149 protein-coding genes, 1 rRNA gene, 2 pseudogenes and 1 riboswitch (1 of these 153 only partly in view) are annotated in these 104082 nt (G+C 69.6%); of the genes and pseudogenes, 125 read left to right on the forward strand and 27 right to left on the reverse strand.

Features of this window, described 5'->3' with window-relative positions:
• Positions 1 to 138 precede the first annotated feature (138 nt).
• From rrf to ACZ51S_RS00055, 11 genes are all read left to right on the forward strand, one after another.
• A 5S ribosomal RNA gene (gene rrf / locus ACZ51S_RS00005) occupies positions 139 to 255 on the forward strand.
• 150 nt (positions 256 to 405) lie between these two features.
• Entirely contained in the window at positions 406 to 993 is a 588-nt protein-coding gene (locus ACZ51S_RS00010) for a CDP-alcohol phosphatidyltransferase family protein (RefSeq protein ID WP_468165397.1), read from the forward strand.
• Between the two features lie 101 nt (positions 994 to 1094).
• Positions 1095 to 3593 (forward strand): sugar phosphate nucleotidyltransferase, encoded by a 2499-nt coding sequence (locus ACZ51S_RS00015; RefSeq protein ID WP_388945719.1) that lies wholly within the window; start codon positions 1095 to 1097, stop codon positions 3591 to 3593.
• Positions 3594 to 3681: 88 nt separating this feature from the next.
• Positions 3682 to 4587 carry a DUF881 domain-containing protein gene (locus tag ACZ51S_RS00020; protein WP_468958910.1) on the forward strand — a complete coding sequence of 302 codons (906 nt, stop codon included), beginning with the start codon at positions 3682 to 3684 and terminating at the stop codon, positions 4585 to 4587.
• Positions 4584 to 4916 (forward strand): small basic family protein, encoded by a 333-nt coding sequence (locus ACZ51S_RS00025; RefSeq protein WP_007262894.1) that lies wholly within the window; start codon positions 4584 to 4586, stop codon positions 4914 to 4916. The genes ACZ51S_RS00020 and ACZ51S_RS00025 overlap by 4 nt, the downstream gene beginning before the upstream one ends.
• 5 nt (positions 4917 to 4921) lie before the next feature.
• Positions 4922 to 5806: a DUF881 domain-containing protein gene (locus ACZ51S_RS00030; RefSeq protein WP_468958913.1), complete on the forward strand. Its 885-nt coding sequence runs from the start codon at positions 4922 to 4924 to the stop codon at positions 5804 to 5806.
• A gap of 130 nt (positions 5807 to 5936) precedes the next feature.
• On the forward strand, positions 5937 to 6827 hold the full coding sequence (locus ACZ51S_RS00035; protein WP_388945727.1) for an FHA domain-containing protein: 891 nt from the start codon (positions 5937 to 5939) through the stop codon (positions 6825 to 6827).
• Between the two features lie 69 nt (positions 6828 to 6896).
• The gene (gene ftsR / locus ACZ51S_RS00040; protein ID WP_468479880.1) at positions 6897 to 7661 is read left to right on the forward strand and encodes a transcriptional regulator FtsR; all 765 of its coding nucleotides are present in this window, start codon (positions 6897 to 6899) and stop codon (positions 7659 to 7661) included.
• Positions 7662 to 7724: 63 nt separating this feature from the next.
• Positions 7725 to 8198 (forward strand): bifunctional nuclease family protein, encoded by a 474-nt coding sequence (locus ACZ51S_RS00045; RefSeq protein ID WP_388945733.1) that lies wholly within the window; start codon positions 7725 to 7727, stop codon positions 8196 to 8198.
• A 184-nt stretch (positions 8199 to 8382) separates the two neighbouring features.
• Positions 8383 to 9021 carry a MerR family transcriptional regulator gene (locus ACZ51S_RS00050; RefSeq protein ID WP_388945736.1) on the forward strand — a complete coding sequence of 213 codons (639 nt, stop codon included), beginning with the start codon at positions 8383 to 8385 and terminating at the stop codon, positions 9019 to 9021.
• A 96-nt stretch (positions 9022 to 9117) separates the two neighbouring features.
• Entirely contained in the window at positions 9118 to 10530 is a 1413-nt protein-coding gene (locus ACZ51S_RS00055) for a DNA polymerase IV (protein ID WP_468958916.1), read from the forward strand.
• On the opposite strand, the gene ACZ51S_RS00060 is transcribed toward ACZ51S_RS00055, so the two are convergent.
• Positions 10527 to 10883: a PRC-barrel domain-containing protein gene (locus tag ACZ51S_RS00060; protein WP_468479878.1), complete on the reverse strand. Its 357-nt coding sequence runs from the start codon at positions 10881 to 10883 to the stop codon at positions 10527 to 10529. The two genes, ACZ51S_RS00055 and ACZ51S_RS00060, sit on opposite strands and share 4 nt — an antisense overlap.
• Before the next feature lie 123 nt (positions 10884 to 11006).
• Positions 11007 to 11105: riboswitch (glycine riboswitch) on the forward strand.
• 196 nt (positions 11106 to 11301) lie between these two features.
• Between ACZ51S_RS00060 and gcvP the strand changes: the two genes are divergently transcribed.
• On the forward strand, positions 11302 to 14187 hold the full coding sequence (gene gcvP, locus ACZ51S_RS00065; protein ID WP_468958918.1) for an aminomethyl-transferring glycine dehydrogenase: 2886 nt from the start codon (positions 11302 to 11304) through the stop codon (positions 14185 to 14187).
• Between the two features lie 116 nt (positions 14188 to 14303).
• On the opposite strand, the gene ACZ51S_RS00070 is transcribed toward gcvP, so the two are convergent.
• Together ACZ51S_RS00070 and ACZ51S_RS00075 are read right to left on the reverse strand one after the other, a co-directional pair.
• Positions 14304 to 14492, reverse strand: a complete 189-nt coding sequence (locus tag ACZ51S_RS00070; RefSeq protein ID WP_030236602.1) for a DUF5999 family protein — start codon at positions 14490 to 14492, stop codon at positions 14304 to 14306.
• Between the two features lie 260 nt (positions 14493 to 14752).
• A complete protein-coding gene (locus ACZ51S_RS00075; protein ID WP_388945749.1) occupies positions 14753 to 15373 on the reverse strand; it encodes a hypothetical protein in 621 nt (206 codons plus the stop codon).
• A 493-nt stretch (positions 15374 to 15866) separates the two neighbouring features.
• On the opposite strand from ACZ51S_RS00075, the gene ACZ51S_RS00080 reads away from it, so the two are divergent.
• Together ACZ51S_RS00080 and ACZ51S_RS00085 are read left to right on the forward strand one after the other, a co-directional pair.
• Positions 15867 to 17402 carry a glutamate-cysteine ligase family protein gene (locus ACZ51S_RS00080; protein WP_468479876.1) on the forward strand — a complete coding sequence of 512 codons (1536 nt, stop codon included), beginning with the start codon at positions 15867 to 15869 and terminating at the stop codon, positions 17400 to 17402.
• Between the two features lie 116 nt (positions 17403 to 17518).
• Positions 17519 to 18316 carry a CPBP family intramembrane glutamic endopeptidase gene (locus ACZ51S_RS00085; protein ID WP_468479875.1) on the forward strand — a complete coding sequence of 266 codons (798 nt, stop codon included), beginning with the start codon at positions 17519 to 17521 and terminating at the stop codon, positions 18314 to 18316.
• A gap of 160 nt (positions 18317 to 18476) precedes the next feature.
• Here the strand turns inward: ACZ51S_RS00085 and ACZ51S_RS00090 are convergent, their stop codons facing one another.
• Positions 18477 to 19304, reverse strand: coding sequence for a PhzF family phenazine biosynthesis protein (locus tag ACZ51S_RS00090; protein WP_468478782.1), 828 nt, complete (start codon positions 19302 to 19304; stop codon positions 18477 to 18479).
• Positions 19305 to 19470: 166 nt separating this feature from the next.
• On the opposite strand from ACZ51S_RS00090, the gene ACZ51S_RS00095 reads away from it, so the two are divergent.
• A complete protein-coding gene (locus ACZ51S_RS00095; RefSeq protein ID WP_468478781.1) occupies positions 19471 to 19887 on the forward strand; it encodes a HEAT repeat domain-containing protein in 417 nt (138 codons plus the stop codon).
• A 190-nt stretch (positions 19888 to 20077) separates the two neighbouring features.
• On the opposite strand, the gene ACZ51S_RS00100 is transcribed toward ACZ51S_RS00095, so the two are convergent.
• Together ACZ51S_RS00100 and ACZ51S_RS00105 are read right to left on the reverse strand one after the other, a co-directional pair.
• Positions 20078 to 20590 carry an immunity 21 family protein gene (locus ACZ51S_RS00100; RefSeq protein ID WP_468801674.1) on the reverse strand — a complete coding sequence of 171 codons (513 nt, stop codon included), beginning with the start codon at positions 20588 to 20590 and terminating at the stop codon, positions 20078 to 20080.
• 277 nt (positions 20591 to 20867) lie between these two features.
• Positions 20868 to 20996, reverse strand: coding sequence for a hypothetical protein (locus ACZ51S_RS00105; protein WP_468959689.1), 129 nt, complete (start codon positions 20994 to 20996; stop codon positions 20868 to 20870).
• 49 nt (positions 20997 to 21045) lie between these two features.
• On the opposite strand from ACZ51S_RS00105, the pseudogene ACZ51S_RS00110 reads away from it, so the two are divergent.
• Positions 21046 to 21511: pseudogene (locus ACZ51S_RS00110) on the forward strand (PadR family transcriptional regulator); the annotation flags it as partial.
• An 81-nt stretch (positions 21512 to 21592) separates the two neighbouring features.
• Here ACZ51S_RS00110 and ACZ51S_RS00115 read toward each other — a convergent pair.
• Positions 21593 to 22021 carry a type II toxin-antitoxin system Rv0910 family toxin gene (locus tag ACZ51S_RS00115; protein WP_468478778.1) on the reverse strand — a complete coding sequence of 143 codons (429 nt, stop codon included), beginning with the start codon at positions 22019 to 22021 and terminating at the stop codon, positions 21593 to 21595.
• 171 nt (positions 22022 to 22192) lie between these two features.
• On the opposite strand from ACZ51S_RS00115, the gene ACZ51S_RS00120 reads away from it, so the two are divergent.
• Positions 22193 to 23155: an EamA family transporter gene (locus ACZ51S_RS00120; protein WP_468478777.1), complete on the forward strand. Its 963-nt coding sequence runs from the start codon at positions 22193 to 22195 to the stop codon at positions 23153 to 23155.
• 272 nt (positions 23156 to 23427) lie between these two features.
• Positions 23428 to 24414, forward strand: a complete 987-nt coding sequence (locus ACZ51S_RS00125) for a DMT family transporter (protein ID WP_468958921.1) — start codon at positions 23428 to 23430, stop codon at positions 24412 to 24414.
• On the opposite strand, the gene ACZ51S_RS00130 is transcribed toward ACZ51S_RS00125, so the two are convergent.
• Positions 24396 to 25061, reverse strand: a complete 666-nt coding sequence (locus tag ACZ51S_RS00130) for a pyridoxamine 5'-phosphate oxidase family protein (RefSeq protein ID WP_468478775.1) — start codon at positions 25059 to 25061, stop codon at positions 24396 to 24398. The two genes, ACZ51S_RS00125 and ACZ51S_RS00130, sit on opposite strands and share 19 nt — an antisense overlap.
• A gap of 37 nt (positions 25062 to 25098) precedes the next feature.
• Between ACZ51S_RS00130 and ACZ51S_RS00135 the strand changes: the two genes are divergently transcribed.
• Positions 25099 to 26430, forward strand: a complete 1332-nt coding sequence (locus ACZ51S_RS00135; RefSeq protein WP_468478774.1) for an aminotransferase class I/II-fold pyridoxal phosphate-dependent enzyme — start codon at positions 25099 to 25101, stop codon at positions 26428 to 26430.
• Between the two features lie 98 nt (positions 26431 to 26528).
• Positions 26529 to 27161 carry a GNAT family N-acetyltransferase gene (locus tag ACZ51S_RS00140; RefSeq protein ID WP_468958924.1) on the forward strand — a complete coding sequence of 211 codons (633 nt, stop codon included), beginning with the start codon at positions 26529 to 26531 and terminating at the stop codon, positions 27159 to 27161.
• Positions 27162 to 27192: 31 nt separating this feature from the next.
• Here ACZ51S_RS00140 and ACZ51S_RS00145 read toward each other — a convergent pair whose 3' ends face one another.
• A complete protein-coding gene (locus ACZ51S_RS00145; RefSeq protein WP_468958926.1) occupies positions 27193 to 28179 on the reverse strand; it encodes a DMT family transporter in 987 nt (328 codons plus the stop codon).
• A gap of 74 nt (positions 28180 to 28253) precedes the next feature.
• On the opposite strand from ACZ51S_RS00145, the gene ACZ51S_RS00150 reads away from it, so the two are divergent.
• Complete coding sequence (locus tag ACZ51S_RS00150) at positions 28254 to 29153, forward strand: LysR substrate-binding domain-containing protein (protein WP_468478771.1); 900 nt, start codon at positions 28254 to 28256, stop codon at positions 29151 to 29153.
• A 7-nt stretch (positions 29154 to 29160) separates the two neighbouring features.
• On the opposite strand, the gene ACZ51S_RS00155 is transcribed toward ACZ51S_RS00150, so the two are convergent.
• Entirely contained in the window at positions 29161 to 29652 is a 492-nt protein-coding gene (locus ACZ51S_RS00155) for a pyridoxamine 5'-phosphate oxidase family protein (RefSeq protein WP_468958929.1), read from the reverse strand.
• 75 nt (positions 29653 to 29727) lie between these two features.
• Here ACZ51S_RS00155 and ACZ51S_RS00160 point away from each other — a divergent pair, with 75 nt between their 5' ends.
• Positions 29728 to 30372 carry a cysteine hydrolase family protein gene (locus ACZ51S_RS00160; protein WP_468478769.1) on the forward strand — a complete coding sequence of 215 codons (645 nt, stop codon included), beginning with the start codon at positions 29728 to 29730 and terminating at the stop codon, positions 30370 to 30372.
• A gap of 228 nt (positions 30373 to 30600) precedes the next feature.
• A complete protein-coding gene (locus ACZ51S_RS00165; protein ID WP_468958931.1) occupies positions 30601 to 31011 on the forward strand; it encodes a J domain-containing protein in 411 nt (136 codons plus the stop codon).
• Positions 31012 to 31123: 112 nt separating this feature from the next.
• Here the strand turns inward: ACZ51S_RS00165 and ACZ51S_RS00170 are convergent, their stop codons facing one another.
• Positions 31124 to 31324, reverse strand: a complete 201-nt coding sequence (locus ACZ51S_RS00170; RefSeq protein WP_468958933.1) for a hypothetical protein — start codon at positions 31322 to 31324, stop codon at positions 31124 to 31126.
• A 253-nt stretch (positions 31325 to 31577) separates the two neighbouring features.
• Here ACZ51S_RS00170 and ACZ51S_RS00175 point away from each other — a divergent pair, with 253 nt between their 5' ends.
• Together ACZ51S_RS00175 and ACZ51S_RS00180 are read left to right on the forward strand one after the other, a co-directional pair.
• Positions 31578 to 31823 (forward strand): hypothetical protein, encoded by a 246-nt coding sequence (locus tag ACZ51S_RS00175; protein WP_468478767.1) that lies wholly within the window; start codon positions 31578 to 31580, stop codon positions 31821 to 31823.
• Between the two features lie 141 nt (positions 31824 to 31964).
• On the forward strand, positions 31965 to 32207 hold the full coding sequence (locus ACZ51S_RS00180) for an Hsp20 family protein (RefSeq protein ID WP_468958935.1): 243 nt from the start codon (positions 31965 to 31967) through the stop codon (positions 32205 to 32207).
• 59 nt (positions 32208 to 32266) lie between these two features.
• Here ACZ51S_RS00180 and ACZ51S_RS00185 read toward each other — a convergent pair whose 3' ends face one another.
• Together ACZ51S_RS00185 and ACZ51S_RS00190 are read right to left on the reverse strand one after the other, a co-directional pair.
• A complete protein-coding gene (locus tag ACZ51S_RS00185; RefSeq protein ID WP_468478765.1) occupies positions 32267 to 32605 on the reverse strand; it encodes an STAS domain-containing protein in 339 nt (112 codons plus the stop codon).
• A gap of 61 nt (positions 32606 to 32666) precedes the next feature.
• Positions 32667 to 32879, reverse strand: a complete 213-nt coding sequence (locus ACZ51S_RS00190; protein WP_468885402.1) for a hypothetical protein — start codon at positions 32877 to 32879, stop codon at positions 32667 to 32669.
• A 233-nt stretch (positions 32880 to 33112) separates the two neighbouring features.
• Here ACZ51S_RS00190 and ACZ51S_RS00195 point away from each other — a divergent pair, with 233 nt between their 5' ends.
• From ACZ51S_RS00195 to ACZ51S_RS00225, 7 genes are all read left to right on the forward strand, one after another.
• The gene (locus tag ACZ51S_RS00195; protein WP_388945800.1) at positions 33113 to 33958 is read left to right on the forward strand and encodes a HipA family kinase; all 846 of its coding nucleotides are present in this window, start codon (positions 33113 to 33115) and stop codon (positions 33956 to 33958) included.
• Positions 33955 to 34338, forward strand: a complete 384-nt coding sequence (locus ACZ51S_RS00200) for a DUF3037 domain-containing protein (RefSeq protein WP_388945803.1) — start codon at positions 33955 to 33957, stop codon at positions 34336 to 34338. Before ACZ51S_RS00195 ends, ACZ51S_RS00200 begins: the two co-directional genes overlap by 4 nt.
• A 137-nt stretch (positions 34339 to 34475) precedes the next feature.
• Positions 34476 to 35237 (forward strand): 3-oxoacyl-ACP reductase FabG, encoded by a 762-nt coding sequence (gene fabG / locus ACZ51S_RS00205; RefSeq protein ID WP_468478763.1) that lies wholly within the window; start codon positions 34476 to 34478, stop codon positions 35235 to 35237.
• A 27-nt stretch (positions 35238 to 35264) separates the two neighbouring features.
• Entirely contained in the window at positions 35265 to 36083 is an 819-nt protein-coding gene (locus ACZ51S_RS00210) for an SDR family oxidoreductase (protein WP_468478762.1), read from the forward strand.
• Positions 36084 to 36235: 152 nt separating this feature from the next.
• Positions 36236 to 37819: an ABC transporter substrate-binding protein gene (locus ACZ51S_RS00215; protein ID WP_388945811.1), complete on the forward strand. Its 1584-nt coding sequence runs from the start codon at positions 36236 to 36238 to the stop codon at positions 37817 to 37819.
• Between the two features lie 97 nt (positions 37820 to 37916).
• Positions 37917 to 38585, forward strand: a complete 669-nt coding sequence (locus tag ACZ51S_RS00220; protein ID WP_468166196.1) for a uracil-DNA glycosylase — start codon at positions 37917 to 37919, stop codon at positions 38583 to 38585.
• 50 nt (positions 38586 to 38635) lie between these two features.
• On the forward strand, positions 38636 to 39205 hold the full coding sequence (locus ACZ51S_RS00225) for a hypothetical protein (RefSeq protein ID WP_468478761.1): 570 nt from the start codon (positions 38636 to 38638) through the stop codon (positions 39203 to 39205).
• Positions 39206 to 39260: 55 nt separating this feature from the next.
• Here the strand turns inward: ACZ51S_RS00225 and ACZ51S_RS00230 are convergent, their stop codons facing one another.
• Together ACZ51S_RS00230 and ACZ51S_RS00235 are read right to left on the reverse strand one after the other, a co-directional pair.
• Positions 39261 to 39797 carry a hypothetical protein gene (locus ACZ51S_RS00230; protein ID WP_468478760.1) on the reverse strand — a complete coding sequence of 179 codons (537 nt, stop codon included), beginning with the start codon at positions 39795 to 39797 and terminating at the stop codon, positions 39261 to 39263.
• A gap of 96 nt (positions 39798 to 39893) precedes the next feature.
• Entirely contained in the window at positions 39894 to 40415 is a 522-nt protein-coding gene (locus ACZ51S_RS00235; protein ID WP_388945817.1) for a DinB family protein, read from the reverse strand.
• Positions 40416 to 40497: 82 nt separating this feature from the next.
• On the opposite strand from ACZ51S_RS00235, the gene ACZ51S_RS00240 reads away from it, so the two are divergent.
• Positions 40498 to 41412: a Gfo/Idh/MocA family protein gene (locus tag ACZ51S_RS00240; RefSeq protein WP_468958937.1), complete on the forward strand. Its 915-nt coding sequence runs from the start codon at positions 40498 to 40500 to the stop codon at positions 41410 to 41412.
• Here the strand turns inward: ACZ51S_RS00240 and lnt are convergent.
• From lnt to ACZ51S_RS00275, 7 genes and pseudogenes are all read right to left on the reverse strand, one after another.
• Positions 41348 to 42895 carry an apolipoprotein N-acyltransferase gene (gene lnt / locus ACZ51S_RS00245; protein ID WP_468885399.1) on the reverse strand — a complete coding sequence of 516 codons (1548 nt, stop codon included), beginning with the start codon at positions 42893 to 42895 and terminating at the stop codon, positions 41348 to 41350. The genes ACZ51S_RS00240 and lnt overlap by 65 nt on opposite strands.
• Positions 42896 to 42943: 48 nt before the next feature.
• Complete coding sequence (locus ACZ51S_RS00250) at positions 42944 to 43405, reverse strand: nuclear transport factor 2 family protein (protein ID WP_468958940.1); 462 nt, start codon at positions 43403 to 43405, stop codon at positions 42944 to 42946.
• A gap of 68 nt (positions 43406 to 43473) precedes the next feature.
• Entirely contained in the window at positions 43474 to 43650 is a 177-nt protein-coding gene (locus ACZ51S_RS00255; RefSeq protein ID WP_362456231.1) for a hypothetical protein, read from the reverse strand.
• 121 nt (positions 43651 to 43771) lie between these two features.
• Positions 43772 to 43903, reverse strand: a pseudogene (locus tag ACZ51S_RS00260) (undecaprenyl-diphosphatase); the annotation flags it as partial.
• Positions 43894 to 45288, reverse strand: a complete 1395-nt coding sequence (locus tag ACZ51S_RS00265) for an integrase (RefSeq protein ID WP_468958943.1) — start codon at positions 45286 to 45288, stop codon at positions 43894 to 43896. The pseudogene ACZ51S_RS00260 and the gene ACZ51S_RS00265, both read right to left, overlap by 10 nt.
• A gap of 78 nt (positions 45289 to 45366) precedes the next feature.
• A complete protein-coding gene (locus ACZ51S_RS00270) occupies positions 45367 to 45564 on the reverse strand; it encodes a hypothetical protein (protein WP_388937471.1) in 198 nt (65 codons plus the stop codon).
• A 149-nt stretch (positions 45565 to 45713) separates the two neighbouring features.
• Positions 45714 to 46163, reverse strand: coding sequence for a helix-turn-helix domain-containing protein (locus ACZ51S_RS00275; protein WP_468958945.1), 450 nt, complete (start codon positions 46161 to 46163; stop codon positions 45714 to 45716).
• A gap of 162 nt (positions 46164 to 46325) precedes the next feature.
• On the opposite strand from ACZ51S_RS00275, the gene ACZ51S_RS00280 reads away from it, so the two are divergent.
• The 33 genes from ACZ51S_RS00280 to ACZ51S_RS00440 all read left to right on the forward strand — a co-directional run bounded on the left by ACZ51S_RS00280 (position 46326) and on the right by ACZ51S_RS00440 (position 61875).
• Entirely contained in the window at positions 46326 to 46568 is a 243-nt protein-coding gene (locus ACZ51S_RS00280; RefSeq protein WP_468958947.1) for a helix-turn-helix domain-containing protein, read from the forward strand.
• A gap of 1 nt (position 46569) precedes the next feature.
• Positions 46570 to 46878: a hypothetical protein gene (locus ACZ51S_RS00285; protein WP_468958948.1), complete on the forward strand. Its 309-nt coding sequence runs from the start codon at positions 46570 to 46572 to the stop codon at positions 46876 to 46878.
• A 96-nt stretch (positions 46879 to 46974) separates the two neighbouring features.
• Entirely contained in the window at positions 46975 to 47196 is a 222-nt protein-coding gene (locus tag ACZ51S_RS00290; RefSeq protein WP_468958950.1) for a hypothetical protein, read from the forward strand.
• Positions 47193 to 47399: a hypothetical protein gene (locus tag ACZ51S_RS00295; protein WP_468958953.1), complete on the forward strand. Its 207-nt coding sequence runs from the start codon at positions 47193 to 47195 to the stop codon at positions 47397 to 47399. The genes ACZ51S_RS00290 and ACZ51S_RS00295 overlap by 4 nt, the downstream gene beginning before the upstream one ends.
• Positions 47396 to 47647 carry a hypothetical protein gene (locus tag ACZ51S_RS00300; protein WP_468958955.1) on the forward strand — a complete coding sequence of 84 codons (252 nt, stop codon included), beginning with the start codon at positions 47396 to 47398 and terminating at the stop codon, positions 47645 to 47647. Before ACZ51S_RS00295 ends, ACZ51S_RS00300 begins: the two co-directional genes overlap by 4 nt.
• Positions 47648 to 47697: 50 nt before the next feature.
• Positions 47698 to 48216 carry a hypothetical protein gene (locus ACZ51S_RS00305; RefSeq protein WP_468958957.1) on the forward strand — a complete coding sequence of 173 codons (519 nt, stop codon included), beginning with the start codon at positions 47698 to 47700 and terminating at the stop codon, positions 48214 to 48216.
• Positions 48213 to 48512 (forward strand): hypothetical protein, encoded by a 300-nt coding sequence (locus tag ACZ51S_RS00310; RefSeq protein WP_468958959.1) that lies wholly within the window; start codon positions 48213 to 48215, stop codon positions 48510 to 48512. Before ACZ51S_RS00305 ends, ACZ51S_RS00310 begins: the two co-directional genes overlap by 4 nt.
• The gene (locus tag ACZ51S_RS00315; protein ID WP_468958961.1) at positions 48509 to 48898 is read left to right on the forward strand and encodes a hypothetical protein; all 390 of its coding nucleotides are present in this window, start codon (positions 48509 to 48511) and stop codon (positions 48896 to 48898) included. The genes ACZ51S_RS00310 and ACZ51S_RS00315 overlap by 4 nt, the downstream gene beginning before the upstream one ends.
• A gap of 117 nt (positions 48899 to 49015) precedes the next feature.
• Positions 49016 to 49252: a hypothetical protein gene (locus tag ACZ51S_RS00320; protein ID WP_468958963.1), complete on the forward strand. Its 237-nt coding sequence runs from the start codon at positions 49016 to 49018 to the stop codon at positions 49250 to 49252.
• Between the two features lie 103 nt (positions 49253 to 49355).
• A complete protein-coding gene (locus tag ACZ51S_RS00325; RefSeq protein ID WP_468958964.1) occupies positions 49356 to 50213 on the forward strand; it encodes a PD-(D/E)XK nuclease-like domain-containing protein in 858 nt (285 codons plus the stop codon).
• Positions 50210 to 51019, forward strand: a complete 810-nt coding sequence (locus ACZ51S_RS00330) for a hypothetical protein (RefSeq protein WP_468958965.1) — start codon at positions 50210 to 50212, stop codon at positions 51017 to 51019. The genes ACZ51S_RS00325 and ACZ51S_RS00330 overlap by 4 nt, the downstream gene beginning before the upstream one ends.
• A 74-nt stretch (positions 51020 to 51093) precedes the next feature.
• Positions 51094 to 51459 carry a hypothetical protein gene (locus ACZ51S_RS00335; RefSeq protein ID WP_468958966.1) on the forward strand — a complete coding sequence of 122 codons (366 nt, stop codon included), beginning with the start codon at positions 51094 to 51096 and terminating at the stop codon, positions 51457 to 51459.
• Complete coding sequence (locus ACZ51S_RS00340) at positions 51456 to 51692, forward strand: hypothetical protein (RefSeq protein ID WP_468958968.1); 237 nt, start codon at positions 51456 to 51458, stop codon at positions 51690 to 51692. The genes ACZ51S_RS00335 and ACZ51S_RS00340 overlap by 4 nt, the downstream gene beginning before the upstream one ends.
• Complete coding sequence (locus tag ACZ51S_RS00345; protein ID WP_468958970.1) at positions 51689 to 52480, forward strand: hypothetical protein; 792 nt, start codon at positions 51689 to 51691, stop codon at positions 52478 to 52480. Before ACZ51S_RS00340 ends, ACZ51S_RS00345 begins: the two co-directional genes overlap by 4 nt.
• A complete protein-coding gene (locus ACZ51S_RS00350; RefSeq protein ID WP_468958972.1) occupies positions 52477 to 52731 on the forward strand; it encodes a WhiB family transcriptional regulator in 255 nt (84 codons plus the stop codon). The genes ACZ51S_RS00345 and ACZ51S_RS00350 overlap by 4 nt, the downstream gene beginning before the upstream one ends.
• A 41-nt stretch (positions 52732 to 52772) precedes the next feature.
• On the forward strand, positions 52773 to 53873 hold the full coding sequence (locus ACZ51S_RS00355; RefSeq protein ID WP_468958973.1) for a hypothetical protein: 1101 nt from the start codon (positions 52773 to 52775) through the stop codon (positions 53871 to 53873).
• Positions 53854 to 54477, forward strand: coding sequence for a DnaA ATPase domain-containing protein (locus ACZ51S_RS00360; RefSeq protein ID WP_468958974.1), 624 nt, complete (start codon positions 53854 to 53856; stop codon positions 54475 to 54477). Before ACZ51S_RS00355 ends, ACZ51S_RS00360 begins: the two co-directional genes overlap by 20 nt.
• Positions 54474 to 55838, forward strand: coding sequence for a replicative DNA helicase (locus tag ACZ51S_RS00365; RefSeq protein ID WP_468958975.1), 1365 nt, complete (start codon positions 54474 to 54476; stop codon positions 55836 to 55838). The genes ACZ51S_RS00360 and ACZ51S_RS00365 overlap by 4 nt, the downstream gene beginning before the upstream one ends.
• Positions 55839 to 55843: 5 nt before the next feature.
• Positions 55844 to 56425, forward strand: a complete 582-nt coding sequence (locus ACZ51S_RS00370) for an HNH endonuclease family protein (protein ID WP_468958978.1) — start codon at positions 55844 to 55846, stop codon at positions 56423 to 56425.
• Positions 56425 to 56742 carry a hypothetical protein gene (locus ACZ51S_RS00375; protein ID WP_468958980.1) on the forward strand — a complete coding sequence of 106 codons (318 nt, stop codon included), beginning with the start codon at positions 56425 to 56427 and terminating at the stop codon, positions 56740 to 56742. The genes ACZ51S_RS00370 and ACZ51S_RS00375 overlap by 1 nt, the downstream gene beginning before the upstream one ends.
• Complete coding sequence (locus tag ACZ51S_RS00380; protein WP_468958981.1) at positions 56739 to 56900, forward strand: hypothetical protein; 162 nt, start codon at positions 56739 to 56741, stop codon at positions 56898 to 56900. The genes ACZ51S_RS00375 and ACZ51S_RS00380 overlap by 4 nt, the downstream gene beginning before the upstream one ends.
• A 52-nt stretch (positions 56901 to 56952) precedes the next feature.
• A complete protein-coding gene (locus ACZ51S_RS00385) occupies positions 56953 to 57363 on the forward strand; it encodes a hypothetical protein (RefSeq protein ID WP_468958982.1) in 411 nt (136 codons plus the stop codon).
• Entirely contained in the window at positions 57360 to 58406 is a 1047-nt protein-coding gene (locus ACZ51S_RS00390) for a DNA-methyltransferase (protein ID WP_468958984.1), read from the forward strand. Before ACZ51S_RS00385 ends, ACZ51S_RS00390 begins: the two co-directional genes overlap by 4 nt.
• Positions 58407 to 58488: 82 nt before the next feature.
• On the forward strand, positions 58489 to 58911 hold the full coding sequence (locus tag ACZ51S_RS00395; RefSeq protein WP_468958986.1) for a DUF4326 domain-containing protein: 423 nt from the start codon (positions 58489 to 58491) through the stop codon (positions 58909 to 58911).
• Entirely contained in the window at positions 58908 to 59291 is a 384-nt protein-coding gene (locus ACZ51S_RS00400) for a response regulator transcription factor (RefSeq protein WP_468958987.1), read from the forward strand. The genes ACZ51S_RS00395 and ACZ51S_RS00400 overlap by 4 nt, the downstream gene beginning before the upstream one ends.
• 95 nt (positions 59292 to 59386) lie before the next feature.
• Positions 59387 to 59665, forward strand: a complete 279-nt coding sequence (locus tag ACZ51S_RS00405) for an FDXHR family putative zinc-binding protein (RefSeq protein ID WP_468958989.1) — start codon at positions 59387 to 59389, stop codon at positions 59663 to 59665.
• Positions 59666 to 59735: 70 nt separating this feature from the next.
• The gene (locus tag ACZ51S_RS00410; protein WP_468958991.1) at positions 59736 to 59963 is read left to right on the forward strand and encodes a hypothetical protein; all 228 of its coding nucleotides are present in this window, start codon (positions 59736 to 59738) and stop codon (positions 59961 to 59963) included.
• 70 nt (positions 59964 to 60033) lie between these two features.
• Entirely contained in the window at positions 60034 to 60246 is a 213-nt protein-coding gene (locus ACZ51S_RS00415; RefSeq protein ID WP_468958994.1) for a hypothetical protein, read from the forward strand.
• A 32-nt stretch (positions 60247 to 60278) separates the two neighbouring features.
• Positions 60279 to 60497, forward strand: a complete 219-nt coding sequence (locus ACZ51S_RS00420) for a hypothetical protein (protein WP_468958996.1) — start codon at positions 60279 to 60281, stop codon at positions 60495 to 60497.
• Positions 60494 to 60715, forward strand: coding sequence for a hypothetical protein (locus ACZ51S_RS00425; protein ID WP_468958998.1), 222 nt, complete (start codon positions 60494 to 60496; stop codon positions 60713 to 60715). Before ACZ51S_RS00420 ends, ACZ51S_RS00425 begins: the two co-directional genes overlap by 4 nt.
• Complete coding sequence (locus ACZ51S_RS00430) at positions 60712 to 60978, forward strand: hypothetical protein (protein ID WP_468958999.1); 267 nt, start codon at positions 60712 to 60714, stop codon at positions 60976 to 60978. Before ACZ51S_RS00425 ends, ACZ51S_RS00430 begins: the two co-directional genes overlap by 4 nt.
• Positions 60975 to 61211, forward strand: a complete 237-nt coding sequence (locus tag ACZ51S_RS00435; RefSeq protein ID WP_468959002.1) for a hypothetical protein — start codon at positions 60975 to 60977, stop codon at positions 61209 to 61211. The genes ACZ51S_RS00430 and ACZ51S_RS00435 overlap by 4 nt, the downstream gene beginning before the upstream one ends.
• Before the next feature lie 31 nt (positions 61212 to 61242).
• Positions 61243 to 61875, forward strand: a complete 633-nt coding sequence (locus ACZ51S_RS00440) for a hypothetical protein (RefSeq protein ID WP_468959003.1) — start codon at positions 61243 to 61245, stop codon at positions 61873 to 61875.
• Between the two features lie 38 nt (positions 61876 to 61913).
• Here the strand turns inward: ACZ51S_RS00440 and ACZ51S_RS00445 are convergent, their stop codons facing one another.
• The gene (locus ACZ51S_RS00445; RefSeq protein WP_468959006.1) at positions 61914 to 62726 is read right to left on the reverse strand and encodes a hypothetical protein; all 813 of its coding nucleotides are present in this window, start codon (positions 62724 to 62726) and stop codon (positions 61914 to 61916) included.
• A gap of 206 nt (positions 62727 to 62932) precedes the next feature.
• Here ACZ51S_RS00445 and ACZ51S_RS00450 point away from each other — a divergent pair, with 206 nt between their 5' ends.
• Complete coding sequence (locus tag ACZ51S_RS00450; protein WP_468959009.1) at positions 62933 to 63331, forward strand: hypothetical protein; 399 nt, start codon at positions 62933 to 62935, stop codon at positions 63329 to 63331.
• Positions 63332 to 64019: 688 nt separating this feature from the next.
• Here ACZ51S_RS00450 and ACZ51S_RS00455 read toward each other — a convergent pair.
• The gene (locus ACZ51S_RS00455; protein WP_468959012.1) at positions 64020 to 64475 is read right to left on the reverse strand and encodes a DUF6907 domain-containing protein; all 456 of its coding nucleotides are present in this window, start codon (positions 64473 to 64475) and stop codon (positions 64020 to 64022) included.
• A gap of 96 nt (positions 64476 to 64571) precedes the next feature.
• A complete protein-coding gene (locus ACZ51S_RS00460) occupies positions 64572 to 65039 on the reverse strand; it encodes a GIY-YIG nuclease family protein (protein ID WP_468959014.1) in 468 nt (155 codons plus the stop codon).
• Positions 65040 to 65199: 160 nt separating this feature from the next.
• Between ACZ51S_RS00460 and ACZ51S_RS00465 the strand changes: the two genes are divergently transcribed.
• From ACZ51S_RS00465 to ACZ51S_RS00570, 22 genes are all read left to right on the forward strand, one after another.
• Positions 65200 to 65952 (forward strand): GntR family transcriptional regulator, encoded by a 753-nt coding sequence (locus ACZ51S_RS00465; RefSeq protein ID WP_468959016.1) that lies wholly within the window; start codon positions 65200 to 65202, stop codon positions 65950 to 65952.
• A gap of 187 nt (positions 65953 to 66139) precedes the next feature.
• Positions 66140 to 66370 carry a helix-turn-helix transcriptional regulator gene (locus ACZ51S_RS00470; RefSeq protein WP_468959018.1) on the forward strand — a complete coding sequence of 77 codons (231 nt, stop codon included), beginning with the start codon at positions 66140 to 66142 and terminating at the stop codon, positions 66368 to 66370.
• Complete coding sequence (locus tag ACZ51S_RS00475) at positions 66370 to 66795, forward strand: hypothetical protein (RefSeq protein ID WP_468959021.1); 426 nt, start codon at positions 66370 to 66372, stop codon at positions 66793 to 66795. Before ACZ51S_RS00470 ends, ACZ51S_RS00475 begins: the two co-directional genes overlap by 1 nt.
• The gene (locus tag ACZ51S_RS00480) at positions 66795 to 67151 is read left to right on the forward strand and encodes a hypothetical protein (protein WP_468959023.1); all 357 of its coding nucleotides are present in this window, start codon (positions 66795 to 66797) and stop codon (positions 67149 to 67151) included. The genes ACZ51S_RS00475 and ACZ51S_RS00480 overlap by 1 nt, the downstream gene beginning before the upstream one ends.
• Positions 67151 to 67312 carry a hypothetical protein gene (locus ACZ51S_RS00485; protein ID WP_468959025.1) on the forward strand — a complete coding sequence of 54 codons (162 nt, stop codon included), beginning with the start codon at positions 67151 to 67153 and terminating at the stop codon, positions 67310 to 67312. The genes ACZ51S_RS00480 and ACZ51S_RS00485 overlap by 1 nt, the downstream gene beginning before the upstream one ends.
• Before the next feature lie 42 nt (positions 67313 to 67354).
• Positions 67355 to 67534, forward strand: a complete 180-nt coding sequence (locus tag ACZ51S_RS00490) for a hypothetical protein (protein WP_468959026.1) — start codon at positions 67355 to 67357, stop codon at positions 67532 to 67534.
• A complete protein-coding gene (locus ACZ51S_RS00495) occupies positions 67525 to 67914 on the forward strand; it encodes a RapZ C-terminal domain-containing protein (protein ID WP_468959029.1) in 390 nt (129 codons plus the stop codon). The genes ACZ51S_RS00490 and ACZ51S_RS00495 overlap by 10 nt, the downstream gene beginning before the upstream one ends.
• A gap of 215 nt (positions 67915 to 68129) precedes the next feature.
• Positions 68130 to 68318, forward strand: a complete 189-nt coding sequence (locus ACZ51S_RS00500) for a hypothetical protein (protein ID WP_468959031.1) — start codon at positions 68130 to 68132, stop codon at positions 68316 to 68318.
• Positions 68319 to 68356: 38 nt separating this feature from the next.
• Positions 68357 to 68542 (forward strand): hypothetical protein, encoded by a 186-nt coding sequence (locus tag ACZ51S_RS00505; RefSeq protein ID WP_468959034.1) that lies wholly within the window; start codon positions 68357 to 68359, stop codon positions 68540 to 68542.
• An 18-nt stretch (positions 68543 to 68560) separates the two neighbouring features.
• On the forward strand, positions 68561 to 68782 hold the full coding sequence (locus tag ACZ51S_RS00510) for a hypothetical protein (protein ID WP_468959036.1): 222 nt from the start codon (positions 68561 to 68563) through the stop codon (positions 68780 to 68782).
• Positions 68782 to 69033, forward strand: coding sequence for a DUF6919 domain-containing protein (locus tag ACZ51S_RS00515; RefSeq protein WP_468959039.1), 252 nt, complete (start codon positions 68782 to 68784; stop codon positions 69031 to 69033). Before ACZ51S_RS00510 ends, ACZ51S_RS00515 begins: the two co-directional genes overlap by 1 nt.
• The gene (locus ACZ51S_RS00520; RefSeq protein WP_468959041.1) at positions 69009 to 69233 is read left to right on the forward strand and encodes a hypothetical protein; all 225 of its coding nucleotides are present in this window, start codon (positions 69009 to 69011) and stop codon (positions 69231 to 69233) included. Before ACZ51S_RS00515 ends, ACZ51S_RS00520 begins: the two co-directional genes overlap by 25 nt.
• Positions 69234 to 69252: 19 nt before the next feature.
• Positions 69253 to 69384 (forward strand): hypothetical protein, encoded by a 132-nt coding sequence (locus ACZ51S_RS00525; RefSeq protein ID WP_468959043.1) that lies wholly within the window; start codon positions 69253 to 69255, stop codon positions 69382 to 69384.
• 112 nt (positions 69385 to 69496) lie between these two features.
• Positions 69497 to 69679 (forward strand): hypothetical protein, encoded by a 183-nt coding sequence (locus tag ACZ51S_RS00530; RefSeq protein WP_468959045.1) that lies wholly within the window; start codon positions 69497 to 69499, stop codon positions 69677 to 69679.
• Position 69680: 1 nt separating this feature from the next.
• Complete coding sequence (locus ACZ51S_RS00535) at positions 69681 to 69998, forward strand: DUF7739 domain-containing protein (protein WP_468959047.1); 318 nt, start codon at positions 69681 to 69683, stop codon at positions 69996 to 69998.
• Positions 69995 to 70180 carry a hypothetical protein gene (locus tag ACZ51S_RS00540; protein ID WP_468959049.1) on the forward strand — a complete coding sequence of 62 codons (186 nt, stop codon included), beginning with the start codon at positions 69995 to 69997 and terminating at the stop codon, positions 70178 to 70180. The genes ACZ51S_RS00535 and ACZ51S_RS00540 overlap by 4 nt, the downstream gene beginning before the upstream one ends.
• Positions 70181 to 70198: 18 nt before the next feature.
• Complete coding sequence (locus tag ACZ51S_RS00545) at positions 70199 to 71479, forward strand: hypothetical protein (protein ID WP_468959051.1); 1281 nt, start codon at positions 70199 to 70201, stop codon at positions 71477 to 71479.
• Positions 71480 to 71511: 32 nt separating this feature from the next.
• The gene (locus ACZ51S_RS00550; RefSeq protein ID WP_468959053.1) at positions 71512 to 73512 is read left to right on the forward strand and encodes an FtsK/SpoIIIE domain-containing protein; all 2001 of its coding nucleotides are present in this window, start codon (positions 71512 to 71514) and stop codon (positions 73510 to 73512) included.
• Positions 73513 to 73723: 211 nt separating this feature from the next.
• Positions 73724 to 74137: a hypothetical protein gene (locus ACZ51S_RS00555; protein ID WP_468959055.1), complete on the forward strand. Its 414-nt coding sequence runs from the start codon at positions 73724 to 73726 to the stop codon at positions 74135 to 74137.
• Positions 74137 to 74325: a hypothetical protein gene (locus tag ACZ51S_RS00560; RefSeq protein ID WP_468959057.1), complete on the forward strand. Its 189-nt coding sequence runs from the start codon at positions 74137 to 74139 to the stop codon at positions 74323 to 74325. The genes ACZ51S_RS00555 and ACZ51S_RS00560 overlap by 1 nt, the downstream gene beginning before the upstream one ends.
• Complete coding sequence (locus ACZ51S_RS00565; protein ID WP_468959059.1) at positions 74322 to 74822, forward strand: DUF6197 family protein; 501 nt, start codon at positions 74322 to 74324, stop codon at positions 74820 to 74822. The genes ACZ51S_RS00560 and ACZ51S_RS00565 overlap by 4 nt, the downstream gene beginning before the upstream one ends.
• A 121-nt stretch (positions 74823 to 74943) precedes the next feature.
• Positions 74944 to 75075, forward strand: coding sequence for a hypothetical protein (locus ACZ51S_RS00570; RefSeq protein WP_468959061.1), 132 nt, complete (start codon positions 74944 to 74946; stop codon positions 75073 to 75075).
• A gap of 1 nt (position 75076) precedes the next feature.
• Here the strand turns inward: ACZ51S_RS00570 and ACZ51S_RS00575 are convergent, their stop codons facing one another.
• Entirely contained in the window at positions 75077 to 75259 is a 183-nt protein-coding gene (locus ACZ51S_RS00575) for a hypothetical protein (protein ID WP_468959062.1), read from the reverse strand.
• A 200-nt stretch (positions 75260 to 75459) separates the two neighbouring features.
• Between ACZ51S_RS00575 and ACZ51S_RS00580 the strand changes: the two genes are divergently transcribed.
• From ACZ51S_RS00580 to ACZ51S_RS00745, 34 genes are all read left to right on the forward strand, one after another.
• Positions 75460 to 75900 carry a hypothetical protein gene (locus ACZ51S_RS00580; protein ID WP_468959064.1) on the forward strand — a complete coding sequence of 147 codons (441 nt, stop codon included), beginning with the start codon at positions 75460 to 75462 and terminating at the stop codon, positions 75898 to 75900.
• 97 nt (positions 75901 to 75997) lie between these two features.
• Positions 75998 to 76240, forward strand: a complete 243-nt coding sequence (locus ACZ51S_RS00585) for a helix-turn-helix domain-containing protein (RefSeq protein ID WP_468959065.1) — start codon at positions 75998 to 76000, stop codon at positions 76238 to 76240.
• Positions 76241 to 76266: 26 nt separating this feature from the next.
• Positions 76267 to 76479 (forward strand): hypothetical protein, encoded by a 213-nt coding sequence (locus ACZ51S_RS00590; RefSeq protein WP_468959068.1) that lies wholly within the window; start codon positions 76267 to 76269, stop codon positions 76477 to 76479.
• 28 nt (positions 76480 to 76507) lie between these two features.
• Positions 76508 to 78373 carry a hypothetical protein gene (locus ACZ51S_RS00595; RefSeq protein ID WP_468959070.1) on the forward strand — a complete coding sequence of 622 codons (1866 nt, stop codon included), beginning with the start codon at positions 76508 to 76510 and terminating at the stop codon, positions 78371 to 78373.
• A 95-nt stretch (positions 78374 to 78468) separates the two neighbouring features.
• A complete protein-coding gene (locus ACZ51S_RS00600; RefSeq protein ID WP_468959072.1) occupies positions 78469 to 79125 on the forward strand; it encodes an SGNH/GDSL hydrolase family protein in 657 nt (218 codons plus the stop codon).
• Positions 79126 to 79351: 226 nt separating this feature from the next.
• Positions 79352 to 79642 carry an HNH endonuclease gene (locus ACZ51S_RS00605; RefSeq protein WP_468959074.1) on the forward strand — a complete coding sequence of 97 codons (291 nt, stop codon included), beginning with the start codon at positions 79352 to 79354 and terminating at the stop codon, positions 79640 to 79642.
• A gap of 327 nt (positions 79643 to 79969) precedes the next feature.
• Complete coding sequence (locus ACZ51S_RS00610) at positions 79970 to 80554, forward strand: DNA primase (RefSeq protein WP_468959076.1); 585 nt, start codon at positions 79970 to 79972, stop codon at positions 80552 to 80554.
• A 49-nt stretch (positions 80555 to 80603) separates the two neighbouring features.
• Complete coding sequence (locus tag ACZ51S_RS00615; RefSeq protein WP_468959079.1) at positions 80604 to 81038, forward strand: hypothetical protein; 435 nt, start codon at positions 80604 to 80606, stop codon at positions 81036 to 81038.
• A complete protein-coding gene (locus tag ACZ51S_RS00620; protein ID WP_468959082.1) occupies positions 81038 to 81526 on the forward strand; it encodes a phage terminase small subunit in 489 nt (162 codons plus the stop codon). Before ACZ51S_RS00615 ends, ACZ51S_RS00620 begins: the two co-directional genes overlap by 1 nt.
• Positions 81519 to 81770, forward strand: a complete 252-nt coding sequence (locus ACZ51S_RS00625) for a hypothetical protein (protein WP_468959085.1) — start codon at positions 81519 to 81521, stop codon at positions 81768 to 81770. Before ACZ51S_RS00620 ends, ACZ51S_RS00625 begins: the two co-directional genes overlap by 8 nt.
• Entirely contained in the window at positions 81751 to 83412 is a 1662-nt protein-coding gene (locus tag ACZ51S_RS00630) for a terminase (protein WP_468959087.1), read from the forward strand. Before ACZ51S_RS00625 ends, ACZ51S_RS00630 begins: the two co-directional genes overlap by 20 nt.
• A gap of 120 nt (positions 83413 to 83532) precedes the next feature.
• A complete protein-coding gene (locus tag ACZ51S_RS00635; RefSeq protein ID WP_468959090.1) occupies positions 83533 to 84810 on the forward strand; it encodes a phage portal protein in 1278 nt (425 codons plus the stop codon).
• Positions 84807 to 85613 (forward strand): hypothetical protein, encoded by an 807-nt coding sequence (locus tag ACZ51S_RS00640; protein ID WP_468959092.1) that lies wholly within the window; start codon positions 84807 to 84809, stop codon positions 85611 to 85613. Before ACZ51S_RS00635 ends, ACZ51S_RS00640 begins: the two co-directional genes overlap by 4 nt.
• A gap of 58 nt (positions 85614 to 85671) precedes the next feature.
• Positions 85672 to 86361, forward strand: coding sequence for a hypothetical protein (locus tag ACZ51S_RS00645; RefSeq protein ID WP_468959095.1), 690 nt, complete (start codon positions 85672 to 85674; stop codon positions 86359 to 86361).
• A 19-nt stretch (positions 86362 to 86380) separates the two neighbouring features.
• Positions 86381 to 86770 carry a head decoration protein gene (locus ACZ51S_RS00650; RefSeq protein ID WP_468959097.1) on the forward strand — a complete coding sequence of 130 codons (390 nt, stop codon included), beginning with the start codon at positions 86381 to 86383 and terminating at the stop codon, positions 86768 to 86770.
• Positions 86771 to 86785: 15 nt separating this feature from the next.
• On the forward strand, positions 86786 to 87832 hold the full coding sequence (locus ACZ51S_RS00655) for a major capsid protein (RefSeq protein WP_468959100.1): 1047 nt from the start codon (positions 86786 to 86788) through the stop codon (positions 87830 to 87832).
• Positions 87829 to 88143, forward strand: a complete 315-nt coding sequence (locus ACZ51S_RS00660; protein WP_468959102.1) for a hypothetical protein — start codon at positions 87829 to 87831, stop codon at positions 88141 to 88143. The genes ACZ51S_RS00655 and ACZ51S_RS00660 overlap by 4 nt, the downstream gene beginning before the upstream one ends.
• Positions 88144 to 88146: 3 nt before the next feature.
• Positions 88147 to 88554 carry a hypothetical protein gene (locus ACZ51S_RS00665; RefSeq protein ID WP_468959105.1) on the forward strand — a complete coding sequence of 136 codons (408 nt, stop codon included), beginning with the start codon at positions 88147 to 88149 and terminating at the stop codon, positions 88552 to 88554.
• Between the two features lie 8 nt (positions 88555 to 88562).
• The gene (locus ACZ51S_RS00670) at positions 88563 to 88910 is read left to right on the forward strand and encodes a hypothetical protein (protein WP_468959107.1); all 348 of its coding nucleotides are present in this window, start codon (positions 88563 to 88565) and stop codon (positions 88908 to 88910) included.
• Positions 88911 to 88919: 9 nt separating this feature from the next.
• Complete coding sequence (locus tag ACZ51S_RS00675; protein WP_468959109.1) at positions 88920 to 89201, forward strand: hypothetical protein; 282 nt, start codon at positions 88920 to 88922, stop codon at positions 89199 to 89201.
• A gap of 662 nt (positions 89202 to 89863) precedes the next feature.
• Positions 89864 to 90634, forward strand: coding sequence for an Ig-like domain-containing protein (locus ACZ51S_RS00680; RefSeq protein ID WP_468959112.1), 771 nt, complete (start codon positions 89864 to 89866; stop codon positions 90632 to 90634).
• A gap of 80 nt (positions 90635 to 90714) precedes the next feature.
• Entirely contained in the window at positions 90715 to 91077 is a 363-nt protein-coding gene (locus tag ACZ51S_RS00685) for a hypothetical protein (protein WP_468959115.1), read from the forward strand.
• A gap of 2 nt (positions 91078 to 91079) precedes the next feature.
• Positions 91080 to 91424, forward strand: a complete 345-nt coding sequence (locus tag ACZ51S_RS00690; RefSeq protein ID WP_468959118.1) for a hypothetical protein — start codon at positions 91080 to 91082, stop codon at positions 91422 to 91424.
• 80 nt (positions 91425 to 91504) lie between these two features.
• Entirely contained in the window at positions 91505 to 91834 is a 330-nt protein-coding gene (locus tag ACZ51S_RS00695; RefSeq protein ID WP_468959121.1) for a hypothetical protein, read from the forward strand.
• A 17-nt stretch (positions 91835 to 91851) separates the two neighbouring features.
• Positions 91852 to 95232 carry a phage tail tape measure protein gene (locus ACZ51S_RS00700; RefSeq protein WP_468959124.1) on the forward strand — a complete coding sequence of 1127 codons (3381 nt, stop codon included), beginning with the start codon at positions 91852 to 91854 and terminating at the stop codon, positions 95230 to 95232.
• Between the two features lie 68 nt (positions 95233 to 95300).
• The gene (locus tag ACZ51S_RS00705; protein WP_468959127.1) at positions 95301 to 97457 is read left to right on the forward strand and encodes a hypothetical protein; all 2157 of its coding nucleotides are present in this window, start codon (positions 95301 to 95303) and stop codon (positions 97455 to 97457) included.
• 9 nt (positions 97458 to 97466) lie between these two features.
• Positions 97467 to 98561 (forward strand): DUF5047 domain-containing protein, encoded by a 1095-nt coding sequence (locus ACZ51S_RS00710; RefSeq protein WP_468959130.1) that lies wholly within the window; start codon positions 97467 to 97469, stop codon positions 98559 to 98561.
• Entirely contained in the window at positions 98558 to 99184 is a 627-nt protein-coding gene (locus ACZ51S_RS00715) for a hypothetical protein (protein WP_468959132.1), read from the forward strand. Before ACZ51S_RS00710 ends, ACZ51S_RS00715 begins: the two co-directional genes overlap by 4 nt.
• A 13-nt stretch (positions 99185 to 99197) precedes the next feature.
• Positions 99198 to 99866 (forward strand): hypothetical protein, encoded by a 669-nt coding sequence (locus ACZ51S_RS00720; RefSeq protein WP_468959134.1) that lies wholly within the window; start codon positions 99198 to 99200, stop codon positions 99864 to 99866.
• 69 nt (positions 99867 to 99935) lie between these two features.
• Positions 99936 to 100853 (forward strand): hypothetical protein, encoded by a 918-nt coding sequence (locus ACZ51S_RS00725; RefSeq protein WP_468959137.1) that lies wholly within the window; start codon positions 99936 to 99938, stop codon positions 100851 to 100853.
• 2 nt (positions 100854 to 100855) lie between these two features.
• Entirely contained in the window at positions 100856 to 101212 is a 357-nt protein-coding gene (locus tag ACZ51S_RS00730) for a hypothetical protein (RefSeq protein WP_388937278.1), read from the forward strand.
• A gap of 99 nt (positions 101213 to 101311) precedes the next feature.
• A complete protein-coding gene (locus tag ACZ51S_RS00735; RefSeq protein WP_468959140.1) occupies positions 101312 to 101653 on the forward strand; it encodes a hypothetical protein in 342 nt (113 codons plus the stop codon).
• Positions 101654 to 101688: 35 nt separating this feature from the next.
• Positions 101689 to 102009, forward strand: a complete 321-nt coding sequence (locus ACZ51S_RS00740) for a hypothetical protein (protein ID WP_468959143.1) — start codon at positions 101689 to 101691, stop codon at positions 102007 to 102009.
• Positions 102010 to 102062: 53 nt separating this feature from the next.
• Positions 102063 to 102320 carry a hypothetical protein gene (locus ACZ51S_RS00745; protein WP_468959146.1) on the forward strand — a complete coding sequence of 86 codons (258 nt, stop codon included), beginning with the start codon at positions 102063 to 102065 and terminating at the stop codon, positions 102318 to 102320.
• A 41-nt stretch (positions 102321 to 102361) separates the two neighbouring features.
• Here the strand turns inward: ACZ51S_RS00745 and ACZ51S_RS00750 are convergent, their stop codons facing one another.
• Positions 102362 to 102754 carry a hypothetical protein gene (locus tag ACZ51S_RS00750; protein WP_388937270.1) on the reverse strand — a complete coding sequence of 131 codons (393 nt, stop codon included), beginning with the start codon at positions 102752 to 102754 and terminating at the stop codon, positions 102362 to 102364.
• 513 nt (positions 102755 to 103267) lie between these two features.
• Here ACZ51S_RS00750 and ACZ51S_RS00755 point away from each other — a divergent pair.
• Both ACZ51S_RS00755 and ACZ51S_RS00760 read left to right on the forward strand, forming a co-directional pair.
• The gene (locus tag ACZ51S_RS00755; protein WP_468959149.1) at positions 103268 to 103942 is read left to right on the forward strand and encodes a recombinase family protein; all 675 of its coding nucleotides are present in this window, start codon (positions 103268 to 103270) and stop codon (positions 103940 to 103942) included.
• Positions 103939 to 104082: the 5' end (the start) of an endonuclease domain-containing protein gene (locus ACZ51S_RS00760; RefSeq protein WP_468959152.1), read on the forward strand. Its footprint extends 336 nt past the window's final position; 144 of the gene's 480 nt are visible here — the first part of the coding sequence; it begins with the start codon at positions 103939 to 103941; its stop codon lies off the right edge, out of view. Before ACZ51S_RS00755 ends, ACZ51S_RS00760 begins: the two co-directional genes overlap by 4 nt.

The following is a 104082-nucleotide window of genomic DNA, read 5'->3' on the forward strand; positions in this document are numbered from 1 at the left end:
CAGATGTGGAAGCCCGGTAACGGGTGGAGCTGACTGGTACTAATAGGCCGAGGGCTTGTCCTCAGTTGCTCGCGTCCACTGTGTTAGTTCTGAAGTAACGAACTCGCCTTGCCGGCTTGAGTTCCAACTTCATAGTGTTTCGGTGGTCATAGCGTTAGGGAAACGCCCGGTTACATTCCGAACCCGGAAGCTAAGCCTTTCAGCGCCGATGGTACTGCAGGGGGGACCCTGTGGGAGAGTAGGACGCCGCCGAACAATCATTGTGGGAAAGCCCCGCACCTTCTGGTGCGGGGCTTTTCTGCGTTCAGGGCCCCAGGTCGGCGGCAGGCCGGCCCGTGCAGGGACTCCTGTAGGGTCAGGGGGCATCGATTCGACCATTTCTAGCGTCACAGTGGAGGCCCCCGGGTGGAGGTCCAGGAGACTCGGGTTCAGACCGACCGAATTTTCACCATTCCGAACATCCTGAGCATGGCTCGTCTCGTCGGCGTACCGCTGTTCCTCTGGCTCATCCTGGAGGGCTACGACGGGTGGGCGCTGGCCGTCCTGATGCTCAGCGGGATCAGTGACTACCTCGACGGAAAACTCGCGCGCCGCTGGAATCAGATCAGCAAACTGGGCCGCCTGCTGGACCCCGCCGCGGACCGCCTCTACGTCCTGACCACCCTCTTCGGTCTGACCTGGCGGGAGATCCTGCCCCTGTGGCTCACCGCGGCGCTTCTCGCCCGTGAGGCGATGCTGCTGGTCATGGTGTGGATCCTGCGCCGGCACGGCTATCCGCCGCCGCAGGTGAACTTCCTCGGCAAGGCCGCGACCTTCAACCTGATGTACGCCTTCCCCCTGCTCCTGCTCAGTGACGGAACCGGCTGGTTGGCCTGGATGGCGTCCGTTTTCGGATGGGCGTTCGCAGGATGGGGTACAACTCTCTATTGGTGGGCAGGAATCCTTTACGTGGTGCAAGTCCGCCGGCTGGTCAGGGCTACCACGGCCGATTGAGCTCACTCGGCACCGGTACTGACGCGGATGAGTTGCGGAGTATCCGCCCCGGATGAGTGAGGTCGGCTGGACCGTCATCTCTCTAGGAGGACTCTTCCGACATGAAGGCCGTCGTGATGGCCGGTGGCGAAGGTACGCGGCTTCGCCCCATGACCTCAAGCATGCCCAAGCCGCTCCTGCCGGTGGCGAACCGGCCGATCATGGAGCACGTGCTGAGGCTGCTCAAGCGGCATGGGCTCAGCGAGACCGTGGTCACGGTGCAGTTCCTGGCGTCCCTCGTCAAGAACTACTTCGGTGACGGCGAGGAGCTCGGCATGGAGCTCACCTACGCCAACGAGGAAAAGCCTCTTGGCACTGCCGGCAGCGTGAAGAACGCCGAGGAAGCCCTGAAGGACGACACCTTCCTCGTCATCTCCGGCGACGCGCTGACCGACTTCGACCTCACCGACCTCATCAATTTCCACAAGGAGAAGGGCGCACTGGTCACGGTGTGCCTGACCCGGGTGCCGAACCCGCTGGAATTCGGCATCACCATCGTGGACGAGGAGGGGAAGGTCGAGCGCTTCCTCGAGAAGCCGACATGGGGGCAGGTGTTCTCGGACACCATCAACACCGGCATCTACGTGATGGAGCCGGAAATCTTCGACTACGTCGACCCGGACGTCTCGGTCGACTGGTCCGGTGACGTCTTCCCCCAGCTGATGAAGGAAGGCCGCCCGATCTACGGCTACGTGGCCGAGGGCTACTGGGAGGACGTGGGCACCCACGAGAGCTACGTCAAGGCGCAGGCCGACGTCCTCGAGGGCAAGGTCCAGGTCGACATGGACGGCTTCGAGATCTCGCCCGGCGTCTGGATCGCCGAAGGGGCCGAGGTCAGCCCCGACGCCGTGCTGCGCGGGCCGCTGTACGTCGGGGACTACGCCAAGGTCGAGGCCGGGGTGGAGCTCCGCGAGCACACCGTCATCGGGTCGAACGTGGTCGTGAAGAGCGGAGCCTTCCTCCACAAGGCCGTCGTCCACGACAACGTCTACATCGGCCCCCACAGCAACCTGCGCGGCTGCGTCATCGGCAAGAACACCGACATCATGCGGGCAGCCCGGATCGAGGACGGCGCCGTCATCGGTGACGAGTGCCTCGTGGGCGAAGAATCCATCGTCCAGGGCAATGTGCGCGTCTACCCGTTCAAGACGGTCGAGGCCGGTGCCTTCGTCAACACCTCGGTCATCTGGGAGTCCCGCGGCCAGGCACACCTGTTCGGCGCCCGGGGAGTCTCCGGGATCCTGAACGTGGAGATCACCCCCGAGCTGGTGGTCAAGCTGGCGGGCGCCTACGCGACGACGCTGAAGAAGGGCGCGATCGTCACCACGGCCCGTGACCACTCCCGAGGCGCCCGTGCGCTCAAGCGCGCGGTGATCTCGGCGCTCCAGGCCAGCGCCATCGACGTCCGCGACCTGGAGAACGTACCGCTGCCGGTGGCGCGCCAGCAGACGGCCCGCGGCGCGGCGGGCGGGATCATGATCAGGACCTCGCCCGGGGTGCCGGACTCCGTGGACATCATGTTCCTCGACGAGCGGGGAGCCGACCTCTCGCAGGCGCAGCAGCGCAAGCTGGACCGAGTGTACGCACGTCAGGAGTACCGGCGTGCCTTCCCCGGGGAAATCGGCGACCTGCAGTTCCCGTCGAGCGTCTTCGACTCGTACACGGGCTCGCTGCTGCGGCGGGTCGACACCACCGGGATCGCCGACGCCGGGCTCAAGGTCGTCGTGGACGCCTCGAACGGCAGCGCGGGGCTCGTGCTGCCCAGCCTGCTCGGCCGGCTCGGCGTCGACGCGCTGACGATCAACCCCGGCCTGGACGAGTCCAGGCCGACCGAGACGCGGGAGTCCCGGCGGGCCGGGCTGGTGCGCCTCGGGGAGATCGTGGCGTCGGCGCGGGCGGCCTTCGGGGTGCGGTTCGACCCGGTGGGCGAGCGGATCTCGCTGGTGGACGAGCGGGGCCGGATCATCGAGGACGACCGGGCGCTGCTCGTGCTCCTCGACCTGGTGGCCGCCGAGAAGCGCAGCGGCAAGGTGGCCCTGCCGGTGACCACGACGCGGGTCGCCGAGCAGGTGGCGGCGTACCACGGCACCCAGGTGGAGTGGACGACGACCTCGCCCGACGACCTGACCCGGGTCGGCCGGGAGGAGACGACGATCTTCGGCGGGGACGGGCGGGGCGGGTTCATCGTTCCCGAGTTCAGCTCCGTATTCGACGGGTCGGCGGCCTTCGTGCAGCTGATCGGACTGGTGGCCCGGACGCAGCTCACCCTGAGCCAGATCGACGCCCGGATTCCGCGTGCGCACGTGCTCAAGCGGGACGTGCCCACGCCGTGGGCGGCGAAGGGCCTCGTCATGCGGCGGGTCGTGGAGGCGGCGGGTGACCGTCAGGTGGACACCACCGACGGGGTGCGCGTGGTGGAGGCCGACGGGCGGTGGGCGCTGGTCCTGCCGGACCCGGCGGAGGCTGTCACCCACCTGTGGGCCGAAGGCCCCGACGACGCCTCCGCCCAGGCGCTCCTCGACGAATGGGGTGCGGTCGTGGACGGAGCCGGGCAGCACTGACGCGCGGTGCCGGCGGGCCGGGTGCGGGGATCTCCGCCCCGGCCCGCCGGACGAGCGCATTGGGTGGGGGCGGCGCCGACATGCGACGATGTGCGGCATGTCGCAGCCGCCCAACAACCGGAGCTCGGCCACACCGCCGGCGCGCCCGGACGCGTCCATGTCGCTGCTGACCCATGTGATGGACCACAGCCTCGACGAGGGCTATGCGGAAGCTTCGGCCCGGCGCGAGGCGGACGGTACGGCGGGGCTGCCCCGCACGCTCAAGGCCAAGCTGGGGCTCGCTGCGGGGCTGGTGCTCGCCGCCATGGTCGTCACGCTCGGTGCCGCGCAGGCGCGTGTCTCGGCGCCGGTGCTGGCCAAGGAGCGTCAGGAACTGATCGACCGGGTGCAGCGGGCCGATGACCACGCGGACGGTCTGGAGCGCGACACGGACCGGCTGCGGACCGAGGTCGCCGACCGGCAGCGCGTGGCGCTGAAGCAGCAGGTCGGCGAGCGGGGCAGGCTGGTGGAACTGCTGGCGGGCGCAACCGATGTGCGTGGTCCCGGCGTCAAACTGATCGTGGACGACGCCAAGGGCGCCTCGTCGGGCGGCGGTGGCGGCCCGCGCGAGAGCGCCGGGTTCTCGAACACCGGCCGGGTGCGCGACCGCGACATGCAGCGGATCGTCAACGGACTGTGGCAGGCGGGCGCCGAGGCCGTGTCGATCAACGGGCAGCGGCTGACGGCGCTGTCGGCGATCAGGGCCGCGGGTGACGCGATACTGGTCGACAACAAACCCCTGGTGCCGCCCTACGAGGTCCTCGCGGTGGGCGACAAGAAGGGGCTCGGGACCACGTTCCAGGACTCCGTGGACGGCCAGTACCTGCACGTCCTGCAGGAGAGCTACGGGATCCGCTACAGCCTGACCCCGGTGGACGAGGTGCGGCTGCCTGCGGCTTCGAGCCTGACCGTCCGCTCAGCCACAGCAGAAGAGCCGAAGAAGGGTGCATCGTGATCGCGGTACTGGGCCTCTTGGCCGGAGTGGTGGTCGGGCTTCTGGTCCGGCCCGAGGTGCCGGCCGTGGTGGAGCCCTATCTGCCGATCGCCGTGGTCGCCGCGCTCGACGCGGTGTTCGGCGGTCTCCGCGCGATGCTGGACGGGATCTTCGTCGACAAGGTCTTCGTGGTGTCGTTCCTGTCGAACGTGGTCGTGGCCGCGCTGATCGTCTTCCTCGGTGACAAGCTGGGCGTCGGCTCGCAGCTGTCGACGGGTGTGGTCGTCGTCCTCGGCATCCGGATCTTCTCCAACGCCGCGGCCATCCGCCGGCACGTCTTCCGGGCGTGAGGCCGATGAGCACGGAGAACACCCCGCCCGGCGAGCCGGAGGTCCCCGGTCGGTCCGGGTCGAAGCCCCAGCAGCCCCAGAAGCCGCCGCAGCCCCAGCAACAACCCGCGTCGGAACAGCCCGGGCCCCAGGAGCCCCCGCGGCAGCCCGGGCCGGCCGTGCCGGAGGAGACCGGGCGCCAGCGCCTGGCCGCCGGGCTGTGGCCGCCCCGGTTCAGCCGGGCCCAACTGATCGTCGCGCTGCTGCTGTTCGTCCTGGGGCTCGGTCTCGCGATCCAGGTCCGCTCCAACAGCGACTCCAGCGCGCCGCTGCGCGGTGCCCGTCAGGAGGACCTGGTACGGATCCTCGACGAGCTGGACGGGCGGACCCAGCGCCTGGAGGACGAGAAGCAGAGGCTGGAGGACCAGCGCAAGGAGCTGCAGAGCAGCTCCAACCAGGCCGAGGAGGCTCGGCGGCAGACGGTTGAGAAGGAGCGCCAACTGGGCATCCTGGCCGGTACGGTGGCCGCACAGGGCCCGGGGATCACGCTGCGGATCACCGACGCCAAGGGGCAGGTGCGGTCCGACCAGCTGCTGGACACCCTCCAGGAGCTGCGGGCGGCCGGGGCGGAGGCGATCCAGATCAACGGGGTGCGCGTCGTGGCGGGCTCGTACTTCTCGGACGAGGCCGGCGGGGTCGGGATCGACGGTAAGAAGATCACACAGCCCTACGAGTTCAAGGTCATCGGCAAACCGCAGGATCTGGAGCCCGCGCTCAACATCCCGGGAGGTGTCGTGCAGACCATGGAGAAGGAACAGGCGACCGTTGCCGTCACACGGTCGGCGAAGATCGTTGTGGATGCCTTGCGGGCTGCGAAGCAGCCTGACTACGCTCGGTCGTCATCGTCGTGACGCGTAGCGGTGTGCGGACGGTCTCACGCGGGCCGGCGCCTGCGGGGGGTCGACGCACGGAAGTCGCCGTGCGTGGTGGAAACTGTCTGGTGGTTACGGACGTTGTCAGAATGTCCGGGTCGGCAGGTGTGTGCATGCAGAGTTCGTCCTGCCCCACGGGCGGGTCTGTTTCGGTCAAGGGGAATCGCCCGTGAAGTTGTTTGAGAAGTTGTTCGGCAAGAAGAAGAACGAGGAAAGCGGTGGCTCGCGGCATCGCGCGGGGCAGCCGGGAGCGGAGGGGCAGGGCGACAGGCCGCTCTTCCGCGACGAGGTGGCCGGCCCGGGTGACCCTGCGGGGGGCGGCGCGTCGTCCGTTGACCCCGCCGGTTCCGGACGCATAGGTTTCGGTGAACCGTCAAGCTCCAGTGCGGGTGGAGGGTTTGCCTCCGACCCCTATGCCACCAGTGCCTCCGCGGGGCAGCCGCGGCGCGAGGAGCCGTCCATGTCGGCCGAGCAGACGTGCGGCAGGTGCGGACACCGCAGCGATGCGGCGAGCCGTTTCTGCTCCAACTGCGGGGCGCCGCTGCGGCCGGGTCTGACGCCGGAGCGTGCCTCGGAGACCACGTCCACCATCTCGATCTCCGGCCTCGAGGCCTACGAGGCCGAGGGGTCGGGCCAGCACCTGTCGTCCTCGCTGTCCCCCGAGGCCCAGGCCGCGGTGGAGGCGCTGCCGCCCGGTTCCGCCCTGCTGATCGTGCGGCGCGGGCCCAACTCGGGCAGCCGGTTCCTCCTGGACGGCGAGCTGACCACTGCGGGCCGGCACCCGCAGAGCGACATCTTCCTGGACGACATCACCGTGTCCCGCCTGCATGTCGAATTCCGCCGGAGCCCGGAGGGCGGCTTCACCGTCGCCGACGTGGGCAGCCTCAACGGCACGTACGTGAACCGCGAGCCGATCGAGTCCGTCGCCCTGCACAACGGTGACGAGGTGCAGATCGGCAAGTACCGGCTGGTCTTCTACGCGAGCCTGCGGGGCGCCTGACCCCCTCGGACACCGTCCGGGGGGAACCCCACCCCCGGACACCCTCCGGGGGGACCCAGGGAAGGTTCCATGCTGCGTACCCCGACGGGCGGTGCCCCGAAGAACGGCACCGCCGGCTCGGCCGGACAGCTGGTCAGCATCGGCACGGTGCTGGCCACGCTGCGGGACGAGTTCCCCGAAGTCACGATTTCGAAGATCCGCTTCCTGGAGGCGGAGGGGCTGGTCGAGCCCCGGCGCACACCTTCCGGATACCGCAAGTTCAGCGCGGCGGACGTCGAGCGGCTCGGGCGCATCCTGCGCCTGCAGCGCGACCACTACCTCCCGCTGAAGGTCATCCGGGAGCAGCTCGACGCGCTCGACCGCGGAGAGCAGATCCGCATCCCCGCGCCCGCCGCGCACGGGGAGTCGGTGGATCCCGCGCAGTCCTCCGCCGGGGGCGGGGAGGCCGGCGGGGAGCGGCCGACGGCGGCCCGGGTGGGCCGGGCCGAGCTGATCGCCGCCGCCGAGGTGGACGAGGCGCAGCTCGAGGAGTGGGAGTCGTACGGGCTCGTCTCCGAGGCACCGGACGGCGGGTTCGACGCCGGGACGGTCACCGTGGCCAGGCTCATCGCGGACCTCGGGCGGTTCGGACTCGAGCCCCGGCACCTGCGGGGCATGAAGGCGGCGGCGGACCGCGAGGCCGGCCTGGTGGAGCAGCTGGTCTCCCCGCTGCGCCGGCACCGCAACCCGCAGACCAGAGCCCATGCCGAGGCCACCATGAGGGAGCTCGCGGGGCTCTCCGTACGGCTTCACGAGGCCCTGGTCCAGACCGCTCTCGGGCTGCGTCCGCACTGACCGGAGGGGTCCCGGGGGAGCCCCGACTACCCAAACCTGCCGAGCAGGTCCTAGGGTTGCTGTGTGAACGAGCTCGACGTTGTGGGTGTCCGGGTGGAAATGCCCTCCAACCAACCGATCGTGCTCCTGCGTGAAGTGGGAGGCGACCGGTACCTCCCCATCTGGATCGGTCCTGGGGAGGCGACCGCCATTGCCTTCGCGCAGCAGGGCATGGCCCCTGCCCGGCCGCTGACGCACGACCTGTTCAAGGACGTGCTGGACGCGGTCGGTGAGGAGCTCACCGAGGTCCGGATCACGGATCTGCGGGAGGGCGTCTTCTACGCGGAGCTGGTCTTCGCCAGCGGAGTCGAGGTGAGCGCGAGGCCGTCGGACGCCATAGCGCTGGCCCTGCGCACGGGAACGCCGATCTACGGCAGTGACGGTGTGCTGGACGACGCCGGAATCGCCATTCCCGACGAGCAGGAGGACGAGGTGGAGAAGTTCCGGGAATTCCTCGACCAGATCTCGCCCGAGGACTTCGAGACGGGCCCCCAGTAGCCGCGCCGACGGACGCGTCATCCACCGTGAACGGTCAGCCCATTCAAGTAGCCTTTCCCCGCAATGGGGTACGGGAAACCACTCTCAGGGTGATTATCACTCGGCGTGCCGAGTGTGGCGATCGTTGACGCACCCCTGGTCACTGCCTACCTTCGAGGTGGCAGGTCAAGGACGGAGGGTCGGCGTGAGGATCACGGGCGACGGTACGACCGGGGGCACCCCCGCGCGGAGCGATGGTGGGCCGTACCCGCTGCACAGTGGTGCGGCGGGGTCCGTGCACCGTCAGCCGGCGCCCGCGCCGGTCGGACCGGTGAGCGACGGCCCGGTGTCCGAACAGGTCGGCTACCGGGGACCGACGGCGTGCGCCGCCGCCGGGATCACGTACCGGCAGCTCGACTACTGGGCGCGGACCGGGCTGGTGGAGCCGAGCGTGCGGCCCGCGTACGGCTCGGGGACCCAGCGGCTGTACAGCTTCCGCGACGTGGTCGTCCTGAAGATCGTCAAGCGCTTCCTGGACACCGGGGTGGCGCTGCAGAACATCCGCACCGCCGTGCAGCACCTGCGCGACCGGGGCTTCTCCGACCTGGAGCGCATGACGCTGATGAGCGACGGTGCGACCGTGTACGAGTGCACCTCGCCGGACCAGGTCGTGAGCCTGCTCCAGGGCGGGCAGGGCGTCTTCGGCATCGCGGTGGGCGTCGTCTGGCGCGACGTCGAGAACGCGCTGTCCCAGCTGCACGGCGAGCGCGTGGACACCGGGGAGACCCTGGTCCGCCACAACCCGGCCGACGAGCTGGCCGCCCGCCGGAACCGGGCCGTCTGAGCCCGCCCGCGCTCGCGCCCCCCGGGGCGGGACGCGGGACGCGGGCCGCGGCCACGGATCACCGCGTTGTCAGTGGCATGGGGCAGCATCGGTACTGTGAGAGCCGCGCCGACCATCCTGCACCTGGACATGGACGCCTTCTACGCCTCCGTCGAGCAGGCGTCGAAGCCCAGCCTGCGCGGGAAGGCCGTGATCGTCGGAGGGCTCGGACCGCGCGGGGTCGTGGCCACCGCCTCGTACGAGGCCAGGCGCTTCGGGGTGCACTCGGCGATGCCGACCGCGCAGGCCCGCCGGCTCTGCCCGAACGGCGCGTACCTGATTCCGCGCTTCACCCTCTACCGCGAGGTCAGCGAGCTGGTCATGGGCCTGCTCCGGGAGCTGTCGCCGCTCGTGGAGCCGCTCAGCCTCGACGAGGCCTTCGTGGACCTGGAGGCGGGCGGAGCCGCCTTCGACTCGGAGAGCGCCCGCGCCACGGGGGAGCGTCTGCGGGCGGAGATCCTGGCGCTCACGGGGCTCAGCGGCTCGGTCGGACTGGCCGGGTCCAAGATGCTGGCCAAGGTGGCCTCGGAGGAGGCCAAGCCGGACGGACTGCTGCTGATCGAGCCCGGTACCGAACGCGAGCTCCTCGCGCCCATGTCGGTGCGCACCCTTCCGGGTGTCGGGCCGGCCACCGGTGAACACCTGCGCCGGGCCGGGATCACCACCGTGGGGGAGCTGGCCGAGGCGGGCGAGGACGAGTTGGTGCGGATGGTGGGCAGGGCGCACGGGGTGGGGCTCTACCGGATGGCGCTGGGTCTGGACGACCGGCCGGTGGTCGCGGAGCGCGACGCGAAGTCCGTGTCGGTCGAGGACACCTTCGACGTGGACCTGCACGACCGGGTACGGATCCGGAACGAGGTGCAGCGGCTCGCGGACCGCTGCGTGGGCCGGCTGCGCGGCTCGGGGCACTCGGGGCGGACCATCGTCCTGAAGGTCCGCCGGTACGACTTCTCGACCCTGACCCGCTCGGAGACGCTGCGGGGGCCCACCGACGACGCGACCGTGGTGCGGGAGGCTGCGGCGCGGCTGCTGGAGGGCGTGGACACCACCGGCGGCGTGCGGCTGCTGGGGGTGGGGGTGACGGGGCTCGCGGACTACACCCAGGAGGACCTGTTCGCCCACGCGCTGGCCGCGGCCGCGGAGGCGGAGGAGGCGGCCGGCGCCGGGGCCACGGGGGCCGGAGGAGCCGGCGAGGACCCTGCGGAGTCCTCCGGGGATGCGGAGCCGCCCGAGGAACCGGCGCAGGCCGTGGAGGGCACGGAGGCCGCTCCCGTACGGCACTGGGCCGCCGGGAGCGACGTACGGCACGCGGTGTACGGGCCGGGGTGGGTGCAGGGCAGCGGGGTCGGCCGGGTGACCGTACGGTTCGAGCAGCCCGGATCACCCCCGGGCCGGGTCCGCACCTTCCGGCTGGACGACCCGGAGCTGGAGGCCTCGGACCCGCTGCCCCTGGTGGGGGAGGGCCCTTAGGGCCTGTCCTGCGGGTGGGGGTGCTGGAAGTCGGAGGGGAGGGCCACGTCGAGGCCGTAGTGGTGGTAGAGCTGGAGCTCCTGTTCGGGGGAGAGGTGGCGGCCGACGCCGAAGTCGGGGGCGTCCTTGATCAGGGAGCGTTCGAAGGGCACGCGCAGGGCGTCGTCCACCACCTCGCTGGGTTCCAGGGGGACGAAGGCGTCGCGGCCGAAGAGGCCCGTCCGGACGGCGGCCCACTCCGGGACGCCCGTGGCGTCGTCGAGGTAGACCTCGTCCACGGTGCCGATCTTGGCGCCGTTGCGGTCGAACGCCTTGCGGCCGATCAGGCTGCGCGGATCGATGTCGGTCTGCACGGTCCCTCCGTACGGTCGCAGTGATGCAGAGCTCATCCGTCATGACTACAAAAGTGCATATTTGAAGAGGGGGCCACTCGAGGGAGGGTCGAGATCCTCGCTGGTAGGCTGGGTGACGGCTGTTGACCCTGTGCGGGAGAGTCCTCCGAGTGAGTACGACGGAGGCGCCGAAGGAGCAAATCCTCCCCGGAATCTCTCAGGCATACGTACCGCACGTGACGAGGCCACTCTGGAAAGCAGGGGCAGGCTCCGGACCCGCAGTACCGGCGCTTCTCCTCACCGACGGTGAAAGCCGGAGCTCTCGGGCGAACCCCGCGGCTCCGGTGAAGCTCTCAGGTTGAGATGACAGAGGGGGAGGCCGTCCGGGTGCCCGCGCCGTGGTGCCCCTCGCAGGTCATACGACCAGGAGGCCTCCGTTATGACCGCCAACCGCATTCCGCTCTCCCAGCTCGAGCGGGGCATCCCCTTCGAGCAGCGTCACATCGGCCCGGACGCCGAAGCGCAGGCGAAGATGCTCGCCCAGGTGGGCTACGGCTCCCTCGACGAGCTCACCGCCGCCGCGGTACCGGATGTGATCAAGACCGCCGAGGCGCTGAACCTGCCCGAGGCGCGCACCGAAGCCGAGGTGCTGGCCGAGCTGCGCTCGCTCGCCGACCGCAACCAGGTGCTCTCCTCGATGATCGGTCTCGGCTACTACGGGACCTTCACCCCGCCGGTGATCCTGCGCAACGTCATGGAGAACCCGGCCTGGTACACGGCGTACACCCCATACCAGCCGGAGATCTCGCAGGGCCGCCTCGAGGCGCTGCTGAACTTCCAGACCCTCGTCGCCGACCTGACCGGTCTGCCGACCTCCGGCGCCTCCCTGCTCGACGAGGGCACCGCGGCCGCCGAGGCCATGTCGCTGGCCCGCCGCGTGGGCAAGGTCAAGGACGGCGTCTTCCTCGTCGACGCCGACGCGCTGCCCCAGACCATCGCCGTGATCGAGACCCGCGCCGAGCCCACGGGCGTCGAGGTCGTCGTCGCCGACCTGTCCGAGGGCATCCCGGCCGAGATCGCCGAGCGCGGTGTCTTCGGCGTGCTGCTCCAGTACCCGGGCGCCTCCGGCGCCGTCCGTGACATCAAGCCGGTCATCGACCAGGCGCACGAGCGCGGCGCGATCGTCACCGTCTCCGCCGACCTGCTGGCGCTGACCCTGCTGACCTCCCCGGGCGAGCTGGGCGCGGACATCGCCGTCGGCACCACCCAGCGCTTCGGCGTCCCGATGGGCTTCGGCGGCCCGCACGCCGGCTACATGGCCGTCCAGGCCAAGCACGCCCGCTCGCTGCCCGGCCGCCTCGTCGGCGTCTCCGTGGACGCGGACGGCAACAAGGCGTACCGCCTGGCCCTGCAGACCCGCGAGCAGCACATCCGCCGCGAGAAGGCCACCAGCAACATCTGCACCGCGCAGGTGCTGCTCGCCGTCATGGCCGGGATGTACGCGGTCTACCACGGCCCGGACGGCCTGAAGACGATCGCGCGCCGCACCCACCGCTACGCCGCGCTGCTCGCCGCGGGTCTGACGGCCGGCGGGGTCGAGCTGGTCCACGGCTCCTTCTTCGACACGGTCACGGCCCGCGTGCCCGGCAAGGCCGCCGAGGTCGTCGCCGCCGCCCGCGAGGGCGGGGTCAACCTGTACCGGGTCGACGCCGACCACGTCTCGGTCGCCTGCGACGAGACCACGCGCCGCGCCGACCTCGAGGCCGTCTGGGCCGCCTTCGGTGTCACCGCTGACATCGAGGCCCTGGACGGGACCGCCGCCGACACGCTGCCCGAGGGGCTGCTGCGCTCGGACGCGTACCTCACCCACCCGGTCTTCCACCAGCACCGCTCCGAGACCGCGATGCTGCGCTACCTGCGCAAGCTCTCGGACAAGGACTACGCGCTGGACCGCGGCATGATCCCGCTGGGCTCCTGCACCATGAAGCTCAACGCGACCACCGAGATGGAGCCGGTCACCTGGCCCGAGTTCGGCCAGCTGCACCCCTTCGCCCCGGTCGAGCAGGCCGAGGGGTACCTCACGCTCATCAACGAGCTGGAGGAACGTCTCTGCGAGGTCACCGGCTACGACAAGGTCTCCATCCAGCCGAACGCCGGCTCCCAGGGCGAGCTCGCCGGTCTGCTCGCCGTACGCGCGTACCACCGCGCGAACGGCGACGAGCAGCGCACCGTCTGTCTCATCCCGTCCTCCGCGCACGGCACCAACGCCGCCAGCGCCGTGATGGCCGGCATGAAGGTCGTCGTCGTCAAGACCGCCGACGACGGCGAGGTGGACGCGGACGACCTGCGCGCCAAGATCGAGCAGTACCGTGACGAGCTCTCCGTGCTCATGATCACCTACCCGTCGACGCACGGTGTGTTCGAGGAGCACGTCGCCGACATCTGCGCCCAGGTGCACGAGGCCGGCGGCCAGGTGTACGTGGACGGCGCGAACCTGAACGCCCTGGTGGGCCTGGCCAAGCCGGGTCACTTCGGCGGCGACGTCTCGCACCTGAACCTGCACAAGACCTTCTGCATCCCGCACGGCGGCGGCGGCCCGGGCGTCGGCCCGGTCGGTGTCCGGGCGCACCTGGCCCCGTACCTGCCCAACCACCCGCTCCAGCCGGCCGCCGGCCCCGAGACGGGCGTCGGCCCGATCTCGGCCGCCCCGTGGGGTTCGGCGGGCATCCTGCCGATCTCCTGGTCGTACGTCCGCCTGATGGGCGGCGAGGGCCTCAAGCGCGCCACCCAGGTGGCGGTGCTCGGCGCCAACTACATCGCCAAGCGCCTGGAGCACCACTACCCGGTGCTCTACACCGGTCCGGGCGACCTGGTCGCGCACGAGTGCATCATCGATCTGCGTCCGCTGTCGAAGGCCACGGGTGTGAGCGTCGACGACATCGCCAAGCGCCTGATCGACTACGGCTTCCACGCGCCGACCATGTCCTTCCCGGTGGCCGGCACGCTGATGATCGAGCCGACGGAGTCCGAGGACCTCGTCGAGATCGACCGCTTCTGCGACGCGATGATCGCGATCCGTGCGGAGATCGAGCGGGTCGCGGCCGGTGAGTGGCCGGTGGACGACAACCCGCTGGCCAACGCCCCGCACACCGCCGCGGCGCTGGGCGGCGAGTGGAACCACCCGTACACCCGCGACGAGGCCGTCTTCCCCGGGGGCGTCTCCGCCGCCGAGAAGTACTGGCCGCCGGTGCGCCGGATCGACGGCGCCTTCGGCGACCGGAACCTGGTCTGCTCCTGCCCGCCGCTGGACGAGTACGACCACTGACACGGCAGCCGGGCCCGTCGCTGACGGGCCGGTGACAGGGTGAAGGGGCCGGTCCCGGAGCATTGCGCTCCGGGACCGGCCCCTTCTTCGTCCGTGCGTCCGCGCCGTGCGGTGCCCTAGGCCACCGCGAGCGGGCGGTGCGGAGCGATGATCTGGCCGTCCGGCAGCAGCTCACCGGTGTCCTCGAAGAGCAGGACGCCGTTGCACAGCAGGCTCCAGCCCTGTTCCGGGTGGTTGGCCACCGGGCGCGCGGCCTCCCGGTCGGCGGATTCTGATGACGGGCAGGCAGGCTGGTGCTGGCACATGGATGGGTTCTTTCGCTGCGGTGTGGTCTGTTCGCTACGGCTCGATGCGTGATTCATGGCCGTCCCCCTGGGTCGTCCCCGCACCTGCGGGGAGGATGTCCTCAGTGTTCCCCCAGGACGGCTGCTTCGCAGGTATTTCCCGGCAGCTGTCCTCTTGGAATGAGGACGCATCACCCGTGCGGGCGGTTCACGCCAACTCCCCTGTCATTTCGGGTGGTTCGCATTGACCCGAGCGGACTAGGCCGAATGGGTGATCCGGGTCAAGCCGCAGGGGCCGCCAGGGTGGGTGGGGCCGGTGGGGCGGTCCGGGTCAGCCGGTGGGTCAGTACGGGCAGCAGCTCCGAGACCGGGTGCGGCCGGAAGGGCGCGATCCCGGGCGGCGCCGGGGCCAGCGGCACCAGCAGGTCGGCGGCGGCGGGGAGGCCGGCGGCGGCGTCGGCGCCCACCGCCCCGTGCAGCCACAGGGTCAGCATGTACAGCTCGGGCACCGACAGCAGGCGGGGCTGGTAGGCCTTGCCGAGCGACTCCGCCTGGCGCAGGGCGCGTTCGGTGGCGGCGACGTAGGGGCCCTCGAAGAAGTGGGAGAAGGCCCAGCCGTCGGGGGTCAGGCGGGTGTCGGCCGCCGCGATGAAGCGGTCGCCGCTGCGGATCAGGAACCGCCAGCCGGTGAGACGGGTGCGGGGCGGGCGGCCGCCGGCCGTGTGGCCGGACACGCCCAGCCGGTCGAGCACGTGGACCGGGAGCGCGAGTTCGGCGGTCATCGGACCCTGGACCGCGCGCAGGGCGGGGGTGTGTGCCTCGTGGACGGCGGTGGGAGAACCGAGTGCCGCGAGGACGCTGCGCAGGGCGGGCGCGGGAGCCGGGGGGACATGCAGCGGCATGGTGGGTCGCCTCTCACTTGGGAGACCGGTGGTACGGGGGAAAGTGCGGACGGAGCTGTCGCATTCTGGGGTCAGAGGTGGGCCTTGGGGCAATGGCCGCGCGCCAACTCTCTGCCTCGTTTGCGGAGTTTATACGACATGTGTTCACACAGTGTTTCGGCTAGCCGTCCCGCCTATTGCCGGCAAGGCGCCTTCCGGACCCGCTGTCATGGTATTCATGCCGGTTGCGCGTGGACAGACCGCGCTGACCTGGAAGGTTACCGGAAAGGTGCTCGGCTGGAAAGCTTCGCCAATGTGAAATCGGCAAAACCCAGGGGGAATTTGCATCCGGTGGGTTGCCAGGCGAATGTGCCGGAGCGCCCATCTGGCCATACCGGCGCGCGCTCCCCGCCAAGCCCCCGCTCCGGCGTTATGGATCACGGTGCTTGGGCATCATCGACCGTAACGCGCGCCCGGGTGCTCTGGGCCCGGCCACTCGAGGAGGGACGCTTCGATGGGGGAGAAGGTCGTGGCAGGCGGATTCGACCTGTCCGATCGGCATCGGTATCGGAGGAAGCTTCACGAGTGCCTGGAGGGGCTGGAGCGGCTTCTGGCGGAGAAGAGGTTCGATCGTCCCAAGAACATGATGGGGCTGGAGATAGAGCTGAATCTCGCGGGTGCCGACGGTATGCCGCGCATGGTGAATGCACAGGTGCTGGAGCGGATTGCGAGCCCCGATTTCCAGACGGAACTCGGAATGTTCAACCTGGAGGTGAACGTACTCCCCCACCGGCTCGACGGGCGGGTATTCGACCAGCTCGCCGAGGAACTGAGCGCCGGACTGAACTACGCCCACCGCCAGGCCGTGGAGATCGACGCGGGCGTCGTGATGATCGGGATCCTGCCCACGATCTCCCGCGCGGACCTGGCCCTGGCCAACCTCTCGGCGGTGGACCGCTACTCCCTGCTCAACGAGCAGATCCTGATGATGCGGGGGGAGGACTTCCGGCTCGACATCGACGGGGTCGAGCGGCTGACCTGGAGCACCGGGTCGATCGTGCCGGAAGCCGCCTGCACCTCCGTGCAGCTGCACCTCCAGGTCACCCCGGCCCGGTTCTCCGACGTGTGGAACGCGGCGCAGGCGGTGACCGCCGTACAGATAGCGGTGGGGGCCAACTCGCCGTTCCTGTTCGGCCGCGAGCTGTGGCGCGAGTCGCGCCCGCCGCTGTTCACGCAGGCCACGGACACCCGGCCGCCCGAGCTCCAGGCGCAGGGGGTGCGGCCCCGGACCTGGTTCGGGGAGCGGTGGGTGGACTCGGTGTACGAGCTCTTCGCCGAGAACGTCCGCTACTTCCCCTCCCTGCTGCCGATCTGCGACGAGGAGGAACCCCTGCGGGTGCTCGCCGAGGGCGGGGTGCCGAGCCTGCAGGAGCTGGTGCTGCACAACGGCACCGTCTACCGGTGGAACCGGCCCGTCTACGGCGTCGCCGACGGGGTGCCCCACTTGAGGGTGGAGAACCGGGTCCTGCCCGCCGGGCCCACCGTGGCCGACGTCGTCGCCAACGCCGCCTTCTACTACGGGCTCGTACGGACCCTCGCGGACGAGCAGCGCCCCGTGTGGACCCGGATGTCCTTCGCGGAGGCGGAGGCCAACTTCGACGCGGCCTGCCGGTACGGGATCGACGCCCGGATCCGCTGGCCGCGCCGCGGCCGGGCCGGGGGACTGGTGAGCGTACCCGCGGTGCGTCTGGTGCTGGACGAGCTGCTGCCGATGGCGGCGGCCGGGCTGGACGCCTGGGGCATCGAGCCCGCCGACCGGGACCTCTACCTGGGGATCATCGAGGAGCGGTGCCGGCGCCGGGTCAACGGGGCGACCTGGCAGGTGGACACGTACCACCGCGCGCTCGCCGGCGGGCTGGAACGCGACGCCGCCCTCGCGGCCACCACCCGGCGCTACAGCGAGCTGATGCACAGGGGGCACCCCGTGCACACCTGGCCCGTGGGCCTGGAGGAGCAGGAGGTGGACGCCACGACCGCGGTCCGCCGCTGACCGGCGGGCCCGCCGCCCGCCCCGCCCCGTCCGCCCCTCCCTCCCTTCCCGCTGATCCCTTCCCGCCGCCGAGGAGGCAGTATGGGGTGGTGGTCGGAACGGGACGGGAGTCAGGCGTGCGGGTCGAGCCGGAGCCGGTGGGCGTGGAACTGCGCGAGGACGGGCGCCGGGTCCTGCGCAACGAGACCCTGCTCGTGCTCGCGCTCTCGCTGGGCGCGAGCGGCGTCTCGGCGCTGATCAGCTTCGTGGGGTCGCTGACGAAGCCGGGCGGGCTCAAGGACCAGGCGGCCACGCTCAACGGCTCCTACGCGCCCGGACGGCCCTGGCTGGACCTGGCCTGGCAGCTGTTCGGGATCGCGACGGCGCTGGTGCCCGTGCTGCTCGTCGCGCACCTGCTGACCCGCGAGGGCGCGCCCGGGCTCAGGGCGCTCGGCTTCGACCGCACCCGGCCCGGCCGCGACCTGGCCCGGGGCGCGCTCGTCGCCGCCGGCATCGGCAGCGCCGGGCTGGCCTTCTACCTCGCGGCCCGGGCCACCGGCTTCAACCTGACGGTGGTGCCGGAGGCCCTGCCCGACGTGTGGTGGAAGTTCCCGGTGCTGATCCTCTCCGCGGTGCAGAATTCCGTGGTGGAGGAGGTCATCGTGCTGGCGTACCTGCTGCGCCGGCTCGACGGGCTGGGCTGGTCGCCGACGGCCGCGCTGCTCGCCAGCTCGGTGCTGCGCGGCTCGTACCACCTCTACCAGGGCATCGGCGGGTTCATCGGCAACGTGGTGATGGGCGTCGTCTTCGTCCTCGCCTACCGGCGCTGGGGCCGGGTCGGCCCCCTGGTCGTCGCGCACGCCCTGCTCGACCTCGTCGCCTTCGGCGGGTACGCGCTGCTCGCGGGCAAGGTGGGCTGGCTGCCGACGCCCTAGGTCCTGTCGTCAAAGTAGCGCCGGTCAGGCCTGCGGCGTCCGGTGCCGTGCATCGCAAGGCGGAGGGGCGCCCGCGTACTGGACGTACTTGGGTGCCCCGACAACGCGGCGAGGTGCGGTGCCGGGGGCCGCGGGCCAGGCGGGACTTTGACGACAGGGCCTAAGGGGTGTCGGGGGCGGTGAGCAGTTCGCCGTCGATGACGGTGACGGCGTGGCCCGTCAGGAGCGTACGGTCACCCGCGAGCCGCACCCGGACCAGGCCCGTGCGCGCCCCGCCCTGCAGGCCGGTCATCTCGGTGCGGCCCAGGCGCGCCGCCCAGAAGGGGGCGAGGGCGGTGTGGGCGCTGCCCGTCACCGGGTCCTCGTCGACGCCGACGGCGGGGAAGAAGCCGCGCGAGACGAAGTCGTAGCCGCGGGAGGGGTCCTCGGCCGGCGCGGTGACGATCACCCCGCGGCGCGCGTAGGCGCGCAGGGCCGCGTGGTCGGGCGCGAGTTCCCGTACGGTCCGCTCGTCGGCGAGCTCCACCAGCAGGTCGCCGATGTGCTCGGCGGTGTCGTGGACCGACTTCGCCTCGGCGCCCAGCGCCCGGTCCACCTCCGGGACCGGCGCGAGCGGGGTCAGGGACGAGGTCGGGAAGTCCAGCGTGACCGTGCCGTCCGCGGCGACCTCCGCCGTGAGGATCCCGCAGCGCGCGCTGAAGCGGACCGGACCCCGGGCGAGGCCGGCGGCGGCGATGACGTGCGCGGTCGCCAGGGTCGCGTGGCCGCACATGTCGACCTCCGCCGCCGGGGTGAACCAGCGCAGCGCCCAGTCGGCGTCGCCGCCGGGCGGCAGGGGACGGGCGAAGGCCGTCTCGGAGAGGTTCACCTCGGCGGCGACCCGCTGGAGCCAGCTGTCCGGGGGGAAGCCGCCGTCGAGGAGCAGGACTCCGGCGGGGTTCCCCCCGAAGGGACGGTCGGTGAAGGCGTCGACGATTCGGATGCGCATGGGCCGACCGTAGGGGGGTCCGCCGATCGCGGACAAAGGCCAATGCGCGGTGACTGGACTGGTCGGTGTCCCGTCTCCCTGAAGGTTGACCAACCGCACTGAAGATCGACCGCCGCGATGTTGTCTCAACGAAGCGTGATCGGGACATCCCTGGCAGCCTGGTGGCGTGGACGACTTCACCGAGCAAGGGCTTCGCGACGCGATCGCCGCGGCGGAATCGCCGGCCTGGTCTGTGAGGGCCGCAGCAGGGCGACATCTGGCGGCAGCCCCGCAGATGGAGAGTGTCGCCGGTGTCCTGCACCGTCTGTTGCTAGACGCTCAGGACACCGGGGTGACCTCGGATACGGCGGTGGCTCTCTTGGCTCGGAGAGATCCGGCCGGCCTGCGTGCAGTGCTCGCTGCCCGTGCAGTGGCCTCTGACCAGGGAACCGCCGATCAGCTCGCTGCGGAACTGGACGGTGACCCCCGCTGGGCGACCGGACAGGACGGCGCCGAGATGATCGCGCAACTTCAGGCGTTGGCAGAGGACGCAGACCCCGATGTCCGCAACGAAGCTCGGTTGCGACTTACACGCCTGCGCTGATCGGAAGGCACTGGTCAACCTTCAGTGAGATCGGCCGACCTTCAGTGAGACAGGACATCGTTGATCGGGTGAGGCAGTGCTGTGCGTCCGTTGTCATCCAATCGAGGCGTTTGACAGCGAACCCAGTCGCTTCGGCTGTCCTTGACAGCGAACCTAGTCGCACCGGGTGACGAACAGGCTTGGCCGATTGCTAGGGATGACGCCGAAGCTGAACCAGGTTGAGCCAGGTCTCCGGATTCGGTTCCACATATGCGGCACGAACCGAATAGCGCCCTGGCTCCAGCTCCACCCGCAGATGGTTCTCTGGCTCCAGTTCGTCACCAGGCCAAGCCGAGTCGAACAAGACCACCGGCCCCGGCACGTCCCAAAGTTGCTCAGGCTCCCAGCGGGCACCGGCGAGCGCGGCATCAACGCTGCCGAGAAGCTGCTCCTCCGATTCGGCGGCGCACCACCGCACGAACAGGCCGCGCTCCGGAAGGAAGGACGTCGAGGCGGGGTCATCACCGAGGATCAGGGCCTGCGACTGCCCGACCGCCACAAGGCCGACATACCCGTCGACGCCGCAGGCTCTGTCGTAGTCGGTTTCCGACTCGTCGCTGTCCGCGCCGGACCACGAAGACAGGACTACTTCGGGCACAACGATCAACGGCCCCCCACCAGACTCCACCCACTCGACTGCACCTGGATCTGCATACCTCGTCATGCGAGGAAGCTACAGGCCGCCGGGTGACAACAATCATGGCCAGGCGACACCTACGTGTCCCGGCACCACACACACGGGTCTGATCGTTTGACATCCAACCTTGGCGCCCCAGGTCAGACACCGCACCGGACTAACTTGACTGTCAAAGGACACTGTGCTTGCTTGGCCGATCGAGTTGTCAACCGCGGTCGACAACTCGGCAGGTGTCCCGTCTCACTGAACCTCAGCCGTGGGTGTCGCCGGTCTCACGGGTGGTGCTTCGCCGCTCATGTCAGGGTCAGGGCGCTTCTTTGAAGCGCGTGAGGGTGAAGATGAGGGACTCGATGTGGTCAGGGGAGCTCGCCTGACCGTCGGAGAAGTCCTCGAACTCCAGGACCGCAGCATCCTTGTTTCTGCGGGCCTTCATCCTTTTCGCCGAGGCGGAGGGACCAGCCGCCGAGCATGAGGTAATCCCGGGAGAGGGCATCCTCCGCGCGCGCTGGGGAACGGACGGGATGAACGTGCGCGCCTCGATCCTGGCGCTGCTCGCCGGCCGGCCGATGCACGGCTACGGATGATCCGGGAGATCGGCGAGCGCAGCGGCGGGGCGTGGAAACCCAGCCCGGGCTCGGTCTCCCCACCCTGCAGCTGCTCGAGGACGAGGGGCTGATCACCAGCGTGACCGAGGGCGGCAAGAAGCTGTTCACGCCCACCGAAGCCGGCCGGGCCGAGGCCGGGTCGGGACCGGACGCCCCCTGGGCGGACGCCGGCCGCGGCCCCGACTTCGAGGCGATGCACCAGATCCGCGCCGCCACCGGCGGCCTGGTGGAGGCCTTCGGGCAGGTCTTCAGGACCGGTTCGCCCGAACAGCGGGCGAAGGCCCTCGCGGTCGTCAACGATGCCCGCAAGAAGCTGTACCTGATCCTGGCCGACGAGCACTGATCCGTATGCGTCCCGGCCGGGACCCGCAGGGGCGCGCCTCGCTCATACACGCGCGGGGGCGCGCCCCCGCGGTCGTCGCGGTCAGACGACCAGGGCGGACAGCTTGCGCAGCGACTCGTTCAGCGCGGCCGTCGCGGAGTCCTTGAGCTTGCCCGCCATCAGCGAGACGGCCGCGCCCGTGAACTCGCCGTCGATGCGGACCCTCGTGGCCGCGCCGTCGGCGGTCAGGGTGTAGCGGGTGAGCACGGCGACGCCCATCGGGCCCTTGCCGGTGACGGCGAGGACGCGCTGCTCCTCCAGCTCCGAGACCGTCCACAGGACCTCGGCGGGAAATCCCATCATCTTCATGTTCTCGGTGAAGGTGGAGCCGACCGCGAGCGTCTCGGGGCCGCCCTTCGGGAAGTCGGTGTGGGTCATGCTCCACTGCCCGTACGCGTCCCAGTCCGTCAGCTGGGCCCAGAGCTTCGCGGCGGGCGCCTCGATGCGTGATTCCGCGGTGACTTCAGCCATGCGTCCACCCCTTCTGGTCGGGTACGTGCGGCGGAAGGTAGCCCCGCGGCGCGGAACATACAAGCCTGACGGGCCGTCAGATTGCAGGACGCCCGGCAGGCCGGATCCCGGGTGTGTCTCAACAGGTGTCTCGCGAGTGACGCTCCTGTCCCGCCCTGCCATGATGGGCCGATGCAAGCGTCAGGGAAGAACGCCGGACTGGGCCTGGCCCTCGTTTCGGCATGCGCGTTCGGCGGTTCGGGTGTCGCGGCGAAGCCGCTGATCGAGGCGGGTCTCGACCCGCTGCACATGGTGTGGCTCAGGGTGGCCGGGGCGGCGCTGGTGCTGTCCCCGCTGGCCTGGCGGCACCGTTCCCTGGTGCGGCGCAAGCCCCTGCTGCTGGCCGGCTTCGGGCTGGTCGCCGTCGCGGGCGTCCAGGCCTTCTACTTCGCCTCCCTGTCGCGGATCCCGGTGGGCGTGGCCCTGCTGCTGGAGTACCTGGGCCCCGCCCTGCTGCTCGGCTACATACGTTTCGTGCAGCGCAAGCCGGTGACCCGGGCGGCCGCGGCCGGGGCGGCGGTGGCCGTCGTCGGGCTGGCCTGCGTGGTGGAGATCTGGGCGGGCCTGCGGCTGGACCTGTTCGGGGTGCTGCTCGGTCTCGCGGCGGCCTGCTGCCAGGCCTTCTACTTCGTCTTCGCGGACCAGGGCGCCGACGCGGAGGACGCGCCGGACCCGATGGGAGTCATCGCCCACGGCATGATCGTCGGCACCCTGGTGATGACCGTGATCGCCCGCCCCTGGCAGATGGACTGGCAGGTGCTCGGCGCGTACGCCGCGATGGGCGACCTGCGGGTGCCGGCGCTCGCCCTGCTGGGCTGGGTGGTGCTGGTCGCGACCGTCTTCGCGTACCTGACCGGCGTGGTCTCGGTGCGCAGGCTCTCGCCGCAGGTCGCGGGCGTGGTCGCCTGTCTCGAGGCGGTCGTCGCGACCGTACTGGCCTGGGTGCTGCTCGGGGAGCAGCTCTCGGGCCCGCAGGTCCTGGGCGGCGCGCTGGTGCTCGGCGGTGCGCTCATCGCGCAGTCCTCGCGGCCGACGCCTGTGGTCGCGCAGGAGGCGCCGCTCCCCGTGGCGGACCGGGAGCCGACGAGCGCGTAGGCGCCGGGCCCGCGCGGGCGGGCCGGCCCGGACTCCCGCGGCGGGCCCGGACTCCCGCGGCGGGCCGCGGATCGCGGCCGGGCTGGTCCGTGCGGCGGGCGACGGCGTAGGGTGCTGACCATGCCTTCGACCGTGCTTCCGCCTCCCGCCGCCTAGCGCGGGCGGCTGCCACCAGAACGAGAGACCCGCCCGGGGAGTTCCCGGGCCGGTACGCGCTGCCCGCGAAGCGATGGCCTTCCGTCCCCGTCCTTCACGCATGCGCGGAGAAACACGTGTCGAACCATTCGCCCGCCACCGGGCGCAGCCTGCTGTACCTCGTCGTCGCCGGAGCCGCCTGGGGCACCGCCGGTGCGGCCGCCTCCCTCCTCTTCCTGGCCAGTGACCTCGGCCCGCTCGCCCTGTCGTTCTGGCGCTGCGCGGGCGGGCTGGTGGTGCTGGTCGGAGTGCTCGCCGTACGCCGTCCCGCGCGGGCAGCCCGGCCGGTCCGGCCGTCGTCGGCCTCGCTGATCGGGACCGGGCTGATGTTCACCGTGTTCCAGGCCGCCTACTTCGGGGCCGTGCGGGAGACCGGCCTGGCCGTCGGCACCGTCGTCACCCTCGGGGCGGGGCCCGTGCTGATCGCGCTGGGCGGCCGGTACTGGATGGGCGAGCGGCTGGGCCGGGGCGGGGCGGTCGCCGTCGGCGGTGCCCTGGCGGGGCTGGCCGTACTGGTGCTGGGCTCCGGGGGCGGTGAGGTGCGGCCGCTCGGGGTCGGCTGGGCGCTGCTGTCGGCCGCCGGATACGCGGCGATGACGCTGCGGGCCCGGTGGCTCGGGCGGCGCGGGGCGGGCGGGGACCCGCTGGTCACCACCGCGTGGTCGGTGGCGGTGGGCACGGTGTGCCTGCTGCCGCTCGCGGTGGTGGAGGGGCTGCTGCCGCACACCGCCGAGCCGGGGCGGGTGCTCTGGCTGCTGGCCTACGTCGCCGTGGTGCCGACGGCCCTGGCGTACGCGCTGTACTTCACCGGCGCCGCGGCGGTGCGTGCCGCGACGGTGTCGGTGGTCATGCTGATCGAGCCGGTCAGCGCGGCCGTGATCGCCGTCGGGGTGCTCGGGGAGCGGCTGACCGGCGCCGTGGTGCTGGGCACCGTACTGCTGCTGGCGGCGGTGGGCGCGCTGATCGCGGCAGAGGCGCGCCGGCCCGCCGGCGCGGTGCGCGCCGGGGCCGGGGCCGGGCCGGGGGACCGGCCCGCCCGGGAGCCTCAGAGCGCGCTGACGTAGTCCGGGACGGCGATGCCGGGGGCCAGGTCGGCGGCCGGGACCGGGGTGCCGTACGCCGGTGCCACCGGGACCACGCCCGACCAGTGGGGCAGGCCCAGGTCCTCGGGGTCGTCGTTCGGACCGCCCGTACGCACCTTGGCGGACACCTCGTTCAGGTCCAGCCGGATCACGGCCGTCGCCGCCAGTTCCCTGGCGTTGGCGGGCCGGGAGTCGGCGGAGCGGCCGGGGACGACCTGGTCGACCAGGGCGTCCAGCGCGATGCGGCGCTCCTCCGCGTCGGTGACCTGGTGGGCGGTGCCGTGCACGACCACCGAGCGGTAGTTCATCGAGTGGTGGAAGGCGGACCGGGCCAGGACCAGCCCGTCGACGTGCGTCACCGTCAGGCAGACCGGCAGCCCGGGGTCGGCCTTCCCGGCGGCCAGCAGCGGGCGCGAGCCGGTGGAGCCGTGCACGTACAGGGTCTCGCCCACGCGGCCGTACAGGGTCGGCAGGACCACCGGCGCGCCGTCGCGGACGAACCCGAGGTGGCACAGGTAGGCCTGGTCGAGTATCGAGTGCACCGTCTCGCGGTCGTAGCGCGCCCGCTCGCGCGCGCGGCTCGGGAGGGTGCGCCCGGTGGGCTCGTAGGCGGCGGTGGTGGCGCTCATGCTGCGGTCTCCGTTGTACTAGTGCATAATATGGTTTGTGCTAGGAGAGTATCGGATCAGTGGGCGTCGCGCATCGGAAATCGCGGCCAGTGTCGAGACGGGCGTCGGATCGGGAGCGCTCGCCCCGGGGGCGATGCTGCCCCCGATGCGTGAGCTCGCGGCCGCCTTGGGGGTGAACCCCAACACCGTGGCCGCCGCCTACCGCACCCTGCGCGAGCGCGGGGTCATCGAGACCGACGGGCGGCGCGGCAGCCGGGTCCGGGCCCGCCCGGCGACCGCCCCGCGCGACGCGCTGCGGATGCCGGTGCCCCCGGGCGTACGGGACGTCTCGCACGGCAACCCCGACCGGTCGCTCCTGCCCCCGCTGGACGGGGCGCTGGCTGCCGCCGCCCGGCGGTACGCCCAGGCCCCGACCCTCTACGGCGAGGACCCGGTGCTCCCGGACCTCGCGCGGCTCGCCCGCGCCGGCTTCGACGCCGACGGGGTCCCGGCCGGGGCCCTGGCGGTGACCTCGGGGGCGCTGGACGGCATCGAGCGCGTGCTGGCCGCGCACCTGCGGGCCGGGGACGCGGTGGCGGTGGAAGACCCTGGCTGGGGGAGCGTGCTGGACCTCGCCCCCGCGCTCGGGCTCCGGGTGGTCCCGGTGGCCGTCGACGACGAGGGGCCGGTGCCGGAGGCGGTGGCCCGGGCGCTGGGGGAGGGGGTCAGGGCCCTGGTGGTGACGGCCCGCGCGCAGAACCCGACCGGCGCCGCGGTCGGCGCGGGCCGGGCGGCGGAGCTCAGGGAACTGCTGGCCGGCCGTCCCGAGGTGCTGCTCATCGAGGACGACCACGGCCACGGGATCGTCGACCTGCCGCTCTGCCCGCTGGGCGGGGTGACCCGCCACTGGGCGCTGATCCGCTCGTCGGCGAAGGCGTACGGGCCGGACCTGCGGCTCGCGGTGCTCACGGGCGACCCGGTGACGATGGACCGGGTCCGGGGCCGGCAGCGGCTGGGCCCGGGATGGGTGAGCCGGCTGCTCCAGTACGCGGCGGTGGACCTGTGGACCTCCGGCGCCGTGGACCCCCGGGCCGTGGCGGGCTCGTACGGGCTGCGGCGGGACGGCCTGGTCGGGGCGCTGGCGGAGCGGGACGTGCGGGCCCACGGCCGGAGCGGGATGAACGTCTGGGTGCCGGTCGGCGACGAGACGTCGGCGGTCACCCGGCTGCTGGCGGCCGGCTGGGCGGTGTGCCCCGGGGCCGGGTACCGCGTCCAGGCGGGACCGGGCGTACGGATCACCGTGTCCGGGCTGGCCCCGGAGGAGGTCGACGGCCTGGCCGACGCGGTGGCGGCGGCGGTCCGCCCGGTGACCGGGGGGCGCTTCGACTAGCGGGTGTCCGAGGGGGTCGGTGATCGAGGGCGCGTCTCCGAATCCCGCGTGTGTAATATCCCGCCAGCCAAGTTAGTCATTACTGGGGGATGGTCCGGATGTGGGAGATCGCGCGCTCGTGGGTCGACGGATGGACCGTCTCGCGGGGGACGCCGAAGCCGGTGGACCGGCCGTGGGGACTGAGCGTCGAGGCCGGGAGGCCGACCGAGAGGGTCCGTCACGTCCTGCGTGACGGTGACGCCGAGACCGCCCGCCGGCTCGTCGGCGCGACCACCGAGCCGGCGATCTGCGTCAAGGCCTTTCTGGAACCGGACGTCATGGAGCCGTGGTTCCCGTCCGACTGGCAGCCGATAGATCCCGGCTTCCTGATGGCCGTCGACCTGCGTCCCTCCGTCGTGCGTGCGCCCGGCGGTTACACGGCCGCCGCCGAGACCGTCGGCGACGTCGTCCTCGTGCGCGTCCTGACCGCCGACGGGGAGCTCGCCGCCAGCGGCCGGATCGGCCTGACGGGCGCCGCGTGCGTCTTCGACCAGATCGTCACCGAGGAGGCCCACCAGCGCCGGGGCCTCGGGACGTTCGTGATGGGCGCGCTCACCGGCTCGGCCGTCCAGCACGGTGTGACGACCGGCCTCCTGGGCGCGACCGTCCCGGGCCGAGCGCTCTACGAAGCGCTCGGCTGGAAGGTCCTCGCCCCGCTGACCGGCTTCGTCCACCAGCCCGTCGCGCCCTGAAGCCGGAGTCCGGCCCGGGGGCCGGCGGGGCTCAGTCGGTCTTGCGGGAAGCGGCCCGTGACTGGGTCAGGGCCGCGCCCGCCAGGACGATCACCGCGCCGGCCGGCGTGTTCCAGTGCAGCTGCTCGCCGAGGACCAGCACACCGGCGGTGGTGGCGATCAACGGGATGAAGTACGTGACCATCTGAGCGGTGGTCGGGCCGACCTCCGACACCAGCCCGTACTGCATCTGGAGGGCCATCCCCGTCCCCAGGGCGCCCAGGGCGACCACCGAGAGGGCCGGCCACAGCGGGAAACCGGCCGGAGCCGTGGTGAAGAGCGCGCTGACGGCCGCCAGCTGGAGCGTGGAGACCATGAGCTGCGCCCCGGTGAGCGCCACCGGGGAGCCGGGGGTGCCGGCCAGGGTGCGGCGTACGTAGATCCAGCCGATCGGGTAGCAGAGCGAGGCCAGCAGGGCCAGCGCGGTGCCCTTGGCGTCGATCCCCGCGAAGCCCTGCCAGACGCCGAGCACCGTCAGGACGCCCAGGAAGCCGATGCCCAGCCCGGCGAAGCGGCGGCGCGTGGGGCGGTCCTCGGACAGCGCCACCAGCGAGAGCGCCATGCCCCACAGCGGGGAGGTGGCGTTGCAGATGCCCGCCAGGCTGGAGGGGATGCTCTGCTCGGCGTAGGCGAAGAGCGAGAACGGGACCGTGTTCAGCAGCAGTGCCGCCACCGCGAGGTGGCCCCAGGTGCGCCGGCCGCGCGGCAGCGGCTCACGGCGCACCAACAGCACCGCCAGGAGGGCGAGCGCGCCGAAGAACACCCGGCCGAGAGCGACCTGGAACGGCGCGAACGCCTCGGTACCCACCTTGATCAGGAGGAAGCTGAAGCCCCACACCACCGAGAGGAGGGCGAACCGCACGCGCCAGTCCAGGCAGGAGGTACGGCCGCTGCCCCGGCGGGCCGGCTGCGGGGCGGAGGGGACGGAAGGGGCGGAAGAGGTGGATGAAGTGGGGCGGGAGGTGGTCGGTGCGCTCATGTCGATCACTCTGCTTGCCGCGACCTCGTAGAACAAGCGAGAGTTCCTTCGAGGGTCGGCGTAGCATCGCTTACATGTTGAACCTGGAACGCCTGCGCACCCTCGACGCCCTCGCTCGCCACGGCTCGGTCAGCGGCGCGGCCGGGGGTCTCCATGTGACCACATCGGCGGTCTCCCAGCAGATGGCCAAGCTGGAGCGGGAGGTGGGCCAGCCGCTGCTCGCCAAGAACGGGCGGGGGGTCCGGCTCACGGACGCCGGCCGGCTGCTCGCCGACCACGCCGCCCGGATCATCTCCCAGGTGGAGCTCGCGCAGGCCGATGTGGAGGCCCGGCGGGGCTGTGCGGTGGGAGAGCTGCGGATCGGGGCCTTCCCCACCGCCATGCGCGGGCTGCTGCCCCGGGCCCTGACCGCCCTGCGGGCCGGCCACCCCGAACTGCGGGCCCTGGTACGGGAACGGGAGCCCGAGGAGAGCATGGCGGCCGTCGTGCGCGGTGACCTCGACATGGCCCTGGCCATCGACTGGCACAACAAGCGGATGCCGGTGCCGGTCGAGCTGACCCGCGCCCACCTCCTGGACGACGCGGCCGACATCGCGGTCCCGGCGGGGCACCCGCTGGCCGGACGCACCGAGATCTCCCTCGGTGACTTCGCCGACGACGACTGGATCTCCTGGAACGAGGGCCAGTTCTGCCACGAGTGGCTGGTGTTCACCCTGCGCGGCATCGGGGTCGAGCCGCGCATCGCGCACATCGCCGAGGAGCACCACACCCAGCTGGCCTTCGTGGAAGCCGGGCTGGGCGTGTGCGTGACGCCCCGGCTCGGCCGCGGGCCCGTACCTCCGGGGGTGCGGCTGCTGCCGGTGAGCGACAGCGTCCGCCGCCACGTGTACGTCGTCTGGCGGACGGACGCGGGCCGCCGGCCCTCCATCAGGGCTGCCGTCGACGCGCTCCGGGAAGCGGCCGCGGCCGTGTAGGCGCGGCTCAGATCTTGCGGAAGTCCCAGGACACCACCGATTGCGGCGTGAGCCGGATCCAGGCGTGCCGGCCGTCGTGCGGCATCTCCTCGATCCCGAAGTTCTTGACGGGGAAGATCCGTTCCGGCTCCAGCAGCTCCGGGCAGGGCTCGCCGGTGCGCGGCGCCTCGCCCACGAAGACGGCGCGGCCTGACAGCTCGACCCCGCGCAGTTCTCCGTACTCCTCGCCGGCGTCCACCACCACCGAGATCCGCGGGTCGGCCCGCAGGTCGGACCAGCGGCGGCTGCGGGTGATCGAGTACAGCCACAGCGAGGTGCCGTCCCAGGCGAACCACAGCGCGCCGACGTGCGGGCTGCCGTCCGGGGAGACCGTAGCCACCCGGCAGGTGCGCTGCTCGCGCAGGAAGGCGTCCACCTCATCGTCGCTCATCATGATGCGCCGGCCCCGCCGCTGCGCCGTCCGCGCGCCCGTCTCGTCCATCCGCCCCGTCTCGCCCATCCGTGCCCACCCCTTCACATCTGACTATGTGTCAGGAATCATGCGTGCTCTTCCGTCGCCGCACCAGGGGGAGTCATGCCGGAACTCGACCCAGCCACCACCGCGCTGCTCACCGTCGAGTGCCAGAACGGCGTCGTGGGCGAGACGAGCGCCCTGCCGGAACTCGCCAAGGAGGCCCGCGACTCCGGCATGCTGGACCGGGTGGCCGCGCTCGTCGACGCCGCGCGCGGGGCCGGCGTACAGGTGGTCCACGCGGTCGCCGAGCGCCGGCCCGACGGGCTCGGGGCCAACGCCAACGCGCGGCTCTTCCGGGCCGCCGCGAAACTGCCCGTACAGCAGCTGACCGGCAGCGACGCGGTGCGGGTCGCCGCGCCCATCACCGTCGCCGGGCAGGACCTCGTGGTCCGCCGGCTGCACGGACTCTCCCCGATGGCCGGCACCGACCTGGACGCCCTGCTCCGCAACCTCGGTGCCCGCACCCTCGTCGTCACCGGGGTCTCTTCGAACATCGCGATCCCGAACACCGTCTTCGACGCCGTGAACCTCGGCTACCGGGTCGTGGTCCCGTCCGACGCCATCGCCGGGGTGCCCGCGTCCTGCACCGCCGAGGTGATCCGCAACTCCCTCGCGCTCGTGGCGTCCATCACCACGGCCGGAGCCCTCCTCGCGGGGTGGGCCCCGCCCGCTCCCCGGGCCGATCCGGCGACCAAAATCGGCTGATCGGCGTCGAGGAAGGCCGCCGGGCGGGCACGGTCCATAGGTGCTGGCACCGGCCGCAGGTGAATTCCGCCCGCTTCGAGGTGACCTCGGTGATCAGTCCGTCGCCTCCCTTCGGCATTCGGCTTCTCACCGGACGAATACCCGATCGGGGTTACCTTGACAACCTCCGCGCCGGGCTTTATCACGGGTGGAAGAGGGGCCGCTCCGGCTGTTCCGGAGGTGAGGAAAATGGGCGGATCGCGTGCATCGCGCGACCATTACGCCGTCCTCGGACTCCCCGCGGAGGCGTCGCCCGAGGCGATCACCAGCGCCTACCGCGCCCTGATCCGCGCCCTGCACCCGGACGCCCGGCCGAGCGGGCCGACGGCTGCCGCTGAACTGGCCGAGGTCATCGACGCCTACCAGACCCTCCGCGATCCGCTGCGACGGTCCGCCTACGACGCCGAACGCCGTCAGCGGCCGCATTCCGCCGGCCGTCCGGTACGCATCCCCGTGCGGGTGAGGCGTACGGCGGATACGGCGGAACGGCCCTATCCAGCACCCGCGGCGAATCCTCATCGGGTCGTATTCCACGACTTCTCACGGCCGTACGAAGACCCATTCGACCGCCTCGTGTCCTGGCTGTTCCACGGCATGTAGGCCCAATGACGACCGACTCCCTGCCGCTCCCTCTCAACGCGTCCGAGGAGGCTCCCGAGCAGCCGCCGTCGCCCTGTCGCTCAGTCCAGGAACGGCACCCCGTGCACGTCGATCAAGGCGATGGCCGACCCCGGCGGCACGGCGTCGGGCACTCGGCGGAGGGAAATTCGGCGGCTGCGTCCAGCTCCCCGAGGGCGGCGACCACGACCGTCCGCCCGGTGTGCTGGATGGCCGTCTCGAAGGCGGTCTTCATCGTCGTGTCCTCCTGCTGCCAGGTGACCTGTGCCGGGCCGATGTGTCTGGCAGGGGTCATCCTGCCGGTGCGGGAGGCGGCCTGAAAACCAGGCGAGCCAACAGGAGGAGGCAGGCCCCTGGCGCGCGCGGAACAGCGGCCCGGCGCGCCGTCCGGGCACCGGACGGGCGTGGTGTCCGGTGAATTCCGGCAAACCTCCGGAAGGCCGAAATCCCCCTGATGGCCCAGGCCCGTTGGCCTCTTTGGAGCAGGCGCGCTCTCATGGTCAGGGACGGCCGCTGACGCGGCCACCACGGCAGGAAGGGAACGGCCCATGTACGAAATGCGCGCCGAGTTCGCCCCCGAACGATCGGAAATGCTGTGGCACGTCCTCGCCAAGGGGCAGACCACGACCACCCTCTGCGGCTACTCGCTGCCGCAAGGGTCGACGGTCGCCGCGCTCATGTCGGAGGGAACGGCGGAACGCTACTGTGCCCGCTGCATGACCGCCTTCCGCAGCACGGTGGGGAACAGCGCACCTCCCGCGGCCACGGCGGGAAGGGATCCGGCGGCGGTCTGACCGTGGCCCGGCCCTCCACGTCCCCCCGGGCGCCACATGCCCCGGTCTTCGTGCCCCCGGCGGGGCGCCAGCGGTATCAGGCTCGGGCTCCGCGCTCGGCCGGGCCTGGAACTCGACCTCTCCGGGCTGCGCTAGGACGAGGTGACCGTGGAGGTCCCGGGCGGGGAGCTGGCCGTCCATGGCGAGACCAAGGAGAAGGAACGCACCGGCCTCGTACGCCGGCAGACCCGCAAGGTCGGACACTTCGACTACCGGATGAGCCTGCCGGCCGACGCGGACACCGGCCGCATCAGTGCCGGCCTGTCCCATGGCGTGCTCACCGTGCGGATACCCAGGCAAGCGACGGGCGGCAAGCCCCACCGCATCGAGATCACCAACCGGTGAGACCCGGACCTCGACCAGCCGGAGACTCCCCGCGAGGTCGGTGCGCCGCGGGGAGCCGCTCAGTCCTCGAACGTGATCAAGTGGTCCGCGCCGGTCCGGTGCAGGGCCCGGCGCACCTGCTTGGCGGCGCCGCGGACGTGCACCGCGTCGGACGAGTTCGTCATTAGCAGGGGCCGGACGAGCGCGTACGCGCAGATCGCGTCCAGCCGTTCGACCTCGCCGAGGTCGAACACCCACTCGCCGACGGCGCGCAGCGCCGGATCGAGCATCGCTTCCTCGATCTCTCTGGCCGCCGTCCCGGTCACCTCGCCGCGGAGCGCCAATTCGGCGCGGCGCTCATCGGCGACCACGACGCGGACGTGTTGCCTTTCGGGCCGGCCTTGTACATGAGCGTCCATGCGATCTCCTCACCAGCGCCTCGAACCGCTTCGCACCCCCCGCCGCCCTCGCACGGCGCCCTCAACCGGCCGCCGCGGCCGGGAAGAAGGTGATCGAGGTGGGGGTGTCCTCCTGGTCCAGGAAGCGCGACGATCGCCCGCCAACGGCGACGATCACCACGTCGTCCTTCGGGTCGTGGCCGAGATACGAAAAGGGCAGCCGCTCCGCTTCGTACTGATGCCCGCCGAGAGCGGTCGTCCAGCGGCTTCTGTCGAGCGAGCGGGTGTCGGTCATGGCGTCGTTCCTCCTTCCACGGTGTTCGGGATCGGTCGATGGGAATCGATCGCTCCCGGTCCGGCGGTATGGGCACGCTCCCTCCTCATAACCTGTCCCGGAGGGCGTGTATGCCTGTCGGCGACGGCAGCCGCCTCCCGGATCCCGGGCCGGCCGGCGGTCTGCCGCGGGCTGGGCAGCCGTCCGGGAAAATCCTCGGATGGTGAAGCGCGCCCGCCCGCTAGCCTGGCAAAATGCTCACAGAAGTGATCGCGACCCGCTACGTCACGCCCTTGCGCGAGGGCGGCTCGCTCCCGGGGATCGTCGAGGCCGACGATCTCGGTACGTACGTCATGAAATTCACCGGAGCCGGCCAGGGGCGCAAGACCCTGGTCGCCGAAGTCGTCTGCGGGCGCCTCGCCCAGCGGCTGGGGCTGCGCGTCCCGCGGCTGGTGCAGATGCAGCTCGACCCCGTCATCGGGCTCGCCGAGCCCGACCAGGAGGTCCAGGAACTGCTCAAGGCCAGCGGCGGGCTCAACCTCGGCATGGACTACCTGCCCGGCTCGATCGGCTTCGACCCCCTCGCGTACCGGGCCGACCCGGTCGAGGCGGGACGCGTCGTCTGGTTCGACGCGCTGATCAACAACGTCGACCGGTCCTGGCGCAATCCGAACATGCTGGTCTGGCACGGGGACCTGTGGCTCATCGACCACGGCGCCACGATGATCTGGCACCACAACTGGCCCACCGCCCAGGCCGCCGCCGCCAAGCCCTACAACGCCTCCGACCACGTCCTGGCCCCCGTCGGCCCCGACATCGCGGCGGCCGCCGCCGAGCTGGCCCCGCTGGTCACCGAGGAACTGCTCACCGAGGTCACCGCCGACGTCCCCGACGAGTGGCTGGTGGACGAACCCGGCTTCGACTCCACCGACGCGGTGCGCCGCGCCTACGTGGAGGCGCTGCTGCCGCGTGCGGCGACGATCCACGAGAGGATCACCATGGAGGCGGAGGTCAGGCAGCGGTCCGGTCCGCCGGGCTGGCTCGCCGAGCGCCTTCCTCCCCAGTCGGACCAGAACAAGCAGAAGAGCGGCGACGAGTGACCAAGCGGGACGTGTTCGAGTACGCGCTGGTGCGCGTGGTGCCCCGGATGGAGCGCGGTGAGTGCTTCAACGCCGGTGTGATCGTCTACTGCCGGGCGCACTCCTACGTCGCCGCGCGCACCCACCTCGACGAGGCGAAACTCCTCGCGCTGGACCCCGGGGCCGACGTGGCCGGGGTACGGGCCGCGCTGCGCGGGGTCGAGGGGCTGTGCGCCGGCGGCGAGGCGGCCGGCCAGGCGGCGGGTGACGACGCGGGGCGCCGGTTCCGGTGGCTGATCGCCCCCCGCAGCACGGTGGTGCAGCCGGGGCCCGTGCACACCGGCCTGACGGCCGATCCCGCCGCCGAGCTGGAACGGCTCCTGGACCTGCTGGTCCGCTGATTCCGGGCCAGGGCCGCGCCGCTGCCGCCGGGGGCCGTTGACACGGGGTGTCAGGGCTCCTAGCGTCTCCTCAGCTGAAGCTACTAAGCGGTTGCTCACCTCCGGGCGGCCGTCTCTCGAGGGCGAGGAGAACCAGCATGTCCACCACCGAGCAGCGCGTCGCGATCGTGACCGGGGCGGCCCGGGGCATCGGCGCGGCCACCGCCGTCCGTCTGGCGGCCGAAGGCCGTGCGGTCGCCGTACTCGACCTGGACGAGGCGTCCTGCAAGGACACCGTCGAGGCGATCACGGCGGCCGGCGGCAAGGCCCTGGCGGTCGGCTGCGACGTCTCCGACGCCGCCCAGGTGGAGGCGGCCGTCGAGCGGGTCGCGAGCACGCTCGGCGCCCCGACGATCCTCGTCAACAACGCCGGCGTGCTCCGCGACAACCTGCTCTTCAAGATGAGCGAAACCGACTGGGACACCGTCATGAACGTGCACCTGCGCGGCGCGTTCCTGATGGCGAGGGCCTGTCAGAAGTACATGGTGGAGGCCAAGTTCGGCCGTGTCGTGAACCTTTCCAGCAGCTCGGCGCTCGGCAACCGCGGCCAGGCCAACTACGCCGCCGCCAAGGCGGGTCTCCAGGGCTTCACCAAGACGCTGGCGATCGAGCTCGGCAAGTTCGGCATCACCGCCAACGCCGTCGCCCCGGGCTTCATCGTGACCGAGATGACGGCGCAGACCGCGGCCCGCGTCGGCATGGGCTTCGAGGAGTTCCAGCAGGCCGCCGCCTCCCAGATCCCGGTGCAGCGCGTGGGCCGTCCGGAGGACATCGCGGGCGCCATCGCCTTCTTCACGGGCGAGGACGCGGGCTTCGTCTCCGGCCAGGTCCTGTACGTGGCCGGCGGCCCGCTCAACTGACGGTTTCACGAGAGGCGGGCGTACGTCATGACGGACAACGGCATCGACAACGGCATCGACAACGGCATCGGCGGCGGCAACGGCGGGGACGCCGGCCGTGTCGACAGCGGCAAGGTGGCCCTGGTCACCGGCGCGAGCCGGGGCATCGGCTACGGGATCGCCGAGGCCCTGGTCGCCCGCGGCGACCGGGTCGTGATCACCGGGCGCAACGAGGAGGCGCTCAAGGAGGCCGCGGAGCGGCTCGGCGCGGACCGGGTGATCGGAGTGGCCGGGAAGGCGCACGACGAGGCTCACCAGGCCCTCGCCGTGGAGCGTGCGATGGAGGTCTTCGGCCGCGTCGACTTCCTGGTGAACAACGCGGGCACCAACCCGGTCTTCGGGCCGATCGCGGACCTGGACCTCGGGGTGGCGCGCAAGGTCTTCGAGACCAATGTGATCTCCGCCCTGGGCTTCGCCCAGCGGACCTGGCACGCCTGGCAGAAGGACCACGGCGGGGCCATCGTGAACATCGCCTCCATCGCCGGCGTCTCGGCCTCGCCCTTCATCGGGGCGTACGGGATGAGCAAGGCCGCGATGATCAACCTGACCCTCCAGCTGGCGCACGAGATGGCGCCGGGCGTGCGGGTGAACGCCATCGCCCCGGCGGTGGTCAGGACGAAGTTCGCGCAGGCGCTCTACGAGGGCCGGGAGCAGGAGGCGGCGGCCGCCTATCCGCTCGGCCGGCTCGGGGTTCCGGAGGACATCGGCGGGGCCGCCGCGTTCCTGACATCTGCACAAGCGGAATGGATCACAGGACAAACGCTCGTCGTCGACGGGGGAATGTTCCTCAATGCCGGGGTTCATTGACCGATATCCGGACGCATTTGCCTCCTGATGGGAGGCAAATGCGTGTCGAACTGGCACGAAATCGGTCAAGTGCCTCACGAAACCTGCCCATTGGATTTGTGAGGCTCTGCGGTAGGGTCTGCCGCACCCCTGGCTGATCGAGGAGCGTGCACGTGTTCAACCGGACCAGATGCCTGCAGATCGCTGCGGCCGTTGCGTCCATATCCCTGCTCGCCGGATGCGGCCTGTTCTCGGACGACGACGGCGAAACCGCGAAGAGGATCACCGTGGGGACGACGAGCGCGCCCAGCCACCTCGACCCCGCCGCGGCCTGGGACGGCTCCTGGGAGCTGTACCGCAACGTCTACCAGACCCTGCTCGCCTTCCCGACGGGCAGCACCAAGCCCCAGCCGGACGCGGCCCAGGGCTGTGAGTTCACCGACTCGGCGAACACGGCCTACCGCTGCACCCTGCGCAAGGGCCTGAAGTTCTCCAACGGCGAGCCGCTCGACGCCAAGGCGGTCAAGCACTCCCTCGACCGGATCAAGACGATCAACCACAAGGTCGGTCCCGCCGGTCTCTTCAACACCCTGGACAAGATCGAGGCGCCGGACGCGCTCACGGTCGTCTTCCACCTGAAGACCCCCGACGCGACCTTCCCGTACGTGCTGGGCTCGCCGGCCGCCTCCCTGGTCGCGCCGAAGGACTACCCGGCCGGGAAGATCCGCACCGACGGGAAGGTCACCGGCTCCGGCCCCTACGTCCTCACCTCGTACACCGAGGGCGGCGAGGCGGTCCTCGGCCGCAACGAGAGCTACACCGGCTTCGCCAACCGCCGCAACGACGGCGTGACGATCCGCTACTTCTCCGACTCCAAGAAGATGGTCGCCGCCCTCAAGGGCAAGGAGATCGACGCCACCTACCGCGGCCTCTCCGCCCCGGAGATCAAGGACCTCCAGACCCCCGCCTCGCAGGCCCTCGGCGTCCAGGTCGTGGAGAACGTCGGCGCCGAGATCCGCTACCTGGTCTTCAACCCGAACGACCCCCAGGTCAACAAGCAGGCCGTGCGCCAGGCGATCGCCCAGGTCATCGACCGGGGCGCGATCGTCTCCAAGGTCTACCAGGGCACCGCCGAGCCGCTCTACTCGATGGTCCCCAAGGGCGTCGTGGGCCACAGGACGCCCTTCTACGACATGTACGGCAACCCCGACGTGGCCAAGGCCAAGAAGATCCTCACGGCCGCGGGGATCACCCAGAAGGTGGAGCTGACCTTCTGGTACACCACGGACCGGTACGGCGCCTCCACCGCGGACGAGTTCACCGAGATCAAGCGGCAGCTCGACGAGAGCGACCTCTTCAAGATCACCCTGCGCGGCCAGCCGTGGAAGGCATTCCAGGAGGGCTACAAGAGCGGCCAGTACCCGGTCTTCGGCCGAGGCTGGTTCCCGGACTTCCCGGACCCCGACAACTTCATCGCGCCGTTCGTCGGCAAGGAGAACGCGGTCGGCACCCCGTACGAGCCGGCGCAGATCGTGAACGAGCTGCTGCCCAAGTCCCGCCGCGAGGGCGACCGCTCGGCGGGCGTCAGGGAGTTCGAGGCGGCCCAGCAGATCTTCGCCCAGGACGTCCGGCTGCTGCCGCTGTGGCAGGGCAAGCTCTACGTCGGCGCGCGCGAGGACATCGCCGGCGCCGAGCGGGCACTGGACCCGCAGACCGCCATGCAGATGTGGGAGCTGTACCGCAAGACCAGCTGGTGATCCCGGCGGGGCGCCCGGATGGCGGCGTTGTCAGTGGTCCCCGGTAGGTTCAGAGCAGTTGCACGAACTTGTACCGGAGGTTGTCGACGTGACCCAGATGCTGCCCGAGTCCTGGCTCCCCGTCCTCGGCGGGGAGCTGGACCAGCCCTACTTCAAGGAACTCACCGAGTTCGTCGAGAAGGAGCGGGCGAACGGGCCGGTCTACCCGCCCCGCGAGCAGGTCTTCGCGGCCCTGGAGGCCACGCCGTTCGACAAGGTGAAGGTCCTGGTCCTCGGCCAGGACCCCTACCACGGCGCCGGCCAGGGACACGGCCTCTGCTTCTCCGTGCGCCCCGGCGTCAAGACCCCGCCCTCCCTGCGCAACATCTACAAGGAGATGAAGGAGGAGCTCGGCCTGCCGGTCCCGGACAACGGGTACCTGATGCCGTGGGCCGAGCAGGGCGTCCTGCTGCTCAACGCCGTCCTCACCGTCCGCGAGGCCGAGCCCAACTCGCACAAGGGCAAGGGCTGGGAGAAGTTCACCGACGCCGTGATCCGGGCGGTGTCCGATCGCCCCGACCCGGTCGTCTTCGTGCTCTGGGGCGCCTACGCCCAGAAGAAGATCCCGCTCATCGACGAGGAGCGGCACGTGATCGTCAAGGGCGCCCACCCCTCGCCGCTGTCGGCGAAGAAGTTCTTCGGCTCCCGTCCCTTCACGCAGATCAACGAGGCCGTCGCCGCCCAGGGCCATGAGCCGATCGACTGGCGGATCCCGGACCTCGGCTGACACCACACCGCGCCTCGGCGCCAGATCCGGTGCCGCCGGTTAGGTTCTTGATGATCGGACCGGAACCGGTCCGGCGGAGCGAGCCGGAGGCCCCGTTGACGGAGCAGCAGCAGGAGGCGTCGGAGGACGCCGTCATGACCAGGATCGGCCAGGCCGTCATCCTGCTGCACGCCGGAGACCGCGAGGAGGCCCGCAACCGGCTCGGCGAGATCTGGTCCGAGATCGGCGAGGAGGGCGACTCCCTGCACCGCTGCACGCTCGCGCACTACCTGGCCGACGCGCAGGACGACCCCGCCGACGAACTGGCCTGGGACCTGCGGGCGCTGACCGCCGCCGACGGACTCGGCGAGCGGCCGGGGGAGACGCTCCCCGGGCGCACCGCCCCGCACCCCGCCGTGCGGGGGTTCTACCCGTCGCTGCACCTCAGCCTCGCGGCCGACTACGCCAAACTGCGCCGGCCAGAGGAGGCCCGGGCCCACCTCGCGCGGGCCCGGGCCGCCACCCGAGCGCTGTCCGACGACGGGTACGGCAACGGCGTACGGGCCGCCATCGCACGCCTGGAGCGCCGGCTGGAGGCCGAGGGGGGACCGGGGCCACGCCCCTTTCCCGGGCAGGCGTAGGCCCGGTCCAGCGGCCCCGGACGGGGTGTGACGGACGCGGGGCGCCGCGTCCGCTTCAGCCGCCCTCGACGCCCGCGCAGATCCGGGCCTCCGGACCGTCCGGATCCCAGTCCCCGTGCCGGCGGCCCAGCGCGCACACGTCGGCGGGCCGTACCGGCAGCTCCCGCACCAGCCCGGGCGGCAGCCGCCCCTCCCGCCCCGGGGCGTGCGGACGGCCCGCCGCGCCGCCCTGGGCGCGCCCCGGCGGCTCGGCCGGCTCAGGAATGTCGGGTACCGCGGGTGCGGCCGGCGCGGCCTCCCGGGGCTCCGTACGCGCCCCCGGTGCGGTGCGCGCCGAGCCCCGCCCCGCGGCCGTCGGGGCCGACGGGCGGGCGCCCTCCCCGGGTACCGCCCTCAGCGCCTCCAGGGCGGGCGCCTGGACGACCACGGGCAGCGCCCCCGGCCCGCCGCGCGGCTCGTGCCGGGGCGGCGGCCCGCCGGGGGCCGCCGCCGGGCCGGTGGGGGAGGGGTTCACGTTCACGCAGCCGGAGACGGCCGAGACGGCACAGGCGGCTCCGAGGAGCAGCTTCGTCGAGGTTCGGGTGGTGTGCACCCACGCAACTCTGCTGTGCGGCGACCCCGTTGCGAAAACCGGGAGCCGATATTCACCCCGCACGGGTGACGCGGAGGGGGTGACCGGCGGACAGCGCTACTCGCCGGTGGCGCCGTCGATGTGCTCGCGCAGCAGGTCCGCGTGCCCGTTGTGACGGGCGTACTCCTCGATCATGTGGGTGTAGACCCAGCGCAGGCTGAAGACCTCGCCGCGGTGGTGGCTGGCGGCGTCCGACACCGCGTCCAGGGAGCGGCCCGCCGCCGCCCGCCGCGCCAGATCGGTCTCGGTCCGCCAGACCTGCTCGGCCGAGGCCCAGGTGTCCCCGTCGGTGAACTCGAAGTCCCCGTCCACGTTTTCGCGGGTGCTGTACAGCTCGGGCAGGTCCTCGCCCAGGGTGATCTCCCGGAACCAGTACCGCTCGACCTCCGCCATGTGCCGTACGAGGCCCAGCAGACTCAGCGCGGAAGGCCGGAGCGGGGTGAGGCGCAACTGCTCCTCGGAGAGCCCCTCGCACTTCCATGCCAGGGTGGAGCGGTGGTAATCGAGCCAGCCCTCCAGCATCTCGCGCTCGCCGGCGGTGGTGGAGGGTTCGGGGCGGTGCGGTCCGTTCGACGTCATGGTCCACATCCTGGACGAACGCGCCGCCTCCCACCAGGGATTAAGCTGCGGCTGTCCCCAAGGCACACACAGGAGGCTCCTGGTGAAGGTCGGCGTCATCGGACTCGGCGACATCGCGCAGAAGGCGTACCTGCCCGTCCTCACCACCCGGCCCGGGCTGGAGCTGCACCTGCAGACCCGCACCCCGGCCACCCTCGAGCGGATCGCGGACGTCCACCGCGTCCCGCCGGAGCGCCGCCACACCACGCTGGACTCACTGCTCGCCGAGGGCCTCGACGCCGCCTTCGTGCACGCCCCGACGGACACCCACCCGCAGATCGTGGAGCGGCTGCTGGAAGCGGGGGTGGCGACCTACGTGGACAAGCCGCTGGCCTACGAGCTGGCGGACTCCCGGCGCCTGGTCGAGCGTGCCGAGGAGCTCGGGGTGGGCCTCTTCGTCGGCTTCAACCGCCGCCACGCGCCCGGCTACACGCTGTGCGCCGACCACCCGCGCGACCTGATCGTCATGCAGAAGAACCGGGTCGGGCTCCCCGAGGACCCGCGCACCCTGGTCCTCGACGACTTCATCCACGTCGTCGACACCCTGCGCTTCCTGCTGCCCGCGGAGGCCGACCACATCGACGTACGGGCCGTGGTGCGCGAGGGACTGATGTCGCAGGTGGTGCTCCAGATGTCCGGCGACGGCTTCACCGCCCTGGGCATCATGAACCGCCGGTCCGGGTCGGCCGAGGAGGTCCTGGAGGTGTCCGGCCAGGACTCCAAGCGCCAGGTCGTCAACCTCGCCGAGGTCGTCGACCACCGTGGCCAGCCCACCGTGCGCCGCCGCGGGGACTGGGTCCCCGTCGCGCGTCAGCGGGGTATCGAGCAGGTGGTGGACACCTTCCTGGAGGCCGTGGCGGCCGGCAAGGTGCTCAGCGCCCGGGACGCCCTGCTCACCCACGAGCTGTGCGAGCGGGTGGTGCTGACGGCTCTGGAGCAGGCCTCCCGGGCCGCCTGACCGCCCGCACCGCCGCGGCCGCGCAGTACAGCGCCAGCGCGGCCAGACAGGCGCCCGCCGGCCAGTTCCCGAAGCGGACGAAGAGGGTCGTGCCACGGGCGAGCGGCACCTCGTACGCGACCGCCGTGCTCGCCGAGGTGGGCAGGGCGGCCCCGATCCGCTCGCCGGACGGCCCGTGGACGGCGCTGACGCCGGTCAGGGTCGCGTGCACCACCGGGCGGCCCGTCTCGGCGGCGCGCAGGGCCGCCAGGGAGGCGTGCTGGGCCGGTGCCCAGCTGTCCTGGAAGGTCGAGGTCGCCGACTGCGCGACGAGCACCCCGGCGCCCGCGCGGACCAGGTGCCGGCTCATGTCGGGAAAGGCCGACTCGAAGCACACCAGCGGACCCAGCCGCACCCCGCCGGGCAGGTCCATGACCACGGGGGCCGCGCCGCGCATCCGGTCCTCGCCCGCCGCCCTGCCGACCGAGGTGGCCCAGCCCAGCAGCGAGCGGGCCGGCACGTACTCGCCGAAGGGGACCAGCCGCATCTTGTCGTACCGGTCGCCGGTGGGGCCCTCCGGGCCGACCAGCACCGAACTCTTGTAGATCCCGGGCCGGTCCGAGCGCCGGGCGTCCACGTTGACCAGCAACGGGGCACCCAGCTCCGCGGACAGGGCCGCCAGCCGCCGGGACAGGTCGGGCCGCGCCGCCAGGTCCGCGCCGACGCCGCTCTCCCCCCACACCACCAGGTCCGGCCGGGCTCCCGCCAGGGTCCGCGTCAGCCCCTCCTCCACCGCGAACCGCCGCTCCGCGCTGTCCGCCCCGCCCACCGTGCCCGGCTGCACGACGGCCACGCGCACCCCGCCCGACACCTCGGGGCGCGGCAGCCACAGCCACACCACCCCCGTGAGCACCGCACCCCCCGCCAGCGAGGCCACCGCCGGAACCCGCGCCCGGGGCGCCGCGACCAGCAGCACCACCGCACAGTTCACCGCCACCACCAGCAGGCTCACCAGCCACACCCCGCCCACCGAGGCCAGCCGCAGCGCCGGCGGCACCTGCCACTGACTCGCCCCCAGCAGCCCCCACGGCCCGCCCAGCCCCTGCCAGGACCGGGCCAGCTCCGACAGCAGCCACCCCGCCGGTACGAGGACCAGCCCGGCCGCCGCCCGCCGCGGGCCCGGCACCCCGCCGAGCAACTGCCGCACCAGCAGGGCCCAGGGCACCCAGAGCAGCCCCAGCAGCACGGCGACGGGGATCAGGAACACGTGCAGGCTCGGCAGCAGCCAGTGGTGCACCGCCACGATGAACCCCGCACCCCCCAGCCAGCCCTCCAGCGCGGCCCGCCGCCCGGTGGGCGCGGAGCGCAGCAGCAGCATCCACGGCACGAGGGCGACGTACGCGAACCACCACAGCCCCGGCGCCGGAAAGGCGAGACAGGGCAGCGCCCCGGCGGCCACGGCGCCCGCCGCACGCCACCATCGGGTCCGCTTCGCGAGCAGCATGACGCGCCTCCGCTTCCAGTGTGGGACCGCCCTCGGCCGGGCGCGGCCTCAGGCCGCTACGTGACGCCACTTCTCGTGGACCGTGACCCGCGTGAGCCGCCAGCCGTCCGGGGTGCGGGCCAGCGAGAAGGCGTACCGCCCGGCGGCGACGAAGTTGGGCGAGGTGCCGCGGTCGCCGGCACCGGCCAGCCGCATCGGGTTCAGGAAGTCCGCCCGGACCCGCGCCGAGTCCCCGGGGTACCCGCCCCGGTCCTCCAGCCGGATCAGCCGGTTCACGATCAGGTGCTGGCGCACCGGGAAGAGCTCCATCGTGCACGCGAGCCAGTCGGCGACCTCCGCGGCCGGGCCCTCGGCCCCGCCGGCCGAGCTGTAGTCGGCCCGTCCCCCCGGCGTGAACAGGGCGCGGTAGGCGTGCCAGTCCCCGTCGTCGACGGCCACCGCGTACTCCGAGACCACCTCGTCGATGGCGAGACGGTCCATCACGGTCGCCAGGTCCACACGCTGCGTCATCGGGTCAGTGTGCGGCTGCGGGGCGACGACGCCAAGGGCCGTGCGGCCACCGGACGCGCCGGCGCCGGTCAGTGACCGGAATGCGCCTCCCGTTGCCGGATCACGACCAGGAACGCGTCACTGGCCAGGTCCATCACCACCTCCGCCGGGACGCCCTCGCGCGTCCGCTGCGCCGCGTACTCCTCGGCGGGCCAGCTCCCCCTCGGACTCCCCGCCGGAAAACGCTCCAATACCACGCGGCCCATGAGAACCCCTTGTCGCTCGCTTTCAGGTCTCTTCCGGGCACAACGACGTGGGGGCCGCCCGGGAACGTTCCCGGGCGGCCCCCACGTCGACTTCCGGCCAGGGCCGGCGGTCACGGCCGGATCAGGAGCCCGACTCACCCGCGTGCGGGCTGAGCACGCCCATCCCGATGAGCGCGAACAGCGCGATGCCGAGCAGGATCCGGTAGATGACGAAGGGCATGAAGCTCTTGGTGGAGATGAACTTCATGAACCACTCTCTGGCCAAGATTCTTTGGCGGCCTTGACCTGCTGCTTCATCCAGCTAGAAAGATCAACTGGGAGAGGACTGGGAGATGGAGGCAGCGCCCAGTCCTCGGGCAACCGGGCCAGACACTGCTCCCACCGCGACTGCAGCGAGGCCGCGATCTGCTTCTCCATCCCCAGGGTGACCATGGAGTAGAGGCCCTCGACCCCCGCGACCTCGTGCCCCATCCGAGACTCAGTCGCGATACGGGAGTGCCCGTCCTCGTCCAGCCACGCCTTGTGGCCGTGGCGAACCAGGTAGAACCGCTTGCCGGCCCAGGCTTCTACGGCCGGCCACCCCGGCAGCGGGCGCCAGGAGCCTCCGCCGCGGGCCTTGCCGCCCTGCTTGGGCGGCGTGGGTTCCCGGCCATCGGCGATGCGTCGCCAGTAGTGGTAGCTGAAGTTCGAGTTGGCCAACAGCCCGCCGCCGATCGCGGTAAAGACGAACTCACCAGCGTGAGACGCTGCCAGCATCTCGTGCAGCTCGGCGAGGAACGGCGGGATCACCAGGGAGCGGTGGCTCTCATACTTTGGTGCGTACAGTCCCACCACGCCATTCTCCCGCTGGTGCTGGTACTCAACGCGGATGGCCGGCAGGGCGTTCGTCGTCCCATAGCGAGCGCTGGCCTCGCGACGCTGATCCCTGTCCGGATCCGCCGTAGGCCATGCCGGGTGGCAGTACTCACGCCGAAGAGCGTAGAGCTCGGCGGGCCGCATGCCGGTGAACGCCTTCGTGAGGACGAAGACGAAGCCGGGGAAACCCCAGTAGCAGAGCGCGTTCGAGGCGAGCTGGAGGACGTCCTCCATCACCATCTCGCGCTTCTTCTCCTTGGCCTTCTTCACGTACCGGCCGCGGCGCCTGTTGACGACGGGCACGGGGGAGGAGGCGCGCATCTCATCCGTGACGGCATCGTCCATGAGCATCCGGAAGACACCGATGATCTCATCGACGTAGGGCTTGCCGAGCGGCTTGCCTCGCTCGGTTGGCTGCGTGCGCAGCTGCTTCTCCCACGCCCGGAACATGCTGGTCTTGATGTCCGCGACAGCCGTGTCTCCCCAGCGGGGAACGATATGCAGCCGCAGCATGGACCGCACGGCCTTGTCTCGCAGATGCCCCACGTCGAGGGTGTCGGGCCAGGTTCGGCAGTAGTCCCGCATGAGGGTGCTGCCGTCGCGCCGGCTGATGTAGCGGTCGTTTCGGAGCGCGGACTCCTGGTCCAGGCCGTAGTCGTAAGCGTCAGCCTCTTCGTCGAAGCCTGACTTGCTGTCGTACAGCTTCTTGCCGGTGTCGGGGTCGAGCTTGCCGGACCACCACCGGACGCGCCACTTGTTGCCGCGCTTCTCCGTAAAGGGCATACGTGACCCCTCTGTTCACCTGGAGTGGTTCGGACAGCCGGCGTGCACCCCACGCCGCCGGCTCATCCGTCTGCATGCCTACTCTGCCCTGCCAACGGGGCAACCCCCACAGGACTTGCAGTCCACACCCTGACTCTGCATGAACCGGCGGACGAGTGCCTGCACGTGCTCGTCGTCGGCCGCTTGCGGCGTCAGGATGCACACCATCTGCCCGCCGATCCGTACCGCGTGGGCGTAGTGCTCGGGCCCCAGATCGAGTTCGATGACTGTGCTCATAGGTCCCCCTAGGTTCGGGAACCCCTCCAGGTACTTCCCCAAGGGTGACAGATCGAACGCGTGTTGTGACCCAGTTGGTTGAAGTTTGTGTGGTTGCTGTTGTTGCGGATGGGCCTCGGCGGCAGGGTTGTACGACTATTGGCCGAGTTTCAGGAAGCGGCGGGCAGGATCCCGCGCTTCTGGAGTTCCTCGAGAACCTTCTCGGTCATCTCGTCTGCCTGTCCAAGGGTGATGCCGGGCACGACGAGGCGGGCGGCCGTGTTCACGGCGGCCCGAACGTCCTCGGCTTGCTGCGCGAGGGAGGGCCGCTGGATCTGGGCGCCGGCGATGAGCTCGTTTCCGTCGGTCAAGGTGATGGAGTCGGCGCCTTCGATGACCGCCCTGCAAGAGCCGGCGCGCATGTTGAAACCCCGCTCCACCTTGGCGTAGGTGGTGTCGCGCACCTGCACGCCGCTCTCGACGTTCCAGTAGGTCTGGTTCGAGATACCACAGGCCTTGGCGCCCTGCTGCTGGGTATGTCCCAGTTCGACGCGGCGCTGCCGAACGAGCGCGCCGAGCAGTGTGAGCCGGTTCGCCGGGGTTTCTGTGGTTGCAGCCATACGCACATCATCCCAGCTACATCTAGCTACGGCCAGAAACATCTACTGACCTGCATGAATTGTCCACTTCTAGCCCTGCAAGCCTAGATGAATCCAGATGAATCTCGATGTTACTCGCTAGTTCCTCTAGTTTCATCTAGTGAGGCGCGCTAGATTCAGTGCATGGAAAGACCCCGAGCCACCTACTTGGTGAACGGGGCGGCAATCCGCACACGCCGCATGGAGCTCGGCATGGACCTCGCCGAGTGCGCTGCCGCAGTCGGGATCAGCAGGGCCTACCTGGACCAGCTCGAACTCGGCTACCGGCGACGCCCCAGTCCCCGGATATACGCGGCGCTCCGCACTGCCCTCCGCGTGACCGACAACCAACTCCTCGCCGCTGAGGAGAACACACCCAAGGAGTGACATGGCCGCCACCAAGGCGCCCTCGCTGACTGTCCTGGAACGCTTCTACAGCATCCCCGCCGCTGCCGTCCGCATCGGCCTGCGCGACCCCGAGGACCCCTCCACCAAGGGGGAGAAGGTGCTCCGGGACGGGGTCAACAAGCTGGGCTGGCCGCACCACCGAATCGGCCGAGACATCGTGTTCAGCGACTCCAACCTCGCCCGCATCGCCGAACTGCATTTCGTACCCGAGAGCTCCTCCGGGGTTGCCCAGCAGCCCCGCCGGACCGTCCGGCGGCGCTCGGTGTCCCGCGCCTCGTCGGCCGCCTAGAGCGGCAAACGGCCCCACCGCCGGCATCTCACCTCCGGCAGCAGGGCCTCCCGATCCACCCCTCACCTGCATCTACCTGCAAGGAGAAGAGGAACGATGTCCCACATCATGCCCGATCGGGTCGCTGGCCTGATCCCCCGCCCGGCGCGTGCCCGTCTGGAGCGCTGCTACGGCAAGCCCACGCCGCCGGAGCTCATCGCCGATCTGGACGCCTACCGCGACGAGGAGCTGCAGGCCGCGGCCGACTGGCTGATGTCCCGAGGCCACACGATCGCCGCCCGCGACCTGGACAGCTACATCGAGGGAGGCTCCCGATGAGCGCCCCGACGCCCCCGATCGCCCGCCTGGACGCCGACCTGCACGCCCTGTCCGACCGCCTTCAGCAGGACGCCGACTGCGAGACCCTGCGCACCGCCCGCGAGGCGTCGCACAGCGAGTCCGACCGGATCGCCTACGCCCTGGCTGCGGTCCTCATCACCCACCCCGGATGCTGCACCCGGAACGCCGGAGGCCAGTCGTGAAGCTCCGCCAGCTAACCCGCGAGGAGCGGACCGAGCGCCTGCGATTCCTTCGCGGCCGAGAGAGCGCCCGCAGGGTCCGCCTCGCTGGGGGCAATCTGCTCGAACTCCCCGTCCAGCGCCGCATCTCTGCGGCCATCTACGACCCCGGCCTCATCACCCCGCGCGGCGACAACTACCAGGAGCCCCTGAACGCCTGGCAGGCCCGAGCCGTCATGTACGTCCTCGCCGAAGACGGAGGCCAGCCGTGAAGTGTGGCGAGACCAACCCAGACGAGACCTACCAGGAGTGCCAGAGGGATTTGAGGCACTCGGGTGACCACGAGTACTACAGCTACCGGTGGCCGCGGCCCAAGCCGGTGGAGCTGGACGAGTACGTGGAGGATGCCCTGCTGACCGCCGAACAGCGTGTCCCGCTACACCTCCAGTGGAGCCTCCACGAACGCGAGTACCTCGTCGCCTTCGAGGTGACGACCACCTACCTGATCCGCGTCTCCGCCCAGAGCGAGGATGAAGCCCTTCTCGCCTACGCGGACGGCTGCGACTACCCCAACTTCGCCAACGAGGACGCCATCGACGGTTCCGTCGAAGTCCGGCGGATGAACAGGTGGGAACGCAGCGACCACGAAAGTGGCCAGAAGCTGGGCCCCGAAATCGCCTGCCCGAGCTGCGGAAGGCTTTCGATGCACCCGCGCTGGTTCCACGACCCGCTCAAGAAGTGCCACGGTCCGATCCAGTGGAAGCGGCACCCCAACGGCCGCCCCTACCGGGACTACGTGCAAACGCCAGCGTTCGCAGCCCCGAAGGCGGTGGCGGCGTGAACAGCAAGTCCATCCGCGCCGCGTCCGAGGTGATCTTCCGGGCAATGAAGAAGACGACCGTGGTCCCGGTGACCATCGCGATGGCTCTGGAAAAGACGGGCATGCTCGCCGGTCCGGATGAGGCCACGAACGTCGTGATGCTGCGGGCGACGATCGACGAGCTCAGCGCCCGGCTGGAGATCGCGGAGCGGCAGAACCGCGAGTTGGACGCGTGGCTCGCCGAGCGGGACGAGCAGATCGCCGGCTACCTCCACGACACCGACGACGACGTCGACGAGAAGGCGGTCCCGGCATGACCGTCCGACCGCCGCTCGTCGGCGCCGCCCTCTGGTCGGCGGTGATGAAGAACGCCGAGGATCGCTGTGAATGCCGCGGCGCCTGCGGCAAGAAGCACGACCCCGACCGCACCCGCCAGCAGCAGCGATGCCCGGCCCGCAATGGCGACCACGTCAGCAAGATCGGCCTGGTCATCCTGATCGCGATGCCGCGCGACCCGATCAACGAGGGCGACTTCGCCACCGCCGCCCAGCTGCCGGCGAAGCGCCTGGCCGCGATGTGCAGGCCGTGTCACGACGCGGTGCTGAGGAAGATCCGCAGCGCCACGAAGAAGCTCGCCGCGGGCGACGACCTGTTCGACGTCGAGCAGTACCGCGTAGCGCCGCCGACGGCTGGCGCCGCCTAGAAACCGCCGGGCCGGCGGATGACACCGGCCCCCGGGCCCGGCCCCCAACCACCACAGCCCCGGACGGGCGACCACCGCCCGCCCGCGGCCCAGCACACCCTCCAGCAGGAGCGAACCGTGATCAGTCCACAGACCGCCCAGCACGTACTGCACCACTTCGGCCGAGCCGGCGGCACCGAGCCGGGCACCTTCACGAGCCACCTGATCGCCGCAATCTCGGCCGCCGATCTCTCCAACTTCGACCGCCTCGCCGGTCTCTACCCGGATCTCGCGACCGCGGTGCAGGTCGCCAAGCACGACGCCGACGGCATCACCAAGCTGCAGATGATCGCGGTCGGTCGGGAGGCGGCGTGACCCGCATCCAGTGCACGCGCTGCGGCGACCAGAACGGCCCGTTCGCCCGCCGGCCCGAAGGCCCCGTCTGCGAGGACTGCCTTGACGCCGAGGGTGGCGAGCAGTGATTACCGTCACCAAGCCCGGCATCTACGAGATGACCGCCGAGGAGTACCACGCCGACAAGGCAGTCCCCGGCGGCAGCCTCTCCTCCTCGGGCGCCCGTCGCCTTCTCCCGCCTGGCTGCCCCGCCCTGTACCGGTGGGAGCAGGACCACCCGCAGCCGCCGAAGAAGACGTTCGACCTCGGACACGCCGCCCACAAGGAAGTCCTCGGCGAAGGGCCCGAACTGGTCGTCGTCGACGCGCCGCTATGGAACACCGACAGCATCCGGGACGAGGTCGCAGCCATAAGGGCTGAGGGTGGCATCCCGCTCAAGCAGGCCGAGTACGAGCAGGTGCAGGCGATGGCCGCAGTCATCCGGCAGCACCCCCTCGCATCAGCCCTCCTTGCCCCCAGTGGCGGGCAGGCGGAGGCATCTCTCTTCACCCAGGACCCGGCCACCGGCGTCTGGATGCGGGCTCGCCCCGACTGGCTCCCGCACCGCACCGCCGGCCGCACCGTCCTTTCCGACTACAAGACCACCAACGACGCCTCGAACGACGGCTTCACCAAGTCCATCCAGTCCTTCGGCTACTACCAGCAGAGCCCCTGGTACATCGACGTGGCCGCGGCCTTGGACCTGGCGAGCGAGGACGCCGAGTTCCTGTTCATCGCCCAGGAGAAGAACCCGCCCTACCTCGTCAATGTGATCGGCCTGGACACCGAGTGGATGCGCAGAGGCCGGGCCCGCAACCGGGCGGCTCTCGAAAAGTTCGCCGAATGCTCCGCGACCGGAATCTGGCCCGGATACGGCGATGAACCCAACTACCTATCCCAGCCCATGTGGGCGGACATCCGCGACACCGAGGAGTACCTGTGAACTTCCCCGTCCAGCCGCCCACCGCACCGGGCGCCGACCGCATCGGTCAGGGCACGGCAGTAGAGCAGTCCCGGGCGGTCGCCGAAGTCCAGGCTGCGATCTACGTGGCACGCCAGTTCCCCCGCGAGATCAGCCGGTCACGCAACGCCATGCAGTCCGCCTGCGGATCCATGGCCCTCGCCAGCAAGGCGTTCTACCGGTTCCCGCGGGCCGGCGGTTCCGTCGAAGGATCCACGATCCACCTCGCCAAGACCCTCGCCCAGACCTGGGGAAACATCCAGTACGGCGTCACCGAGCTCCGCCGCGACGACGAGTACCGGCAGTCCGAGATGCAGGCCTGGGCCTGGGATGTCGAAGCGAACACCCGCCACGTCCTGACCTTCATCGTCCCGCACGCCAAGTTCGCGAAGGGCAAGGTCGAAGCGCTTATCGACCTGCGGGACATCTACGAAAACAACGCGAACAACGGTGCCCGCCGGCTCCGTGAAGCGATCTTCGCAACGATCCCCGAGTGGTTCGTCGATGAGGCCGAGGAGCTCTGCCGGGAGACGCTCGCCAAGGGCGACGGTAAGCCGCTGCCCGAGCGCATCGAGGGCGCCATCCAGGTCTTCAAGGGCCTTGGCGTCAGCGCCGAACGGCTCGAGCAGAAGCTCGGCCGGAAGCGGGACCACTGGACCGGCGCGGACATCGCCCAGCTGCTGATCACCCACAAGACGATCCAGCGCCGCGAGATCGCAGTCGACGACGAGTTCCCGCAAGCCCGTATTACCGCCGCCGACATAACTGGCAAGCAGGACCGCCAGTAGCAGAACCCGGGCCGGCCCGCGGCAATCGGGCCGGCCCACCCAGCCAGTGAACCGCACGCGAGAGGACCACCGTCATGCCCCGTCGCCTCACCGTCGCCGAACGCCACGCCTCCGCCACCAAGGACCTCCTCCTCGAGGAGATAGCCGACCAGTCCTCGTGGGACCAGTTCCTCGTCGAGCAGGCCGTCTTCGCCGCCCTCCGCGCCTACGGCACCTGCTCCGCCAACGACCTCCGTGACCTGCTGCCCGAGATGGGCCACGGCTTCCTCGGCGCCGCCATCAACGCAATGCGGCAGGGCGGACTGATCCAGCACACCGGACAGGCCGTCCCTTCGACCCTCGGCAGCACCCACGGCCACCGCATCGCCGTCTGGCAGCTCACCGACAAAGGCATCGCCGTCGCCACCCGGAGTGCCGCAGCCCGCCGGAGGGCCGCATGAGCCCCGACACGGTCTGGCCGTGCTGCACCCTCGCCGCCTGCGGCTTCCTCGCCTGGGCCTGGCACGGAGCCACCCGCGAAGACCGCCGCTGGCAACGCAGCGCCTCCGATGCCGCCCGACCCACCGACGCGGACAAGCAGGCCGCACTCGACCTCATCGACTGCCTCGCCATCTGGAACGCCACCCAGCACGACATCCCCCACCAGACCCACCGGACGGAGGAAGACCAGTGACCATCAGCAACGCGATCCGAGACGCCCGCAACCGGCGTCAAAACCAGCGGCGTGCGCTCAAGGCCCAAGGCGCATGGAACCCGTGGGTCGACGCCGACCTCGTCCGCGACCACATGACATCCCTTCGCAAGCAGGGGGTCACCCTCAGGCGGATCTCCGAGCTGTCGGACACGCCCTGGGGCGAAATCAACAGCATCACCTACGGCACCGGTCGGACCCGGATCCGGAAGGTGCGGACTGAGATCGCCGAGCGGATCCTCGCCGTGCAGCCCACCTGGGACAACGTGCGCGACGAGAGCTTCATGCCCTCCACGGCCGCCGTCCGCCGCCTCCAGGCGCTCGTCGCAGTCGGCTGGCCGGCACTCCACCTCGCTGCCGAACTGGGCATGCACGCCACCTACCTCAACGTCTTGCTCCGCGGGAAGAAGGACAAGGTCACCGGCCGAACCAACCGGCTGGCGGCAGAGCTCTACGGCCGCCTGTGGAACGTCGACCCGCTCAGCCGAGGCGTCAGCAGCGACGCCAAGAAGCGCGCCCAGTCCCGGGCACAGAGCTGGGGATGGGCACTGCCCGCCGCCTGGGATGACGACCACATCGGAGATCCCGACGCCCAGCCCGACAGCGGAGAACACACACCCCGCTACATCGCGCTCGCCGAGGACTGCGCCGAACTGGAACGCCTGGGCCACAGCCGGCAGCAGATCGCCGAACGTCTCGGCGTCACCCGCGACGGCCTCCAGCGTGCCTTGTCCCTCTACCGGCAGGCCCAGCTCGGGGAGGCGGCGTGAAGGTCCAGCCCTGGGAAGACGACGCCTACTGCCGCGACATCGGCCCCGAAGTCTTCCACCCCACCGGCCGCGGCGCCGAGCTCGCCGCCGGCGTCGAGGCAGCCAAGGCCCTCTGCCGGAAGTGCCCGGTCCTCGAACCGTGCCTTGCTCGGGCCCTCGAGTTGGAGGGTGCCGCCGACCGGTACAGCCGCGACGGCATCTGGGGCGGCCTCACCGGCCCCGAACGCGCCGCCCTCACCACCGCGGCCTAGCCGCTTCCCCACCCGCACCAGCCAGAGAGAAGACCACCACCATGGCACGAGGCCACGGCCGGATCCTCACCAGCATCTGGGAGGACGCCGACTTCCTCGCCCTCGAGGAGCGCGAGCAGAGGCTCTACCTCTTCCTGATCTCGCAGCCGAACCTGAACCACGCCGGGCTGCTGGACCTCACTCTGCGCCGATGGGCACGTAAGGCCCGCGGTCTCACCTCCGCCGAACTCGAGAAACTCCTGCAGGCCCTTGAGGCCGCCCGGTTCATCGTCATGGACGAGGACACCGAGGAGCTCCTGATCCGCTCGTTCATCCGCAACGACGGCGTCTGGCGCATGCCGAAGGTCATGGGTGCTGCCGTGTCGGGGGCGCTGGAGATCTCCTCCAAGCGGCTGCAGCAGGCCCTGCTCGCCGAGATGAACCGGATCCCCCTCGATGAGCTGAGCGACGAGCCGGCCAAGCTCCGCAACGGGAGCGAAGGGCCGTCGATCCGGCGGCAGGTTGAGGCCCACCTTATGACCCTGCAGAACGCCTTCGGTGGCCCCACCTGCGACCCTCCCCGAGGGGGTTCGGCAACCCCCTCCGCAACCCCTTCGGCAACCCCCTCCGATACCCCTGACGAGGGGGGTCCGAAAGGCTCTACGCGCGGGCGCGCGCCCCTGCACGTGCGCGCGGCCCCTGCCCCTGCCCCTACCCCTACCACCAACCCCATAGAAGACATGTGGGCTGAGGAGCCGTTCGGAGCCGAACCCACCGATGGGGTCGAGGCCTCCGACGCGGCAGAGCCGCTCGGCGCGACGATCACTGAAATCCGGCCCGACGTTGAGCAAGCCTGCTCGCTGCTCGCCGACCTCATGGAAGCCAACGGCTGCCGCCGCCCAGCCATCACCAAGGACTGGCGAGACGCAGCCCGCCTCCTGATCGACAAGGACGGCGTCCCGCTGGACGACGTGCTGGGCGCCATCCGCTGGTCCCAAGCGAACGAGTTCTGGCGCTCGAACATCCTCTCGCTCCCGAAGCTCCGCAAGCAGTACGACACCTTGCGCCTCCAGGCGCAGCGAGGCCGCGCGCTAGCCGGCCCGCAGACCACCGAACGCAATCTCACCGACGAGGAGATCGCCAATGCCTCCCACTTCGCCTGACGAGTCCCCGATGGACTCCTGGCGCAACGAACGCCGCGACCAGGCAGTCGCCGCCTTCACCGCCCGCATCCCCGCCCTGTACGCCAACGAGATCGACCTCGACCCTGCCGTGGCCGCCTGGGCCGACCGCACCGACGGGGCACCGACGAGCCTGTTCATCTGGGGCCCGCTCGGCGTCGGCAAGACCCACGCGGCCTGGCGGGCCGCCCGCCGCTGGATCGGCGCCCAGTTCGCCGGCGACTACCGCGGCACCCCCATCGTGCAGACCTGGCGATCCACCGCCCTCTTCGACGCCCTGCGCCCCGACAGCGAGGGCGGCACCCCGAAGAAGCTCATGCGGGAGCTCCAGACCGCCAGCCTGCTCTACATCGACGACCTGGCCGCCGCCCGCGTCTCCCCGTCCGGCTGGACCCAGGAGCGCCTTTACGAGATCTTCGACGAGCGGTACGTCAACCGGCTGCCCATCCTGGTCACCAGCGACGTCAAGCCCAACCAGATCAGCCACATCGTCGGTGAACGCGTCACCTCCCGAGCCGCCGAGATCTTCCGCGGTGGCGTCGTCCACCTCGCCGGCAGCGACCGCCGCCAGGGCGGTGGAGCATGAGCGACGACCTGTGGGACGAGCCCACCGACATGCTCGGCGCTGTTGCCGCGTTCGGCGACGTAGACGCCGAACGCATCCTCGCCGCCACCGCCATGGCCCGGCCCGACATCGTCGACGAACTCGCGATGCAGGGCTTCGACCCCGCCGACTTCACCCGCGACCAGTACCGCTGGGTCTGGTACGCAGTCGAGGAACTCCGCGCCAGCTTCAAGGGCGGCGAAATCCGCTACATCGCCGTCGACAGGCAGCTCCAGACCTGGCGGGCTGAGGGCCGCATCCCCTCCGTGCCCCTCAACCAGAACCAGCTGACCGAGCTGTACGCCCACGCCCAGCACGGATCCGCCGACTGGTACGCCGCCCGCATCACCGAGAAGGCCGTCGCCGCCCGGCTGGCCGCAGTCGGCGCCGACGCCAAGGCCCGAGCCCAGTCGGCGACGTTCAACGCCGACGACGACGTTGCCGCCATCCAGGGCGCACTGGACGGCGTCGTCCGCACCAACGCCGCCGACGAAACCCGCCTCGTCGGCAGCCTGCTCGAAGACGTGCTCACCGAAGCGACGACCCCGCCCAACCACGACAACCGCATCCCAACCGGCTTCGCCGACCTCGACGCCCTCTGCAGCGGCGGATTCGCCCCCGGCCAGCTGGTCGTCATCGGTGCCCGGCCGGCCATGGGCAAGACCACCGCCGCCCTCGGTTTCGCCAGGGCTGCGGCAATCCGATACGGCATCCCGACGCTCTTCGAGTCCCTCGAGATGAGCGCCAATGAGCTTGGCCGCAGCATCGTCTCCGCCGAGGCCCGCGTGGCCCTGCATCACATGAAGCTGGGCATGGCCACCGACGACGACATTCAGCGCATGGCCCGCCGCACGCCTGCCATCGCCGCCGCGCCGCTGTACATCAACGACGGCGCGAGCCTGTCGATGCCAATGCTCCGGGCCCGGGTTCGGAACCTGGTCCGCACAGCCGGCCTGCGGCTCGTGATCGTGGACTACCTGCAGCTGATGCAGGCGCCCAAGGCCGAGTCCCGGCAGGTCGCCATCTCGGAGATGTCCCGCCAGCTGAAGCTCCTGGCCAAGGAGTTCCAGATCACCGTCGTCGTCCTGGCCCAGCTGAACCGCGGGCCCGAGCAGCGACAGGAGAAGCTTCCGCAGGTCAGCGACCTTCGCGAGTCCGGCGCGATCGAGCAGGACGCCGACATCGTGATCCTGCTGCACCGGCCGGACGCCTACGAGAAGGAATCCCCCCGAGCCGGCGAGGCCGACTTCATCGTCGGCAAGCACCGCGGCGGCCCGACGGCCACGATCACCACCGCCTTCCAGGGGCATTTTGCTCGATTCGTCGACATGGCGAGTGGGTGAGCGGGATGCCTTCCATCGAGGAACGCCGCTGCATCGAGTGCTGCTCCGCGAAGTACTACGCGCGGGAACGGTGCCAGACCTGTTACGGCCGGTACCGCCGGCAGCGGCTGCGGGAGGGGACCTTCACGCTGCTTCTGACCCATGGTGCGCCGCTCGAAAGGCTTGACGCTCGGACCGAACCCGGTCCGAACGGATGCCAGCTGTACACGGGGACCCTGAACAACAAGGGCTACGGACAGATCAGCGTCGATGGAAGCCCAAAGCTGGCTCACCGTGCGCTCTACGAGCTGCTGGTCGGGCCCGTACCTGTCGGGATGTTCCTGGACCACACATGCCACAACCAGGATCCGTCTTGCATGGGCGGCGTCGGATGCCTTCATCGTCGGTGCATCAATGTGGATCACCTTGAGCCCGTAACTGGGGCGGAGAACACCCGCCGGGGCAAGAGCTGGGCGATCAACGGCACCAAGACGCACTGCCCGCAGGGACACCCCTACGACGGAAGGAACACGCACGTCTACGACGGCCGCCGATACTGCCGCGCTTGTAACCGGCAAGTCCTGCGCCGACGGCGAGAGGCGGCGTGATGACCGACCTGACCCCCGAGGACATCGCCGCCGCGCGCGAGGAAGGCGACCTCGTCGCCCTGCTCCTCATGGCCGCCGGCATCACCCCGACCGCCGTGCCGAGGCAGCGAACCGCCGAGCCCGACCCGGACAGCGTCCACATCGCGCACCCCGGCGCCTGGCCCACCGGCACCAGCCGGCCCACCCCCGTGCCTGCGGTATCCGGCCCGCAGATCGACGTGGCAGTCGCCAGTTACCGCCGTTGGCTCGTCGCCGACCGGCCCGCCGCCAGCACCACCTGCCCCTGCCATGGCTGCACACCCGGAGGGATCACGTGACGGACACCTGCCCCAACTGCCTCGAGCGGGAAATAGAGCCCGCCATCGCCCGCCGCCGCGGGCAGATCATCCGCCACGGCTACGAGTGCCCCCACTGCCGGCAGCAGTGGATCACCGAACGGATCGACACCGCCTACCCGCGACAGGAAGCCGCATGACCGGCACCGAATGGCAGCAGCCCATCCCCACCCGACCCCGAAAGGCCAGCCGATGACCGAGCAGCCCGCCGTCGTCGAGTACCTGTACGAGCTGTGGGACGCCAACTGGGACGACGGCCCCCTCGGCAACTACAAGATCCTCCAGCACCCGATCACGAAGAAGACCCCGAAGCGGATCTACTTCACCTACTCGACCGGGCTACACCGCGCCGGGTACGTCGACCGCCAGAAGATCGAGGCCGATGGAGTGCTCTACCACGGTCAGACGTACCGCCGCCTGCACCTGACCCCGCCCGAGATCCCCGACCACAGCCGCAAGCCGTCCCGGGCGGAGCTGCGGAAGGCGATGGCTGCCGCCCACCCCGACCGGGGCGGCAGCGACGCCGAGTTCATCGCCGCCCGCCAGCGGTACGAGCGGGCCCGCACCGCAAGCCACACCCGACCCCGAAAGGCCAGCCGATGACCAGCAGCCTCGTCGTCGCTGACGCCAGGCGCCTCCCACTGGCCCCCCAGTCGATCGACCTCGTCGTCACCTCCCCGCCGTACTGGAAGAAGCGTGACTACGGCCTCGCCGACCAGCTTGGCCAGGAGTCCATTCCCGCCAGGTACGTGGCTGAGCTCATGAACTGCCTCACCGAATGGGGCCGAGTCCTCACCCCGACCGGCTCCGTCTTCCTGAACGTGGGCGACACGTGGCACAAGCGCTCCCTCGCCGGCATCCCCGCCCTCCTCGAAGCTGCCGCCATCGGCGCCGGCTGGCTCGTCCGCAACCGGATCGTCTGGACCAAGACCCGCGGCATGCCCGACCCCGCCCGCGACCGCCTCGCCTCCCGGCACGAGTACGTCCTGCACCTGACTCGTCGGCGCTACCACTACGACCTTGCCGGATATGCCGATCAGTACGGCAGCGGCGCCAACCCCGGCGACGTCTGGCGCATCAACCCGGAGCGCAGCCTGTCCCCGCACCTGGCCCCCTTCCCGACCGAGCTAGCTCGCCGGGCGATCCTCCTCGGATGCCCCACCGCCGTCTGCACGACCTGCGGCGGCCGTCGTGAACGGATCCTCGGTCGCGCAACTCGGCTGGACCAGAGCCGACCCCAGGCCCGTCGCGCCATGCAGCTTGCGGCGGAAGCCGGCCTTACCGCAGCGCACATTGCGGCGATCCAAGCCACTGGGATCTCAGACGCGGGTAAAGCCCTGGCGATCCAAACCGGGACCGGCCGGAACTCGGAGACAGTGCAGGCGCTCGCGGCCGAGGCCAAGGTCGCGCTAGGGGGCTACTTCCGCGAGTTCACCATGGCGCCTCGCATCACCATCGGTTGGACCGACTGCGGGCACAACGCCTGGCGGCCAGGGCGCGTGCTCGACCCGTTCTCCGGCACCGGCACCACCGGAGTCGCCGCCAACGAAGTCGGACTGGACTACGTCGGTGTCGACCTCAGCCCGGACTGCCACCAAGCCGCACGTCCCCGGCTCTCGGCCGAATCGATGCTGCCCGCCGCCTGACCGCCCACGACGCAGATGGCCAGCCGCGGGCAATGCGGCTGGCCATCCGAATCCGATCATCCCAGACCCAAGGAGAGCCCTGATGCCCAACCGCATCCAGCGCCGACGCACCCGCGGGTGGCGCAAGCCCGACAACGCCGTGATCGTCAGCCGGCCCAGCCGGTACGGCAACCCGTTCACCATTCAGTCCGCCATCGACGCCGAGTGGTCCGACCCCCGCCGCGTGGTCGTCGTGCACTTTGCCGAGTGGCTCCGCGTCGGCACCGCAGGCGGCTGGTACGAGGAGACGTATCGGCTCGGCCGCCAGACCCTCGACCGTCGCGTCATGCTCGCTGAGCTGCCCGGCCTTCGCGGCCGGGATCTCGCCTGCACCTGCCCGCTGCCCAAGCCAGGCCAGCCGGACATCTGCCACGCCGCCGTCCTCCTGGCTCTGGCGAACGCCGATGGCGACCCGGCCGACGTTCTGCGCGAAGTCGGCGCCGGGCTATACCAGGCCGAGTCGTGATCGCGCCCGCCCGGCCGCAGCCGACATCCCGACGCGGACCCAGCAGCAGACCCGTCACCCCCCACCAGCTCCAGGCCCTCCGTCTGGCAGCCGGCGGCGCCACCCACGCGGCCATCGCCCGCCAGCTCGGCATCGACGAGAAGAGCATCGGCAAGCTCATGACCGAGATTTTCCGCAAGCTCGGAGCCGCGAACATGCCCAACGCCGTCCTCCTTGCCTGCCGGGCAGGCCTGCTGGACGGCCGGCCGCTCCTCCGCCACGGCGACCATGCGGGCTACGAGGCCCACCGCAAGCGCCGGATCCCGGTCTGCGACGCCTGCCGGGCCGGCGAGAAGGCGTACCGGGAGGGACTCAAGGCCCAGAAGCTACCGGCACGTTAACTCCCTCGCGGTCTGGACCCCCTCGTGCAAGAAAAGCCCCCCCCCTGCCCTCCGAGGCCCTCAGATCCGGCACCGTAACCCGAGAAGAGGCAAAAATGCCCGACACCCAAGACCCCGCCCGGCCCGCCACCGCTGCCGTACACCCCGCATGCGGCAACTGGTGGACCGGACTCAGCCGCAGCCACTGCCCCGCCTGCTGCCGCACCTTCTCCACCGACAGCGCCGCCGACCGCCACCGCCAAGGCCGCCACGGCATAGACCGCCACTGCGTCGACCCCGCCACCGTCGGTCTCATCGCTGTCAACAAGCCCTACGGCGTCCTCTGGCAGAACCCCGCCCCCGACGGACCGGCCTGGTTCACCAAGAGCGACTGACTGGCCGTCGCCCCACTGGCCGCCCCACCACGGGGCGGCCGGCCCCAACCCTCACTCCAGGAGACCCACCGTGATCGAACAGCCCACCGACACCAGCCCACACACCCCGCCATGCATCGACGGCGACCACTGCGGCGAACTCCACTGCCCCGCGCGTGCCCCGCGCCGCCGCCTCACCGAGTCGGAGCACGACCGCGCCTGGCACGCCATCGAAGGCCTCGACTGGGAAGCCGGACCCGATCCGGACACCGTGCTGAACGCTGTCCTCCGCGCGCTCCGGATTGATCCGCCCGCCTGACAGGACTCCAACCGGCCGCCCCGCCCCCGGGGCGGCCAGCCCACCCGAAACCGACCCCGAAAGGACCGACATGACCGAGCAGTCCCGTGAGTACGTCAACAGGATGAGCCGCGCTCTCGCCCGCGCCAACGCCCTCTCCGAAGAGTGGGCCGGAGACATGACCCTCGTTACCCGCTCCGCCGCAGCCGACCTCTTCGCGTCGGTGCTGGAACTCAACGGCTGGGAGCGGCCCGACCAGGTCCCCGCAGCGCTTCGCCTCGTACCCGGCACGAGCCAGTCGTGACCGCCGTCCGAACCGACCCTGAAAGGCCCGAAATGACCAGTCGTCCCAGCAAGCCCTGGCTCGTGACCCTCACCGGCCCTGACTACACGGATGCCTTCAGCTACACCAGCGAGAAGGCCGCCTACCGGTTCCTCCTGGCCGCCCTGCGCTCAGGAGGCCCCGCAACCACAGCCCGAGTTGACCAGTGGGAGGGCGGGCGGTGGTGGCACTTCGAGACGGTCGAAGCAGCCGACCTGCCGCCCGCCTCGTGACGTCCGAGCAGCTTCCCCTGTGGGTGCCGGAGCCCTGCCACGCGGCAGACCCGGCACCCGCCAAGCCCCGCACCAGCGCCGCCGACCAGCTCCGCGCCCTCCGCGAACGGCGGATCGAACCCGAAGCCGGACGCGCCGCCGGCGGCTGGCGGATGTGGACGCCCTTCGGCGACGACATCCGCATCACCACCATCACCCCACCCCGGAGGTACCTGTGATCGAGTCTGGACGGATCTACCGCAGCCTCAGCAACCGCCACTCCGCCGACGAGCCCACCCGCATCAAGATCCGTAGCAGCCTCGTTCAGAAGGCCGACGGCGGCAGCCAGGTTCAGGTCGTCACCCTCACAAAGTCCGGCCGGGAAGTCCGCCCTCGATGGATTGACACGGCCCAGCTGCACGCCACCGCCACCACTCGAGACGGCCAGCCCCGCCGCACCGGCTACGTCCTCGAGGCCAAGAGCGACGGGAGCCAGCCGTGACCGCTCCCATCGACTGGGGCGACGAGCCTCCGCGGCCCGAACTGGAAGCCCCGGCCGTGACCCCCGACGCCCGGCCCTGCGAATCCTGCGACCTCTACATGGCCACCCTCCGCGGACTCGTCACCGACTGGCACAGCGCCGGCAGCCCGACCGGCCGCGGCCCCCACAGCCAGCAGATCGGCGCCGCACTCGCCATGTACCTCCAGCACGAAGCCAGCCACCAGAACGCCTGACCCGCCCGCGCCGCCCGCACAGGAGAACGCCGTGAACGAGAGCCCCGACTGCACCGTCTGCTCCCGCCAGCTGTGGGAAGACGAGACCGGCCGCTACGCCTGCAAACCCTGCCAGCGCCGCATCGGCGACGACCTCGCCGCCATCGCCGGACCCAGCGGCCTCTACGCCCGCCTCTGCCTCCGCATCCAGCCCACGGCCACCGGCAACAGCGGGCCCCACGTCTCCGGCAGCCGCTCCGCATCCATCCCCGCCAACCTGCACATACTCGACCTCACCTCCAACGGCGGCCTCGTGTCCCTGCTCGAAGCGTGGGTCGCCGACTGGGCCAGCTACGGCCTCGCCGCCATCGGCGCCGGCGGCCGACTCCAGCACCGCGTCGACGAAGCCGTCGCCACCCTCCAGCTCAACCTCCCCAGAGCAGTCGACAGGCACCCCGCCCTCGACGAATTCGCTGGCGAAATCTGGCAGCTCAAGCGGCAAGTCGAGAGTCTCATCGACGGCGAACGGCCCTCCCGTCGAATCCCCGTCGCCTGCCCCTGCGGCCACATCCTGCGCGTCACCCTCGACACCCCCGGCGCCCGCTGCGGCGGCTGCGAAACGCAGTACGGGCACGCCGAGGTGCTGCAGCTCCCGATGGCCCAGCGGACCGCGGCGTGTTTCTGAACCCCCACTTGATTGGAAGCCCTGAAAGGACCTCTCGATCAGTTCTCCTTGGGACCGCGGATGTCGTCGGCGATGGCACGCTGCTCTGCTGCCGCTAGCTGGTGGGTCTCGGCGATGGTGGGCTCGGCCGCGGCGAGCCCATCGAATGCCTCGGCCATCGCGACGTGGACGTCTGCCCACCGCTGCCGGGACGCCGCGTGGCCATCGGTGCCGCTGGCCTCGAACGATGCTGTGTATGCCGTGGTGCTCGCCTGGCGGAGCTCGTCCAGTTGCCGGTAGAGGCTCTGGGCGGTGGATCGCGTCTTGTCCGCGGCTCGCTGGTCGACCACGTTGCGTGGGTCGGTCGCTGCGAGCCCGGCGGTGATCGCGTGGGGGACGGTCGGATACACGTTCGCTGTGGTCAGGTCGGCATACCACTCGTCCATGGCGCGGGCGTCGGCGAGCGATCCGAGCATGCGGCGGCGCCGGCGACCGTGCAGAGTCCACGAGTGGACGGCGTCGGCCCACCGTTCGTGTGCACTCTGCTTGGTGCTGCCCGCGGCCTGGCCGATCGAGGCCCAGCTGGCGCCCCTCTCCCGCTCAACGATGACGGCGCTCTCCACCACGGCGTCGGCGAGACGCCTCAGCTCCAGCGCATCCCGCAGCGTCGACCCGACTTCGTGCGTCGTGCGGGGCTTGAGGGGAAAGTCGGCGATCACCTGGCAGACCACGGAGTAGAGCGCATCAGCGTGCGCGATGTAGGCCTCATCCAGCGGAGTCAGCGGTGCGTTCCGGGTCGCCGCCTCGTCCAGTTCCGCTTCGAGGAACTCGGACATTGACGAGGGGGCGGGCGTCTCGTGCTTGTCTGTCATGTCGTCAGGGTATCCCTGACGACCTTCATTCGTCAGGGATACCCTGACGAATGAAGGTCAGTCGTCGGTCGGCGCCGCCTCAGTCAACTGGGGTGGCGCCCTTCCGGGCGAGGCGACGGCACGTTGAGCTGCGATCGGCAAACCAGCCGCAGCCAAGGGTCGCGAAGCGATAGGAAGGGGCTTCCACACCCATGAAAGGCGCCTCCGTGATCGAATTCGTCCCCCGCAGCGGACCACCCGAAGCCATGCACTGCGCCACCGTCGTCTGCGACGCCTGCCGGCAACAAGTCCACGGCAGCGGCAACCTCGTCTGGGGTCGGCGGATGGGAAGCCTCGCCGACGGCTCCGACATCCAGCACACCCCACTCTTCGCAGCCCACAAAGGCGTCTGCGACAGGGCCCTCGACGTCTGGCTCAAGCGCCAGTACCCCCAAGGCGAATGGCTCCTCATGTGGGAAGAACTCGGCGACTTCCTCAAGCAGGTGGCCTACAACGCCGAACACGCCTTCGCCGACGACAACAAGGGCGAGTACCACAAGACGATCCTCAAGATGCCAGCCAGCGACCTTCATGCCGAAGCCCCGACGTTCGACCCGAGTCGCTGAGCACGACGAAGGCCCCGCCCGGTTGGGCGGGGCCTTCACTACCGTCCGGGGTCAGGCGGTCAGTGCGATCTGGTCCCGGGGCGCGGTCAGAACCTGCGCGTACAGGCAAGACAGACGTGCAATCCGCGCCACCGCTCCAACCGGGTTGTCGCCTTCGAGGCCTTCCTGAATATGAACGCCCCCCAAGCGGCACCGGCCACGACCACTGCCAGGCCCAGCACCACCCCACCCGACGCGGCCGTCACGATCCCCAGCGCCACCACCGCCAGCGATGCCCAGTAGCTTGCCGCTGGCCCCCCTGGCGGCGCATAGCTCGCCTTCTGCGGAGACTCGGCAGGGAGCGACTGCCAGTAGTGCGGCAAATCCACGACATTCGACGAACCGCATTCGGCCTGCGGACAAACGACCACACCAACCCCCTGAACGCTGGCAGTGAACCACCGCACACTGCCCGCCGAGCCAGCCGTCCACGACTACGGCAACTCGGATGTGGCCAGCGTCACACACCAAGCCTCACGGCGGCCCCGCAGATCACCCGACACACATCAAAGGCCCGCCACCCATACGAGCAGCGGACCTGTGTGCGGATTGTCAGCAGGAAGCGACAGCGAGGGCTAGCACCACAAGACCACGCCACGAAGGCCCCGCCCACCGGATGGTGAACGGGGCCTTCGTGGCTGTCCCGGGGTCAGAACAAGCCGACATCCTGCTGCGCGCGGATCTCAACCAGCCGGGCGTGCGCCGAGCGCAACCCTCGCACCCGCTGCTCCAGCGTCGAGATCACCGTCGCCAGACCATCTGGGTCCAGACCCTCCATCCAGTGGTCATCCACCACCTCGACCACCGCATGCGGCACCCGCTCAGCCGGCCGACGCGAGAACGGGATCATGCTGAGTTTCACGCCCAGGACACGGAACTGCTCCGCGTACCCATTCGTGTTCACCGGCATATGCACGTCACTGCCGCGCGACTCACACCAGATGTCCTCCGGGAATGTCGGCCGCTCCATGTCCCGCGAGTGGTCCACCTCGCAACCCGGCATGCAGGTCGCGATACGGGCCTTGTTGGTGACCTTGTCGACGAATGCCCACTGACGGGGCGCGGAGGCCGGGACGGCGGAACGCTCGGGCAGTACAGTGGTCATCGAGAACTCCTTCTTCGAGGTGTATCTCCTGATCAGCGAGGTAGTGACTCGCTGGTTGAACAGGCCGGGCGTTGGTAGCGCCCGGCCGTTCGCGTTTCACGCTGTGCGCTTGTTGTGCAGGATGTTGTACCGAGGTCGCTCTGTCTGGATGGCCGCCGCTTCAGCAGCGAGTGCACGGGCTCTCGTGGAGAACCACTCGATCGAACGAGTAGCGACCTCCGGCCACCAGGCCTTGTCGGCGGCGTGCGTTTTCCAGCGGAATCCCAAGTCGTGCGTCACGCCGATGTACATCAGGTTCTGATGACGATCCCGGAGGCGGTACAGCGCGGTAGCTACAGGCGTGAACGGCGTCCCCCAGTCGACCACGCGCACCTGCTCCGGACTCCAGTCCTCCAGCTCCCACTGGCCGTACCGCACTTGCGGGCCCCCGTTCGGGCAGCTGTTGGCGGTACCCAGGTAGCGCAGGGTAGGGAGGAACTCCGGATAGAGCTCGGCGAGGTAGGGCGGGAGGCCCTCTTCCCTGCTGGTGTCGTAGAGCTTGAAGAGCGCAGGGCGCTCGGGCATAGATGTCCCCTTCCCGAAGGTCCTTCGTTGTGTGTATCCCGAAGGGCTTCTACGCTTGAAGTCTGCCCAACTCCTTCGGAGAAGTGCAAGCGTTTCGCAGAGTTCGCACGTCAGGCAGGAGGTCGTAGCATCTTCGGAGTACCAGCATGGGAGGCAAGGCATGCCGAGAGAGGCGCAGCGCAAGCAGCCGAGGCACGAAGAGATCGCCGATCTGCTTCGCGCCCAGATTGACGACGGGACGCTCGCACCTGGGGCGAAGCTCCCCAGCGAGAAGAACCTCCTGGAGCAGTTCGACGTCTCCCTGACCACGCTCCGCTCGGCCCTCGACGCCCTGAAAGCAGAGGGGCTCGTGTCGAGCAAGCAGGGGGTCGGCATCACGGTGCGGGCATTCCGCCCAATCCGCAGGCCGGCGGTGCAGCGACTCTCCTCCGAGGTGTGGTTGACCGGCAAGTCGATCTGGGACGCGGATCAAGAGGACCGGCCGTGGCGCGTGGACGTCTCGGTCGACGAAGGGCCGGCCACCCCTCGCGTAAACAGGATCTTCGGCGTGGAAGGGCAACCGATGTGTCGGCGCAGTCGGCGCTTCTTCATCGAGGAGAAGCCGGTTCAGCTGGCGACGTCGTACCTGCTCGCGGATCTGGTGGCCGGCACGCAGATTACCCAGGTGGACACGGGACCCGGCGGCTTGTACGCCCGCCTGGAGGAGCTCGGCCGTAAGCCGGTGCGCTTCAGGGAGGAGGTGCGTGCGCGAATGCCACGACCGTCGGAGCGGGAGGACCTGGAGCTACCACCCGGAACCCCCGTGCTAGAGATCACCCGCATCGCTGCGGATGTCGAGGGTGTCGTCGTCGAGGTGAACGAGATGCTGCTTGACGCTGGCTCGTACATCCTGGACTACGCCTTCACTTCGTAGAAGTTTCAGGCGAACCCCTGGCCTCTTGGCCAGGGGTTTTTCTGTTTTGCGCCCCCGCGTGCGCCCAATGGCGAACCTGGAGAGCTTGAGTTCTTCGGAGAAGTTAGCTTCACTTGCTTCATCAGCGAAGAGCTCCTTCTTCGGAGGAGACTTCGGCCCTATTTGTGATGTCTTGGGAGCGCACAAGATGAATGACCCCAGCGCCGCTCCGGAGAGGTTCCTCCGGGCCCGGGAGGTGGCCGCCAAGCTCAGCGTCCACATCTCCACCGTCTACCGACTTGCCGACTCCGGCGCGCTCCGAGCGCACCGACTCGGCGAGGGGCAGCTCCGCAAGCGCGGGCTCCGTGTTCCGGAGTCTGCGGTGGAGGAGCTGCTGGCCGCGTCCCTCGTCTCCCCGGCGCAGGCGGAGGTGGCGTGATGCGGAAGCAGAGCGCCCTCCCCGCCCCGTCCCGCGAGCTGATCGCCGTGGGCCGTAAGTCCGGCGCCGGCCCTCTCGTCATGGTGTCTCGAAAGCAGCGCATCTCACTGCTGGGGGCCAAGCACCGCCTCGGCCAGCTCGCCCCGGCCAACCGGGACCTGCTGCTCACTGCCGCGGAGATCGCGGCCGCCACCAGCATCCCTACCGACCGGCAGGCAGACGACCGGGTCGCCCGCATGTACCTCCGGCAGGCCGCGAATCGGATCCTCCCGCGTCACGCGAGTGGCGAGGCCTCCCGCGCCTACGTCGTCCGCCTCCAGACCGAGCAGGCCATCGAGGACATCATCGAGACCATCGAGCCGCTCCTCGGCGAGGCGACGGTCGGAGACCTGCCGGCCCTGTACCAGCTGGCCGAGGCCTCGTGATGGGGGCCCGGTTCACGACGCACGCGAATGGTCTGCGCACCCACGGTTCGATCGAGCCGGTTCTGACTGTGCTGGATGTGCGGGGCTTTGAGCTCCGCGACATGCTCCTGATCGGCCTGAATGCGAACTGCGGGGCGATCTGGGTGGACAGCGAGGAGCGGGCCTGTGCTGTGAAGGTGGCTCTCGAGCCTGCCTTCCAGGTGAAGGTGCGCACCCAGCTGGGCCGGTGGGTCGCCGACTATGACCGGCGGCAGTTGGACGGTTCGGTGCCGTCCTGGTTCGTCCGGACGATCACGCTGAAGGACGGCCGGGTCGTCATGCAGGACGGCCGCTGGGTTGATGGTAGGGCCGAGTGATGGCCGACCAGCAGCAGCACCCCATCATCGACCAGCCTGCGACGCCGCAGGTGTGCAGCCAGGACTACCGTCCGCCGGCTGAGGCTGCTCAGGCCGCCGCCGAGGCTCGTACCCAGCTGGGTGCCCTGGGCTCCGGTCAGCAGCACACCCACCGCGGCTGAGTTCCGAAAGACCATCCCATACCCCCCTGAAGGAGAGCATTCATGGCCATCATCCGCACCAACTTCGGAGTCACCTACAACACCGACAATCTGTCCCTGGAAGACTTGAGGAACCTCGTCTACAAGCTCGACCACTGCAGCGGCGAATATGACGCCTTCCGCAAGATGGACGCGGAGCTCAAGAAGCGCGCGGCCAAGCTGGGGTGCGAGCCGTGGGCGTGATCGCGGACATCGTGGTCGTGTCCTTCGGGTACGGCCACGGCGCCCCGCCCGAGGCGACGGTCACGCTCGATTTGAGGACGGCGTTCAGGGATCCGCATGTCGATCCGCGCCTGCGCCACATGACCGCCGCCGATCGGCCGGTCCGTATGGCGGTACTGCGCACCCCGGGCATCCGGCCGCTGATGAAGGCGACCGTCGCCCAGGTCCGCGCCTACCGGCAGGGCCCGTCTGCCGGCCAGATCACCATCGCGGTGGGCTGTGTTGGCGGTAGGCACAGGAGTGCGACGGTCGCCCACTACCTCGCCCGCCGCCTTCGCCGCCGCGGCCTTCAGGTCCATCTGCAGCACCGCGACCTGGCCAAGCCCGTCATCGCACGCTGAACCCCGCCCCGGCACGATCACCGGAGGACAGCCATGCCCGAAACCGTCGCCGATGACTTGGATGACACGTGGGAGTGCCGCTTGTGTGGCGCGCCGGGTGGCTTCCCGTACTGCAACGAGGCCTGCCGGGTCGCCGACCAGCCGGACGAGGACTGACATCGCCGATCCCGACACCGTCTGAACTCCACCCCGCCTGACCACCGGAAGGATCGCTCGTGTTCACCGGTACTCCTGAAGAGCTGAAGCGCCGCGAAGCCCAGGCCCAGAACATCGCCGGCCGGATCGCCATGTTGCTGGACGACCTCGAAGCTCTCGGCCTCGGGTCTGCGTCCGGGCAGCTCCACACCCCTGGCGGAGTGATCCGTCAGCAGCCCGGCCGCGGCTGGGTCGTCACCAGCCGCTAGATCCCCCCACCCCAGCCCGACCAAACGAGGAGCACGTCATGCCCATCTTCAACCGCAACCCCAAGCCGCTGCTCTGGCCGCTCGACATGCAGGTGATGGCCCAGGGTCTCCGCGCCATCGCCGACGGCCTGGACGCCGGCGATGGCGAGGCCATCGCCCTCGTCGACGACGCCGACCTGCACCCCGAGACCATCCTCGCCTATCTCAGCCGCCACGCCATCTGACCAGCAAAGGAGACCATCATGGCCAACGTCACCCGCCTCGCGGACCGCCGCTCGACCACCGTCGAGGACGCCCTCGCCTCCATTCACGCCAGCGCCATCGCCGACTACCTGACCGCCGTCATGAACCGGGACTCGGACGGGATGCGGATCATCCGGCGCCGGGCTGAGCAGCTCGACGCCAAGCACGGTGGCGGCCTCGTCGACCAGCTCGACGCCCTCCGCAGCCAGTCGGCCGCCTGATGGGCAGCGTGTGGCGGGACGCCCGCAGCATCACTGACCTGGGCCAGAACATGGCCGCCTGGCTGGAGGAGCGACTCCCGTCCTGGCCGGGCTACCACGGCCCGTTCGGGCAGGAGGAGACGGACGGTGCCCGCCACCTGATCCCCGTCCTCGCCGCCGCGAACCGCGCCGGTTACGTCACCACCTGCTCGCAGCCGGCGTGCGACGAGGTCGTGGACGGCGTCCGGTGGCAGCCGCTCGCCACTTCATGAAGAACCCCGACCTGAAGGAGGTTCGCAAGCAGATCGTCGACGACATCACGAACGCCCGCAAGGCCTACCAGGACCTGGTGGCCGCAGGCAGCGGACATGGGCGGATCGCCCGTGACGCGAAGGCCGGTTTGGACGAGTACCTCGACGAACTGATCGCCTTCGACGCCGGGCGCTGGGCCCCCAAGTACCCCCGCTACTAGCAGTCCCGAAGGAGCCGCAGTGGACCGCTTGGAGAAGGCCGAGTGGCTGCGCGAGCAGGCCGAGAAGGCCAAGTGGTACGGCGACTGGGACCGAGGCGAAACCCTCGAAGCCCGCGCCGAGTACCTCGAGTACGAGGACGACGAGTTCTGACCAACCCCACTGACCGGTAGCCCACGCCTCAGGTCCGACCCCCGTACCTGAGGCCTGGAGATCCGACCAGTTCCACCATGCCACCCCACTTCGCGACACGAGGAGCTTCGCCATGCCCTGGATCTTCACCGTCACCAGCCGCACCGGCCAGCCCGTCAACCCGATCACTGGCGCCCCCACCGACAGCGTCAACGTCTGGGACGAGGACGACCTGCACCGCCGTCTCGCCATCGCCAAGGACGACCCCCGCGACCTGACCATCGAGGTCCGCCCCTTCACCCCGAAGGAGGCGTGAGATGGGCATCAACATCTCCCACGGAACGAACCAGTACGGCGAGATCTACCGCTCGGCCAGCGCCATCGCCAGCCTCGGGCGCCATCTCGCCTACGTCCTCAGCTCGAGCGACTGGCGTGGGATCCAGTACCTGTTCGACGGCAAGCGGATGTCCGACGAGGAGCTGGTCGGCCCCCGCGAGGCGCGCCGGATCGCCACGATCCTCCGTAAGGCCGCCGCCCACCCGCATATGTCGCGCGACGGTGCGGCGGAGGCCCTCGAGTTCGCTGCGGCGGCCACCTTCGCCGCCGAGTCCGGCGAACCGTGGATGTGGTCATGACCACCGCGCTGGTCGGCATCCACAAGGCGCGGGTCTTCCTGATCCTCGCGGGCCTGGCCTGGATCGCCGGCCTCCAGCCCCCGCTGCTGACTCGCCTCGCCATCGCCCTGCTGGTCGCTCTCGCGATCACCGGCGAAGGGCTCCTCGAGCGGCACGCGCCCCCTACCCCCGCACGTACCTGATCAAGGAAGGACAGTCCCGTGAGCAGCGACTACCGCTCCTGGGCCGAACGCGAGGCGGAAGCCAACCGGCTCAACGCTGAGGCCTCGAAAACGGCCGCCGAAGCCAAGGCGCTCGAGGCCGCCGCGCCGGTCGCCGCCGCCAAGGCCGAGACCGACCGCCTGTCGGAAGACCTCAAGAAGGCTCGCCTTCGCAAGCAGCTTGATGCTGTCAACGCCGAAGCCGAAGACGCCAAGGACGCTCGCGAAGAGGCCAACCGGGAAGCCCGACTCGACAAGGGGACGGCTTTTAAGCAGCTCGTCACCGCGCTTGTGGTGCTTGGCCTGCTCGCCTCGCTTCCCTCCCTGCTCGCCTACTTTCTTGGCCTCCGCGTCGAAGGTAAGCCCGACACGGGTCCGGCCTGGTACCTACTGTCCGTCCCGTTCTTCCTCGAACTCCTGGCATGGACCAGTGTCAAGGGCACTCAGTGGGCAGCCCGCAAGGGCTTCATCCGCTGGCCGTTCTGGATCCTGACCCTCACCCTCGCCGGGTACGCAGGGTTCATCAACGGCACCAAGGGCGCCGAGATGTTCGGCCCCATCGCAGGGTGGGCGCTCGCTTCTACGTCGATCTTCGGCCCGATCATGTGGGAGGTCCGGGAGGTCATCGAGGCCCGCACTGCCGGGGACAACCGCAATGCGGGTCAGCGGGCAGCCGATAAGGCCAAGGCGCGGGCAGAACGAGCAGCCGCCAAGGCTGAAGCGGCGCAGGACGCGGACCGCAAGAAGACGTTCCCCGACGAGTACGACGAGTACCGCCGCATCGTGATCGCCAACCCCCTCGGCGCGATCACCCGCGACGACGCTTGGCAGACCGCATGGAGCAACCTCCACGGCTTGGACGTAGCGGTCACCGTCAAGACACTCACGAGTCAAGCGAACGCCCGCGCTGCCATCGACGCGGTCACGTCCCGGTATGACCTGACGCCTGAAGCGATCGCCGTCGATGCCCTCCTGAAGGACCTCTTCTCCGAGTCACCGAAGGGCGACGACGACCCCGGCGCGACCCCCGCAAAGCGCGGCCCTAAGCGTCCACCTCAGACCCCCACAACCCTTGGGGGCATTGAGAACAAGGCCTCTCGGCGGCCGTCCGGAGGAAGGCCTCTGGAGCCCCTCGCAGAGGCAGACCTGGAAGCGGCCAGGCGGCTCCGCCAGGCGCTGCCAGGTGACGCCTTCTCGACGCCCGCAGTAGCCAAGGCCATCGGCCGGCGGTGGGGCTACGCCAAGCGCATCCGTGACGCCGTGAACGCCGAGCAGCAGTAGCCCACCCCGAGCAGACTGATAGGAGAGCCGTCGTGTCGACCGCCGCCCAGCATCCGCACCTGACCGTCGTCCCGCCCATGCCCGTCCAGCCGCCCGCCCCTCTCGAGGGCGTCGTCGTCCCCGCTACCAAGTCGACGCACGGAGTCGTCGCCCGGCTCGCCGGCCACGTCGTCGAGCACCGCGGCTACGCGCCGCTCGTCGGCCGCGGCTACCTCCGGATGGCGGAGCGATGGATCGACCGGTACCACGACGACTGGCCGCTGATGATCGCCACCGCGCGGAAGGAAATTGCTGCCGCCCAGACCTCCGCCGAGCAGAAGGAGAAGAAGCAGGCCGTCCGCGACCACCGCAAGGACTATCGCAAGCACCGCCTCGTCCACGCTGGGATCACCGCTGGCTGGACGGTGGCCGGGGGTGTTGGCCTCGCAGCCGGCACCATGACCGGCGGCCTCCTCGTCGACCTGGTCGCTGGAATCGGCGCCTATCTCTACGGGCTCCACCGCGGCATCAAGAGCGACGCCCCCCAGGTCACGGTCAAGCTTCCCGGCCAGATCGACGCCGGGACCACGACCGTGGATGCTGCGGCCCCCGCATCCGACGAGCCCGAGCTCCGGCGGATCCTTGCCCAGCTCGGCTTCCCCAACATCACCATCGTCGGCGCCCTCACCCGCGGCGACGGCACCCGCACCGTCACCTTCGACCTCGGCGGCACCGGCACCGTCACCGAACTCCGCAAGAAGACCGAAGGCCTCGCCAGCGCCCTCAAGAGGGACCTCACCATGGTCGACATCGACAAGGTGCCCGGCAACGCCGGCCGCGCCAGCCTGTGGACCTCCACCACCGACCCGTTCGAGGCGCCCCGCCCCAGCCCGCTCCTCGCCGACCCACAGCCCATCGACGCATTCACCGACGGCGTCCCCGTCGGGTGGACCAAGCGCGGCACCACTATCCGCCTGCCCATCCGCAACTCGCACTTCCTCATCGGCGGCACCACTCGATCCGGCAAGGGAGTCGGAATGGCCAACCTGATGGCCGGCGCCGCCCTCGACGCTCGGATCAACCTGCGTCTCGCGGCAGGCAAGGAAAACGGCGAGTTCGACGCTTACGCCAAGGCGGGCGTCGCGAGCACCTACTTCAAGCCCAACCCCAAGCGCCTCCTCGCCCTCATCGACGCCCTGCTCGCCGACATGGACCGCCGCAACAAGATCCTCGGCCGGCTCGGCAAGTCCAAGATGGTGCCCGCGACCATCAATCAGCTCGGCGGGATCGAACTCGTCGTCATCGACGAGCTGGCGACCTTCACTGCCAAGAACAGCCACGAAGACCGAGACGAGTTCCTGGAAAAGCTCATGAACCTGGCCGCAGTATCCGCCGGTGCCGGGATCCTCCTGGTCCTAACCACGCAGCTGCCGCAGGTCGACGTCGTGCCCAGCCGCCTATCCATGAACTGCTTGACCAAGTGGGCGATGAAGGTCGACAGCGCGAGCCAGTCCAACACGATTCTCGGTGATGGGCAGGCCGGCGCCGGACGGGACGCTAGCGCCTTCGATCCCCCGCGACCCGGCCTCGGCTGGATGGCCAACCCGTTCGCCGGTATCACCGACCTCGCCCGGTCCTTCGACCTGGACGAAGATGAGCGCGGAGAGATCACCCAGCTCATGGAACACGCCGCGCGCATCCGCACGGCAGCCGGCCGCCTCGCAGGGCAGTGGGACGACCCGATCGAGCAGTACCTCCTGAACGCGACCAGGCTGTCCTCGGCTGCCGGGGGCCCGAAGAACGACGGGGTGCCAGGCCGCTCCGCGACTCATGCCTCCGCCCACCCGATCGTCACGGAAGCGCTGGCGGTGATGGATGAGCGGGGAGTCGACCGGATGCGCACCGAGACCCTGGCCGCCGCACTCCACGTGACCGTGGACGAGTTGAAGGCCAAGCTGCGCGCAGCTGGCGTCCCTGACCCCAGCGGGATCGGCGAAGTGGACGGCCTCAAGAACCCCCGCGGCTACAAGCGCGAGACCCTCGCTAGCGCCTGATATGCACTGATCGTCCCCCTGATCGGGTGCTGCTCGGCCTGCTCCACCGCAGGTCAGCGCCCGATCAGCTCCCGGTCGCCAGCTGCTCGCGCCGACCGCCGAGCAGCCCCCGATCAGACGGCGAGCAGCCCCTGACCTGCACCGGAGCAGACCGAGCACACCCTCGAGCAGGTCACAAACCACCGCAAACTCATCACTGAAGGAGCATGTCATGAGCAAGACCTGGACCACCCGCCGGCGCAATGACGAGAAGGAGTTCCTTGGCTGGCTCGCCAAGGGCAAGACCGTCTACGTCATCGACGAGCAGGCCCATCTCGTTCCCGGCGTCATGCGCCCCCGCACCTACAGCGCCCACACCTGCACTGGCCGACACCCCCTCCTCGGGGGGTGGCAGATGGGTAACAACGCGGACGCCCGGACCTGGTTCCGCTGGGCCGGCACCGTCTACGAGACGCCGCCGAAGGGCTTCGAGCACATCAACGACCAGATGCGCGACCCCGCCGACGCCCGCCACTTCAAGGGCGCCATCCACGTCGACGACATCAAGGAGATGGAGTACGAAGCCGACCTCGCCGCCGACCGGACGATCGAAGCCCGGCGCAACGGATCGCGGCGGTGGTTCTGATGGCCAAGTCCCTGACCGACAAGCAGTGGATCAAGCAGAACAGCAACCTCGGCCCCGAGGCCTGTGCCCGGCGCGGATTGTGCGTCACATGCGGCGGCAAGGGCCAGCTGTGGTGGGTCTTCGGTGGAGAGCGCGGCTGCGTGACCTGCGACCGCTGTGCCGGCGACGGAAAGGCTCGGCCCCAGTGACTGAGACCGCCACCCGCACGGCCGCCGCCCCCACCCGGGCGGCGGCCCCCGCCCTCACCCTCGACGGCCGGCTCGCCCTCAGCCACCTGGCCATGGACGACCGTCTCGCGACCGCCGGCGTCGGCATCGCCGTCACCCTGGCCAGCCACCCGATCCCCGACTCCAGCAACGCCGACCCGATCATCCCAGCATGGCAGCCCACCTGCGCCACCCCCGCCGCCCGGACCCTCGAGACCGCAGGCCACCTGATCGCCGAACGCGGGTGGGGGCGACGCTGGCTCACCGGGCCCACCGGCGAGATCTGCGCCCGCGGAGCCATCGAAGCCGCAGCCCGCCTCACCGGCGGCAGCGCCGATGCCGCCGAGCAGGTCCTCCTCGACACCATCCGCGCCGAGCAGCCCCACTTCCAGTCCGTCCCCGCCTGGAACGACGCCCAGGCCGACGCCCGCCCCGTCCTGCGAATGATCGCCCTTGCCGCGCGAAAGGCCGACCGATGACCCCGTACCGCGGCGTGATGCCCGTCGCCTACCTCAACGACCAGCAGATCCGGCCCCGCGAATTCATCAAGTGGAGCCACGCCCACCGGCGCGAACGCCCCATCAATTGAAGGAGATCGACATGGACTACAGCGAGCCCTGCGGCGAGGGCATGTGCCAGTGCCACTGCGGTGCTGGCCACGCCTGCGGCTGCGACTGCCCCCGCTGCGACGACTGCCGCCAGCTGTTCGAGTACTGCGACTGCGAAGACTGACCTACTCGCGGCCCTGGCCCTCACCGGCCGGGGCCTGCTGCTTGACCGCCCGCGCGATCCACCCGTCCCCTAGCCGGTCCGTCGGCCACATCGCCGGCTCCGCACCCAGCGACAGGCACACCACCATCAACGCCGCACGGCACTCCGCCTCCGTGCCAGCCCGCACCATGACCGAGACCCCCATGGGCACATTCTGGCGGGACAAGGCGATCAGCGCGGGCCGAACCTCTTGTCAGTACCCCGAAGGAGAATGAACTCGTGCCGCGACACTTCACGCAGAAGCCCCCTTGGGTACGCAGCAACACGGGTGACCGGATACCCCACTCCGACAAGGTGGCGCACGACGACCCAGACCGCTCCGGGATCTTGATCACACTCCACCGTATGGAACTCGCGGGCGTAGAGATTGACGATAGGGCCGTTGAGATCGCCCGCGCCCTAACCCAGCTCCGCCGGAGAGAGATTGCGGAGGAGCGCCCGCCACAAGCAGCAATGCGGGTCGGAACCGACGCCAGCGGACGACCGAGGTGGGTCTACTACGTGCGTTGCGGCCACCTCATCAAGATTGGCACCACGGCCGACTTGACCAGCCGATTCCAATCCGTGAGGCCCAACGAGTTCCTGGCCAAGGAACCCGGCGGCCAAGAACTGGAGGCGGCGCGCCACCGCCAGTTCAGGCCTCTATTGGCTGGTGGTGAGTACTTCCACCCCGGCCCAGCACTTCAGGCGCACATCCTGGAACTGCGTGAACGCCTAGGCCCTCCCAACTGGGCTGGTTCCCTCCTGAAGGACGGTCACGACTTCTTCCCTGACAACCCTGGTTGACGCCCGGCTCCGGCGAGCGTAGTTTGTGCTTGACTAGATTTCGCTGTCTCCAAGGGCCACCCCGGCGGGTGGCCCTTCGCGTTATCCGGGGGTGGCCATGGATTCTTCTGCTCGCGGGATGGTGAGCGAGGACCTCGCCGCCTACTACTCGGGGCGGCCGGCTTCCACCATCCGAAGGTGGGCGGCGGAGGGGCGGATCGGTCGGTACGGCTCAGGCCGCGGCAAGGTCCGCTACAGCGTCTTTGAGCTTCCTCACGCCATCCGCGACGAATACACCGGCGAGCTCCTCCAGCCCGGTATCGCGCCGCCCATGCCCCAGCGGAGCCCGAAGGCCGCCTGAGAGGGGGAGCCGTGAGCTTGGTGCAAATGGTTGTCGCAGACGATCTGCTTGACACGCTGCCTGAGGCCCTGTTGCTCATGAAGGCCCGTGAGGTCGCTCACGCTCCGGCCGAGCAGCCCGGCTATACAGCCGTCACCCTGGTGGTCGACGGAGCCCCAGAGAGCGCTGTAGGTGTCGCACCGGTCTTTCAACGCACCCCAGACGGTTTCCGCGTCATGAGCATGAACTGGCAGTACTGACCTTCACGGATCCGAGGGGGTGCCTCACATGCCCTTCCCCGTCGGAACCCCCACCGTCACCCTGGTCGGCACCGTCCCGTCCGCGGTCGCAGGCACTCCCTTCAAGGGCCGGCTGGTCTGCAAGCCGTCCGCCTACCTCGTGGACTCCACGCGGAACGCCGTCTACCCCGGCGGCGGCTCGGTCGCCATCGACAGCGACGGCACCTTCTCCGTCGTCCTGCTGCCCTGCGACGCATCCGGCATCGAGCCGGCCGGGTGGCGCTGGTACCTCGATCTGCAGCCCACGGGCGGCACGCGAGTCGCCTTCTACGCCAACATCGTCGGCACGGGCACGGTGCAATTCGACGACCTCGTACCCGTCCCGGCACCCAACGGCGGGCCGATCGGCGGCAGCACGGTCACATCGGTCAACGGGGAGAGCGGTGCCGTCGTCCTCTCCGCCGCAGACGTCGGCGCGGACCCGGCCGGGACGGCCTCGACCGCCGTAGCAGCGCACGCCGCGGCAACGGACCCGCACGGCGACCGCGCGGCAGCAGCGGCTGCCCTGGCAGCCCACGAGGCCGACACCACGGCCGTGCACGGGATCGCGGACACCGCGCTGCTCGAGACCCAGGCCGGCGCGCAGAGCAAGGCGACAGCCGCACAGAACGCGGCCACCACAGCCGCGGCATCGGCCCTGTCCGCCCACGAAGCCGACACAACTGCGGTACACGGCATAGCCGACACCAGCGCCCTCGAGACGGCCAGCGGTGCCACAGCGAAAGTGACCGCACACAAGGACGCCCTCGACCCCCACGGCGACCGGGCCTGGGCCGACAGCAAGTTCGCCACCCAGGTCGCGCTGTCGTCGCTCGATGGATTCGTCAACGACGCCCTCACGCGGGTTTCCGCCATCGAGGGCGGCACTGCCTGGCTGAGCGGCCTCCAGGTCGCCGGCAACGCCATCATCAGCGGCGGCGACCTGACCGTCAGCGACTTCGCCAAGGGGTATCGCTTCCGCCGCGGGGGCTCCGCCCTCGACTTCGAAGCCACCGGCGCCGACATGATCCTGTCGAATTGGTCGGGCACGGGGTTCAACGGGACTCAGCACAGCTTCCTTCGATTCGCCTCCAACGCCCTCGCCTCACAGTTCGCGGGCCAGGTCGAGTTCGTGGACGCCCTCTACGGCACGACACGGCACACGCTGGACGGGACCGCCAACAAGGTCGGCCTCTATGGCGCCACGCCGGTCACCCGGCAGACCGTCACCGGAACTCAGTCCGACGGGGCCGCGCTTGCCAGTCTCCTGTCCGCGCTCGCCACCGTCGGCCTGATCACCAACAGCTCCACCGTCGGGCAATACGGGCCCAGGCCCAGCGACCAAGGGCTGATCACCTGGACGGGAGACCCCAACGACGCTGGGCACGTCACCGCCCAGTCCTCAGGCGGCGTGGCCGGCCGCATCACGCTGGTCCGCATTCCGATCCGCGAGCAGATCACCTGGTCCAGCATCTGGCTGGGTCTCTCCGGGATCGACGCCGGGGCCAGCCTCTCCAACTGCTACCTCGGCGTCTACAACGCGGCCGGCGCCCTGATGGGAGCGACGGCCGACATTTCGTCGTCACTGATGACCAGCGCGATCGCCAAGCCCCTCGCGCTGGTCACCCCGTTCGCGGCACCGGCCGGCTTCTACTACATCGCGATGCTGCTCAACGGGACCTGGACGACGAACTCGCTGCACTTCAAGGCCACGGGTGCCGGCATCTCCGTCAACGCTGGGCTCACAGCGCCGAACCTGCGGTACAGCAACATGCTCACCGGCCAGACGAGCTTGCCGTCGTCGCTGACTCTGGCCTCGCAGTCCACCAGCATCATCAACACCGGCTGGGGCAGCCAGTGGTACGGCGTCTCCTGACCGTTGGTCTGCTGCTCGGACTCGTCGGATGCGTGCCCACCGAGGCGATGCCATGCCCGACGCCACCGGAGACAGCGAGGCCCACCGTCAGGATCATGCCGCTCGGCGACTCCATCACCGAAGGGGTCGGCAGTTCCACCGGCGGCGGATACCGGCGGCCTCTTGAGCTGCGGCTTCAGCAGGCCGGGATTCACTTCGACTTCGTTGGGAGTCGGCGAAGTGGACTGCTCACGGATCCTGACCATGAGGGCCACAGCGGATACCTGATCGACCAGGTGAGGGGCGACATCGACGGGTGGCTCAAGGCCGCCCAGCCTGACGTTGTACTAGTCCACCTCGGGATCAACGACCTGGACCGCGGGGACCAGGGACAGGCGGCCGACAAACTGCTGGACCTGGTCGACCGCATTGAAGCCGACAGGCCTGGCGTCACCATCCTTGTCCAAGGGCTGATCCCAACAACGGGCAGTCTGGAGTCGCAGGTGAGGACGTTCAACGATGTCGTCCGGGCCGCAGCTGGCGGCGGCTTCATCTGGGTGGAAACACCAGCCCTTGCCTCGAGCGAGATGGCTGATCGGCTCCACCCCAACGACCAGGGCTATGAGCGGATGAGCCAGACCTTCGCCCGCACGCTCAGCCGGACTGCGGCCGGCAGTGATCCCCGTCAGGAGTCGAGAGGCGGAAGCCCATGCGGATCCAGATCACAGACGGAGACCGCCAGGTCGGGATCCATGCCAGGCTCACAACACTGACGCGAGGTATCAAGGCCGCACGCTCCCTCCTCGACGCCCTACCCCGGCCCATCACGGAGCCCCACCCCACCCCTGATGACCCCACCCCCCGGGACAGCCCACCCCCTACTGATGGTTTCGGGTTCTCCCTTGACGGGGTGGCTCTCAGCTCGGACACAGAACGGCCCTACCCCGAAACCCAGCCCGAGCTTCAGCATCCGCAACCCTCCGAGCCAGAGGATCGGCGATGAGCGGAGGATGGACCGACAGCAACAGACGTGCCGAGCTGCCGTCCGACTGGTACACGGACGTCCGGCCGGCCGTGCTCAAGCGTGACGGTCACCGATGCCAGGTCTGCGGCTATCCCGCATCAGACGTCGACCACATCGGGGACAAGCACGACCATCGCCTCACGAACCTGCAAGCCCTGTGCGGCTGGTGCCATCGTAAGAAGACCAGCAGGCAAGGCAACCAGTCACCGAACAGGGCCAAGATCCGGGAGGGTCGCGAACCCGAGTCTCATCCTGGGTTGGCTTGAGGATACGGCTGTGAATCCGGAGGCGAGCGCATGATCAAGGCTGCGAACCGCCCGACCCCGACCCCTGGGCCCCCCTCCCCCCTCCCACCCGCCTGAGGCCCGGGGAGGTGCTGCGGCTGAGGCTGGGTACGGGTCTGGCCTTCCGGGGGCCAACCGGGCACCTAGGCGGCTCTGAGGCGCCCCCTTGCGGGGGCTGTGGTCTGATCCGGTCCCCAGGAACTGGTGCCGCCCTGGGGGCCGCCAGCCGCCTGACCGTGCAAGCTGACTTTGCACATAACCCCAGGTCAGGGCCTGGATTGCCGTTACAGCAAGCGGTATAATGGGTGGATGGAGACGAAGCGCTGCGAGCATCAGCCCTGTCGGGAGCGACTCGGCGCTCGGCATGCCCACAACGCCCGCTTCTGCTCCGGCCGCTGCCGGGTCGCGGCGCATCGCGCCAAGCGAACCTTGCCCGCGGAACTGACCATGCGGGACCGCTGGATTCGCCGCACCGCAACGAAGGTGCCTGTCACCACCAGCGGGGACGCGGCCAGCAGTACGGACCCGCGCACCTGGTCCTCGTACTCCGAGGCCCGCTCCAGCAAGGTCGGCGCCGGCCTCGGCTTCGTCCTCGACGGCGACGGCATTACCTGTGTCGACCTCGACCACTGCCTGACCGGCGGCCAGCTGACCGCCTGGGCAAGCGAGCTCGTGGCGCTGGTACCCGGTTGCTGGATTGAGCGGTCCGTGTCCGGCGACGGGCTGCACATCTGGGGCCGCAGCCAGATGCGGAATGGCCGGCGCATCAAGGTTCCGGGCGGGACGGTCGAGCTGTACCCGTCCGGCCGCTACATCGCGGTCACCGGCGACACCTGGGGCGACACGCCCCGTCGACTTGGTGATCTGGCCCCTCTGATCAACACCTTGCTGTAGCCGCCCGACACGGGCGCGCTGCGGCGTACCCGACACGGGAGGCAAGAGCATGGCACGTCTTCAGATTCTGGAGCTACCCGAGGGCACGGAGGATGCGCGCGCCCCGTTCGTTCTGGTCGTCGACCAGTGCATGCCGCAGCGCGTCGTGCTGGGATCGGGGCAAGGCACCCTGGTGGACTACTGGCAGGCCTTGGCGGACCGGATCGGCGCCAGGGGCGTTGTCGTCACTCCGGATACGGTCGAGATCCCGGCGAATGAGGTGTCCATCGGTCCGGACGGCTATCCCGTTCGCCTGCGGGTCGAGGCCGACCTCACTGGGTTCCGCCAGCAGGTCGCGACTGCCGCGACCCTTCAAGGGCACTTGTTCGAGGACGCCGACATACCGACCCAGATGATCTGCTGCGTTCGCTGCGGACTTTCCAAGACCGCTTGGGTATTGCACGGCTCACCCTGCCCCGGTGTCCAAGGAGGGGTGGCTGTCTGATGGCTGGAGTAGGCCCCGCACCCAAGGACCCGAGCAAGCGGGCCCGCCGGAACAAGGACCCCCACGCACAAACGATCCTCCGCTTCGAGCGCGCGGACGCGCCCGACCTGCCGGACTTCCGGATCAACGCCGGCGACGACGGGCTGGTCGAGTTCGTCTGGCCAGAGCGGACTCGCGAGTGGTGGGCGACGTGGCAGGCCTCGCCGCAGGCCGAGCACTTCTCCAGCACCGACTGGGAGGAGCTTCTGACCACGGCCTTGGTTCACGCCAAGGTGTGGACGGGAGACCTGTCGGCAGCGGCCGAGCTTCGGCTTCGGGTTGCCAAGTTCGGGGCGACCATGGAAGACCGGGCCCGGCTCCGCATGCAGTTCGCTGCGGCCGACGAGGCGGATTCCAAGCGACCGGAGACTGGCGCCACGGCTCGCGCGCGGTACGGGACGCTGCACGCACTTCCGGCGCCGAAGGGCAAGGCGGTCGGCGATGGATGACGACGCACCGTTCTACGTGATCTGCGCGGGCACTCGTCATGCGGCTGCCCGGTGGGCGGCCCTCCACGGGATCGGCGACGACGAGTTCACCTTTGCTGGCAGGCCCTGCGACGTCGTCGGCTATCCGGAGTTCATCTCGGTTCGGCTTCCTTGCTTCTACGGCCGCGACGACTGGCCCTTGGTGGACGAGGCGGTACGAGGCAACGACCTTCGGATGGCCGCTCGTGCCGTGGCGGGGACCTGAGTTCGAGGGCGAGCTCCCCACGCTGGGCTACCAGGTCCTGGACTGGATCCTCGAGATGCTGGCGGCTCCGGACCGCCCCGAGTACGAGCCGTTCGTACCAACGAGGGAGCAGGCGGAGTTCATCCTTCGGTTCTACGAACTGCATCCCGCGACAGGCAAGCGCCGCATCAGACGTGGCGTTCTCTCTCGGCCTCGCGGGTGGGGCAAGTCGCCCTTGCTGGCTGCCATCGCATGCGCGGAGGCGCTTGGCCCGGTCGTCCCGGGGGGCTGGGATGCGGCCGGGGAGCCGGTTGGTATCTCCTGGGATCGGATCCGCACGCCGCTCGTGCAGGTGGCTGCCGTTTCTGAGGATCAGACACAGAACACGTGGGCGCCGCTACTCGAAATGCTCCGGCTGGGTCCGGTGATCGACGAGTACCCCGGGTTGGAACCCTTGGATACCTTCGTCAACCTGCCCCGCGGGAAGATCGACCAGGTCACCAGCTCAGCCACCAGCCGCAAGGGCAACAAGGCCCTGTTCGCCGTGCTTGACCAGACAGAGGAGTGGACGGCGAGCAACGGCGGGAAGCGTCTGGCCCAGGTCATGCGATCGAACGCCGCGAAGATCGGCGGCACCACCCTGGAATCGCCGAACGCCTACATCCCCGGTATGGGGTCCGTCGCCGAAGAGACCGCGGCCTTCGCCAAGGCGATATCGGAGGGGCGGACGAAGGAGGACGGCCTGCTATGGGATCACCGCGAGGCCCCGCCGGAGACCGATCCGACGGAGCGCGAGTCCCTGGTGGCCGGCCTGCGGTACGCCTACGGCGACAGTTCGGACCATGAGGAAGGGTGTGTCCTCCACACTCCGCCGTGCGCGCCGGGCTGGTCTCCGATCGATCGCCTTGTCGGTGACTTCTGGGACATGTCGAATGACCCGCAGGTGATGCGGTCGGACTTCCTGAACCAGATCACGCACGCGACGGACAGCTGGCTGTCTCAGCCCGAGTGGGCGGCATGCTCGGACGCGGCGCGGGTGGTGGCCGACGGCGAGGCGGTGACGCTGGGCTTCGATGGCTCCCGGGCCCGAGCCCGCGGTGTCACGGACGCGACGGCGTTGATCGGGTGCCGGGTGTCTGACGGTCATGTCTTCCAGCTGGGCGTGTGGGAGCAGCCTGAGGGGCCAGCGGGCGAGGGCTGGCGGGTGCCGGTTCTCGAGGTGCTGGCCACGGTGGAGGAGGCCTTCAATCGCTACCGGGTTGTTGGCTTCTACGCCGACCCCGCCAAGTGGGAAGGGCACGTCGCGGACTGGGAAGCCCGCTGGGGCGCTGGCCTCGGGGTGAAGGCGACCCGTGACCATCCGATCGAGTGGTGGATGACGGGCGGCCGGTCGAACCTGATCGTCCGCGCGCTGGAGAAGTTTCAGTCCGCGGTCGTCGACAAGGAGCTGTCGCATGACGGCTCGAGTGCTCTGACCCGGCATGTACTCAACGCCCGCCGCCGAAAGGGTCGGTCAGGGATCCAGATCATGAAGGCGCATCCGGACTCTGCCCAGAAGATCGACGCCGCAGTGGCGTCGGTGCTCGCTTGGCAGGCCCGCCTTGACGCTGTCGCGAAGGGCCTTGCCGAATCCGAGGAGCCCATGGGGGGCTTCACTTTCTGACCGAAGGGGGTAGAGCCCGTGCTGGACGACACCCCCTACACGTCGGACTGGTGGCTGCTGCGGCTTGGCCGGCGGATGCGGGACCGGCGGTCCGACCTGGACCGCTGGTGGGATTACTAGTTGGGCAACGCGCCTCTGCCGTCCCTCCCGAAGAACGCTGCGGCGGCGTTCCTCGAGTTCCAGAGGAAGTCCCGGACCAACTTCTGCCGCCCGATCGCGGACGCACCGGTCCACCGCATGCAGGTGATCGGCGTGACGGACGCGGAAGGCAATGCCGACGCCGACGCACTGCGCTGGTGGCAGGCGAACCGGCTGGACTCGCGGCAGAAGCAGATCTACCGGACGACGATGTCGCAGGCCCAGGCTTATGTCATCGTCGGCCCGCATCCTTCGCGTCTGGAGCCGGATGACGCGACCCCTGCCCCGCTGATTACTGCGGAGCATCCGCGGCAGGTCATCGTCGAGATGGACCCGGCCACGGGTGAACGGGCCGCGGCGCTGAAGGCCTGGTGGGATGACGTCGAGCGGGTGGGGCGGGCGACCGTCTACCTCCCTGGCGGGTTGCAGAGGTACGTCACCCCAGGCAAGACGGGCGAGCGGCTGGGCTGGGGGCGTGAGTCCTGGGTGCCGGATGGGGAGTTCCAGGAGCATGACCTCGGGGCCGTCCCGGTTGTCCCGTTCCAGTGCCGACCGGACCTGATGGAGGATCCTCAGCCGGAGTTTGCAGGCGTCCTGGACATTCAGGATCGAATCAACCTGGGTGTCCTTAACCGGATGACGGCAGCCCGCTACTCGGCCTTCCGGCAGAAGTTCATCACAGGGCACAAGTTCCGGAAGCGCGTGGATCCGGCGACCGGTCTGGAGATCGTCGAGCAGCCGTTCGTGCCTTCACCGTCGGCGATCTGGGCGAGCGAGGGAGAGAACGCCAAGTTCGGTCAGCTCGATGCGACAGACCTGTCGGGCTTCCTGAAGGAGCACGAGTCGGACGTCCGCGACATGCTTGTCCTCAGCCACACCCCCGCCTACTACTTCGCCTCGCAGCTGGTCAACATCTCCGCCGACACCGTCAACGCCCTGGACGTCAACCACCTGGCCAAGGTGGCGGAGCATATGGCGGCACTGGGTGAGGCGTGGGAGGAAGTGCTGCAGCTTGCCGCCCGGCAGGCGGGCGTGGACCGGGACTACACCATGTCCGAGGTCCGCTGGGCTGACCCGCGCCGGCTGAATCCTTCGGTGATCGCGGACGCGGCAACGAAGAAGCACAGCATCGGCTACCCGCTGGCTATCCTCGCTGAGGAGATGGGCGAGTCCCCGCAGCGGGTCCGCCGCATCACCTCTGAGGCTGCGGGCGCCGCCTTGCTGGCCGCCGTGCCCGCTAACCCGCCGGTGGCGTCATGAGCGAGGCCACACAGGCTGCTCTCGACGCTCGGTACGCGTCGATCACGGTCAGCCTCCGGCAGCGGCTCATAGCCCTGGTCATGCAGGCATTCGGCGCGACGGGCAGGTATCGGGACGCCGATGCCGACCTCTTCCTGGAGCGGATCCTCCCGGCCGTGTTGGGGGCCCAGCAACAGATGGGAGCCCTCACGGACGCCTACCTCTCGCAGATGGTCGCCGACATGTACGGCGGCAGCCCGATGGCGCAAGGCATCAGCCTGCCGGAGGCTCTGCGGGGCGTCCCGCCCGAGGAGGTCTACCGCCGGCCCTTCGCCTCCGTGTGGAATGCGCTGTCGGACGGCAAGTCCCTCGCCGACGCGGTCCGGCAGGGGCAGACCCGACTGACGTCCATCACTGGCACCGATCTGCAGCTGGCTAGGACTGAGGCGACACGCCAGGCCCTGAGCCGTGACGGCCGAGTCCAGTTCTACCGCCGGGTGCTGCGGGGGTCCTTCAACTGCGCTATGTGCACCATCGCGTCGACGCAGCGGTACCGCAAGCAGAAGCTCATGCCGATCCATCCGGGCTGTGACTGCGGGACGCGTCCGCTGGCTCCTGGCGAGGACCGCTCTCAGGTCATTGACGAGCAGCTCCTCGAGGCCGCGCATGCCGCTGTCGCGAAGGGCACCGGCGAATCTGACCGCGGGGGTCGTCTGCCCGACTACCGCGACGTAATCATCGACCGGCAGCACGGCGAGCTCGGCACTCTCATGGCCGTCCGCCGCCACGACTTCACCGGCCCCGCGAGCATTCCGGACCGGTGACCCGCGCAGCCGACACGGCCGCGCCCTTCAAAACCAACCCGACACGGGAGTACTACGCATGCCCACTCGCACCCTCACCCGGACACGCGCCACAAACATCTCTACCGCCTGGGCACACCCCTACCGGCCGGGCCTCTTCTCGCCGTACTTCCACGCCGACGGCGGGGATCCTGCCGCCGTCAAGACCGACGCCGAGGACGGAGAGTCCGACACGGACGATTCCGGCTCGACGCAAGCCGAGGCCGAGCCCGACCACAAGGCGGAAGCTGAGAAGTACAAGGCGCTGATGCGCAAGCACGAGCAGCGGGCGAAGGAGAACGCCACCGCGGCCAAGGAGCTCGCCGAGCTCCGGAAGCAGACGATGTCCGATCAGGAACGCGCCGTCGAGGAAGCATCTGCAAAGGCGCGCGCCGAGGAGCGAGTCCGTCTGGCCGGCAAGCTGGCCCGTCAGGGATTCCTCGCGGCGGCGGCGGGACGGATCCCGAATGCCGCCGACGTCGCCGACGACCTGAACCTCGGCAAGTACGTCGGCGAGGACGGGGAGATCGACGAGTCCGGCCTGGCCTCGCTCGTTGAGCGCCTGGCTCCGCCGAAGCCGGAGAAGAAGCCGGACCCGGAGCCGGCGGAGAAGCCGAAGGGGCGCGGCTTCGACCAGGGGGCCCGTGGCACCGGCGCCTCAGGCAAGGGCAGCTCTGTCGCCACGGGCCGCGACATGTGGGCACAGCGAAAGCAGACATCCACCATCTGACCTCCCAAGGAACGGGACCATGAACCTGAATCCGACTACGGAGTCGTTCGGGCAGGATGACCAGTCTTGGCTGGCGTCCGCGCACGGCACGAGCTCCGCGCGATCCATCACGCTCGACACCTCCACCTTCACGGCCGGCACCCACTACCCTGCCGGCCACTTCCTGTCTGGGATTCCTCTCGGGAAGATCACCGCGACGGGTAAGTACGGCCCGTACAGCAATGCCGCGTCGGACGGGACCGAGGTCCTCGCAGGCTTCCTGTTCACCGCCGTGGACGCGCCGTCGGTGAACACGATCGACCCGCAGGGCGCGATGCTCTGGCACGGGGCCGTGATCGAGGCCAAGCTGCCCGTCGCGGTCGACAGCGCCGGCAAGGCTGATGTCGCCGGCTACATCAAGTTCCTCTGAGAGGGGTGACAAACCATGCTGATCAACACTGACTACGTCGCCCCGGCCGAGCTCACCGGGTACGTGCGTGCGGCCCTGGCGGACATGCAGATGAACCGCTTCCAGTTGGCCCGGTTCCTGCCGAACCGCACGATCGACGACCTCCAGTACCGGTTCGACCGCGGTGGCGCGGAGGGCCTGACCGAAGCGGCAACGTTCCGCAGCTACGACACCGAGTCTCCGGTCGGATCCCGGCCGGGGATCACGCGGGTCACGGGCGAACTGCCGCCCGTCTCCCGCAAGATCCGCCTCGGCGAGTATGACCGGCTGCGTCAGCGCCGCCTGACGGCCCGCGTCCGCTCGACGATCCTGACCGACGCCGAGCGGATGACCCGCGCGGTCGCCGCCCGCATCGAGATGGCCCGCGGCGAGGCCCTCTACAAGGGCAAGATCGACCTTGCGGAGAACGGCGTCATCGCCAGCGTCGACTTCGGTCGGTCCGGCAGCCACACTGTCAACGCGGGCACCGCATGGACCGACGTGGCGAACGCCAAGCCTCTGACGGACCTGATCGCCTGGTCCGAGGTGTACAAGGCGTCCAACGGCGTCGCCCCCGGCGTGGTCCTGATGTCCTCAGCGGTACTCGGCCTGGTCATCCGCAACGCGGAAGTCCGGGCGCTGGCCGCGACGGTCGTCGGCACCCCGAACATCGTCCCGCAGGCCGTCCTCCAGGGCATCTTCCAGGCCCACGGCCTGCCCCCCTTCGAGGTCTACGACGCCCAGGTTCGCGTCGGTGGGGTAAGCCAGTACGTCATCCCGCGCGACAAGGTGCTCCTCCTCCCGGCGCCGGGCGACCCGAACGACCCGGACTCCTCGGAGCTGGGCGCCACCCTGTGGGGCACCACGGCCGAGTCCCTCGAGCCCGAGTTCAGCCTCGAGGACGGCGAGGAACCGGGCATCGTCGCCGGCGCCTACAGCACGAAGGACCCGGTCGCGGTCTGGACGAAGGCGGCGGCTGTCAGCCTGCCGATCCTCGCCAACCCCGACATGTCCTTCGCCGCCGACATCGGCACGATCTCGTGACCCGCCGGGTGAACTGCCGCGTCTACGTCACCTCGAAGGACGGGGCGGAGCAGGCCTGGCTGGCACCCGGTGACTCCGTGCCTGCCTGGGCGACCGTCGACTCCCGGCTCATCGATGGCGGCGACGAAATCCACTCCTCTTCGCAGGGGCAGCCTGTTTCTGTGCCGACCGGGGAGCCGCCCCGGTCCGGCAAGGGATCGGGGCTCGCGGCCTGGCAGGAATATGCCGCGTCGATCGGTGTCGACTACGACTCCGAGATGAGCCGGGACGACATCATCGCCGCCATCGACTCCTCCCGAAAGGAGGGGTAACCCGTGGCGACCTACGCGACGGTCGCCGACTACGAGGCCCGGGCGGCTGTGACCCTGGTTGAGCCACAGTTCAGCCAGGTCGAGGCGCTGCTCGAGGACATCGCCGCCCTCATCCGAACCAGCGTCCCTGCCGGGATGGTGCCGGATGAGGGGGTCGCGCGGGCGGTCAGTGTCGCTGTCGCCCGCCGGGCCATGGCCAACCCGGGCGGCTACCGCCAGCGCACGGTCGGCCAGTACTCGGAAACCCTCGGGGAAGCCGGCGGCCTGTACCTGACAGAGGCGGAACTGGCGGCCCTCAGCGCCAATCCGAACGGCAGCAGTGGCGACGCCGCCTACACCGTCGGACTCCGAGACGAGGGCCTTCCGGGCTGGATCCCGGATCCGTCTGCCTGCTACTGGCGACCCTGGTAGGAGGCTGCGTGGTCTTCCATCAGACCGTCACCCGCGTTCGCGCGGGGACCCGACTGGACCGCGGCGGGAACACTGTCGCGGACTGGTCGCCTGAGAAGGTCACCCGGCTGACCGTGGGCCGGCTCAGTGTCCAGCCCACCACCCAGGCCGAGGTGACGGCACCCGAGCGGACCGCCGCCATCACCGGATGGCAGGTCATCAGCGAACCAGGAACCGACGCGGACATCCGCTTTGACGACCGCATCGAATGGGACGGCATGACCCTGGAGATCGTCGGCGAGGTAGCCCGCTACCTGGACTTTCTTCACGCCTCCACTCATCACATCGAGTTCGTCATGCGCAGGAAGATCGGCTGAGGAGGGCGCATGCTTACCGACTTCAGGGTCAGCCGGGCCGGGATCCAAGAACTGCTGAGGTCTCAGCCTGTACGGGAGCTCGTCGACGCGAAGGCCCAGGAGGTAGCGGCCAACGTCACGGCTCTCGTGCCATCTGGTACCGAGGTCAAGGTCGAGCCGTACACCACGGACCGCGCCGCTGCAGCCGTCCTCATCAAGGATGTCCGGGCCATGGCCTGGCAGGCGAAGCGCGGCACCCTCACCCGAGCCGCGTCTGCCGCGGGCCTTGAAGTCAGGGCCTGGCAGCGATGAAGCCGCTGGTGGTCTTCTCTGACGTCCAGGCAGCCGGCGCGACGGCCCTCCGGGCTGCACTGGCGGCCCGGTCCGAGCCATACGCGGCGGCAGTCGAGGTCGGAACCCGGGTTCCCGGAGACCGCAGCCCCGACACCCCTCACCTGCCCTACGTCCTGGTGCGCAAGGACGGAGACATCCCTCACCCGTCTATGGCCAACGCCCGCTGCACGCTGCGGGTGACCGTCTGGCACCAGGACGCCGACCAAGCTCACGACCTGGCCATGTTGTGCCAGGGTCTGCTGCTGATGCACTCCGGGCCGGTCATTCGAGGCGTCCGCCCCGGGACGGGGCCACTTCCGGCTACCGACCCGGACAGTGGGGTCGACCTTTCGACTCTGACTGTCCTGGCCAACATCAGGCCAACGGTCATACCCAGCACGTAAGGATTCGTGGACAGCCTGGGCTGCGATACGACGATCGACCTACGCGAATCCGGCGTACTGGGCCGTTCTGCTCTCTCAGCGGCCACGGCTCTGTAGAAAGTGCCTCCGCCTCCGTCCGCGAGGACGTTGCGCTGCAACATCTCGAAAGGTATCCGCGCGGTCGCCTGATGCCGATCCGCTCATCGAAGCCCCTGCCAGCCGGCGGGGGCTTCGGCATTCCCCAAAGGAGACACCGATATGGGCGGCTCGCCCCTGAATGCGAACCTCTGGACCGAGGCCGACGTCTACATCTCCACCAACCTCTCCGCGCCCCTTCCCGCCGACGCGGACACGCCGTTCGGCGTGGACTGGCAGCTTGTGGGCCTCCTCGACGGCGACGAGGGTTTCCCCGAAAGCAGGGACGAGGACACCGACGACAAGTACGCGTGGGGAGGCATGCTGGTCAGGACGTCACGCAACCACTTCAAGCTGACGAAGAGCTTCACGGCGCTCGAAGACAACGACACGACGTACTCCCTGCTGTGGCCCGGCTCGTCTGCCACTCAGATCAAGATTCCCCGGCCGGCCAAGGTCCTCGTCGGCTTCGAGGTCCGCGAGGGCGAGAAGACGCGGCGGCTCATCACAGCTCAGCATGCCGAGGTCACCTTGGATGGCGACCACGGCGAGAACGAAACAGACCTGGAGTCGTCGACCTTCGTCGCCACAATCTTCCCCACCTCGGGCGGCGTCCTCTTCGTTCGTCAGACCACGCCGGTCCTGGCGAGCATCTCGGTCACCCCGGCCACGCTGACCATCGCCGACGGGGAGATCGGCGCCCTCACCGCGACCGCCACCTACTCCGACGCCTCCACTGCCGACGTCACAGCGCTGGCAACGTGGACGTCCTCGGTGCCAGCCGACGCGATCGTCAGCGCGGGCTTCGTCACCGGCGTCGACCCCGGCGCGTCGACCGTCACGGCGACCTACCTCGGCCAGAGCGACACCTGCGCTGTCACGGTTACCGCCTGATCGCCGGGGTGCGGGAGTTCTGTCGCGGTTCGACCGCGCCCCGGTGCAGTACCTGAACCGCGAGCAAGGAGAACCGCGACGTGCCCGTGAGCTACACCGAACAGCAGATCCACGATCAGGCCGTCCATCTAGGCCTCATCTGCGCTTCCCAGGAACTGCCCCGGAACCTGCGCAGCCAGGTGCTTGCCACCCTCGTTGAGGCCGACCGCCAACAGGCTGGCACTCCGGGCGACGAGGCTGAACCCCGGCTGGCCAACGAGATCGCCATCCAGCCGGGCGGCTCCATCAGCATCGACGGCGCCCCCTTCCCTTGGGTCGTTGCCGCCGAGGCAATGGACATTCACCTGGCCCCTGAGCCCAACGGCCTGAACACCGTTCGCCTGACGCTGCTGGCCAGCAACGTGTTGGTCATCCGTCCAGAACCGCGACCCGAAAGCGAGTAGCAATGACAGCCCGAACCGCGACCAAGGTCCATGCCGACGACCAGCCGTTCGACTTCAACCTGGACGCAGTGCAGGCCGAGGTCGATCTGGCCCCCTTCCGCGTGCACTTTGCGGGGCACCGGTACGCCTTCGCTCACCTCCAGAGCCTGGACGTTTGGGACCTCGTGGAGATCGCCGAGAGCGGCGACACGGGGGCAACGCTCGGAGTCCTGAAGGCCGCCCTCGGCGACGGCTTCGCCGAGTTCCGGAAGAACCCCCTCCCGCAATACAAGCTGAAGCAGCTCTTCGAGGCCTACCAGAAGCACTGCGGACTCCTGCCGGGGGAATCGGACGCCTCCGAGAGCTGATCCGGAGGCATCCCCGCGCCCTGGAAGCCGATCTGCGGGCCGAGTACGGAGTCCGGCTGCGTCATCTGCACACCGGGGACATGACCTACCGGGAGCTCGCTGCCTACGTGCAGGGCCTGTCTCCGCACGCGCGCACTCGGACGGCACTCCGGGATGGCCGCCAGGAGCCCAATGGCGAAGAAATCCTCCTCGCCGACCTCTTCGACATGGTGCAGCGACTGAACTGGACTCTTGAGGCCGTCAACGCTGAGAAGAAGCCTCCTAAGCCTCCGAAGCCCTATGCGCGCTGGTGGCTGGCCCCAAAGGGCGACAAGAGCAGGGGTAAGAGCCAGCGTCTCGCCCGTTTGGAAGACGCCCGCCTAAGGGCGGCCGAACGTAAACGGCAGATCGAGCAGGGCGCCATCGCCTGACACTGCGAGGGGGTTCCGTGCCGAACGTTGGCTATGCCGCGATCCAGATCATTCCTTCCGTCCGTGGGATCTCCGACGAACTGCGTCGGCAGCTCGGCGGACCCGCAGCCGAGGCGGGAGACCGGGCTGGCAGTGAGTCAGGAGGCCGATTCGCCGACCGGTTCAAGGCGGCCCTGGCGGTCGGTGGAGCGGCAGCCGGCGCGGTCCTCGCCGCGGCGACCATCAGCGCCATCGAGAAAGAGAAGCTGGCGGACCGCCTGTCCGCACAGCTGGGCCTTTCCGGGAAAGGCGCGGAGAAAGCCGGCAAGCTTGCGGGGACTCTGTACTCGAAGGCGGTTGTCGGCTCCTTCGAAGAGGGCGCTGCCGCCGTCCGCGCGGTCATGGGCTCTGGGCTGATCCCGGAGAAGGCCACTTCTGAGGCCATCGAGTCCATCACGACGAAGGTCTCCGACCTGGCGACAACATTCGACCAGGACCTCGGCGGGGCCGCCAACGCGGCCGCACAGATGATCCGCACGGGTCTCGCCAAGGATGCCCCACAGGCCCTTGACCTGCTCACCAAGGGCCTGCAGTCCGGCACCGACAAGGCCGGCGACTTCCTGGACACGATCAACGAGTACGGCACCCAGTTCCGCAAGGCCGGCCTGGATGGCGCGTCAGCGATCGGGCTCCTCAATCAGGCCATCGCGGCTGGCGCGCGTGACAGCGACATTGCCGCGGACGCCATCAAGGAGTTCAGCATCCGGGCAATCGACGGGTCTAAGACCAGCACTGAAGGCTTCAAGCTTCTTGGTCTGTCCGCTGACGACATGGCCGCAAAGTTCGCGGCGGGCGGAAGCTCCGCAACCGGCGTCCTGGACCTGACCCTGGAGCGGCTGCGCGGCGTGAAGGACCCGGTCGTGCAGGGTGCCGCCGCAGTCGCGCTTTTCGGTACGCAGGCTGAGGACTTGGGTGCCGCCTTGCTGGCGATGGATCCGTCGACGGCCGCTGCCGGTCTCGGGCAGGTAGAAGGAGCAGCCAGGGCGGTAGGAGACACGATTCGCGACAACACGGCCACCCAGCTTGACGTGCTGTCGCGCCAGCTTATGAGTGGTGTTGGCGTGGTCGTCGACACGCTGATTCTCCCGGCTCTGCTCGGCTTGATCTCGGTGCTTCGCCGTGTCGATGACGTGGTGTCCGCGGTCATCGGCTGGTTCCGCGAGTGGGGTGCTTGGCTGCTGCCGGTGATCGTCCTCGTCGGCGGGCTGACGCTGGCTCTGAATGCGCAGGCTATCGCTACCGGGGCTGTGACTCTGGTCTTCTCGGCATACCGGGCGGCGATCCTGATAGGGACCGCGGTCACTACGGGGTTCGCCAGCGCGCAGGCTCTGCTCAATGCGGTCATGGCGCTCAACCCGATCACGCTGATCGTAATCGCGCTGCTCGCTTTGGGCACCGCTCTGGTGGTCGCGTACCAGAAGTCGGAGACCTTCCGCGCCATCGTTCAGGCGGCGTGGGAGGGTATCAAGACTGTGGCGTTGTGGGTTTGGGAAACCATCCTAAAGCCACTATTCGCAGGCTTCATGATTGGCCTGCGCGCCATTGCGGACGCTGCGACCTGGCTCTGGGGCGTGCTCCAGCCGGTGTTCTCGTTCATTGGGGCGGCAGCCCGGATTCTGGCGACGATCATCCTTACCATCCTGATCACGCCGATCGTCTTCGCGGTCAAGATTCTCGGCGCGATCTTCGGCTGGCTATGGGACACCGTCCTCAAGCCCATCTGGAATCTCATCGCCATCGGGGCCATGTGGCTGTGGAACAACGGCATCAAGCCCAGCTTCGATCTCATCATGGCCCAGGTCAGGAACGTGGCGGCCCTCTTCATGTGGCTGTGGAACAACATCCTCAAGCCGGTATGGAATTACATCGCGGGCCTGATCGCGGAGAAGTGGCAGCAGATCAAGTTCATCTTCGACGTCGTCGTCGCCTACGTGAAAAACGTCCTGGCTCCGATGTTCATGAGGTTCTGGAACGACACGATCAAGCCCGCATGGGAGGGGATCAAGGGCGTCATAGCGAACGCCTGGAACAACGGCATCAAGCCCATCTTCGACCTGCTCGGCAGAGGCGTGGACAGGGTCAAGGACTCCTTCAACAACGGCATCAGCGGCATCGGGCAAATCTGGGACCGGCTCCGCGAAATCACTCGTAAACCCGTCCAGTTCGTGATCGATACCGTATACAACAACGGAATCCGCAAGGTCTGGAACACCATTGCCGAGTTCACCGGTGCCGGAAAGCTTGGCGCCATGACATTCGCGACGGGTGGCGCCGTATTCGGTGCTGGCACCGCGACATCAGACTCGATTCCCGCCCTGCTCTCCAACGGTGAGCACGTCTGGACCGCGAGAGAGGTGCAGGGAGCGGGAGGGCATGGCGCTGTGGAGGCCCTGCGGGCCCGCGCGGCCCGGAGCGGCTCCGCCTACGCCAAGGGCGGGGCCGTCGGCAGCATTCCCCGATACGCCGAGGGAGGCGTCGTCGACTGGCTGTCCGGCACCGCCAAGAAGATCGGCGGTGCCATTATGTCCGGCATCGATTTCCTCTCCAGCCCGGGGAAGGCCTGGGACACGGCCACCAAGTTCCTGCGGGACCAGATCAACTCGGGCCTCTCGGGATCGCAGTGGGCGCAGGCCCTGTCGCAGTTTCCGATCAAGATGCTGCAGAGCCTGAAGAACAAGGTCATCTCGGCAGCCGAGGGCCTGACTGGTGGGCCCGCCTCGGGGAACGTCGCGGCCGCCATGGGATTCGCCCGGTCGCAGGCAGGCAAGCCCTACCAGTGGGGCGGCGCCGGCAATCCCAGCTGGGACTGCTCCGGCTTCATGTCCGGCATCCAGAAGGTCATCGAAGGCCGGTCCCCGCTCGGCCGCCTGTGGTCGACGTTCTCCTTCCAGGGGAACACGGCTCCGGCCGGCTGGCACAGGAACCTCCGCAGCCCATTCATGATCGGCATCACGAACGATGGCGTTGGCCACACCGCGGGCACCATCGGCGGGATGAACGTCGAAAGCCGCGGTGGTGACGGCGTTGTCGTCGGCGCGCGTGCGCGAGGGTACAACTCGGCCCTGTTCCACGACCGGTATGGATTCGCGCCCGCCCTCAGGAAATATGACGAGGGGGGATGGCTGCAGCCGGGCCTGACCCTCGCCCACAATGCGACGGGGAAGCCCGAGCCAATCCTCACCAGCGGCCAGTGGAATGCGCTCAGCCGCAGCTCCGGCGGACTCGCTCCCGGCGACCAGCTCACCCTCGTCGTCGAGGGGGCAGCCTTCCATGCCTACATCGACGACCGGGCAGATGGGCGTGTCACCGCCGGCGCCCGTCAGCTGCTGGAGACCGTGCGCCCCGGACGGAAGGGGTAGATGTGGCAATCCCCGGGAACCTCCTGTCCGCCGTTACCGAGTCAGTCGACCCCAACACGTCAGGTTGGGTGGCCAAGAACAACTGCACCATTTCCAAAGGGACCGGAGGCCGCAACGGCGACGGAACCCTTCGCCTGTACAGCCTGACCGTCGGCGAAATGTCAGCCCGCACTGCGGCGTCCTACCCAGTGACAGCGGGCCAGGAGTACCAGGCGTTCGCCGACGGATCAGGCTCCTCGATCCCTGAGCGGATCGGGATCCGCTGGATGACGGCAGGCGGCAGCGAGGTCAGCATCACCTGGTCACTGACCACCGCTGCCGCCTCCGCCACCTGGCACCGCATCTCCGTCGCAGGTATCGCCCCCGCGACAGCAGCCTCGGCGCAGGTGGTCGTCGCCGTGACCGCCACCGGTACCGGCATCGTCAACCACTTCGAAAACTTCTATCTCGGCCTTCCCATGCGGACGACCGGCAATCTGCTGTCCTTCGACGCCGAAACCCTTGAGTCCGCCACCCTGCGGTGGGTTGCCGAAACAAACTGCACGATCGCTCGTTCCGTGCCGGTCGTGTCCTGGCCTGTCGATTTCTATCTGGCCGGCGGCCACGTGCTGGCCCTGACCGTCACTGCGAACGGCAACGCCTCCGCGAAGGTGACGGAGACTCCCGTAGCGACGCCGGGAACCGAATACATCGGCTACTGCTACCTGAACCCGCCCACAAGCGGCTCAACCGTCTGGGTCGAGCTCCGCTTCTACAACGCGGCAAACAGCTTGCTGTCCGCCACGCGCTCCAACCTGGCAGCACCAGGCACCAGCTACTATCAGCAGCGCGTCTCGGCGATTGCCCCGGCGGCCACTTCCTACGCCACGCTCGCTGTCGGCATCACCTCCGGTACGGCTGCCCAGGTCATGCGGGTCGACGGAGCGGTCATCGCGACGGCGCCCGTCATCCGGCAGGGCTCCGTCGTGCCCTATGCCGACGCCTCCTTCGAGAAGGACGCCGCGGGCTGGACGGTCCCGAGCGGCGTGGCGACCCTTGCGCGCTCCACACCATGGGGCGCCTACTTCATGGACGGCGCCTATGCGCTGACCGTCTCTTCCGCGACGGCCACTGCCAGCGTCCTGCGCAGTGCCAAGTTCCCCGTCGGTGCCGCCGACGGCCTGTCCTTTCGCCTGCAGCTAGCGGAGAACGTCACCGCAGGCGGCTGGACCATCAGCCGTGGTGTCCGCTGGTACGACGCGGCCAACGCCGACCTCGGCCTCACGGCCGGCGGCACGACTGCCGTCCCCACCCCCAACTGGTGGTTCCTCAGCAACGACTTCACGGCCCCCGCAGGCGCCACCCAGGCGGCTATCGAGCTGACTCTGACGGCCACAGCCGCGTCGTCAGTCATCCGCATCGACCAGGTCGCCCTCTGGGAGGCGCTGCCGCTCACCGAGGTCAGCGCCGACAGTGAAACGGCGAGCATCACCCTCACCTTGCGGGAGCTGGACGTCGGCTATCTGCTGACCGTGTGGCGAGTGCTGGCAGGAGGCTCGAGGACGCTCGTGCGGGGGCCGAACGGGCTCATCAGCCAAGACCTCATCACCTCCGACCAGGTGGTGATCGAGGATTACGAGGCACCTCTCGACACCCCGGTCACCTACTACATCCAGACGGTCGCGTCAGTCGGCGCTGCCGTGGCGTCCCGAAGCTCTGAAGCCGCCGTCATCGCTTCAGGGGATCCGAATTACGCCTGGCTGAAGGACCCGGGGTCACCTCAGCGGAATCGCAAGGTCATGATGGCGCGGGCTCCCAGCTGGCAGCGCCCTGTCCAGGTGGCCGCCCATCGAGTGCGAGGCCGGCGCAACGCCGTCACGTTCTCCGACGTCCGGGGCGGCCTCGAGGGGGAGCTCGCCTTCCATACGGAGACCGACGAGGAGCGGATCGCTCTCCACCTGCTCCTGGACAGTGGCGTAGTCCTCTTCTGGCAGGCCGCACCCGGTCATGGCGTCGACGACATGTACGTCAGTATCGGTGCGGTCACAGAGGACCGGGGTGGTGGCCGATCGGATGACGCCTGGCGGACATGGACTCTGCCGGTCACCCAGACCGACATGCCGACCACCGTGGGCGTCGCGGGGTCCGCCGGCCGCACCTGGCAGGACATCCTGAGCGAGAACGCGACCTGGGCCGACGTGCTGGCCCGGTACGGCACGTGGGAAGAAGTACTGCTCGACCAGTGAGGGGGCGCGATGTATCCAGTGTCCGAACGGTTCCTCGCGTCCCTCGCCGAGTCCCATGTCGTCGTCACCAAGGTGGTTCTCTTTCGGGCCGACGGAGGCACCGAAACACTCGATCACATCGGGGGAAGCGTCTCCGTCGACCTCAAGTCTGCGGCCAGACGCACCTGCTCCGTCACCCTGGCCGATCCGGCCTTGATCCCCAGGACTGCGCAGGACAAGGTGGCCACCTATGGCGCCCGTCTGCGGATTCTGCGCGGCATCCGGTACAACGATGGCGCGGAGGAGCTGGTCCCGCTGGGAATCTTCAGGGTGGACGGGGTGAGCGGCGATGTCGACGAGGGCCCCGTCACCCTGTCCGGCAAGAGCCTCGAGGTGATCGTCTCCGACGACAAATTCACCGCCCCCTACCGCGCGAGCGGCACTGCGGTAGGAGCGATCACTTCCTTGATCCACCGCTCGCTGCCGGACGCCGAAATCAGCTCCTCCGGGGCTACCGATGCCACGATCGGCGCCCGGACTTGGGACGTTGAGGCTGACCCGTGGGCGGCGGTGCTCGAGCTGGGGGCCGCGATCGGCGCCGAGGTGTTCGTCGACCCCGAGGGCGTCTTCACGATCGCCGAACTTCCGGAACTGCTATCCGCCTCACCCGTGTGGACTGTGGCCGCCGGAGAGGGCGGCACCTATGTGAAAGCCGACCGGGGCATGACCCTCGACGGCATCTACAACGGTGTCCTCGCCCGTGGCGAGAATACCGAGGGAGGGGTCGCGCCCGTGTCTTCGCTGGTCGTGGACTCAGATCCCGGCAGCCCGACGTACTGGGATGGCCCCCTCGGGCACCGGCCGACCTTCGTCACCTCACCCGCCCTGATCACAACCTTGCAGTGCACGCAGGCCGCCACACTCAAGCTGCGGTCCGCTACTGCGGCCAACGCGACGGGGGACGTCACCTGCCTGCCTAATGCGGCCCTGGCTCCCGGCGACGTACTGCGTGTGCGATATCCCGACGGGACGTCCGAACTGCATCAGGTCGCCGCTTTCGATGTCCCTCTGAGTGTCGATGGCCTGTGCACGCTCCGCACCATCTCGGCGAAGGAAGACTCGTGAGCAGTGCCAGCGCCAGCGCTGGCGGCAATGTCCAGCGCATTTGGGCCGACGTTGCCGATGCCCTCCAGGGGCAAGTCCAGCACGCCAGCGACCAGAGTCCCGCCATCCGGGGCGCCGATTGGCGCCTGGCGGTAGTCAGCACCGTCGGATCCACCGGAACCGTCACCACCACCGACGGAATCATCGCCCGCCGTGCGGCCGACTATCTCTCCCCGGCGGTCGGCGACACGATCGTCGTCACCGTATCCGGATCCGGGAACTGGCTCGCTCTGGGGAAGACCGCCCCCACCAGCACAGCCGGTACCTGGCAGGCACTCTCGTACAACGGCTCGTGGGCGGCCTGGGGCGACCCCTACGGAGCACCCGCCTACCGGATCAACAACGACGGGACCGTCTCGCTTTCGGGGCTGGCCAGGGCGCCCGCGTCCACGACCAGCACCTCCACGATCGCGACCCTGCCTGCAGCGGCCCGCCCACCGGTCTTGGTGCGCTGCACCTGCATGATCTCGACCGGCAACGCTTCCCCCCTCGAGATCACGACCGGCGGCCTGCTGCAGATCACCGACTTCAACGGCACCGCCGTCTGGGCGGCGCTCGAGGGCATCAGCTACCGCATCACCTAGGAGAGGGGGGCCGGTGCCCACCACCGACGCCTTCGGTCAAGGCATTCAGATCTCGTCCCTCACGGACCCGCCGAATGCCGCCCTCATGGCCCAGAACCTGGCTGCCGTCGTACCCCAGACCGTCATGCGGTTCGCCTCGGCTGCCGCCAGGAACGCCGCCTTGACCAGCCCCGTCGCGGGCATGACTGCCTGGGTGACGGCCGAAGGTCTCCTGACCGTCTACAACGGCAGCGCCTGGGTCGGCGTGGCAACCACGGTGAAGCCGATGTTCATCGGCAAGCAGACCATCACGCAGTCTGTGGGCAACACCCTCTGGGCACCCTTGTCGATGGACAGCGAGATACTCGACACCCATGGGGGGCACTCAACCATCACGAACAACACCCGGTACACCTGCCAGGTCGCCGGCTGGTACGACGTGCGTGGCCGAGCTGCCTTCGCCAACAACAGCGTCGGCGCCCGCGGCGCCCGGATCCACCTGAACGGCAGCTTCATCCAGGGTGCCGCGAACCTCTGCTCCCCCGGCAACCTCGCCGGCGTCGTCGAGGTCAATCACATTCTGTACCTCGGAGTAGGGGACTACGTCGAGGTCGCGGGCGGACAGAACAGCGGCAGCAGCCTCTCGACCGCGTACAGCGGCGAAGCCGGATCCATGCTGTACGTCACCTACCTGGCCGCCTAGCCGCCAGCCCCCCGCCCTTCCACCGCCCCGAGCCGTCCCGGCCGGGGCTTTCGCATGCCTGGAGGCCTCATGGCCAAGACCGGCCCACAGAAGTACCCCGACGCCTCGCTCTCCTACTGGTGGCAAACCGCCTACCCGGGCAATGCGATGGAATCCAACGTCGGCGTGCTGCACACCACCGAGGGCAGGACACTCCCCGACTACCGCGGCGGGCGCGATGCTCCCAACTTCACCGCACTCCCGGACATCCCGAACCGCAAGATCAAGTGGTATCAGCACTTCGACTTCGACACCTCCAGCCGCGCCCTCATGAACCTTTCGGGGGGCGTGGAGACCAACACCGCCAACGCCGTGCAGATCGAGCTCGTCGGCACCTGCGACGAACGGAACGCCGTCACCTGGGACGGCAAGCGCGCCGGCGTCGACTACATCTTCTGGCCCGACGCCCCCGACTGGCTCCTCGCCGAACTCGCCAAGTTCGTCCGATGGGCCCACGACAACCACGGCATCCGCCTCGCCTCAACCGTGACCTGGAAGGCCTACAACAAGGGCCAGGTCGGCGGCTCCTACGGCGCCAACGGGGTCCGCCTGTCCGGCGCCCAGTGGCAGGCCTATTACGGCTGGCTCGGGCACCAGCACGTCCCAGAGAACGACCACGGCGACCCCGGAAACATCAACTTCACGCGCATCCTAGCCCTGGCCGGCGGCGACGCGGCCCAACCTACCCCTGAGGAGAACGGCGTGGCTCTCACCCAGGAACGCTCCGACAGCTGGAACTCCATGATCTGGGGCCTCAAGAACACCACCGAGGCCACCCTCGCCCGCCTGATGGCCGTCGAGACGCTCGTGAAGCTGCTCGCCGCCGACCGGGACCTCGACGAGGCGGCCATAGCGACGGCCGTTGAGAACGCTGTCGCCAAGGCACTCCGCGAGAACACCGTCGCCGTCGATGTCACCGTCCAGAACTCCAGCACCGCGAAGGGCTGACCATGATCTTCAAGAGAGAACCGGCGCTCTGGCTCGGCCTCGTCGCCATCGCCGTCAAGCTGCTCGCGGCCTTCGGGATGGACGTCTCAGCCGAGCAGCAGGCCGTCATCAACGCCGTCGCGTCTGCCCTCGTCGGCGTCATCCTTGCCGTCATGGCTGGCGATGCGATCGGCGCCGCCGTCCTCGGCTTCGCCCAGGCTGCTCTCGCCCTCGCCGTCGGTTTCGGCCTCGACTGGTCCGCCGAGCAGCAGGCAGTGGTCCTCGCCGCCGCAGCTGCGGTCGTCGCCATGTGGGACCGCACGCAGATCACCGCTCCGGTGCCGGCTATCGCCGCCCGCCGCCCACTCTCGGGCGTGTAGGTGGAGTGCCGGGCTGTCCGGCGGGCCCAACGTCTGCTGGGCCGCCGCGGCCGCTTCCTTCTCATCCTCGGCACCGGCAAGACCTGCTGGGGTGCGGGCATGATCGTGGACCCTCCGCAGACCACAGGCCTCGGCCTCCTGACCCGCATCGCCCCGCTCCACTGCTGGGCGTGGCTGTGGGTCATAGCCGGGATCGTCACCATGGTCTCGGCCTTCCTCCGTGTCGGCCGGGATCGCTTTGGATTCGTCGCTGCACTGGTGCCGCCGTCAGTGTGGGCGATCGCATACCTCGCTGCTGTCATGTCGGGCGAGTTCTCCCGCGGCGCCTACGTCGCCGTCTGGTACCTGACCTCCCACGTGGGGGTGATCATGTGGGCCGCGACGGTGCCCGAGCACTCCGTGCCCAAAGCTCCTCGCGCCCGGAGAGCAGAGGACGGATGAGTGTTTGGGCAGCAGTGGTTACGGTCACGGCGGCGGTGCTTACGGTGATCGGCACGGTGTACACGGCGCGGCTGTCGAAAGCCGCGGCGACCACGTCGGCCGAGGCGACCCGCGTGGTGGCGGCCGTGCAAGCGGCGCCAGCGCAGCGGGCGGAGGACCTGAAGGTCCTACAGGCGACGGTGAGCCGGGTGGATGAGGAGAACGGCTCCCTCAGGGGCCGGGTCAGCAGGATCGAGTCCATCCTGCGTGCCTTCGCATGGACGACCGACCGATGGGCCCAACAGATGCACCACGCCGGCATTGAACCCGAGCCCGTGCACCCGCTGGTCGAGGAGTACAACCGGACGGGAGTGTGATGAGCGATTCCGAGCCTGACCCCCGTCCCGCAACGCCCCGACGGCAGCCGCATATGGCCGACGTCGAGACGCTCGTCGACATGGGCATCCTCGAAGAGCAGCCCCAGCCGCCCTCGGACGTGCCCCCTGCGCCACCCGCCGAGGAGCAGGCGAATCGGCTTGTCCTTGATACAGCTCTCGCTGAAGCCGGCGTAAACAAGGGAGCCTCCGATGCGGAGGCTGTCACCGCGCTCGCCCGGATGGACGCAGCTACGGTCGCGGCCGTCGCCTCCTGGGTCAAACACAAGAAGAAAGACTTCGGCGCCAAGTGACAACGCCCCCACCCCCTCGCGGGTGGGGGCGTTCTGCTGTGTCAGGGGGCCAGTTCCTTCTTCACCTGGGCGACCTCCGGGCCGGAGTCCTGAGCGGGAACCTTCCAACGGAAGGCAGCCCCCGCACCGTCGGTGTAGACGAGCGTCCCGCCGGCCTGCGCCTTGGCCAGGTCGAAGACAGCCGCATCCCAGACCCAGCTACCCGGCTGAATCGGTCCTCCCGCGTTGAAGCTTTTCGCGACGACGTTGTAGGCCTCGCCGTTGCCCTGCTCGATGGCCTGCCCGTCAGGGGCGATCCAGCTCCATCCGCCGCCACCGGCAGGCGCCGCCTGGGCCGCTGCCACAGCCGTCGTAGGCCTGGCCTTGAAGGTAATGAAGGCGAACTGCTCCCTCGTGGGCTTGTCGAAGGTGCTGCCTGGCTGCAGGTAGGTCACCGACGTAGGGGTGAGCTCCAGCCGTCCCGTCCCGCCGGAGCCGACCGTCTCGGCCGCGGCTCCTAGCTCGAGGGCTGGGGGCGTCGAGGATGCAGCTGGCGCCGGCGCTCCCGCACCCGCCGAAGGCGGCGCGGCAGCTTCGGGCGTGCCGCTTCCGCAGCCGGAGGCGGCAGCGAGGAGGAGCAGAGCGGCAGGGAGTGTACGCAGGCGCATGGTGACCCCAGAAGTCGATGAGGTCGCGACCGTATCGCCGACGGGGACGGCGCCGGGGGCGTGTTGCGGAATCGCGACCTCCGACGGGCAGAGGCAACCCCTGTAGATCGCGGCCCGGTTGAGGGGCGGGCCCTGGATAAGATGCCAAACCGCCGGTGTCCAACAATCGATCGGTTGTTGGACGCTGCACCCTGCGGCGGCGTTCCTGGGGTTCCACCTCCCGTAGGTCGTCCATAAAGGGTGTTCAAAAACTTGAAGCGTTCATTAACCATCAACCACCCCTTTCTGTACGGTTCTTACATGACCACAGCCGCCCAGTGGGCATCCGACGGCGAAGACGTCCTCGCCGCGTTCCCCACCACCGCGACCGGTGTTCTCATCGGATACGCCCGCGTCTCCACCAAGGGCCAGAACCTCGACCGCCAGATCGCCGCCCTCACCGAGTGCGGCTGCGCCAAAGTCTTCGCCGACAAGAAGTCCGGCAAGACCGTCGAACGCGAAGAACTCTGGAAGGCCCTGGAGTACGCCCGCCCCGGCGACACCCTCGTCGTACCGTCCCTCGACCGCCTCGGCCGCTCCATCCAAGACCTCATCGCCATCGTTGCCGGCCTCCGCAAGCGCGGCATCGGCTTCCGCTCACTCCACGAAGCCCTCGATACCACCACCCCCGGCGGCCGGCTCGTCTTCCACGTCTTCGCCGCCCTCGCCGAGTTCATCCGCGAGCTCATCGTCCAGGGCACCCACGAAGGTCTCGCCGCAGCGCGGGCCCGCGGGGAGCGCATCGGGCGCCCGCCAGCCATGACCGAGGAGCAGATCCTTCACGCCCGGTCCATGCTCGCCAACCCGGAGGCCTCGATCGCCTCCATCGCCCGGCTGCTCGGTATCAGCCGGACCACGCTGTACAAGTACGTCCCCGAGCTCCGAGCTGGCCACCGACCCAGCGTTGGGGCCCACGGCGCAAGGGGGCTGAGGTGAGCGAGCCGGACAAGGCGTGCCGCAAGTGCGGCGTCACCAAGCCGGCCGCCGACTTCTACACGCATCAGGGCCGTCGCCACCCGCGCTGCAAGGCGTGCCTGAGCGAGTACCACCGCGACCGGTATAAGAAGAACAACGGC

The organism is Streptomyces sp. NPDC034043, from assembly GCF_055575675.1.

Coding starts and splice junctions, on each gene's coding strand:
- ACZ51S_RS00655 (WP_468959100.1), top strand. CDS start 86,786: ATGCTGATCAACACTGACTACGTCGCCCCGGCCGAGCTCACCGGGTAC.
- ACZ51S_RS00270 (WP_388937471.1), bottom strand. CDS start 45,564: ATGAGCACAGTCATCGAACTCGATCTGGGGCCCGAGCACTACGCCCAC.
- ACZ51S_RS00030 (WP_468958913.1), top strand. CDS start 4,922: ATGAGCACGGAGAACACCCCGCCCGGCGAGCCGGAGGTCCCCGGTCGG.
- ACZ51S_RS00745 (WP_468959146.1), top strand. CDS start 102,063: ATGGCCGACGTCGAGACGCTCGTCGACATGGGCATCCTCGAAGAGCAG.
- ACZ51S_RS00730 (WP_388937278.1), top strand. CDS start 100,856: ATGATCTTCAAGAGAGAACCGGCGCTCTGGCTCGGCCTCGTCGCCATC.
- ACZ51S_RS00505 (WP_468959034.1), top strand. CDS start 68,357: ATGCCCATCTTCAACCGCAACCCCAAGCCGCTGCTCTGGCCGCTCGAC.
- ACZ51S_RS00485 (WP_468959025.1), top strand. CDS start 67,151: ATGGCCGACCAGCAGCAGCACCCCATCATCGACCAGCCTGCGACGCCG.
- ACZ51S_RS00625 (WP_468959085.1), top strand. CDS start 81,519: ATGGATGACGACGCACCGTTCTACGTGATCTGCGCGGGCACTCGTCAT.
- ACZ51S_RS00480 (WP_468959023.1), top strand. CDS start 66,795: ATGGGGGCCCGGTTCACGACGCACGCGAATGGTCTGCGCACCCACGGT.
- ACZ51S_RS00145 (WP_468958926.1), bottom strand. CDS start 28,179: ATGAGCGCACCGACCACCTCCCGCCCCACTTCATCCACCTCTTCCGCC.
- ACZ51S_RS00420 (WP_468958996.1), top strand. CDS start 60,279: ATGACCAGTCGTCCCAGCAAGCCCTGGCTCGTGACCCTCACCGGCCCT.
- ACZ51S_RS00515 (WP_468959039.1), top strand. CDS start 68,782: ATGGGCAGCGTGTGGCGGGACGCCCGCAGCATCACTGACCTGGGCCAG.
- ACZ51S_RS00735 (WP_468959140.1), top strand. CDS start 101,312: ATGATCGTGGACCCTCCGCAGACCACAGGCCTCGGCCTCCTGACCCGC.
- ACZ51S_RS00530 (WP_468959045.1), top strand. CDS start 69,497: ATGCCCTGGATCTTCACCGTCACCAGCCGCACCGGCCAGCCCGTCAAC.
- ACZ51S_RS00070 (WP_030236602.1), bottom strand. CDS start 14,492: ATGTGCCAGCACCAGCCTGCCTGCCCGTCATCAGAATCCGCCGACCGG.
- ACZ51S_RS00460 (WP_468959014.1), bottom strand. CDS start 65,039: ATGCCCGAGCGCCCTGCGCTCTTCAAGCTCTACGACACCAGCAGGGAA.
- ACZ51S_RS00175 (WP_468478767.1), top strand. CDS start 31,578: ATGTACGAAATGCGCGCCGAGTTCGCCCCCGAACGATCGGAAATGCTG.
- ACZ51S_RS00680 (WP_468959112.1), top strand. CDS start 89,864: ATGGGCGGCTCGCCCCTGAATGCGAACCTCTGGACCGAGGCCGACGTC.
- ACZ51S_RS00140 (WP_468958924.1), top strand. CDS start 26,529: ATGTGGGAGATCGCGCGCTCGTGGGTCGACGGATGGACCGTCTCGCGG.
- ACZ51S_RS00265 (WP_468958943.1), bottom strand. CDS start 45,288: ATGCCCTTTACGGAGAAGCGCGGCAACAAGTGGCGCGTCCGGTGGTGG.
- ACZ51S_RS00165 (WP_468958931.1), top strand. CDS start 30,601: ATGGGCGGATCGCGTGCATCGCGCGACCATTACGCCGTCCTCGGACTC.
- ACZ51S_RS00370 (WP_468958978.1), top strand. CDS start 55,844: ATGCCTTCCATCGAGGAACGCCGCTGCATCGAGTGCTGCTCCGCGAAG.
- ACZ51S_RS00575 (WP_468959062.1), bottom strand. CDS start 75,259: ATGGGGGTCTCGGTCATGGTGCGGGCTGGCACGGAGGCGGAGTGCCGT.
- ACZ51S_RS00405 (WP_468958989.1), top strand. CDS start 59,387: ATGCCCGACACCCAAGACCCCGCCCGGCCCGCCACCGCTGCCGTACAC.
- ACZ51S_RS00275 (WP_468958945.1), bottom strand. CDS start 46,163: ATGGCTGCAACCACAGAAACCCCGGCGAACCGGCTCACACTGCTCGGC.
- ACZ51S_RS00540 (WP_468959049.1), top strand. CDS start 69,995: ATGACCACCGCGCTGGTCGGCATCCACAAGGCGCGGGTCTTCCTGATC.
- ACZ51S_RS00220 (WP_468166196.1), top strand. CDS start 37,917: ATGCTGCCCGAGTCCTGGCTCCCCGTCCTCGGCGGGGAGCTGGACCAG.
- ACZ51S_RS00090 (WP_468478782.1), bottom strand. CDS start 19,304: ATGCGCATCCGAATCGTCGACGCCTTCACCGACCGTCCCTTCGGGGGG.
- ACZ51S_RS00725 (WP_468959137.1), top strand. CDS start 99,936: ATGGCCAAGACCGGCCCACAGAAGTACCCCGACGCCTCGCTCTCCTAC.
- ACZ51S_RS00105 (WP_468959689.1), bottom strand. CDS start 20,996: ATGAAGGCCCGCAGAAACAAGGATGCTGCGGTCCTGGAGTTCGAGGAC.
- ACZ51S_RS00445 (WP_468959006.1), bottom strand. CDS start 62,726: ATGACAGACAAGCACGAGACGCCCGCCCCCTCGTCAATGTCCGAGTTC.
- ACZ51S_RS00295 (WP_468958953.1), top strand. CDS start 47,193: ATGAGCGCCCCGACGCCCCCGATCGCCCGCCTGGACGCCGACCTGCAC.
- ACZ51S_RS00415 (WP_468958994.1), top strand. CDS start 60,034: ATGACCGAGCAGTCCCGTGAGTACGTCAACAGGATGAGCCGCGCTCTC.
- gcvP (WP_468958918.1), top strand. CDS start 11,302: ATGACCGCCAACCGCATTCCGCTCTCCCAGCTCGAGCGGGGCATCCCC.
- ACZ51S_RS00535 (WP_468959047.1), top strand. CDS start 69,681: ATGGGCATCAACATCTCCCACGGAACGAACCAGTACGGCGAGATCTAC.
- ftsR (WP_468479880.1), top strand. CDS start 6,897: ATGCTGCGTACCCCGACGGGCGGTGCCCCGAAGAACGGCACCGCCGGC.
- ACZ51S_RS00315 (WP_468958961.1), top strand. CDS start 48,509: ATGACCGTCCGACCGCCGCTCGTCGGCGCCGCCCTCTGGTCGGCGGTG.
- ACZ51S_RS00195 (WP_388945800.1), top strand. CDS start 33,113: ATGCTCACAGAAGTGATCGCGACCCGCTACGTCACGCCCTTGCGCGAG.
- ACZ51S_RS00610 (WP_468959076.1), top strand. CDS start 79,970: ATGGAGACGAAGCGCTGCGAGCATCAGCCCTGTCGGGAGCGACTCGGC.
- ACZ51S_RS00100 (WP_468801674.1), bottom strand. CDS start 20,590: ATGACGAGGTATGCAGATCCAGGTGCAGTCGAGTGGGTGGAGTCTGGT.
- ACZ51S_RS00190 (WP_468885402.1), bottom strand. CDS start 32,879: ATGACCGACACCCGCTCGCTCGACAGAAGCCGCTGGACGACCGCTCTC.
- ACZ51S_RS00120 (WP_468478777.1), top strand. CDS start 22,193: ATGCAAGCGTCAGGGAAGAACGCCGGACTGGGCCTGGCCCTCGTTTCG.
- ACZ51S_RS00385 (WP_468958982.1), top strand. CDS start 56,953: ATGACCGAGCAGCCCGCCGTCGTCGAGTACCTGTACGAGCTGTGGGAC.
- ACZ51S_RS00160 (WP_468478769.1), top strand. CDS start 29,728: ATGCCGGAACTCGACCCAGCCACCACCGCGCTGCTCACCGTCGAGTGC.
- ACZ51S_RS00755 (WP_468959149.1), top strand. CDS start 103,268: ATGACCACAGCCGCCCAGTGGGCATCCGACGGCGAAGACGTCCTCGCC.
- ACZ51S_RS00605 (WP_468959074.1), top strand. CDS start 79,352: ATGAGCGGAGGATGGACCGACAGCAACAGACGTGCCGAGCTGCCGTCC.
- ACZ51S_RS00115 (WP_468478778.1), bottom strand. CDS start 22,021: ATGGCTGAAGTCACCGCGGAATCACGCATCGAGGCGCCCGCCGCGAAG.
- ACZ51S_RS00585 (WP_468959065.1), top strand. CDS start 75,998: ATGGATTCTTCTGCTCGCGGGATGGTGAGCGAGGACCTCGCCGCCTAC.
- ACZ51S_RS00510 (WP_468959036.1), top strand. CDS start 68,561: ATGGCCAACGTCACCCGCCTCGCGGACCGCCGCTCGACCACCGTCGAG.
- ACZ51S_RS00150 (WP_468478771.1), top strand. CDS start 28,254: ATGTTGAACCTGGAACGCCTGCGCACCCTCGACGCCCTCGCTCGCCAC.
- ACZ51S_RS00580 (WP_468959064.1), top strand. CDS start 75,460: ATGGAACTCGCGGGCGTAGAGATTGACGATAGGGCCGTTGAGATCGCC.
- ACZ51S_RS00075 (WP_388945749.1), bottom strand. CDS start 15,373: ATGCCGCTGCATGTCCCCCCGGCTCCCGCGCCCGCCCTGCGCAGCGTC.
- ACZ51S_RS00470 (WP_468959018.1), top strand. CDS start 66,140: ATGAATGACCCCAGCGCCGCTCCGGAGAGGTTCCTCCGGGCCCGGGAG.
- ACZ51S_RS00290 (WP_468958950.1), top strand. CDS start 46,975: ATGTCCCACATCATGCCCGATCGGGTCGCTGGCCTGATCCCCCGCCCG.
- lnt (WP_468885399.1), bottom strand. CDS start 42,895: ATGCTGCTCGCGAAGCGGACCCGATGGTGGCGTGCGGCGGGCGCCGTG.
- ACZ51S_RS00555 (WP_468959055.1), top strand. CDS start 73,724: ATGAGCAAGACCTGGACCACCCGCCGGCGCAATGACGAGAAGGAGTTC.
- ACZ51S_RS00455 (WP_468959012.1), bottom strand. CDS start 64,475: ATGACCACTGTACTGCCCGAGCGTTCCGCCGTCCCGGCCTCCGCGCCC.
- ACZ51S_RS00360 (WP_468958974.1), top strand. CDS start 53,854: ATGCCTCCCACTTCGCCTGACGAGTCCCCGATGGACTCCTGGCGCAAC.
- ACZ51S_RS00340 (WP_468958968.1), top strand. CDS start 51,456: ATGAGCCCCGACACGGTCTGGCCGTGCTGCACCCTCGCCGCCTGCGGC.
- ACZ51S_RS00640 (WP_468959092.1), top strand. CDS start 84,807: ATGAGCGAGGCCACACAGGCTGCTCTCGACGCTCGGTACGCGTCGATC.
- ACZ51S_RS00020 (WP_468958910.1), top strand. CDS start 3,682: ATGTGCGGCATGTCGCAGCCGCCCAACAACCGGAGCTCGGCCACACCG.
- ACZ51S_RS00490 (WP_468959026.1), top strand. CDS start 67,355: ATGGCCATCATCCGCACCAACTTCGGAGTCACCTACAACACCGACAAT.
- ACZ51S_RS00475 (WP_468959021.1), top strand. CDS start 66,370: ATGCGGAAGCAGAGCGCCCTCCCCGCCCCGTCCCGCGAGCTGATCGCC.
- ACZ51S_RS00015 (WP_388945719.1), top strand. CDS start 1,095: ATGAAGGCCGTCGTGATGGCCGGTGGCGAAGGTACGCGGCTTCGCCCC.
- ACZ51S_RS00170 (WP_468958933.1), bottom strand. CDS start 31,324: ATGACCCCTGCCAGACACATCGGCCCGGCACAGGTCACCTGGCAGCAG.
- ACZ51S_RS00155 (WP_468958929.1), bottom strand. CDS start 29,652: ATGGGCGAGACGGGGCGGATGGACGAGACGGGCGCGCGGACGGCGCAG.
- ACZ51S_RS00690 (WP_468959118.1), top strand. CDS start 91,080: ATGACAGCCCGAACCGCGACCAAGGTCCATGCCGACGACCAGCCGTTC.
- ACZ51S_RS00335 (WP_468958966.1), top strand. CDS start 51,094: ATGCCCCGTCGCCTCACCGTCGCCGAACGCCACGCCTCCGCCACCAAG.
- ACZ51S_RS00390 (WP_468958984.1), top strand. CDS start 57,360: ATGACCAGCAGCCTCGTCGTCGCTGACGCCAGGCGCCTCCCACTGGCC.
- ACZ51S_RS00620 (WP_468959082.1), top strand. CDS start 81,038: ATGGCTGGAGTAGGCCCCGCACCCAAGGACCCGAGCAAGCGGGCCCGC.
- ACZ51S_RS00675 (WP_468959109.1), top strand. CDS start 88,920: ATGCTTACCGACTTCAGGGTCAGCCGGGCCGGGATCCAAGAACTGCTG.
- ACZ51S_RS00250 (WP_468958940.1), bottom strand. CDS start 43,405: ATGACGCAGCGTGTGGACCTGGCGACCGTGATGGACCGTCTCGCCATC.
- ACZ51S_RS00695 (WP_468959121.1), top strand. CDS start 91,505: ATGACCTACCGGGAGCTCGCTGCCTACGTGCAGGGCCTGTCTCCGCAC.
- ACZ51S_RS00395 (WP_468958986.1), top strand. CDS start 58,489: ATGCCCAACCGCATCCAGCGCCGACGCACCCGCGGGTGGCGCAAGCCC.
- fabG (WP_468478763.1), top strand. CDS start 34,476: ATGTCCACCACCGAGCAGCGCGTCGCGATCGTGACCGGGGCGGCCCGG.
- ACZ51S_RS00130 (WP_468478775.1), bottom strand. CDS start 25,061: ATGAGCGCCACCACCGCCGCCTACGAGCCCACCGGGCGCACCCTCCCG.
- ACZ51S_RS00595 (WP_468959070.1), top strand. CDS start 76,508: ATGCCCTTCCCCGTCGGAACCCCCACCGTCACCCTGGTCGGCACCGTC.
- ACZ51S_RS00570 (WP_468959061.1), top strand. CDS start 74,944: ATGGACTACAGCGAGCCCTGCGGCGAGGGCATGTGCCAGTGCCACTGC.
- ACZ51S_RS00365 (WP_468958975.1), top strand. CDS start 54,474: ATGAGCGACGACCTGTGGGACGAGCCCACCGACATGCTCGGCGCTGTT.
- ACZ51S_RS00560 (WP_468959057.1), top strand. CDS start 74,137: ATGGCCAAGTCCCTGACCGACAAGCAGTGGATCAAGCAGAACAGCAAC.
- ACZ51S_RS00645 (WP_468959095.1), top strand. CDS start 85,672: ATGCCCACTCGCACCCTCACCCGGACACGCGCCACAAACATCTCTACC.
- ACZ51S_RS00615 (WP_468959079.1), top strand. CDS start 80,604: ATGGCACGTCTTCAGATTCTGGAGCTACCCGAGGGCACGGAGGATGCG.
- ACZ51S_RS00285 (WP_468958948.1), top strand. CDS start 46,570: ATGGCCGCCACCAAGGCGCCCTCGCTGACTGTCCTGGAACGCTTCTAC.
- ACZ51S_RS00710 (WP_468959130.1), top strand. CDS start 97,467: ATGTATCCAGTGTCCGAACGGTTCCTCGCGTCCCTCGCCGAGTCCCAT.
- ACZ51S_RS00590 (WP_468959068.1), top strand. CDS start 76,267: ATGGTTGTCGCAGACGATCTGCTTGACACGCTGCCTGAGGCCCTGTTG.
- ACZ51S_RS00185 (WP_468478765.1), bottom strand. CDS start 32,605: ATGGACGCTCATGTACAAGGCCGGCCCGAAAGGCAACACGTCCGCGTC.
- ACZ51S_RS00235 (WP_388945817.1), bottom strand. CDS start 40,415: ATGACGTCGAACGGACCGCACCGCCCCGAACCCTCCACCACCGCCGGC.
- ACZ51S_RS00225 (WP_468478761.1), top strand. CDS start 38,636: ATGATCGGACCGGAACCGGTCCGGCGGAGCGAGCCGGAGGCCCCGTTG.
- ACZ51S_RS00080 (WP_468479876.1), top strand. CDS start 15,867: ATGGGGGAGAAGGTCGTGGCAGGCGGATTCGACCTGTCCGATCGGCAT.
- ACZ51S_RS00255 (WP_362456231.1), bottom strand. CDS start 43,650: ATGGGCCGCGTGGTATTGGAGCGTTTTCCGGCGGGGAGTCCGAGGGGG.
- ACZ51S_RS00375 (WP_468958980.1), top strand. CDS start 56,425: ATGACCGACCTGACCCCCGAGGACATCGCCGCCGCGCGCGAGGAAGGC.
- ACZ51S_RS00465 (WP_468959016.1), top strand. CDS start 65,200: ATGCCGAGAGAGGCGCAGCGCAAGCAGCCGAGGCACGAAGAGATCGCC.
- ACZ51S_RS00650 (WP_468959097.1), top strand. CDS start 86,381: ATGAACCTGAATCCGACTACGGAGTCGTTCGGGCAGGATGACCAGTCT.
- ACZ51S_RS00600 (WP_468959072.1), top strand. CDS start 78,469: ATGCCGCTCGGCGACTCCATCACCGAAGGGGTCGGCAGTTCCACCGGC.
- ACZ51S_RS00355 (WP_468958973.1), top strand. CDS start 52,773: ATGGCACGAGGCCACGGCCGGATCCTCACCAGCATCTGGGAGGACGCC.
- ACZ51S_RS00210 (WP_468478762.1), top strand. CDS start 35,265: ATGACGGACAACGGCATCGACAACGGCATCGACAACGGCATCGGCGGC.
- ACZ51S_RS00280 (WP_468958947.1), top strand. CDS start 46,326: ATGGAAAGACCCCGAGCCACCTACTTGGTGAACGGGGCGGCAATCCGC.